Below are 115,343 nucleotides of genomic sequence, written 5' to 3' on the forward strand. Positions count from 1 at the left end.
CGCGCAGTTCTGTTCACTGGCTATGCGTGGGACCCGCTTGCGGTGATGTGGGTGCCGGTGCAGGCGGTCGCGAGCGTGTCGGCGTGGGTCGGCACCTACGCACTGTCGGGGCTGACGATCGCCTTCGCGGGCGCGTTGGCGCTGCTGGTGCGACGCCGCTCGTGGTGGGGCGTGGTCGCGCTGGCGGTGCCGCTCGCGCTGCAACCCCTCTCCTATCGCGAGACACCGTCAACGGCAGGCCCGCGCGTGCGCGTCGTGCAGCCCAACATCGGCCAGCAGGATCGCAACGAGAATGATGGCGAGCGCGTGTTCCGCGCCCTCGCCACCCTGTCGGGCGAGCCCGGCGCTGCCCCGCGCCTGATCGTCTGGCCCGAAGGCGTGCTGCGCGACCTGATCGAGGACGATTATCCTTCGTGGATCTACACCAACGATCCGGCGCAGCTTCGGCGACGGATCGCGGCGTTGCTGGGGCCGCGCGACGTGCTGATGACCGGCGGCATCGCGCTATCCTTCGACGATCGGGACCGCATCGCCACCGCGGCAAATTCGGTATTCGCGATCGACAGCGATGCGCGCCTGATCGGCCGCTACGACAAGGCGCATTTGGTGCCGTATGGCGAGTATCTGCCGCTGCCGTGGCTGCTCCGTCCACTGGGGCTGGCGCGCCTGGTGCCGGGAGACATCGACTTCACGCCCGGCCCCGGGCCGCGCGCGATGGACTGGCCCGGCTTCGGCCCGGTCGGCGTGCAGGTCTGTTACGAGATCATCTTTTCCGGCGAAGTCGTCGACAAGTCGAAGCGGCCGAAACTGCTGTTCAACCCGTCGACCGACGCGTGGTTCGGGAAATGGGGCCCGCCGCAGCATCTGGCGCAGGCACGGATGCGCGCGATCGAGGAGGGTCTGCCGATCGTCCGCTCGACCCCGACCGGTATCTCCGCCGTCATCGCGGCGGATGGCGCACTGCTGGCGACGGTTCCGCATGAACGGGCGGGCGCGATCGAGGTGGCAGTTCCTGCCGCCCTGCCGCCGACGCTGTTTTCCCGGATCGGGAACGTCATGGCCGCGATCGTTGCCGTGATGCTGGGCGTGGCCGCGATTGCCATCCGTCGCAGGGGGCGGTAGGGACCGTCATATAAAGCTATCTTTATATCGTTATGAGGCACTCGATGCGCAGCTCGTTCATCTTCACGTCCGAATCGGTTTCCGAGGGTCACCCCGACAAGGTTGCAGACCAGATCAGCGATTCGATCGTCGACCTGTTCCTGTCGAAGGACCCCGAGGCGCGCGTCGCGTGCGAAACGCTGACCACCACGCAGCTCGTCGTGCTGGCGGGTGAAATCCGCGGCAAGGGCATCATGGACGCCGACGGCAACTGGGCCGAGGGCGTGCAGGACGAGATCGAGAAGACCGTCCGCGATACCGTCAAGCGGATCGGCTACGAGCAGTCGGGCTTCCATTGGCAGACCTTCCGCTTCGAGAACAACCTCCACCCGCAGTCCGCGCACATCGCGATGGGCGTGGACGAAAGCGGCAACAAGGACGAGGGTGCCGGTGATCAGGGCATCATGTTCGGCTACGCCACCGACGAGACTCCGGGCCTGATGCCCGCGACGCTCTATTACAGCCACAAGATCCTCGAGAAGATGGCCGCCGATCGCCACTCGGGTGCCGCGCCCTTCCTGGAGCCGGACGCCAAGAGCCAGGTGACGCTGCAGTACGAGAACGAGCTGCCCGTCCGCGCCACCGCGCTGGTCGTCTCGACGCAGCATAGCGCCGACCTGTCGAACGACGCCGGTCAGGCGAAGCTGCGCGACTACGTCAAGGGCGTGTTCGCCGAGATCCTGCCCGAGGGCTGGCTGCCGGCCGAAGACAAGATCTACGTCAACCCGACCGGCCTGTTCGAGATTGGCGGTCCCGACGGCGACGCCGGGGTCACCGGTCGCAAGATCATCGTCGACACGTACGGCGGCGCGGCGCCGCACGGCGGCGGTGCGTTCAGCGGCAAGGACCCGACGAAGGTCGATCGTTCGGCCGCCTATGTCGCGCGCTATCTCGCGAAGAACGTCGTTGCCGCCGGGCTCGCGCGCCGCTGCACGATCCAGCTCAGCTACGCGATCGGCATCGCCGAGCCGCTTTCGGTCTATGTCGACCTGCATGGCACCGGCACCGTCGAGGAAGCCGCGCTGGAAACCGCGCTGCCCAAGCTCGTTCGCCTGACGCCGAAGGGCATCCGCGAGCATCTGAAGCTGAACGCCCCGATCTATTCGAAGACGGCGGCCTATGGCCACTTCGGTCGCGATCCCGAGGGCGACCTGTTCACGTGGGAAAAGACCGACCTCGTCGACGCGCTCAAGGCGGCGGTCGCCGCCTAAGTCATCGAACGCTGCGTCGGCCCTAGACACGATCAAGGGCCTTCCCGGCAGCGGGGAGGCCCTTTTTCTTGCCATCCGACCACCCGCATGGCTGTCTCCTTCGGCCGATCGAACGCCCCTCGACAACGACACAGCCACCGGTCTTCCGACCGGTGGCTGTGTCGTTGGTTCGCCCGCTCCACGAAACGGCTGTCCTACACGGTCCGACCGCTATATCTTAGGCGATCGATACCGCTCCTTGAACCGTCCGCCATGACTCGCACGTGCCGATTCAAGCGGCGCAGAAAAGCCGCATTGGACTAACCTTAGCCTAACCTTCCGACCTCAGGCCGCCACCGCCAGCTTGCGGGCACCCGGCAACAGCGCGTCCTCATACTCGCTTTCCGCCAGCGCGATCAGGGCGCGGTCGTCGTGTTTCCACGGATGGAAGCCCGGCAGGAAATAGCTGAACCAGACGCCGGCGACCTTGCGGGCCATGCCGGGGCGGCCGAACGCGTACCAGAACAGCCGCCACCAGACCTTCGGTCCGGTCAGGCCATCCTGCCGCAGCAATTCCAGCATGCCCTTGCGACGGCCCTGGAAGAAACGCTGCGTCGTGAGCAGCATGACGATCGACTTGACCTTCCACCGCTTGAACCGGGTCCAGTCCTTCGTCGCGTGCATCCAGGTGTCGTAGGCGACGCCCTTGTGCTCGATCTCCTCCGCCGCGTGCCAGCGCCACAGGCCGGCCGCCTGCGCGTCGCCGCCCCTCAGATGCGCGGGGTTGGCGATCAGCTCGTGCGCCAGCATCGCGGTGAAATGCTCCAGCGCCATCGTCGCCGCCAGATTGGCGATCAGCGGCCGCCCCTTGGTCAGCGCCAGCGCCTCGTCGACATGCCGCTCCAGCAGCGACACGTCATAGCCCTGATCGACGACATGGCGGTTGAACGCGACATGCTCGCGGCTGTGGATCACCTCCTGCTTCACGAAGGACTGGATCTCGCCCGCCAGCTTCGGCGAGGCACCCTCGCGAAACGCGCGCACACTCTCGACGAAGAACGCCTCACCCTTGGGGAAGGTCACGGACAGCGCGTTGTAGAACGCGGTCGCGATCGGATCGTCGTTCAACCAATAGCGCTTCATCACATGGCCGCGCCCGAACCGCACGTCGCGCGGCGTGATCGTCAGGTCCGCGGGCGTGATCGCCGCGCGCAAGTTTGCCTTTGCCACGAAACTCTCCAAAGATGGGGTTCGACCTCTACTTACATGAATGTAAATAAAGCACCCTCCCGATCATGTCAATCGCCCCCTTCCCGCGCCGGCGGTTGAGCCCCGACGAATCGCGCAGCGTCGCGCTGGATGCCGCACGTGCGCTGCTGATCGAAACCGGCCCACAGTCGGTGACGCTGAAGGCAGTTGCGGGGCGTGTCGGTCGCACGCACGCCAATCTGTTGCACCATTTCGGGTCCGCCGCAGGACTTCAGAAGGCGCTGGCGGAGCGCATGGCGGCGGACATTACCGCAACGATTGGCGAGGCGGTGCTTGCCGCCCGCGCCCGCCAGCGCGACCCGCGCGCGATCGTCGACCTGACCTTCGACGCGTTCGACAAGGAGGGGGCGGGCGCACTGGCAAGCTGGATGATCCTGTCGGGCAACCGGGACGCGCTCGACCCGATCCTGATCGCGATCCACCGGCTCGTCGATCAACTGGGTCAGGCGACCGGCATCGGCACCCGCCCGATCGCGGAGGAGACGCTGCAACTGGTGCTGCTGGCGCTCGGCGATGCGCTGCTCGGCCAGCCGATGGCGGACGCGCTGGGCCTGCCGCGTACCCGTGCCCGGGAATTGGCGCTGGCGGCCTTGCTCGGCTCCGAAGCCGCACGGGATGACGAAAGCGTGCAACCCGCGTAAGGGCGGCGGATGCATTTTCTCGATCAGGCCAAGATCTTCGTCCGTTCCGGCGCGGGTGGTCCCGGCGCCGTCAGCTTCCGGCGCGAAAAGTTCATCGAATATGGTGGTCCCGACGGCGGCAACGGCGGCAAGGGCGGCGACATCGTGTTCGAGGCCGTCGCCGGCCTGAACACGCTCATCGATTTCCGTTACACCCAGCATTTCCGGGCTCCTCGCGGTAGTGGCGGCAGCGGCAGCAATCGCACGGGTGGCGGCGGCGACGATCTCGTCATCAAGGTCCCGGTCGGTACGCAGGTGCTGTCCGAGGACCGCGAGGAGGTGCTGCTCGACTTCACCAAGGTCGGTCAGCGCGAGGTGTTCTTCCGCGGTGGCGACGGCGGCCGCGGCAACGCCAGCTACAAGACATCGACCAATCGCACCCCGCGCCAGCACGGCACCGGCTGGCCCTCGCAGGAAGCGTATGTCTGGCTGCGGCTGAAGCTGCTGGCCGATGTCGGTCTCGTCGGGCTGCCCAATGCGGGCAAGTCGACCTTCATCAACGCCGTGACCAACGCGCAGGCGAAAGTCGCGGAATACGCCTTCACCACGACACGCCCTCAATTGGGCGTAGTCCGCCACAAGCAGCGCGAGTTCGTCGTCGCGGACATTCCCGGCCTGATCGAAGGCGCGGCGGACGGGGCGGGCATCGGCGACCGTTTCCTGGGGCATATCGAGCGGTGCCGCGTGCTGCTGCACCTCGTCGACGCCAACGACACCGATGTCGCCGAAAGCTACCGCATCGTCCGCGAGGAGCTGGAAGCTTACGGGGCGGGGCTGGCCGAAAAGCCGGTCGTCATCGGACTGAACAAGATCGACATGCTCGACGACGAACTGATCGACGTGATGTCGAAGGAACTGGCGGACGCCAGCGGCGCGGACGTCATCCCGCTGTCGGGCGCCAGCGGCGTCGGGGTCGACTGGGTGCTCGATCAGTTGCTCGAAGCCGTCGGTCCCGCCGCCGACTCGCCGGTGTCGGACGACGGCGAGGAAGACGCGGTGGAGTGGTCGCCGATCTGATCGATCAGGCGGCCAGCCGGAATTCCTGTTCCGGCTGCGCCACGATCACCGGTGCCGCGGCGACGACCTTGCCGCGCTTGCGGGTCGGAAAGATCAGGCGCGAGGCGAGGACGATCACGCCGAGCGCTGCGTAGGTCGAGAGCACCGCCAGCGGCGCCCAGATCAGCGGTGCCGCGAAGGCGAGGCGCAACCACAGCGGGTTGAAGCCGAAGTCCTCGGCGATGCAGCCGCACACGCCGAACAGGTTCTTCCACTCGGTGTCGGGCAGGGCGGCGGGGAGATCGGTCATCGGTCTGGCTCCTGTCGGTGTGTTACCGGACGCTTCGCAGGAGCCGTGCCAATTTGCAGGACTGGCGGAAAAGCGGGCCTTTGCTTCTCGCGCCCCTCCATCTCGCTCCATCTCAGCGCCAAGTGTCCGCAACTTGCGCCGCGCGATTGGCGCATTTCGCCAAGGCCTTTCGGGCGATTGGCGGATCGTCGGGCGGGCGATAAGACGGGTACATGCCGCTCTTCCCGCCCACCACGTGCCAGCGCCTGATCATCAAGGTCGGCTCGGCGCTGCTCGTCGATCCAGACGGCTCAGTGCGGCGCGACTGGCTGGCGACGTTGGTCGCCGATGTCGCCGAGCGTGAAGCTGCCGGGCAGCAGGTCGCGATCGTCTCGTCCGGCGCGATCGCGCTCGGGGCACGGCGGCTGGGGTTGAGCAAGGGTGGTCGCGCCAGCCTGGAGGATGCGCAGGCCGCCGCCGCCACTGGGCAAATCGCGCTGGCACAGGTCTGGGCGGATTTGCTCGGCAATCACGGGCTGACCGCCGCGCAGATGCTGGTGACGCTCGGCGATCTGGAGGACCGTCGCCGTTACCTGAATGCTGCGGCGACGCTCGGACGGCTGCTCGGGCTGAACGTGGTGCCCGTCGTCAACGAGAATGACAGCGTCGCGACCGAGGAAATCCGGTTCGGCGACAATGACCGGCTCGCCGCCCGCGTCGCGCAGGCTGCGGCGGCGCAGGGCGTCGTGCTGCTGTCGGATGTCGACGGGCTCTACGACGCTAACCCACAGTCGAATCCGGCCGCCCGTCACGTGCCCCGCGTCGAGCGGATCGAGGATGTCGCGGGTATGGCCGATGCCGGTTCCGGCTCCGGCATGGGATCGGGCGGCATGATATCGAAGATCGCCGCGGCCCGCATCGCCACCGCTGCCGGTATTCCGCTCGCGATCGCGTCGGGCCGGGTCGATCGCCCGCTGTCGGGCGAGCGCCGCCACACGCTGTTCGCTGCCGAGCGGAGCGCGTCCGCCCGCAAGGCCTGGCTGGCGGGTGGCCTGACCGCGGCCGGCACGATCCGCATCGACGCCGGGGCCGGCACGGCACTAGCGGGCGGCGGCAGCCTGCTGGCGGCGGGTGCGGTCGCGGTGGAGGGCGCGTTCGCGCGCGGTGACCTCGTCACGATCGCCGGGCCGGCGGGTCCGCTGGCGCGCGGGCTGTCGGAGTACGACGCCGCCGATGCGCGCCGGCTGCTCGGTCGTCGCAGCGAGGATCATGCGGCGATCCTGGGCTATGCACCGCGGGCGGCGCTGGTGCATCGCAGCCATCTGGCGATGTTGTGAAACGAGTGCCGGCCTTGAGGCAGTCTGCCGGGTGGTGGCCGGAGATCAGTGCGCCCTTAACGTTTCGTCCGAAGCGAGTTAGGATCGCGGCATCGGACGGGGGTGAGCTGGGATGGCGGCTGAACGCCGCGTCAGGAGTCGGCCAGGTCCAGCATCGGGGCCGCACCCTGTGATCCTCGCCATCACCGGCGGTACGGGGTTCGTGGGCGGCACCCTGATCCGCCACGCGCTGGAGGCCGGTCATCACGTCCGCGCGCTCACCCGGCGGCCACAGCCTGACCGAGCCGGCGTGACGTGGGTCGACGGCACGCTGTCCGATCCTGTCGACCTGACCGCCGGAGCCGATGCGGTCGTGCACGTCGCCGGTGTGGTCAACGTGCCGACCCGCGAAGCGTTCGCCGCCGGCAACATTGACGGTACGCGCGCCATACTCGCCGCCAGCACGCATGTCGGACGCTTCGTCCACGTCTCCTCGTTGGCCGCACGCGAGCCACAGCTATCCAACTACGGATGGTCCAAAGCCGAGGCGGAGAAGCTGGTCGAAGGGAGCCCCCTGCCCTGGACGATCGTCCGCCCGCCCGGCATCTATGGCCCGGGCGACCTCGACCAGCTCGACCTGTATAAACTCGCCCGCCACCGGCTCGCGCTGCTGCCGCCGCGCGGGCGTGTGTCGTTGATCGCGGTCGACGACCTCGCGCGGCTGTTGCTGACGCTTGCCACCCACGAGGCTCCAAGAGCGATCTACGAGGCGGACGACGGCACCGCCGGCTGGACGCATGCCGATTATGCGCGCGCGATCGGCGATGCGGTCGGCCGGCGCGTGCTGCCGATCCACCTTCCCCGCGCCGCGCTGGCGCTGGCCGCACGCGCCGACCGGCTGCTGCGCGGCCATGAAGCGCGGCTGACCGCGGACCGTGTCGGTTATCTCTGCCACCCCGACTGGACGATCGATCCGGCGAAGCGGCCGCCCGCCGCGCTGTGGACACCGTCCATCCCGACGCCGCAGGGGCTGGCCGACACCGCACGGTGGTATCGGGCGCACGCCCTGCTATAGCCGCAAGTCCGCCGTATTCTTCCGGCAAGGAACCGTAATGAGCGACCGCCAGAGCATCTTCGACACCGTCACCGCACAGATCGAACCCTTCAACAAAAAGGGCGTGGCGTTGACCGATGCCACCACGTTTCAGGGCGATCTGGAGTGGGACAGCCTGACCGTGATGGATTTCGTCGCGGCGATCGAGGACGAGTTCGACATCATCATCACGATGAACATGCAGGCCGAGATCGAGACCATCGGCCAGCTGGTCGATGCGGTCCAGAAGCTGCGCGCATGACCGAGACAGGATTTCAGTCCGAGACGCTCGATCTCGATCCGCCGGCGATCGCGCCACAGCGCGACCTGATGTCGAAGTTCGATGGCCTGATCGCGGAGCGCAAGGCGCTGATCGACACGGGGGTTACCGATCCGTTCGCGATCGTCATGGAACAGGTCAAGTCGCCGACTGAGGCGGTGATCGCCGGCCGCGACACGATCCTGCTCGGCACGTACAATTACATGGGCATGACGTTCGATCCCGACGTCGTGGCCGCTGGCAAGACCGCGCTGGATCGGTTCGGATCGGGCACCAACGGCAGCCGCATGCTCAACGGCACGTTCCAAGACCATGTCGATGTCGAACAGGCGCTGCGCGACTTCTACGACATGTCCGGCGCGATCGTGTTCTCGACCGGGTACATGGCCAATCTCGGCATGATCTCCACGCTCGCGACCAAGGGCGAGTATGTGATCCTCGACGCGGACAGCCACGCATCGATCTACGACGGCTGTGCGCAGGGTAATGCGGAGATCGTCCGCTTCCGCCATAATTCGGTCGAGGATTTGGACAAGCGCCTCGGCCGCCTGCCGAAGGAGCCCGCCAAGCTGGTGGTGCTGGAGGGCGTGTACTCGATGCTCGGCGACATCGCGCCGCTGCGCGAGATGGTCGCCGTCGCCCGCAAGCACGACGCGATGGTGCTGGTCGACGAAGCACATTCGATGGGCTTTTTCGGTCCGAACGGTCGCGGTGTGTATGAGGATCAGGGGCTGGACGTCGATTTCATCGTCGGCACCTTCTCCAAATCGGTCGGCACGGTCGGCGGCTTCTGCGTGTCGAACCACCCGAAGTTCGAGGCGATCCGCCTCGCCTGCCGCCCGTACATCTTCACCGCCAGCCTGCCGCCGTCGGTGGTGGCGACCGCCGCCACGTCGATCCGCAAGCTGGCGGTCGCGCACGAGAAGCGTGCACGGCTGTGGGAAAACGCCCGCGCACTTCACGGCGGGCTGAAGGCGATGGGCTTCACGCTGGGCACCGAAACACCCGAAAGCGCGATCGTCGCGGTGATCCTGGAGGACCAGCAACAGGCGGTGGGTATCTGGCAGGCGCTGCTCGACGGTGGACTGTACGTCAACGTCGCGCGTCCGCCGGCGACGCCCGCCGGTACGTTCCTGCTGCGCTGCTCGATCTGCGCGGAGCATACGGCCGAACAGATCGCAACGGTTCTGACGATGTTCCGCGCCGCGGGACGAGCCGTGGGGGTTATCGGCTGATCTACGTCGCCCGCTTTGCAGGCGGAGGCGATGGATGTATGTCAGCGAAGTGGAGCGTGAACACGACGATGGCGTGACGCGGGGCGGCGTCACGCGGTGGCAGACCGTCTCGCTCGGGGCGATGGCGCTGCTGGCCGCTGCGGTGCTGATCGCGCTCGTCCTCACGCTTCGAGGTGCGGATCGGGAGCGTGACCGGGCGCTCCAATTGCAGACGCATAGCTACGACGTCATGATCCTCGCCCGCACGCTGTCGGGGACGATCGCGCGGGCGGAGGCGTCGCTGGGGCGCTACGTGATCTCCGGCGACAAGTCCCAGGGGCAAATCTACTGGGACGAATGGTTGCTCGCCGGGTCACAGATCGACCGGCTCGACCGGCTGACCTACGACAATCCGGGTCAGGGCCCGGCGATCGAGCAGTTGCGCAAAGCCTATGAAGCGCGTGGCAAGGAACTGTCGGTCACCGCGCTGTCGACCAGTTACGGTCGCAACAGTCAGGCCTATGCGCGCTACTATCAGGCCAGAAAGGCACCGGCCCTCAACGAGATCAACCACGACCTGAATGCGATCATCGGGCGGGAGCGCTCGCTGCTGCAACAGCGCGTCGCCACCGCCACCGACACGGTCGAACGCTCCAGCCGCATCGCCGGCGTGCTCGCGATCTTCGGCCTGTTGATCGTTCTCGGCGCGGTCCTGCTCGGCTGGCTGTCGTTGCGCGCGGTGGGTGAGCGGGCGCTGGCCCGTGCCGACGCGGACGCCGCGCGCGAGCATGCCGATGCGCTGGCGGAGGCGGTGGCGCGGACCAGTGCCGAGTTGCGCCAACAGGAAGCGAAGCTGCGCCAAGTCCAGAAGATGGAGGCGGTGGGGCAGCTCACCGGGGGAATCGCGCACGATTTCAACAACATGCTGGCGGTCGTGATCGGCGGCATCGAGCTGGCGCAGCGCACGGTCCGCGCCGATCCGACTGCCGCCGCACGCCATCTGGACAGCGCAGCAGAAGGCGCCGACCGCGCCGCGGCCCTGACGCGCCGGCTGCTGGCGTTCAGCCGCGAGGAAGCGCTGAAGCCGGAACCGATCGCGGCCGCCGAACTGGTCGAGGACATGACGGACCTGCTCGATCGTACGCTGGGCGACGGCGTCACGCTGGTCACGCGCAACGATGCGGGGGATTGGCGGGTGCGGGCCGACCGGGTCCAGCTCGAAAACGTCATCGTCAACCTGGCCGTCAATGCACGCGACGCCGTCGACGGCCGCGGCACCATTGCGATCGTCACCGGCGCGGTGTCGCTGGCCGCCGAGCAGGTCGGTGCTTGCGCGGCGGGCGACTACGTTACGGTCGCAGTCCGCGACAATGGGTGTGGCATGACCGCAGAGGTTGCGGACCGGGTGTTCGAGCCGTTCTTCACCACCAAGGAAGCCGGCAAAGGCACCGGGCTCGGCCTGTCGCAGATCTTCGCGTTCGTGCGCAGCCAGTCGGGCGAGATCACGATCGACACCGCTCCCGGCGAGGGCACCGCCGTCACGCTGTATCTGCCACGGGACACGACCGTCGTGACCAAAGCGCCCGCCCGCGCCGCGGCGATGCCGGCCAACGTCGACCGCGAGGGATACGACATCCTCGTCGTCGAGGACGATCCACGCGTTTTGGCGGCAACGATGGGGGCGCTGGAGGAACTCGGCCACCGCACGGTGTCGTGCAGCGACCCGCTTGCCGCCCCGGAACTGCTCGCGCGCAACCCCCATGTCGAGTTGGTGATCTCCGATGTCCTCATGCCGCGCCAGACCGGACCGGAAATGGTGGCAGGCTTCGCGCAGGCGTTCCCGCACGTCGCGGTCCTGTTCGTCACCGGCTTCGCGGGAGAGGCCAATGCAGCCGAGTTCGGCGAGCATCACGTCCTGCGCAAGCCGTTCACGCTCGCCGGGCTGGAACGCGCCATCGCCGCGTCGATGCTGCGGAGCGCCCCGCCGCCGGAACAGATCGCCGCAGAGTGACCCGCTTCTAACCGAAGCCAGCCAGATACCCGGATTTTCCCCCCTGACAGGCTGGCGCTGCTGCGCCTATACCCGCGCCATCTTGCTGACCGAGCCTCCCCTCCGATGAAATCGATCGATCGCTACATGGCGCGCCTGATCGCGGTGCCGCTGTTCGCGACGCTGACGATCGCGTCGATGCTGCTGGTCCTCGATCGCATCGGCCGGCTGTTCGACTTCGTCGCGACCCAGGGTGGGCCGATCGGCGTCGTCTGGCGGATGCTCGCGAACCTGCTGCCGGAGTATCTGGGCCTCGGCATTCCGATCGGCCTGATGCTCGGCATCCTGCTCGCGTTCCGGCGGCTGTCCTCCACGTCGGAGCTCGACGTAATGCGCGGTGTCGGGATGAGCTACACCCGGCTGCTGCGCGTGCCGTACATGTTCGCGATCCTGCTGGCCGCGATTAATCTGGCGATCGTCGGCTATGTCCAGCCGATCGCTCGTTATTATTACGAAGGATTGCGGTTCGAACTGCGCACCGGCGCGCTGGGCGCATCGATCAAGGTCGGCGAGTTCACCCATCTCGGCGACCGCATGACGATGCGCATCGAGGAGAGCCGCGACAAGGGGCGCGATCTGAGCGGCATCTTCGTCCACGTCCAAACGCCGAAGAACGACTGGATCGGCGTGACCGCGGAGCATGGCCGCTTCATGGCGACCGACGATCCGAACGTCATCATCTTCCGGCTGACCAACGGCACGCTCGTCCACAACCGGCCCGAGTTCAAGGTGCCGCGGGTGCTGACCTTCTCCGCCCACGATCTGCCGATCAACCTGCCGAAGTTCGAGAATTTCCGGCAGCGCGGCGGCCGCAACCTGGAATTCACGCTGCCCGAACTGGCCAAGTTGGGGAAGGCTACGACCAATCAGGGATTGCGCGCGTCGAGCCGGGCCGAATTCCACTTTCGGCTCGTCGAGGTCGCGACGATGTTCCTGCTGCCATTGCTCGCGCTGGCGCTAGCGATCCCGCCGAAACGGTCGTCGTCTTCGCTCGGGGTATTCCTGTCGATCGTGATGATCGTAACCTATCACAAGGTGAACCAATATGCGTCGGACATCGGCGCGCTGGGCCGGGTCGATCCGGTGATCGCCCTTTGGGGACCGTTCCTCGTGTTCGCGGGGCTGGTATTCTGGATGTACTACCAGATCGCCTATGTCCCCGGCGGGCAGCCGATCGGCGCACTGGAACGCGGTTTCGGCAAGCTCGGCAAGGCGATCTTGCGCCGACTGCCCGGTCGCCGGCGTGAGGAGATGCCGGCGTGAAGGCGATGAGTTTTTTCCCGTCACGCACTGTGTCCTTGTACATGGCGCGTCTGTTCCTCGTCCGCACCTTCGCGATCATGGCGGCGATCGTCCTGATCCTGCAAGCGCTCGACCTGCTGTCGGAAACCGGCAACATCTTGGAGGTGCCGGGCAACGGGCAGGCGCAGGTGTGGACCTATGTCTCGCTGCGCGCGCCGCAGATCATCGCCTTCGTTCTGCCCTTCTCGGTGCTGCTCGGTACGATCCTGACGCTGGCGACCATGAACCAGAACAGCGAGATCATCGCGCTGAAAGCCGCCGGGCTGTCCGCGCATCAGGTGCTGGCCCCGCTACTGCTCGCCAGCTTCGGCGTCGCCATCATCTCGTTCGCCTTCAACGACCGTATCGCCAGCCGCGCCACCGCGACGCTCAACCAGTGGCAGAAGGTCAATTACGGGCCGATGCCGATCGATCGCGGCGACCGATCGAACGTGTGGGTGCGCGACGGCGACGACTTGATCGAGGTCGAACAGACGCAGGGGCGCGGTGCGAATACCGTATTGCGCAACGTCACGCTGTACGATCGCGCCGGCGGCAATCTGGCGGCGATCGTCCGCGCGCCGATCGGCCGGTTCCAGGCCGGTGGCGGCTGGCGGATCGGCCCGGCGCTCCGCTTCGACGTGGCGTCGGGGCAGCAGGTCCGTATCCCTTCGATCGTCGTCGGTCGCGACGCCCGCCCGGATCAGTTCACGCTGGCGACGGTCGATCCCGATGGGCTGTCGCTGGGGGCGTTGAAGGCCGCGATCAAGGATTTGTCCGGCGCCGGTAGACCTACCAAGGCGCTGGAGGGATCGCTCTGGCATAAATTGTCGGGGCCGTTGTCGGCGGTGCTGATGCCGCTGCTCGGCGGCGTCGCGGCGTTCGGCGTAGCGCGATCGGGCAAGCTGTTCGTGCGCGCCGTGATCGGCATGGCGCTGGGCTTCACCTATTTCATCGCCGACAAGTTCGCGCTGGCGATGGGCAACCTCGGTGCCTATCCGCCGTTCCTGGCGGCCTGGGCACCTTTCCTGCTGTTCCTGCTGATCGGCGAAGCGGTCTTGTTCCGCACCGAGGAATAGGTGTTAACCACGACGTCCTAGATCGATGGATCCCGTCCGTCTGCCGGAGCCCGCACCATGCGCCTGTCGTCGATCTCCAGCCTGTCAATCGTTGCGCCGTCCCCGTCGCTGCCGCGTTCCGCCGGAGCTTTCGCGCTACCGCACGATAAGCCTGCGGCGTCTGGTACAAAGGCGTCCGCACCTCGGACCGTCGATGCCTCGGCACCGCCGATGCCGTCCGACAAACTGCGCGACGCGCTCACGGCGTTCGAGAAGGAAGCGAGGATGACACCCGCCGAGCGCGCGCGCCGCGACATCCTGGAGGACATGGAACTCACCGAGGACGCCTTGAAAGCCATGCCGGCCGAGAAGCGGAATGTGCTCGAAGACGCTATCGTGAAGGAAGTCGCCAAGAGGCTGGTGTTGGCCAGAACCTTGGCGACAAGCCACGCGGGCTAGCAGCCGGTCAGCGACGCCCCATTGTCGATCGCCCGATCTTCCACACCAGTCCCGGCAAGCCCGGATAGCTGGCCTCGTGGTAAGGCGATTCCGCTTCCAGAATCGCCGTCAGCCGGCGGTGCGCCTCGCCCAGCGCATGGTAGGGCACGCTCGGCAGGAGGTGATGCAGCGCGTGATAGCGGAGGCCGACCGGTGCCCAGAGGGCCGGCAGCAGCGACGGCGGCGGCACGTTGACGGTGTCGAGATACTGGGCGGTGACGCTCATCGGCTCGCCCTCATTCTCCCACAGATGCGCGACCAGGGTACGCACCTGATTGATCACAGCGACCGCCGAGGCGATCAGCATTGCGATGCCGAACGCGCGCAGCGGGATGACGCCCGTTGCGACCATCGCCACCAGCGCGATCGCCCAAATGCTCGCCGCCGCCTCGATCCGGTTCCAGTAAATAGCGGCGGCACCTTCCGGCGCGCGACGGCGGAACTGCGGATTGATCGCCAACGCCGAATAACGCTCGACGATCGCCCGACGCAGCGACGGGACCACCACCGACAGCGGCGACAGGATCGCATACCGGAACAGCAGCGCTACCGGCGCCAGCGCCGATACGACGATGAACAGTGGCAGCGTCCACGGTTTCATCAAAGCCAGCGGCAGATACTCAGGGTCCTCGACCGTGCCATAGCGCGTCTTGGCGTGATGCAGATTATGCACGCCTTCATACATGAAGGACGGGATCAGCATCGGGATGCCGACCAGCAGGTTCCAGCCCAGCCGGAAATGCGGCACGCTGCCATGCTTCATGTGGCTGACTTCGTGGATGAAGCTCATCGCCCGGTACAGGCCCAGCATGGCGACGATCCCCGCCAGTACGACCACCGCCGTGGACGATGCCGTCACCGCCACGGCCAGCGCGCCGTAACCCACCATTGCAGATGCGACCAGGTCCGCCCAATAAATGGCGGGCTTCGGCTGCGACAATTCACGCGTCAGGTCGGCCGCGGCGCGCAGCATCGCCTTGTCGTCGGCGATCCTCGTCGTGCCCGCAACAGGCGCCGTTGCGGCGCGATCCAGGGTCATGCTCGTCATCAGGGTATCCATCACACCGAAATAGTGGCGACAGCATGACCTTTACAGGTCGCGCGCACCGAAAGCGCTGACGGAAACTTCACTCGCCATGATCGGATGCGCCGGTTAAACGATCGAACATGAGTGATATCGTCATCCGCCCGATCGACAGCAAGCGGGATCGCAAGGCATTCGTGGACCTGCCGTTCCGCCTCTACGCGAACGATCCGCACTGGGTGCCGCCGCTGAAGAACGAGGCGCTGGGCCTCATCACGCCGGCGAAGAACGGCTGGTTCAGCCACGCCAAGGCGCAGCTTTTCCTCGCCGAACACAGTGGCCAGATCGTCGGCCGCATCTCCGCGCACATCGACACGCTGGCGCTGACGATGGACCCTGCTCAGGGGTTCGGACCTGGCGTCGGACAATGGGGGCTGATGGAGGCGGAGGATGATAGCGTGTTCCGGGCGTTGCTCGCCAGTGCGGAACAATGGCTGCGCGATCAGGGTATGACGCGGGCGCTGGGCCCGATCTCGATGTCGATCTGGGAAGAGCCGGGTCTGTTGATCGAGGGCTATGATCACGATCCGACGATCATGATGGGCCATGCCAAGCCCGAATATCGCGGCTGGATCGAGGCGGCGGGCTATGCACCCGTCAAGCAGTTGCTGACCTACGACCTCGACATCACGAAAGAATTTCCTCCGATCGTCCAGCGGATCATCAAGTCGGGCGAGAAGAACGAGCGCATCCGCATCCGCGAGGTGGACAAGTCGAAGTTCGACGAGGAAGCCGCGACGATCCTGGCGATCCTGAACGACGCATGGTCCGACAATTGGGGTTTCGTGCCGCTGACGCCGCCCGAGATCAAGGATGTCGGCGTCAAGTTGAAGCCGATCGTGTTCAACGACCTGATCCGCATCGCCGAACTGGACGGACGACCGGTAGCGTTCATGATTACGCTTCCCGATCTGAACGAGGCGATCAAGCCGCTCAACGGATCGCTGCTGCCGTTCGGCTGGGCGAAGCTGCTGCTGTGGTTGCGCAAACCGCAGGTCCGCACGATGCGCGTGCCGCTGATGGGTGTGGTGAAGGAGTTGCAGGCGTCGCGGATGGCGAGCCAGCTGGCTTTCATGATGATCGAGTACATCCGCCGCGCCTCGATCAAGCATTACGGCGCGAGCCGAGGCGAGATCGGCTGGATCCTCGACGACAATCAGGGGATGCGGTCGATCGCGACGACAATCAACTGCGAAATCAACAAGGTGTATCAGGTCTACGAACGGACGCTGTAGCGGCCGCCCCGCGTCCGGGGTTGCCGCCACTGCGTTTCAGCAGGACGATCAGATCGCGGGGTCGAGGCCCAGGCGGTTCCAGGCCTGACGGCTGCGGCAGACCTTCCGCACGGAGCCGCGGGCGGTGACATCGTCGAGGAAACAGTAGGTCGTTCCCTTCGTCACGGGACGCTCGGGCGCACGCAGTGCCGTGTGCAGCATCTGCTGGTTCATCGTGGCACCCCAGGTCGATGCGGCGGGGAAGGGCTGTGCGGTCATCGTGGCGGCGGCGGAGGCGAGAATGGCGATCAGCATGGCGGTGGTTCCCTCTTGCGAGCCGGTCCATTCCGGCTTCATGAGGTACACTGCATTAGCCGTGCCAAACACGAATCCACGCAATTCCGCCGTTGTTGCGTGCTGCGGACTTCCAGGCGCCGCCGATCTACGATGTTTCTCACCAACTGTTGGCGCAAAACGTCTGTAGACCTAAAAGAGTGCGGCGATCCCCGCATAGAGCCGTACGTCAGGCGCGTCGTGGTTCAACCCGCCGACCGCTTCCGCAAAGAAGGCCCGGCGCGGGGCGACCGTCCACAAGCAACCCAATCCCGCCACCGCCTGCGTCGTCGCGCCGGAGGGATCGTCGTCACGCATCACCTGCGCCTCGATCGTCGTGGAGAAGGCGTCGCTGATCTCGATCGCCACTGCGGCAACCATGCTGCCCTGAAAATGTCGTCCATGACCATCCTCATCGACGGCCGCGTCGAGTTCACCGGTCGTGCCGATGTTGATTGTGTCCGTCAGGTCGTAGGTGACGGGTAGAACCACGCCCGCGGCCCAGTCCCCCGCCCCGACTGGCGAACGACCGACCGGAAGCGTGACCGAGGGCTGGATGCCGAAGGACAGGCCCTTCCCGTCAGGATTGCGCAGGTTCTGGCGAACGCCCAGCGTCACGTCGCCGACCCTCGCCTGCTTCTCGACCATGCCCGTTGCACGGTCGCGAGTGCGGACATGACCATAAGGCGTCCATTCGAGCTGCACCTCGGTCGACGGGCCGACGCCGGCGCGAACGAGTACGTCGCCCGCCAACACCGTGTCGATCCGCTGATTTGCGTTGCGCTCCAGTTGCCAGTCGCCCAGCGTCGCCTCGACATGGACGCGACCCGGCTCCGTCGTGCAGGCGGAGCTTTCGAGCGAGGGACTGTTCGGACAAAAGCGCGGCTCGTCCTGCGCCCAAGCCACCGCGGGAGCCATCATCAGCGCGGCAGCGGCCAGCCGCTTCATCGCAACGTCACGAAGGTCGGCGCGTGATCGCTCGCCTTTTCCCGCCCACGATACGCCTTGTCGACGCCAGCCCCGACCAGTCGATCCGCGGCCTGCGGACTGAGCAGCAGGTGATCGATCCGGAACCCCGCATCGCGTTGCCACGCACCCGCCTGATAATCCCAGAATGTCCACACGCCACCCTTTGGCTCGCGGGTGCGCAGCGCGTCGGTCCAGCCCTGCGCCAACAACTTGCGGTATGCGGCGCGGCTCTCCGGCTGCATCAACGCATCCTCCTGCATCGCGCGCACCGAATATGTATCGTCGTCGTTGGGGATGACGTTGTAATCGCCCGCCAGCACCGCCGGGCGCTCCTCCGCAAGGATCGCCGCCGCGCGCTGGGCGAGTCGCTCCATCCAGCGCAGCTTGTAATCGAACTTCGGACCGGGTCGGGGGTTGCCGTTAGGAAGGTACAGCGACGCGACGATCACGTCGTGAACCTCGCATTCCAGATAGCGGCTATGCTCGTCCTCCGGCTCGCCCTCCAGCCCGCGCTGCCGCTCGACCGGCGTCGTTCCCTTGGCAAGCACGGCGACACCGTTCCACGCCTTCTGGCCGTGCCAAAGCGCACCGTAGCCGGCGTCCTCGATCTCCTTCAGCGGGAACGTCTCGTCGCTAGATTTGAGTTCCTGAACGCAGACAATGTCGGGCTGGTCTTCGGTCAAATACTCGACGACGCGGGGCAGCCGAGCCTTGATGCCGTTGACGTTGTAGGTGACGATCTTCAAGTGCATCAGATCGCGAAGCTGGTGCCGCAGCCGCAGCCCGATGCCGCCTGCGGGTTCTCGACCCGAAACGCCGCGCCTCCGAGCGACTCCACGTAATCGACCGAACAACCGCGCACGAGATCGATACTGATTTCGTCCACGACCAGCCGCACGCCGTCCGTCTCCGCAACGGTGTCGTTGACGTCTGGCGCGTCAGCAAGGCCGAACTTGTACTGGAACCCCGAACAGCCGCCGCCATCGACGGACAGGCGCAGCACAGCCGGCTTATCCTGGCGTTGTGCGATCGCCGCCACCCGCGCCGCGGCTGCGGGGGTCAGTGCGATATCGACGGGAGCAACGTCGACGATAGTGGGGTCAGAAGCGAGAGTGGCCATGCGCGACAGATAGGCTTCGGTCGACGCGGCGGCAACCGGTCAGTCTTGAGCGGCAGGTCCGTCGACCGACACCGGAATCTGGTGAACGCTGCGATCCTGCGACGCGAGCAGATAGTCGGCGGTGGTCAGGAAGGGGATCGGGTTCACGGCGTGGCCGTCGATGCGAACCTCGTAATGGAGGTGCGGGCCGGTCGAACGGCCGGTCGAGCCCATCAGCGCGATCAACTGACCGCGCTGGACGCGGGTGCCGTCGCTGACGAGGATCTTCGACAAATGGCCGTAGCGGGTCGCGATGCCCTTGCCGTGATTGATTTCGACCATGTTGCCGTAGCCGCCGAGCCGCTCGGCGTGGGCGATGATGCCATCGGCGGTGGCGTAGATCGGCGTGCCGACCGGACCGGGAATGTCGACGCCGGCATGCATCGCCGCCGAGCCGCGGAACGGGTCCGAGCGGATACCGAAATTGCTGGTGAACTGAAGCTTCGTGACGGGCTGCACCGAGGGGATCGCAATCGCGCCCTGTCCGCCGTTCGTCGCCGTATCGAGCTTCTTCCAGGTCTGGAACAGCGTGCGGAACTGCTGGTCGGCCTTCAGGTCGGCGGTCGTCTCCGCGCTGTTGGCCGGGATATACTCGCCACCAACGGCGGGTGCCTGTGCGACCGTCTTGGCCTGCGCGGCGATCGGAGAAGCCAGGATCATCGCGGCGGCAGCGGCGGCGACAGAGAAGCGAATGTTGGTCATCAAGCCCCAAAAATCAGCGCCGTCCCGCATCGCCGCGGGCGGCTCGTCCATCTCAATCCTGATCCGCAGCCCCACCGCGCTTCAGTCTTGAGCGTGTGTGGCCGGATTGGTCAGACAGATGCAAGAGGCGCGTAGAAGTCCCGCGTCAGACCGGCAGAGGCGCGCGCCGAGTCGTTGAACGGCGGCTTAAGCGGACCGCGGAAATGCTTCCGGACCAGCATTTGCCACTGTGGCGCGGGCAGAATTCCAGCATTCGCGCAGAGATAGCCGAACCATTTCGCGCCGAATCCGACGTGCCTGATCTCGTCGGTGTAGATGCGATGCAGGATGCGGCCGCTCTTCGCATCGCCCGCCGCGTCGAACCGCGCGACCGTCTCCGGCGTGACGTCCAGCCCGCGCGCCTCCAGCACCATCGGCACCACCGCCAGCCGGGCTGCGGCATCGTGCGCCGTCTCCGCCGCCGCTTCCCACAGCCCAGCATGCGCCGGCAGATCGCCGTAGAACGAGCCAAACTGCTTCAGCCGCCGGTCGAGCATCGCGAAATGCATCGCCTCGTCCGCCCCCACCGAAAGCCAATCGTCGACGAAGCTGCGCGGGAACTGACCGCCGAACCGTCCCGCGACGTCGAATGCCAGATCGATCGCCGAGAACTCGATATGCGCCAGAGCGTGGAGCAGTGCGAGCCGGCCCCGCTCCGATCCTCCCCGCCCCCGCTTGGGCATGCGATGGGGTGGCAACAGCTCGGGCAGTGCAGGCCGCGCCGGGGCCTCGGGCATCGCCGTGTCGAACCGATGATCGAGCGCCCCGCGCCGCCATGCGCGCGCCACCGACCGCGCCGTACGAACTTTCTCGAGCGGCTCCGCGGCGAGGAGCACATCGCGGCAGGCGTCGGCAACGCTGTTCATTACAGCGCGCGGGCGGCCTCCAAGACCGCCTCGACATGACCGGGTACGCGCACCTTGCGCCAGTCGCGCACCAGCGAGCCATCGGCGGCGAACAGGAACGTCGCCCGCTCGATGCCCATATACGTCTTGCCGTATAGCTTCTTCTCACCCCACACGCCGAATGCCTCGCAGACGCTGCCGTCCTCGTCGCTGGCGAGTTCGACCGCCAGCGCGTGCTTGGCGCTAAACTTCACGTGGCTGGCGGGGCTATCCTTCGACACACCGATGACGCGCACTCCTGCCGCCGCGAAGTCGGGTGCGGCGGCGGTGAAATCCTGCGCCTCGCGCGTGCAGCCGGACGTGTCGTCCTTGGGGTAGAAGTACACGACCAGCGGCGCGCCCACCGCCGCGAGATCGATCGGGCCGTCTGGTCCGATGACGGTCACCGCGGGTATCCTGTCCATCATGCCACTCCGTTCCACAATCGCCCGACCTCCTGCCGGGCATGATCGAGGCTGGCAACCACCGCCTCCCAATCGGGCAACCGCAGCGCCGCCGCGACCAGCGCCCGCGTCGCCTCTGCCGGGGGCTCGGCATCGGGCGCTACGAGGCGCATCGTTACCAGCAGGCGCGCGAGCAGGTCGTAGGACGCGCGCGTCTCCGGCGGCACCAGCCCTTTCTCCGCGAGCGCGTCGATCGCCCGGCCGAGATGCGGGTCGAACGCGGTCCGGTGCGTAAGCTGCAGAACGTGGACGGCGAACTCCAGATCGACCAGCCCTCCGGGCAGCAGCTTCGCGTCGAGGGGGCCCTTGGCGGGTTTATGCTTCGCCATTTCGGCCCGCATCGATCGCGCCTCGTCGGCCACATCGCGAACCGGCCGATCACCCGCAAGAACGTTGGCAATGATCGCGGACACCCCCGCGCGTGCCTCGGATGAACCGAACACGACCCGCGCCCGCGCAAGCGCCATATGCTCCCACGTCCACGCCTCCTCGCGCTGATAGCGTGCGAAGCTGTCGACGGTCACGACCAACGGCCCCTGCGCGCCCGATGGCCGCAGGCGCGTATCGACATCGTAGAGTGGCCCCGCCGCCGTCGCGACCGACAGCGCTGCCGTCACGCGGCTGGCCAGCCGCGTGTAATAGAGCGTCGCGCCCAGCGGCTTGGCACCGTCGGACTCCGCCGCGAAGTCGCCGGTGAACAGATAAACGAGGTCGAGGTCCGACGCATGCGTCAGCGCCTGGCCACCGAGGCGGCCCAATGCGAGAATGACGAACTCGCTGTCCGGGAGGCAGCCGTGCGCGTGACGGAACTCCGCCAGCGCCGCCTCGGCCAGCACCGCCACCGCCGCCTCCGCCACCCGCGCATAGCCGGCGGCGACAGCGAGCGGATCGGACGCGCCGAGCACGATCTGCGCGCCCAGTGCGAACCGCGCCTCACCGACGACGCGACGGACATGATCCAGTCGCGCCTGATAGTCGGCGACGTCGCCGCCACGCATCCGATCTGCCAACCGGTCGGCGGTGCCGACCTCTTCCAGCGCAGAGGCGTCGATCAGGCCGTCGATCAGCGCCGGTTGCCGCGCGAGCTCGTCGGCCAGCGGGGCGGCATGCGCGAGGATCATCGCGAGTTGTTCCGCCAGCCCGGGCCGCGCCTCCAGCAGACGGAAGACGTTGATTGCGCTCGGCATCCTCTCCAGCACGCCATCGAGCCGGGTCAGCGCGCGCATCGGCTCGGGCGCGCGGCCCAACGCCTCGACCAGCACCGGCAGCACCGCCTCCAGCGCGTCGCGCGCCGCCGCGCTGCGCAATGCCGCATAGGTGCCGGCGCGCCATGTACCGATTCGCTGTGCCGCCGTGCCGGGCTCGGCGAACCCCGCCGCCGCCAGTTCGTCGGCAAGCATCACGGGGTCGCGCGACACGCCTGCCCGCTTGTCGTCATCGAGCGCGTCGTAGACCCGCCCCACCCGTTCGGTCGGCTCTCGCAGCAACGCGATCAGCGCCTCGCCGTTTTCCAGCCCGTGCAGTCCCGCCACCGCGTCGAGTGCGGCACCGGTCGGCAGCGCGTGAGTCTGGCGATCGTCGATCATCTGCACACGGTGTTCGATCGTCCGCAGCAGCGTGTACGCGTCCGCCAACCCCCTGGCGTCGTCCACGTCGATCCACCCCGCGATGGCGAGTTCCTCCAGCGCGTCGCGGGTAGCGGGCGCCCGCAACGCGCGATCGCGGCCGCCGTGGATCAGTTGGTGGATCTGGGCATAGAATTCGACCTCCCGAATGCCGCCGCGCCCGCGCTTGAGGTCGTAGCCGGGTCCGAGCCGCTGACCCTGCGCGTGGTGGTCGCGAATGCGGCGCGAGAGGTCGCGGATTTCGCCGACCGCCCCGAAATCGAGCGTCCGCCGCCACACGAACGGCCGCACCGCATCGAGGAAGCGCTGCCCCAAGGCGAGGTCCCCGGCCGCCGCGCGTGCACGGATGAAGGCGGCGCGCTCCCACGCCAGCGCCTGACTTTCGTAATAGGCGATAGCTCCGTTCACCGGCAGCGCGATCGGCGTCGCTTCCGGCGAGGGCCGCAGGCGCAGGTCGACGCGCAGGACATAGCCGTCGCCATCGCGCGCCTGCAGCAGTTCGACCGCCCGCTTGGCGATGCGGACCGCGGCCTCTTCCGGCTCCTCGCGGGCGCGGCGTGGCAGGGTTTGCGGGTCGAAGATCAGGATCGGATCGATGTCCGACGAATAGTTCAGCTCACGCGAGCCTTGTTTGCCCAGCGCAATCGCCGCAAAGCCGCGTGGCTCTTCGCCGGGATAGCGTTCGCCGATCGCCGCGCGGATCGCCTCGTCCAGCGCGCGATCGGCGAAGTCGGTCAGGGCGGAGGTGACCTGCGTCAGGTCGAGCCAGCCGGCGAGGTCCCCCAGCGCGACGCTCAGTGCAATAGCCCGTCGCTCCAGCCGCAACCGGCGCGCCGTTGGCATGTCTTCATCGGACTGCGCCGGAAGGGACAGCAAACCCGCTGCAGCCGCTTCGACGATCGCGGGCTCGCGCCGCATCAACAGAGATAGAAAAGGGGAGAAACGCTCTGCCCGCGCCATCGCTTCGATCAGCGCACTGCGATCGCCCGAGGGCGTCATGTGCTTGAACCGCAACGAAACACGATCTGTCTCGTTGAGCATTTTATGAATTGGGCATCCATCCTGACGATCGACGACGGCGACGGCCAGATCGTCCGGGCCCCGCGGGCGACGGATGCCATCGGCATGGCGATGCGCGATGCATACGGCAATCTGGGCAGCCTACCGGACGACATGCGGCGCCTTCTCCAGCGGCTCGATCAATCCAGCGCTAAAACCGCCTGAAACCGGAGCCAGCAGCGGTTCAGCGCCCCCGGCTGAGATGTTCGACATCACCCATGATCGAATCCAGCGCCGTGATGCTGGTGTCCGTCTCGTGCTCGCTCCGAGCGGGCAGCGATCCATCGCTCAACAACGTCTCCAGCGCGACCCGACCACGTGCGACGCGGCTCTTGATCGTACCGACGGCAACCTGGCAGATCTCCGCTGCTTCCTCGTAGGCAAACCCGCCGGCACCGACCAGAATCAACGCCTCGCGCTGCGGCTGCGGCAGGTGCATCAGCGCGCGCTGCATATCGCCGAGCTCGACGTGTCGTTCCTGACTGGCCGGTGCCGCCAGAATGCGGTCTGCGACCAGATCGTCCCACTCACCCTTGAAACGCGCGCGACGCATCTGCGACAGATACAGGTTACGCAGGATGATGAAGGTCCACGCACGCATATTGGTGCCGGCCTGAAACCGCTTGCGCGCCGCCCACGCCTTCAGGAGCGTTTCCTGCACGAGGTCGTCCGCCAGATCGCGACTGCCGGACAGGGACCGGCCGAACGCACGCAGATGCGGGATCACCTGACCCAGCTGCTGCTTGAACTCGGGATCTGAGAGCGAGACGTGTTCTACGACGGGAGCTTCCTGCTCCTCATCATCCTCGTCACGCAGCATCGGCTGGGTCATTCATGTCCGATCGCAATAGCCGGCGCAGCCTGCGCCCTTATCCGAAGATAGGCGACGACCCGGTCCTTTGCCAGTCGCGCCATCCGAAAACCACCAGTTCCTAGTCGGTTCGTCTAGCGGAAGACGATCACCGCGAAGATCACGATGACCAGGACCAGCGAGATCGGGAGGATGTACCGGGTCATGTGCGGGGTCGCTCCCGCGCGCGCTTCCTCGGTCGTTACGTGGATGGGTTCGTTCGGGTCAGCCATGACGCGTCAATGCTCCAAATTCGTTTTGGGTCCGTAATGCCCGCGAGATTGCTGACGCAAATCCCGCGGGCGACAGCGTCATTCGGACGGGACGGTCGTCTGGTCGAAGAACAGCGCCTGGCTGATCGCCGCCTTCACCGTTGACCGCTGGAACGGCTTGGTGATGAGGAACGTCGGCTCAGGCCGCTCGCCGGTCAGCAGCCGCTCCGGGAAGGCGGTAATGAAGATCACGGGCACCTCGAACTCGGCCAGGATGTCCTTGACCGCGTCGATGCCCGAACTGTCGTCGGCAAGCTGGATGTCGGCAAGGACGAGGCCCGGACGATCCTCCATGGCCAGTCCGACCGCCTCGTCGCGGGTCACGGCAATGCCAGTGACTTCATGCCCGAGGTCGCGCACGATCGTCTCGATATCCATCGCGATGATCGGCTCGTCCTCGATGATCAGCACGCGGGCGCGGGTCTGCTGTTCGATCTCGGCCAGCGCCTCGGCGACCAAGGACTCGACCTCTTCCGGCTCGACATCGATCAGATAGGCAGCGTCTTCGGGTGTAAAGCCTTCCATCGCCGTCAGCAGCAGCGCTTGACGCGACAGCGGCGTCATACGGGCCAGCCGCGCACGCGTCACCGCCTCAGCACCGTCCGCCTCTCCCGTTGCGTCCATGTCGTCGTAGTTGGCCGACGCCCAGATGCCCTGGAACATGCGGTACAGGCCGAGGCGCGGTTCGACGTCCTTGGGAAACTGATCCGGCGCGGCGACGATCGCCTCCAGCGTCGCACGGACATACTTGTCTCCGTGATTCTGGCTGCCCGTCAGGGCGCGGCCATAGCGGCGGAGGAAGGGTAGATGCGGTGCGAGTTGCTGTCCGAGCGACATGAGGCGAAGTGACTCCCTGGCGTTATTTGGCGACCGCGCACGCCTTTCGTGGCGCAAAGGCTGGCCGCAGAGGCTGATCCACGTACAAATGCAATTCGACATGCCCCGGTTGCACGGAAATCGCACCCCCGGAATTTTCGTGCTCGCTGGGAACAAACGAAATGCTGTTTGGTTTCCTCGCGCAATCGGGTCGCCGTCAAATCGTGGCTACAGTCACATCGGCAAGCTCGGGTTCGCTATTGTCGGCACGTCGGCGAATATGGGTAAAGCACCCGCTCGGCGTTGCCTCAGGGGGATACGGTCGGTTGGGTCAGGACAGTACATCGAAGATGCCGGCACGCAAGCGAACCTCTCCGCCGTCCAGAACGCAAGGGTCCGACGCGGCTCTCGACCAGCCCGTGGGTTCGGCCTTGCGGTCGGTATATCAGAGGACGGTCGAGGAGCAGGTCCCCGACGACCTGCTTGACCTGCTCGGCAAGCTGAACTGACGGACCCGCTCAATGGCTGATGACGCCGCTATCCGGGCAGATGTCCGGACCGGCGCGGGCGCCGACGGATCGGCGCAGACGGAGCCCTCTCCCACGCTGCCGCGCCTGTCGCTGTCGCGCTTGCCGACCGGCGCGAAGCTGTTGCTGGTCCTTAGTGCCGCCCTTCTGCCGCTTGCCCTGATCGCGATCTTCGCGACGCTCCAGACGACGCGGCTGACCGACTCCGAAGCCCGCTCTCGCCTTCGCATCGCCGCCACCGAAAGCGCGCGTTCGATCGCGATCGAGCTGGTCGGGGACATGACGGCGCTGCGGGTGGCAGTCAACGCCCTCGACATCGACCCCGCCGACGCACCGAGTTGCGCGCGCGCGCAGGGGGTGTTCGCCCAGCAGGCTTCCGTGGGTGCGCGGTTCGAGATCGCCGACCGTATGGGTCATGTCCTCTGCGGCGAGCGGCTGCCCCGCTCTACTGCCGTCGCGACTGACGCCGGCCCGACCGCGAGCATCGTGCCCAACCGCGGCCTCGTCCTTGCCATCAGCGCGCCCCGCAAGGACGTCGTCGCCCGCGCCTTCTTCCCGCAGGATTTCCTGCGCGAGCTCGGCCAGCCTACCAGCCGCGCCACGACCTTCGCCAGCGCCCTGATCCTCGACGACGACGCACTCGATCTGGAGCCGCTGCCGGACGGTGGGCCGCTCCAGCGAATGGAGACGATGCGGACCGAACTCGGCATTGCCGGCCTTGCGCTGCGTACCAGCGTCCGCAGCGCGCCGCTGACCTCGTCGATGGTCGTTGCAATGCTGTTGCCGTTGCTGATGTGGGCCGCCGCCGCCTGGATCGGCTGGTTCGTGGTCGACCGCCTGTTGCTACGGCCTTTGCGCGACCTCCGCCGCGAGATCGCATCGTTCAAGCCCGGTGAGGAAGTGCCGGTACCGCCACCCAGCCGGTTGCCGGCGCAGGAGATCCGCGAACTCGGCGAAACCTTCCGCACGATCAGCCGAACGGTGGCCGAGCACGAAGCCGGACTGGAGGAGGGTCTGCGCCGACAGACCAAGCTGACGCGCGAAGTCCATCACCGCGTAAAGAACAACCTTCAGGTCATCGCCAGCCTGATTGCGTTCCACGCGCGGGGAGCCGCCAGCGCCGATGCGACCGCAGCCTATGCGGCGATCCAGCGCCGCGTCGATGCGCTGGCCGTGGTGCACCGTCACCACTTCGCCGAGCTGGAAGAGCATCGCGGGCTGAATCTTCGCACGATGATCGGCGAGCTGGCCTCCAACCTGCGTGCTACGTCGGAGGCGGGTTCGGGCGTCGCGATCAAGCTCGACGTCGATCCGTACCTCGTCAACCAGGACGTCGCCGTGGCGGTCGCGTTCCTCTTCACCGAGATCGTCGAGCTTGCATTCGCCTGCGACACGGCGGCCCAGATCCGGGTTTCCGTCAAGGCCTCCGAACAGGAGGACCGAGCGACCCTGCGCGTCGTGTCGCGAGCGCTGCTCGACGGCGATACGCTGCGTGAACTGGCCCGCAGCCGTTACGGTCGTATTCTCGAAGGCCTTTCCCGGCAGCTTCGCTCGCCCCTGCATCACGATCCGCTGGTTGGCGCGTACGAAATCGCAATCGCGGTTATCGGGCGCGAATAAAAAATCGAGGGCAGCGCGCGGCGGCAAGGAACCTCACGATCAAGTGAGTGTTATGTAATTCGGATCGCGACCTTATGCCCCCCCCGCTACCGCGATCCACGACATAGGCCCGAAGGCGCTCACCCTCCCCCCCCCCCCGGTGACGTCTTCGGGCCTTTAACTTTTTAGCCGCCTCGCATTTTGTCTACCGCATGTCCTTGCGACAGTGGAACGATATCTGCCGCGACGCATTGCCCTCACGGCATTCAAGCCCTTTGGGAGGTACATCATGCGTAAACTGGTCGGTCTGGCTTTGATCGCCGGCAGCCTGCTCGTCTCGGCGTGCAACACGGTCGAGGGTATGGGCAAGGACGTCGGCTCGGCCGGCGACACGGTCGCCAAGACGGCGAGCGACGCCAAGTAAGCCAAGCGCTTGAAGGCGGGCCGCGTGACATTCGTCACGCGGCCCGTTTTCGTATCTGCGAATAATGGACGGTCGCTCGACGACCTGCAGCTTCGTTGCGGACGCCCGACGAGCAACGGAAGACGAGAAGCCGAACGCCCCTACCTACGCCTTATTCAGTAATCGCCTCGGCCTCACGCGCTCGGCGGCGTTCGGTGAACCAGATGCCGATCAGCGCCATCTCGTACAGGATGCACAGCGGGATCGCGAGCAACAGCTGCGATCCAACGTCGGGCGGCGTCAGCACCGCGGCGATGGCGAACGCGCCGACGATCGCATAACGGCGCGCCGACACCAGTTGCTGCCGCGTGACGATCCCGGCGCGCTCCAGCAGCATCAGCAATACCGGCAGCAGGAATGCGATGCCGAAGCCGAACAGGAACTGCATGACGAAGGACAGGTAGTTGCCAATACCCGGCAACGCCTCCTGATTGACGCCCCCGACATTGCCCTGGAAGCTCAGCAGGAAGTGCAATGCCATCGGAATGGCGATGTAATAGGCCATCGCAGCGCCGCCGAGGAACAGCACCGGCGTCGCCAGCAGGAATGGCAGCAGCGCGCGCTTTTCCTTGCGATACAGCCCCGGCGCGACGAACTGCCACAGCTGGTTCGCGATCACCGGGAACGAGATCATCATCGCCGCGAAAAACGCGACCTTCACCTTGACGAAGAACGCTTCGAAGATTTCGGTGTAGATCACCGTCTTCTGCCCGGCCGATAGCAAGGGCTGGACGAGAAACCCGAAGATCGCCTCCGCGAAATAATAGCTGATGCCGAACGCCACCAGTACGGCCGCGATGCAGTAGAGCAGGCGACGGCGCAGTTCGATCAGGTGATCGAGCAGCGGCGCGCGGCTTTCGTCGATCTCGCTCGTGGCGTCACTCACCGTGTCGGTCACGATGGGGCTCCTTCGGCACGCGGCGGCGTCCCCGGCTCAGCCGGCATCACGTGCGGCTTTTCGACCATGACAGGCTCCGTGGTCTTGTCCTGCGTAGGTGCGCCCGGTTCGTGCATCGGCCCAGACGCATCGTGTACCGGCTCCGAGACGTCGGGTTCCGTCGGCGTCACGGGATGCTCCCGCATGATCCGCTCGTTCTCCGCCGCCCATTTCTTCTCCATCTCCTCCAGCTCCGCCTCGCGGACCATGGAGTCGAAGCCGGAGCGGAACTGACGCGCGACGCCGCGCGCCTTCCCGACCCAATAACCCAGCACGCGCAGGGCCTTTGGCAGATCCTTCGGACCGATGACGACCAGCGCCACGAAGGCGACCAGCATCAGCTCGGTCGGCGCGATATCGAACATGCTGTTCCGGGTTCAGCGAGCGGTGAGCGTCAACGCAGGATCAACGATCGTCGCGCAGCGTGTCGCGGGTGGCATTGCCGTCACGGTCGAACGCCGGCTCCGCCTGCTTCTGCGATTCGATGCGCTTGGCCGGCTTGGTGTCGTCGTCCTGCTCGGCCATGCCCTTCTTGAAGTTCTTCACGCCCTTGGCGACATCGCCCATCAGGCTGGAGAAACGCCCGCCGCCGAGCAGCAGGATGGCGACGACGGCAAGGACGAGCAGGTGAATCGGGCTGAAGCTGCCCATGATGCTTACTCCTGATAATGCAGTCCCATCTAGTCGGAGTCGGTGGCCTTTTCCAGCCGCTGCGTGTCCTCTCCGAACGCGACTTCGAACGCCGTTTCGACGGGGTCCAGCAAACCTGCCGCGCGCAGGTCCTCGATACCCGGCAAGTCGCGACGACTCGCCAGTCCGAAATGCGCGAGGAAGCCCGGCGTGGTCGCATAGGTCAGTGGCCGGCCCGGCACCTCGCGCCGGCCGGCTGGACGAATCCAGCCCGCCTCCATCAGCACGTCGAGCGTACCCTTGGCGATCTGGACGCCGCGGATCGCCTCGATCTCGGCGCGGCTGACGGGTTCGTGATAGGCGATGATCGCCAGCGTCTCGACCGCGGCGCGCGACAGCCGCCGCGTCTCCTCCCGCGTGCGCCGAAGCAGCGGGGCGAGATCGGCCGCGGTCTGGAAATGCCACCGCTCGCCCCGCCGGACGAGCTCCACCCCGCGACCGGCATAGTCCTGCGCCAACGTCGCGAGCGCTGGACGGGGATCGCCGCCGACATGCGCTGCGAGGGCGTCAACCGTCAGCGGCTCCGCGGCGGCGAACAGCACCGCCTCCACCGCGCGCACCAGATCCCCGGGGGGCGTCAAGACCGCGCGCGCCGCAGCATCAACGGCGCGAACGGTTCGCGTTGATAAAGTTCGACACGCCCCTGCCGCGCCAGCTCCAGCGCCGCGAGAAAGCTCGACGCCAGTGCCGATCGCCGCAAGCGGCCCGCGGAGGGCGGGAGGAACCGCTCGATCGCCGTCCAGTCCACCGGCGTCGCCAACATCGCCGCGACACGCTCCAGCGCCGCTTCCAGCGTCATCACGTCTCGCGACGCCACCACGTGCAGCGCCGGCCGCGTCCGCGCGCTGACCCGGCCATAGGCGGCGATCAGGTCGAAGATTTCCGCCTGCCAGCCGGTGCGGCGAATCGTCGTCAGCCCCTCCCCCGCCGCGCCGCGCAGGAACACGTCGCGGCCCAGCCGGTCGCGCGCCATCAGCCGAGCACCCGCCTCGCGCATCGCGTCCAGCCGCTCCAGCCGCAGTTGGAGCCGCAACGCGAGATCGTCGGGATCGGGGTCCTGCTCCGGCTCGCGGGGCAGCAGGAGCGCGGACTTCAGGTACGCCAGCTTCGCCGCCATCACGAGGTAATCGGCAGCCCGCTCCAGCCGCTCCGCCTGTTCCTCGATAAAGGCGAGATACTGCTCGACCAGCGACAGGATGGAGATCGCGCGCAGATCGACTTTCTGCGACCGCGCGAGCGCCAGCAACAGGTCCAGCGGCCCCTCCCACCCGTCGAGGTCCAGTGTCAGCGCATCATTGTCCACGGGGCCGGGATATCAGAAGGCGGCAGCGTTGCCACGCCGGGTGAAAAGCGTTGCGGACCAACCCGTTCGTGCTGAACAAAGTCAAAGCACCTCGCGCGACATGGCCTCCGGCGGCGCTCAGGCCTAACCGGAGGCACCGGGCGTTACACCAACGCCAGCAGCGCATCCCGCTTCGCGACCAGCTTCGCCATATCGCCCGACCCCGGCCGTACGCTCGCCATCGCCCGGTCCAGACGTTCCCGCGAGCGTGGTGCAATTTCGCCGAGCAGGCCGGCGATCTCGACCATTTCGTCCATCCGCGCCCAGCAATCGAGCACGAGGTCGCATCCCGCGGCGATCGCCCCGGCGGCCTTTTGTCCCGCCGTGCCCGACAGCGCCTTCATATCGATATCGTCGGTCATCAACAGGCCGTCGAAGCCGATGCGCCCACGGATGATGTCCTCGATCACGACCGGTGACAGCGTCGCCGGACGTTCCGCATCCCACGCCTCGAACACGATGTGGCTGGTCATGCCCATCGGCGCGGTGGCCAGCGTGCGGAACGGCGCCAGATCGACCTCGAGTTCGGCGTCGCTGGCGGTGACGGTCGGCAGCAGATGGTGCGAATCGACCAGCGCGCGACCGTGGCCGGGCATGTGCTTTACCACGCCGACGATGCCCGCCGCCGCGAGCCCCTCCAGCATCGCGCGGCCCAGCGCCGCGACGCGCATCGGCTCGCGACCGTACGCGCGGCAGGCGATCGCCTCCGTCGTGTCCGGCTGAGCGACGTCGAGCAGCGGCGCACAGTCGACGGTGATGCCGACCTCCGCCAGCATCAGCCCCAGCGCCTCGCCATTGGCACGCATCGCCTGGATCGCCGACATCGGCGCGATCTCGTAGAGCGCATCGAATGCCGGTCCGGCGGGAAATACCGGCCATTCCGGCGGTTGCATGCGGGCGACGCGACCGCCCTCCTGGTCGATCAGGATCGCCAGATCGTCCCGCCCCGCCAGATCGCGCAACGAGTCCGTCAGCGCGCGCAGTTGTTCGCGATCGACGATATTGCGTTTGAACAGGATGTACCCGGCAGGCTCGACCGCGGCGAAGAACGCGCGTTCGTCGGGGGTCAGGACGGGCCCGGACAGGCCGAAGATGACGGGCTTCATGCGCCGCGGTTTAGGCCGTCGGCGGGGCCGCGGCTAGTCGGTGTGGCGGCGGTTGCGATCGGCTTTCAGGCACGTCATTCCGCGAACGCTGGGATTTCCGGGGTCGCGCGCGCGCGCCCTATCACCAAGCGACCCCAGCTTCCGCTGGGGTGACGACTGGAACTGGGGGAACAGAAGAAAGCCCGCAGAAACAGGTCGCCCCTCAACTCGCGACGAAGCAGCTTTCCCCGGCCACGCGCAGACGGCCGCAGATGTCCGCCGCCTGGTTCGCGCTGCCCGCATTCACGCGCAGGCGGTACAGCGTCTTGCCGCCCGTCGCGACCGGCTGCACCGACTTGCCCAAAGGTGCGATGTACGCGAACCGCTTGGAGAAGCGATCCCACGCGCCGTTCGCCGCCGCCTCGGACGGGAACGCGCCGAGCTGCACCAGCGAGCCGCCGCCGCCATTTCCCTGCGCCACCGGCCGCGAACCCGTCAGCGGCGCCGCGGCCTTGAGCGGGCCTGCGGTCTGCGTCGGCACCTTGGCGATTGTGCTGCGGCCCGGCGTCGCGCTGGGCTTCGGCTTGGGCGTGGCGGCGGGGACGACCTGCGCCGCCACCGGCGCCTCCGGCACGGCCTTCAGGTCGATCGCGCCGGTGCCCGCAGCTTTGCCGGCGCTGGTCGCGATCGCGCTGTCGCCTTCGCCCTCGACCTTCAGGCCACCGGGTTCGGTCGGGCGGACCTTGTAGTCGCCTTCCTGCGCGGCGATCAGCTGGCCGTCGCCGCTCTTGCGACTATGCGTCAGGTGCCAGATGCCGAACCCGATCGCCGCGACGACGATCAATCCCGCCAGCGCCAGCGCGATGACGCGCCCCAGCCCCGAACCCTCCGGCTCGTCCGGCTCGACCGTCTCCAGCCACGGGAGGCGATCCTCGTCTCGGATGTCGAGATTGTCGGCCATCAATTCATCTCCGTCACGGCCTCGACACCCATGACGCGCAAGCCGTTGCGGACGATCTGCCCGATTCCCGACGCCAGGAAAAGCCGCGCGCGCGTGGCCTCCGCATCGTCTGCGATCAGGAAACGGCGGTCCGGATGGTCGTTACCGACATTCCACGCGGCGTGAAAGGCAGCGGCCAAGTCATACAGATAAAACGCGATCCTGTGCGGTTCACGGGTCGCAGCCGCCGTCTCGATCGTACGCGGGAACTGCGCCGCCAGCTTCACCAGTGCCAGCTCATCCGTATCAAGACGGGACAGATCGGCCTCACCCCCGGTAATTCCCGCCTCCGCCGCCCGCCGGTGGAGCGATGCAATCCGGGCATGTGCATATTGGACGTAGAACACCGGATTGTCCTTCGATGCTTCCACGACCTTGGCGAAGTCGAAATCCATCTGCGCATCGGCGCGCCTCGTCAGCATCGTGAAGCGGACGACATCCTTGCCGACCTCCCGCACCACGTCAGCCAGCGTCACGAAGTTACCGGCCCGCTTCGACATCTTGACCGGCTCACCGCCGCGAAGCAGCCGCACCATCTGGATCAGCTTCACGTCGAAACGCGTCTTGCCGCCGGTCAGGGCAGCAACCGCGGCGACGATGCGCTTGACGGTGCCGGCATGATCCGCCCCCCAGATGTCGATCAGCTGATCGGCCGACTGCGCCTTCTGATAATGATAGGCGAGGTCGGCACCGAAGTAGGTCCATTGCCCGTTCGACTTCCGGATCGGGCGATCCTGATCGTCGCCGAACGCGGTCGAGCGGAACAGCGGCAGCACCACCGGCTCCCAATCGTCCGGCGTCTCCCCTTTCGGAGCTTCCAACACGCCGTCATAGACGAGGTCGCGGGCGCGCAGGTCGGCCTCCGCCGCCTCCGGCTTGCCCGCCGCCTGAAGCTCTGCCTCCGACGAGAACAGGTCGTGGTGGATGCCGAGCAGCGCCAGATCGTCCTTGATGAGGACCAGCATTTCCGCGACCGCGCGGGTACGGAACGGCTCCAGCCACTCCGGCTCGGGCGCGTCGCGGTACCGGTCGCCGAACTCGGCGGCGAGTGCCTGCCCCACCGGCACCAGATAGTCGCCGGGGTACAAGCCCTCCGGAATCGTCACGTCCTCACCCAGCGCCTCGCGGTAGCGGAGGTGGACGGAGCGGGCGAGCACGTCGACCTGCCCGCCGGCATCGTTGACGTAATATTCGCGGATCACTGTCGACCCGGCGAACTCCAGCAGGCTGGCCAGCGCATCGCCGACCACCGCGCCCCGGCAATGCCCCATATGCATCGGCCCGGTCGGGTTGGCGGAGACATATTCGATATTGACGGTGACGCCCTGCCCACTGGTCGAGCGGCCGTAATCGTCGCCGCCCGCGTGGATCGCGGCCAGTTCGTCGCGCCAGCTGTCGTCCGTCAGCACCATGTTGATGAAGCCGGGCCCGGCGACGTCGACGCGCGACACCTCGGGCAGCTTCTCCAGTTCGCCCGCCAGCGCTTCGGCCAGCACGCGCGGCTTGGCACCCGCCGGCTTGGCGAGGACCATCGCGGCGTTGGTCGCCAGATCGCCGTGCGTGGCATCGCGCGGCGGTTCGACCGTCACGTTGCGGCGGTCGAGCCCGCCGGGCAGCGTGCCGTTCGCGATCAGGGCATCGAGCGCCGCGTCGATATGTGCGGCGAACCGGGTGTAGAGCGTCATGTCAGTCCGTTTCGCGAAAGCGTCGGCGTGTACCCGCAAAGCCGCGGCGGCTCAAACGCGATTGCATCGACGACAATCGCGGGCTCCGGGCTTTGCAGTTGCAGCCATGCTGCACCGCAATATGATCGGTGCCGGAAGTGGAGAGGACCTGATCCGGCGCGACGCTATTCTCATGCGGAGTCCACGATCATGCGCAAGACCACCATCCTCGCCGCCCTCGCCGCCGCACTGACCAGCACCATCGGTATGGCCCAGGGTCCTGATACTGCCGAGCAGCGGACGTTCGTCCATGACGGCCATACCTACACCTACACGACCTCCGCGTTCGGCAAGTCGACGGTGCTTAAGGGCCGTCGCCTGCCCGGTGGAGAGACGTTTCGCCTCCAGGTTCGCGACGGCCGGGTGACGGGCCGCTCGGGCGAAACCCCGGTTGCCTTCTCCGTCCGCGACGCCAAGGGTGCGGCCGGCGGCGTTTCCACCCACGCGCTGTAAGCGGCTGCGACGGCGCGGTGGCAACGGCCACCGCGCCGTTCAGAACCCCTCGGGCAAGTCGATCGGCCCGATCAACTCGCGGTAGCGGGTGATCGCATATCGGTCGGTCATGCCGGCGATGAAGTCGGCGATGTGCCGGCTTCGCGCCGGCTCCTCCGCCGGCAAATCGTCGCGCCACCCCGGGGGCAACAGATCGCCGTCGGCACGGTAGGCCGCGATCAGGCCGCTGACCACGCCGTGCGCTGCGGACGCCGCCTCCAGCTGACGGGGATGGTGGTACAGGTTGGCGTACATGAAGCGCTTCAGGTCGCGCTCCTCCTCGCGCATCGTTGCAGAGAACCCGACCAGCGCCGCCCCAGCCGCGCGGACATCGTCCACCGACCCCACGCCGCTGGCCGCAATCCGCGACCGCGTCTCCGCGATCAGGTCGGTCACCATCGTCCCGATCTGGCTGCGCACCAGTTCACGCGCCAGCCGCGTGGGCGAGACGCCGGGGTAACGCGCGGTCACCGCCGCCCAGCCCCGCGCCACCAGCGGCACCGCCATCAACTGCTCGATCGTCAACAACCCGGCCCGCAGCCCATCGTCGATGTCGTGATTGTCGTACGCGATGTCGTCCGCGATCGCCGCGACCTGCGCCTCCAGAGAGGCATGACTGGTCAGGTCCAGCGGGAACGCCGCGTCCGCCGCCGCCAGCGCCCAACCCGGATGACGCACCGGCCCATTATGCTTCGCCAGCCCCTCCAGCGTCTCCCAGGTCAGGTTCAGCCCGTTCCACAGCGGATAGGGCCGCTCGATCTCCGTCAGCACGCGGAGCGTGTGGCCATTATGATCGAACCCCCCGACATCGTGGGTCGCGGCCTTCAGCGCATCCTCGCCGGCATGACCGAAGGGCGGGTGGCCGATGTCATGCGCCAGGCATAACGCCTCGGTCAGGTCCTCGTTCAGCCCCAGCGCGCGCGCCACCGCGCGCCCGATCTGCGCGACCTCGATACTGTGCGTCAGGCGAACGCGGAAATGGTCGCCGTCCGGCGCCATGAACACCTGCGTCTTGTGCCGCAGCCGGCGGAAGCTGATCGAGTGGATCACGCGGTCCCGGTCGCGCTGGAACGCGTCGCGCGGCCCACGCGTGGTCCCGCTATGTTCCTCGTGAAGACGACCCCGGCTGCTCCCCGGGTTCGAAGCCCAGGGAGCATGCGCGCTCACTTGCCGCCGAGCCTCGTCACCGGCTGGCCGGCATCGCTGGTGAAGGGAAAGGCGGACACGCCCTGCTTGGAGAGCTGGTTCACGAACGCACGCGCCTCCGAATCGGTCTTGAACGGCCCGGTCAGTACGCGGTTGGTGGCGCGCAGTGGGGTCGAGTAGCCGGCACGGGCGGCGAGCGCCGGCGACTTCGCCTTCACGCCGCTCCACGCCTTCGTCAGATCGCTCTCGTTCGCCCCGCCGGCAACCTGCACCCAGATGCGCGAGGGATTGGAGCGCGACGCCTTCTTGTCGGCCGCCGCCTTGTCGGCGAGCTCCTTCTTCTCCGCATCGGCCTTCTTGTCGGCCAGCGCCTTGCGGGCCGCGGCCCGCTTCTCGGCCGGTGTCAGCGGCTTGTCCGCCTCCTCCGCCGCCGCCTTGCGCGCGGCGCCACGCCGCTGTGCGGGCGTCAACTTCGCGTCGGCGACCTCCACCGGCTCCGCTGCCGCGTCCGCCGCGGCCTTGCGCGCCGCGGCACGCCGCTGGGCTGGCGTCATCTTCGCCAAAGCTCGGGCGGCTTCCCGCTCGTCGGTCGCGGCCTGGCGATCGGCCGCGCGCTTCTGTGCCGGGGTCAGCTTCACGTCGGCGACCTCGGTCTCTTCCGCCTCGGCTGCGGCCTTGCGCTTGGCGGCGCGGCGCTGCGCCGGCGTCATCTTCGCCAGCGCCAGTTCCTCGGCGCGCTTGTCGGCCGCGGCCTGACGCGCAGCAGCGCGCTTCTGCGCGGGCGTCAGCGGCTTGGCGTCGTCGGCATCCGCATCGCCGGTGAGCTTCGCAGCGACGGTCCGGCGAACCGCGGTATCACGCGCTTCCTTCGCCGCGGCCTCGGCGACGACGCGGCGACCGTCGGTGGAACGCGGCGCGCTGGCGACCGACGCCGGCACCATCGGACGCACCGGCGCGGTCGTGGCGGGGATCGCCTGCGTCACGCCCAGCTCCGTTGCCGGGATCGACAGGCTGGCGACGATGCGCGCCAACACCGAATCCGCGCGCTGCGTCGCCGCCGCCGTCTGCACCGGCGCGACCGGCTCCGTCGACGGCGGCGGAACGGCGGCGGTCTGAACCGGCTGCGGGAGCGATTGCGGGGTAACCTGCGCGACCTGCACCGGCGTCGTCCGGGTTGCTGGCTGTGAAACAACCGGCTGGGCCGTGGCCGGCCACGCCGGCGTGAAGGTCGATGTCGGCGGGCGAACCGTCGTCGCAGCGACTCGCACGTCGCTCTCGCGCATCGCGGTTGCGGCGGGCTGCACCGTTGCTGACGACGGGACAGGAGCAGTCGGCCCTGCGACGCTCACGCGTGGCTGCGCGGCAAAGCCGGGGCGGGCGCTGCCGGTATTGGCCGTCAAGACCGTCGGCGCCGTCGAGGTCGCAGAGGCGGTCGTGGCGGATAGCGGCTGACGCCCCGGCCGCTCGCGCCGGGTCGAGCGGCGATCCGAAGACTGCGGCGTCACCGCTGCCACCTGCACCGGCGTGACTGTTTCGGGCGGCAAGGCAGCGAGCGCGGGCGTCAGTCGGGCATCGGCGATCCGCTCCGGGGTCGCGGCGATCTCGCCGAAATGCACCGCGAACGCACGGTCGGCGGCCGGCAGCGTCGGCAAACGCTGGAAGAACAGCCCCAGCCCCTGCGCAACCCCGGCCGGCATCATCGTCGTCGCGATCTTCTCCGCGCCCGGCGTGTCGCCGCCCATCGCCAGCACGAACGCGCGTGCCCGCCACGCCGCGCGATCCTGCTTGCGCACCAACGGATCGAGTTGCGCCAGCGCCTCCGCCTGCTTGCCCGCGATACCCAGCGACAGGGCGTAGCGGCGGATCGTCTCGTCATCCGACGCGGTCGCCAGCGCCAGGCGGTAATCCGCCTGCGCCCGCCGCTGCTCGCCGATCAGGTCATAGGCCAACCCACGATCGGCGGCGAAGCGGCTCGCGCTCCATCCGCTCGCCTCGGCCTGCTGGTAGAACCGCAAGGCCTCGCCCGGCCGCTCGGAGCGTACGAGGATAGACCCCATGCCCGCCTTGACCCGTCCGTTGCGCGGATCGATACGGTCCGCGCGCGCGAACAACGCCGCCGCGCCGCTGAGATCGCCGAGCTTGATCGACAATTCCCCTGCGGTCGCAAGGGCAGTCAGGTCGCGGGGATTGGCGGCCAGCGCACGCATCTGGGTCGCGAGCAGGTCGGCGTCGCCGGGCGCCAGCGATTGCACCACCGCCTGGGCGGAGGCGATGGCGGGAACACTCGCGGCGGCAAACGCCCCGGCGAGGAGAACGGATCGGAATGTGCGGGCCATGATATGGAATTACCCTGAACCCGAGTGCGGGTGAACCGGCAATGTCTGATTTCTCCTCGCGCGCCGAAACGGGGCCGGGAAACGGCGAGTGGGCGAACGTCGGACGGTCGAGGGGCCGGCAACGACCCTCACCGGCGCCCGCGCCTGCCTGCGTGTCCAGCGAACGCCCGGAATCGAAGCAACGCCGCGGTCAGGCGCCCGCGCCTCCCATAACCCTGTCGCGGGTGATGCCGACGTCCGCTGGGATGACGATGATGTTGGTCGGCGCCACAGAAACAGCCGATGGTCGCAACTTAGTGCGAACTCATGAGGGTATGCGGCTCTCGGCGACCCTCAAAGCGAGATGCCGCCGCGCCGAATCCGAGAAAAAGAAGCGCGCTCATCGTAAAACGCAGGCGGACCGCCATTGCTTCCAGATTGAACAAACGTCCGTCAGCGGCGACCAAGCCGCAGACCGAACGAACCCTCGACCACGGAAAACCGCGGGCCAAAGCCCGCGGCTCCTATCCTACTGGTTGTTCTGCCGATGCAGGAACCGCGGGATGTCCAGCGCTTCCGGGTCGGCCGCGGCACCACCCTTGTCGTCGTCGCGCGCCGCACCGCGCGCGGCGTTCGACATGCGCTCGAACAGCGTGCCTCCCAGCTTCACCCGCGGGGCAGCGGCGGCCGGAGCCGGAGCGGCTTCGCTGCCGGGTGCGAGCCACTGGCGACGCTGCCCACCCTCGTCCGCAGCCGGGGTTGGCGTAGCGGGCTTCGGTGCTGCGGGAGCAGCAGCCTGCACCGGTGCCGCCGCGGGAGCCGGAGCGGGCGTCGGTGCCGGCGGGGTCATCATCGTGTCGGCGCCCAGCACCAGTTCGTCGTCCGCGGTGCCGTCCGACGCCGCCGGGGCGAGCGTCGACAGCTCCATCGGCTCTTCCGCCTTCGGGGCCGCAGGCGCTGCAGCAGGCTCGGCAGCGGTGGTCGGACGGAACGACGGCGTCTCGTCGGGCTTGCGCGTCATGCCGAAGCTGAACGAGCGGGTCGGCTCCGGCGCGGACGCCGCGGCCGATGCGGGACGTGCCTCCGCCTCGATGCCCGTCGCGACGACGGACACGCGAATGCGACCTTCCAGATCGGGGTTGAACGCCGATCCCCAGATGATGTTGGCGTCGGGATCGACCAGATCGCGGATGTGGTTGGCGGCCTCGTCGACCTCCAGCAGGCGCATGTCGTCGCCGCCGGTGATCGAGATGATGACACCCTTCGCGCCCTGCATCGACACGCCGTCGAGCAGCGGGTTGGCGATCGCCTTCTGCGCCGCCTCCAGCGCGCGGTTGTCGCCGGCCGCTTCGCCGGTGCCCATCATCGCCTTGCCCATTTCCTGCATCACCGAACGCACGTCGGCGAAGTCGAGGTTGATGAGGCCGGGCATGACCATCAGGTCGGTGATGCCGCGCACGCCCTGCTGCAGCACCTCGTCCGCCATGCTGAACGCCTCCTTGAAGGTGGTGTTCGCGTTGGCGATCAGGAACAGGTTCTGGTTGGGGATGACGATCAGCGTATCGACGTACTTCTGCAACTCCTCGATACCGCCATCGGCGGCCTTGGAGCGGCGGCTGCCCTCGAATGCGAACGGCTTGGTCACGACGCCGACGGTCAGGATGCCCATGTCGCGCGCCGCCTTGGCGATGACCGGGGCCGCACCGGTGCCGGTGCCGCCGCCCATCCCGGCGGCGATGAACACCATGTGGCAACCCTCAAGCTGCTTGGCGAGCGTGTCGATCGTCTCCTCGGCCGCCGCACGACCGATCTCCGGCCGGGCGCCCGCGCCCAGCCCCTGCGTGATCTTCGTGCCGAGCTGCACCCGGTTCGGCGCAGTCGATTGCTTCAGCGCCTGCGCGTCGGTGTTGGCGACCAGGAAGTCCACGCCCTGCACGTCGGCGCGCATCATGTTCGCGATCGCGTTACCGCCCGCGCCGCCGACGCCGATCACCGCGATGCGGGGCGTCAGTTCGTCCACTTCCGGTGCCAGGAATTCGATGCTCATCGCCAATACTCTCCGCGTCCCCGACCCCAAACCCTGGCCGGACCCCTGAATTAACCCTTTTACCCACCCGCTCGCGCGCCGCCACCTTAAAAGCGCCGCCAAACCATTGTCGGTTCAATAATTCGCGCGCGCCGCCTGGATGAGTTTCCGGAAGATGTTCATGCCCGCCGGTCGGTGCACCGTCTGGCCGCTCGGCGCGACGCTGCGCAGGTCGATCGGATCGGTCGCCGCATAGAAGGCCAGCCCCGCTAGCGTCGCGAACGCCGGCCCGCCATGCGCCTCCGGCAAGCCGGTCAGCCCACGCGGTCGACCGAGGCGTACCGACCGGCCCAGCGCCTGCTGCGCGTAGTCGGCGATTCCCTTCAGCTCCGCGCCGCCGCCGGTCAGCACGACCTGACGGCCGACCGGCCCTTCGAACTTCAGTTGCGCCAGCGCCTTGCGAACCTCCGCCATCTGATGCTCCAGCCGCTGCCGGATGACGCCGATCAGCTGCGCCTTGGTGATCTGCGTCCCCTCTGCGCCGTCGCCCAGTCCGTCCTCGGCCGCGATCGGCACGATCGGGATCATGTCGTGATTGTCGCGCGGCGACGCATTGGCGCTGCCGTGGAAGCACTTCATCCGCTCCGCCTGCGCGCGGCGAGTGCCGAACGCGCTGGCGATGTCGTCGGTGATGTCCGCCGCCCCCATCGGGATCGAGCACAGCCCGACAAGCATCCCCCCGGCGAACAGCGACACGTTGGTGATCCCCGCGCCCATCTCGACCAGCGCGACGCCCAGCTCGCGCTCTTCTTCGGACAGGCACGCCAGCCCGGTCGCGACCGGCGACGCGATGATCGACTTCACCTCCAGATGCGCGGACCGCACGCACAGGTCGAGATTCCGCACCGGCGAGCCATCCGCGGCGACGACGTGGATGTGCACGCCGAGCCGGTCGGCGTGCAGCCCCAGCGGCTTCTTCACGCCGGTCAGCCCGTCCAGCGTATAGAGGGCGGGCTGCGCGTGCAGCACCATCCGCCCCTGCGGGTCGATCGACTGACGCCCCGCGGCCAGCAGCGCGTCAATATCGCCCTGCTCCACACGGTGCCCACCCAGCTCGAACTCGACTTCGGCGACGTCGCTGACGAGACCGCCGGCGGAGAAGCCGATCCACACATTCTCGATGTTCAGGCCCGCGATCCGCTCCGCCTGCTCCACCGCCTCGCGCACCGCGACTTCGGTGGCGGCCATGTCGGCGATGTAGCCGCGCTTGACGCCGCGGCTCTCGCGCTGGCCGGTGCCCAGCACGATCAGTTCGCCGCCATCGCCCTTCTTGGCGATCATCGCCGAGACCTTGGACGATCCGATATCGAGTGCGGTGATGAGACCGTCCGGTGCTGCTTTCGCCATATTACCCCTCGACCGCCCCCGCGGTGATTGCCTGCGTGTCCGCGCCGTCCGTGATGGCCGGTTCGGGCCCGCCCTGCACCGCGGGTTCCGCTAAAGCATGATTCTGATTCAAACCGGGCTTTCGTGCAACCAACTTCGCAGGATCGCGCATATCGAACCGCAACCAGCCCCGCCCGAGCAGCGGCCGCGCCCCGTCCAGTTCCGCGAACCGGATCAACGCGCGCCCCGCGTCATCCTCCGGCAGCGCCAGCGTTTCGCCGCTTTCGAACGTCAGGTCCCAGCGGCGGTTACCGATCCACGTCGCTGCCTTGATCCGCGGTTTCAGCGCGGGCGCGGCGGCGAGGAGCGTCTGATACCCCGTCATCTGCCGATCCGCGCCCGGCCCGATCACCAACGGCAGGTCGGGGATCGCGTCCGGCCGCACCGGCTCCAGCAGCACGCCGTCCTTGTCGATCAGCGTCAGGTCGCCGCGGTCCTGCCACACCGCCGCCGGCGCACGCTCGACGATATCGACCAGCAGCGTGTCGGGCAGCCGCCGCGACACATGCGCGTCCGCGATCCAGCCATAGCGCAACAGGTTCTGCCGCACCGATTCCAGGTCGACGAGCGGCATCGCCCGGCTCTGCTGGTCCAGCGCGACGGCATAGACCGACATCCGGTCCATCCGCTTCAGGCCCGTGATCTCGATCTGCTCGACACGAAAGCCGGCCTGCCCCGCCGTCTCGGCTAGCGCCGCACCGACCATGCCGGGCACGCCGATATACGTCGCCGCGACAACCGCGGCGATGCCCGCGGCGCCGGTGATCGTCCACGTCACCGCCTTCTTCAGCGTCGCCTCGCTGATCGGCAGTTTCTGGACGAGCCGCGCGAACAACGGCGTCTTCTTCACCGGCTGACGCTTGCGCGGGGCCGGGCGCTTCGGCGGCGCGCCGCGCTTGATCGTGCGGCTCATTGTGGCCCGTCCCTGACGGACCCGTCCTTCAGGGCTTCGTCGACGATCGCCTGCACCAGATCGGCATAGTCCATGCCGACATGGCGACCCTGTTCCGGCACCAGGCTGAGCGGCGTCATCCCCGGTTGCGTATTGACCTCCAGCAGGAACAGCCCGTCGACACCGCGCTCGTCGTCCCAGCGGAAATCTGATCGGCTCGCGCCCTTGCAGCCGAGCAGGCGATGCGCCTCCAAGGCCAGCGACTTGCAGGCATCGGCGATCTCGTCCGGGATCTGCGCCGGACAGACATGCTCGGTCAAGCCGTCCGTGTATTTCGCGTCGAAGTCGTACCAGCCGTTCTTCGGCTTCAACTCGGTCACGCCCAGCGCCCGGTCGCCCAGCACCGCCGTCGTCAGCTCGCGCCCGCGAATGTACGGCTCGGCCAGCAGTTCGTCGAACGCCTGCCACGGGCCGGTCGCGTGCGGGGAGATCGGATCGCCGTAATTCCCGTCCGCGGTGACGATCGCGACGCCGACTGATGATCCCTCGTTAACCGGCTTCAGGACATAGGGACGCGGCAACGGATCGCGCTCGTACAGGTCGGCGGACTTGACGATACGACCGCCGGGCATCGGCACGCCGTGCGGGACCAATGCCTGCTTCGTCAGCACCTTGTCGATCGCGATGACGGACGTGGCGAGGCCGCTATGCGTATAGCGCAGCCCCATCAGGTCCATCATGCCCTGTACTGTGCCGTCCTCGCCCGGCGAGCCGTGGAGCGCGTTGAACACCAGATCGGGCTTCGCCTCCGCCAGTCGCGCGGCGACGTCGCGATCCATGTCGATCCGCGTCACCCGGTGCCCGCGCGACTCCAGAGCATCGGCCACGCCAGCACCGGATTGCAGCGACACCGGCCGCTCCGCGGACCAACCGCCCATCAGGACTGCGATGTGCATTACAGAAATCCTCCCCGGCACGGGGGGGTGGCAGCCGCAGGCTGACGGAGGGGTAGCCGCAGGCCGTCCCGCTCGTGGCTGCCCCTCCACCGCTGCGCGGTCCCCCTCCCCGTTCCGGGGAGGATTTGAAGAATATCAATCATCCCGCCACTCCCACGCGCTGGATTTCCCATTCCAGCGTCACGCCGGACTGCGCCTTCACCCGCTCGCGCACCTCTTCGCCCAGTGCCTCGATCTGCGCACTCGACGCAGAACCGAGATTCAGCAGGAAATTACAGTGCTTCTCCGATACCTGCGCATCGCCACGCGTCAGCCCACGACAGCCCGCCGCATCGATCAGCGCCCAGGCCTTGTGCCCCGTCGGATTCTTGAACGTCGATCCGCCGGTCCGCGAACGCAGCGGCTGCGACGCCTCGCGCTCGGCCGCGATCCGGTCCATCTCCGCGCCGATCGCCGCGGGTTCGGCCGGGTGACCACGCAATGTCGCGCTCACCACCACCGCACCCTCCGGCAGGTCGCTGTGCCGATAGGTATAGCCAAGCTCCGCTGGCGCCAGCGTCCGCCGCTCGCCGGACCGCAGCACGACCTCGCACTTGACCAGCACGTCGGCGACCTCCCGACCGTACGCACCACCGTTCATCCGCACGAACCCACCCACCGTTCCGGGGATCGATCGCAGGAACTCGATCCCGCCGATCCCCGCATCCCGCGCGGTCGACGATGCCAGGATACCGCTCGTCCCGCCACCGCAGCGCAACGTCGTCGCATCCAGCTGCTCGACCTTCGCGAACGGCTTGCCCAGCCGCACCGTCACGCCGGGCATACCCCCGTCGCGCACGATCAGGTTCGATCCCAGCCCCAGCGGCCAGACCGGCACCACCGGATCGAGCGCTGCCAGGAAGTCCGACAGGTCGTCGGCGTCGGCGGGCTCGAACAGCCACTCCGCCGCACCGCCGGTCTTGAACCACACCAGCGGTGCCAGCGCCGCGTCGCGGGTCAAGCGCCCACGCACCGCCGGCATTACGGGCTGAAGGGCGTCCGCCGTCACCACGGCCCCACGCCCCACAACCGCGTCCACGCCTGCCACGCCGCCAGATTGGCCTCGATCGCGCGCTTCGACGCCTCCTGCGCCTGCGCCAGCGCTTCGCCGGTGCCGACCGCATTCTTGCCGATGGTCAGCGCCTGCTGCTGCGCGTCGAGCATCTGCTTCTGCGCGTCGAGCGATGCCTTGATCCAGTCGTTCATCCCGCAACCCCATTACGGGCCTCGATCGCATCGGCCAGACCGGCGGCCCATTTGGTGATGTCGCCGGCACCCAGGCACACGATCATGTCGTCCGGCCGCAACGTCGCGGCGAGTTCGTCCGCCAGCGCGTCGGCGTCGGCCACCGTCGCGGCATGACGATGCCCGCGCCGCTTCAGCCCTTCGACCAGCGCATCGGCGTCGACACCGGGGATCGGCTGCTCGCCCGCGGCATAGACTGGCGTCACCAGCACCCGGTCGGCATCGTTGAACGCCGTCTGGAAGTCTTCCATTAAATTGCCAAGCCGCGAAAAACGATGCGGCTGCACCACCGCGATCACCCGCCCCTGCGCACCCTCGCGCGCCGCCGCCAGCACGGCGCGGATTTCCACGGGATGATGACCGTAATCGTCGATGATCGTCGATCCGCGGACCTCGCCCACCTTGGTAAAACGCCGCTTGACCCCGCCGAACGCGGCAAACCCCTGCTGGATCACCGCATCGGGAATGCCCATTTCCAGCGCCACGCCGATCGCGGCGAGCGCGTTCTGGACGTTGTGGCGACCGGGCATCGGCATCTCGATACCCTCGATCGAGCGGGTCTTGCCGTCCCGCTCGCGCACGATGCACTCGAACCGGTTGCCGCCCGGGACCGGCGTGACGTTGACGCCGCGCACGTCCGCCTGCGCCGAAAAGCCGTACGTCACCACCCGCCGGTCGCGCACGCGCGGCAAAACATTCTGCACCTCCGGGTGGTCGAGGCACAGCAGCGCCGCGCCATAGAAGGGCACGTTCTCCACGAACTCGACGAAAGCATCCTTCACCGCGTCGAACGACCCGTAATGGTCCAGATGCTCGGGATCGATGTTGGTGACGACCGCGATCGTGCCGTCCAGCCGCAGGAAGCTGCCGTCGCTCTCGTCGGCCTCCACGACCATCCAGTCGCTCGCGCCCAGTCGTGCGTTCGATCCGTAGCTGTTGATGATGCCGCCGTTGATGACGGTCGGATCGATCCCGCCCGCATCCAGCAGCGCCGCGACCATGCTGGTCGTCGTCGTCTTGCCATGCGTTCCCGCCACCGCGACGGTCGACTTCAGGCGCATCAGTTCGGCGAGCATCTCCGCACGCCGCACCACCGGCACGCGTCGTTCCAGCGCCGCCTCGACCTCCGGGTTCGACCGCACGATCGCGGTCGACACGACGACGACCGCCGCATCGCCGATATTCTCGGCGGCATGGCCGATCGCGACCGGGATGCCCTTGTCGCGCAGGCCCTGCACGACATAGCCCTCCGCCACGTCGCTGCCCTGCACGGCATAGCCGAGGTTCTTCATCACCTCCGCAATGCCCGACATGCCGATCCCGCCGATCCCGACGAAATGGATCGTGCCGATGTCGGTGGCGACGCCCCGCATCAAATCCTCCCCGGTACGGGGAGGTGGCGCGCCAAAGGCGGGACGGAGGGGCAGCCCCAAGCGGCATCGCCTGTGGCTGCCCCTCCACCAGCTACGCTGGTTACCCTCCCCGTGCCGGGGAGGAATGGTACGATCTGTTTCACGCGAACGCCTCCTTGCGCTGCGGCTTGCCGACCGGCAGCCGCGATACCGGCGCATCCAGGCTCTCGACCAGATCGGCGAGATCGCTCACCGCATTCGGCCGGCCGACGCTCTTCGCGCGCCCTGCCGCATTTTCCATGCCCGCCGGGTCCAGCCCCAGCTTCTGCATCTGCTTCGCCAGTTCCACCGCGGTGAAGTCCGATTGCACGATCGTCCGCGCCCCCCCGGCCTGCGACATCTCGCGCGCGTTCGCGGTCTGATGATCGTCGGTCGCCGACGGCAGCGGCACCAGGATCGCCGGCCGTCCCGCCGCCGTCAGTTCCGCGATCGTCGATGCTCCCGCGCGCCCGATGACCAGATGCGCCCATGCCAGCTGCTCGGGCATGTCGGGCAGGTACGTCGCCAGTTCGGCCGGGATGTGATGCTCGGCATATTTCGCGCGCGCGGCGTCGATGTCCTCGATCCGCGCCTGATGCGTCACCTGCAATCGCCGCCGGAACGCCGCCGGCAACATCGCCAGCCCATCCGGCACCACCTTCGACAGGATGCTCGCGCCCTGACTGCCGCCGGTCACCAGCACGCGAAAGATGCCGTCATCCTCCAGCAGCGGATAGGGTTTGGCCCGCAGCGCCAGCACCGCCTCCCGCACCGGATTGCCGACGAGGTGGACCTTGCCCGCGAGTTTTTCCGACAGCCGCTCGGTCGTCGCATAGCTCGTGGCGATCGCATCGACGCGGCGCGCCACCAGCCGGTTGACGCGGCCCAGCACCGCATTCTGCTCGTGAACCGCCGTCGGGATACCGCTCGCGAATGCCGCCAGCAGTGCGGGCATCGCGGGATATCCGCCGAAACCGATCACCGCCGCGGGTTTGAACGTCCGGTACAACTCGCGCGCCATCGCGCGTCCGCGCCACATCTCGCGCGCCGCCGATGCCCAGCCCAGCGGCCGCTTCACCTGAAATCGCCCAGCCGGCAGGACATGCGTCTGCACGCCGTCGAACAGCCCCGGGAAGCGCACCCCACGCTGATCGCTGACCAGCGCCACGCGGTGGCCGCGCTTCATCAATTCCGCCGCCAGCGCCGCGGCCGGGACCATGTGGCCGCCCGTCCCGCCCGCTGCCAGCACGTAATGCTTGTTCATTCCCCGCTCCAGCGGACCACGTAAGGCGACCGCGTCAGGAACGGATTGCGCCGGGTGAACGCCAGGAGCAAGCCCATGCCGATCGACAGCGCGATCATCGACGACCCGCCATAACTGATGAACGGCAGCGTCATGCCCTTCGACGGCGCGAGGCCGGTATTGACCGCCATGCTGACCAGCGCCTGCGCGCCGAACTGCACCGCCAGCCCCGATGCGGCGAGCAGCTTGAACTCGTCCTGCTCGTCCAGCAGCTTGACGAACACGCGCACCACGATCGCCAGAAACACGATCGCAACGACGGCACAGGCGATCAGCCCGAACTCCTCGCCTATAACGGAGAAGATATAGTCGGTGTGCGCTTCCGGCAGCCCGAACTTCGCCGATCCGCCGCCGGGGCCGGTGCCGGTCCAGCCTCCCGCGGTCAGCGTGCGGTGCGCCGCATCGACCTGGAAATGGTCGGCCGCGCCCTCACCCTCGACGTTCGGGAACAGGAACGCGTCGATCCGCTGCCGAGCGGTGCCGTAGAACATGTACGCGGCAGCGAGCCCGACCGGCACCATCGCCACCAGCCCCGCCAGATACCGCATCGGCGTACCCGCGATCATCAGCAGCGCCATCCACACCGTGCAGAAGATCACCGTCTGACCGAAATCCGGCTGCAACATCAGCAGGAACGCAACCAATGCCGTCATCCCGCCGGTGATGAGTACGGTCGGCAGCTCGTCGTCCTTCGCCTTCAGCGACAACAGCCACGCGACGGTCACGATGAACATCGGCTTCAGGAACTCGGACGGCTGGAACTCGGCGATGCCGACCCCGATCCAACGCCGCGCGCCGTTATGCTCCGCCCCGATCAGCGGCGCGAGCGCCAGCAGCAGCCCGAACACGCCCGCGCCCGCTACCGCCAACCTTCGCGCCAGCACGGCGGGCAGCATCGACACGAAGAACAGCACCGGCAGCGACACGCCGACCCACATCAACTGCCGCCAGAAGTAATACAGCGGCGCGAACTTCTTGTGCTCGCCCGAATAGCGTACCGCCGAGGCCGGGCTAGCCGCCGCCACCGCCACCAGCCCGATCGCGATCAGCAGCAGTGTCAGCAGCAGCAGCATGCGATCGATATCCCAGAACCACGTGCCGAGCGGCGACCGGTCGCCACGCCCGCCGCGCTTCTTCACCTGCGCCATCAGGCGCGCGCCCTTGGTCGGGTTGGCGCGGATATCGCTCATGCCAAGTCTCCCACCGCCGCGCGGAACGCCCGCCCCCGCGCCTCGTAATCGCTGAACTGGTCGAAGCTGGCGCAGGCCGGCGACAGCAACACCGTATCACCCGGTTGCGCGGCGGCAGCGGCGTGGCGAACGGCGGCATCCAGCGTGCCCGCCTGCTCCACCACCGGAACGCGACCCTTCAGCACCTCGGCGAACCGCGGCCCAGCCTCGCCGATCGTGTAAGCGGCGGCGACCCTGTCGAAATACGGCGCACATGCGTCGAGGTCGTCGCCCTTCGGCCGCCCCCCGACGATCCAGTGCACCCGCCCGAACGCGCCCAGCGCCGGCGCGGTACTCTCCGGGTTGGTCGCCTTGCTGTCGTCGACATAGGCGACCCCGTTCACCGTCGCGACCAGCTCCATCCGGTGCGGCAGCCCCGCGAAGCTCGCCAGCCCGCGATCGATATCGGCCTCGGCAATCCCCAACGCCTTGGCCACCGCGATCGCCGCCAGCGCGTTCTGCGCATTGTGCGGCCCCTGCAACGACGGCCAGCTACGCTGATCCATGCACGCGCCCGGTGCGATCTTGGTCAGATGCTCGCCCCGCGCCGACAGCCCGCGCGCGATCTGCGCCGACGCCGCATCGCCGATGCCGATCACTGCCTCATGCTCCGGCGACTGCATCGCGAACAGCCGCGCCTTCGACGCCGCATACGCCTCGAACCCGTCATAGCGGTCGAGGTGATCGGGCGTCACGTTCAGCAGCACCGCCACCTCGCAATCGAGGCTCCGCGTCAGGTCGATCTGGTAGCTCGACAGCTCCAGCACATACACGCCACCCGCCGCCAACGGCTCCTGCGCGAGGATCGGCAGGCCGATATTACCACCCATCAGGCTCGGGATACCCGCCGTCTGGCAAAGATGATGGATCAGCGCCGTCGTCGTGGACTTGCCGTTCGTGCCGGTGATCCCGACAACCTTGTGAGGCGGCAGTTCGGAACGCGCCTGTGCGAACAGTTCGATATCGCCGATAACCGGCACCTCCGCCGCTTTCGCCTGCGCTGCGAGCGGATGCGTGTTCAGCGGCACCCCCGGGGACACGACCACCGCGTCGAACCCGGTCAGGTCGTCGAGCGGGGCAAGACGCAAATCCTCCCCGGCACGGGGAGGGGAACCAGCGAGGCTGGTGGAGGGGTGGCCACGGGCGACGCCGCTCGCGTCTACCCCTCCGTCAGCCTCCGGCTGCCACCTCCCCGTGCCGGGGAGGATCGCGTCCCGCCGCGCTTCATCCGCATCCCAAGCGACAACGCTCGCCCCACTCGCGAGCAGCGCCCGCACCGTCGCCGAGCCGGAACGCGCCAGCCCCAGCACCGCGTACCGCTTCCCCGCCCAGGCGCGCGAGACGATCACCGCAGCTTCAACGTCGACAGACCGGCGAGCGCCAGCACGAAGGCGATGATCCAGAACCGGATCACCACCGTCGGCTCGCTCCAGCCGAGTTGTTCGAAATGATGGTGGATCGGCGCCATCCGGAACACGCGCTTGCCGGTGCGCTTGTAGAAGAACACCTGGATGATGACGCTCATCGCCTCGACCACGAACAGCCCACCGATGATCCCCAGCACCAGTTCGTGATGCGCGACGACCGCGATCGTGCCCAGCGCGCCGCCCAGCGCCAGCGAACCCGTGTCGCCCATGAACACCGCCGCCGGTGGCGCATTGAACCACAGGAACGCAAGGCCCGCGCCGACCACCGCGCCGCAGAAGATCGCGAGTTCGCCTGCGCGCGGAACGTGCTGGATACCCAGATAATCGGCGAACTTGGCGTTCCCGGCCAGATACACGATGACCATGAACGCGACAGACGCGATGATAACTGGCATCGTCGCCAGCCCGTCCAGCCCGTCGGTCAGGTTCACGGCATTGCCGAACGCGACGATCGTGAACGCCGCGAACAGCGGGTAGAAGTACCACAATTCGATATACATGCGGTTCGTGAACGGCAGGTACAGGCCGGTCCCGTTCTGCCCCATGATGATCCACGACGCGATGCCCGCGATCCCGAATTCCAGCAGCAGCCGCACGCGGCCGGGCACGCCTGCCGTCGTTGCCTTTCGCACCTTGTCGTAATCGTCGAGGAACCCGATCGCGCCGAACCCCAGCGTCACGAACAGGCAAGCCCAGACGAACGGGTTGGACAGGTCCATCCAGATCAGGATCGACAGCGCCATGCTGGTCAGGATCATCAGCCCGCCCATCGTCGGGGTGCCCCGCTTGGCGAGGTGGGTCTGCGGACCGTCGGCGCGGATCGGCTGCCCCTTACCCTGCCGCACGCGCAGCCAGCCGATGAAGCGCGGCCCGATGATCAGGCCGATGAACAATGCCGTCGCCACCGCCGCACCAGTCCGGAACGACTGATAGCGAATGAGGTTGAGGAGCCCCGAGAAACCCAGATGCTCCGCGATCCAGTACAACATTACGCGCCCTTCAGCCCCGCGATGACGCGGGCGAGGCCCACCCCGTTCGATCCCTTGACCAGCACCGCGTCGCCCGGCGCGATCATCTCGCGTGCGGCGGCCAGCGCTGCGCTCGCGTCGGCGCAATGGACGATAGCAATTCGGCCCTCAAGCCTTTCCGCAAGCGGGCGCATCGCTTCGCCGACCAGAACGGCCGCTTCGACGCGCGCCGCCAGCATCGGCTCCGCCAGCCCGGCGTGGTAATCGGCCGACGCGTGGCCGAGTTCGCGCATCTCGCCCAATACCGCGACATGCCGCCCGGCTTCCTCGCCCAACACCGCGAGCGTCGCGCGCATCGATGCCGGGTTGGCGTTGTAGGCCTCGTCAATCACCAGCGCCTCGCCTCCACCGGGCAGCGTCGCCGTAAACCGCGCGCCCCGCCCGGCCAGCCCGCCCAGCTCCGCCAGCGCCAGCCCGGCCAGCCCCAGATCGCCACCGACCGCATCGACCGCCGCCAGCACCGCCAGCGCATTCGACACCCAGTGCGCGCCCGGCTGCGACAGCGTGAAGCTCAATTCCTTCTCGCCGATGCGCGCGGTCACGAAGCTGCCGCCGGTCGGTAACCGCATCGCCTCGACCGCGCGGACATCGGCGGCCTTGTCCGTCCCGAACGTCACGGTGCGCGCTGCATGAGGCTGGGCCGCCGCGATCAGCCGGTCGCGGTGCGGGCTGTCATAGGGGACGATCGCCGTCCCGCCCGGCTCCAGCCCGGCGAAGATTTCGCCTTTCGCATCCGCGATCGCGCTCTCGTCGCGGAAGAATTCGGTGTGCGCCGGCGCAATGGCGGTGACGATCGCGACATGCGGCCGGACGAGCGTGGTCAAATGCGCCAGCTCGCCGGCGTGGTTCATGCCCATCTCCAGCACCGCCGCGCGAGTCGCCGCCGGCATCCGCGACAGGCTAAGCGGAACGCCCGTATGGTTGTTGTAGCTGAGCACAGACCGGTGTGCCTGACCCCGCCAGATGCGATCGAGACAAGCGTACAGCGCCTCCTTCGCGCTGGTCTTGCCGACCGATCCGGTGACGCCGATGATCCGCGCCTCGGTCCGCGCGCGGCTGGCGCGGGCGAGGTCTTCCAGCGCGGCGAAGCTGTCCGCGACGCGAACGTGCGGATACCCGCAGTCGTCGCTGACGATCGCCCCCGCGGCACCCTGCGCGAACGCCTGATCGAGGAAGCGATGACCATCCGTCGCCTCGCCCTTCAGCGCGACGAACAGGTCGCCCGGCCCAACCTCGCGGCTGTCGAACGCGACCCCGGACACCGCGAAGTCGACTGAGGCAGCACCTCGCGTCGCCGTGGCGATGTCGCCAGACGTCCAGAGCGCCGTCACCGCCCCGCCCCGTAACGAAGACCGAGCTTCGGCCGAGCCTGCCCCAAGACATTCCCCACGTTAGCATCAACGCGGGGGCCCGTTTCTATGTAGCGCGCCGCGACAACAGTTCGTTGCACAGCTAGCAGCGAAACCGGCTTGCCACCACTCGACACACTAGCATCGTTCACCCGGCACACTCCCGCGCCACGGCGACATCGTCGAACGGCAGCACCAGATCGCCGACGATCTGCCCCTGCTCGTGCCCCTTGCCCGCGATCAGCACGATATCCTCCGCCCCGGCTTCGCGAATTGCGGCGGCGATGGCGGCGCGGCGGTCGCCGATCTCGATCGCGCCGCGCGCACCCGCCAACACTTCGCGCCGGATCGCCGCCGGATCTTCAGTTCGGGGATTGTCGTCGGTCACGATGACGCGGTCCGCCTGCTGCACGGCGACCTGCCCCATCGTCTCGCGCTTGCCCGGATCGCGGTCGCCGCCCGCGCCGAACACCACGATCAGGCGTCCGCCGGCATGCGGCTTCAGCGCGGCGATGGCCGCCTCGATCGCGTCGGGCGTGTGCGCGTAATCGACATAGATCGGCGCGCCGCTCTTCGCGATCGCCGCCCGTTCCAGCCGGCCGCGCACCGGCTGCAACCGCGCCAGATCGGAGAGCGTCCGCGCCACGTCGCCGCCGGTTGCGATCACCAGCCCGGCCGCGACCAGCGCGTTCGCCGCCTGATACGCGCCGATCAGCGGTAGCCGCACCTGATAGGTCGAACCGTCCGCCTCGATCGTCAGCCCCTGCCCCAGCAACGTCGGATCGCGCCCCACCAGCCGCAACGTCGTGCCGCGCGTGCCGACCGTGACGAGCCTGTTGCCTCGTTCCCGCGCCAGATCGACGACGCGCGCCGCCTCGGCATCGTCGGCCCACACCACCGCCGTTCCCTCCGGTGCCAGCACCTCGGAGAACAACCGCATCTTCGCGGTCAGATAGGCAGCCATGTCGCCATGATAGTCGAGATGATCGCGGCTCAGGTTCGTGAACGCCGCCGCCGTCACTGACAGCCCCTCGGTCCGATACTGCGTCAGCCCGTGGCTCGACGCCTCGAACGCCAGATGCGTCACGCCCTCTCGTGCCAGCCCCGCGACGTTCGACAGGAACGTCACCACGTCCGGCGTAGTCAGTCCGGTCGTCACCCGCTCGTCCGCGGTCGTCACGCCAAGCGTACCGATCGAGGCAGCATGATGCCCCGCCATTCGCCACAACTGCCGCGTCATCTCGACAGTGGAAGTCTTGCCGTTGGTCCCCGTGACCGCCACCGCGCACGAGGGAAACGGCCCGAAGAACCGTGCCGCCGCCCGCGCGAACGCCGCACGCGGCTCATCGTCGGCGATGTGCACCGCGCCCTCGACCACCGCCTCCGGTCTCGCGATGACCGCGATCGCCCCGGCGCGCACCGCATCGGCGATATAATCTTCGCCGTTCACCCGCGCGCCGCGGAACGCCCCGAACACCGTGCCCGGCGCGACCTTGCGGTGGTCGATCGCGAAGCCGGTGACGACCGCGTCCTCGTTGCCGCCTTCGCCGATCAGGCTGCCCAGCTTCATCGCGCGCTCACCCGCATCGCACTCACTGCCCGGTCGGCATGCGGCGGCTGGGGTCGTCCCACAGCGTCGGCACGATGTCGGACACGTCGATGTCGCGGTTCTCGTCGGGCATCACGCCCAGGATCGCACCCACGCGGCTGATCGTGCGGCCAACGGCCGGTGCGGCGTTGTAGGCAGCGGTCTTCCACCCGCCAGTCTCCTTCGTCCCCAGCGGCGAATCGAGCATCGCCAGCACGACATAGCGCGGGGCATCCATCGGGAAAGCCGTCGCGAAGGTGGCGACGTTGCGCGACCGATCGTAACCGCCTGCCACGGCCGCTTCCGCCGTACCGGTCTTGCCGCCGACGCGGTAGCCCGGCGCTTCGCCCCGGCGACCGGTGCCCCGCTGCACGATCAGGCGCAGCATCTGGCGCATCCGTGCGCTCGTCTGCTCGCTGATGACGCGGCGGCCGACCGGCGCGTGGCTGGGGTCGATCTTCAATAACGTCGCCGGTCGCCAGATGCCGCCATTGACCAGCGCGGCATAGGCGCTGGCGAGGTGAAGCGGCGTCACCGCGATGCCATGACCATAGGCCGTCGTCATCGTCGTCGTCCGCGCCCAGTATTTCGGCCAGAGCGGGCGGCCCTTCTCGCGCAGTTCGATATCGGGCTTGGTGTCGAATCCCAGCTTGCGGAACATCGTCTGCATGCGCTCCGGCCCAACTTCGTCGGCGACGCGCGCGGTGGCGATGTTGGACGAATAAATCAGCGTCTCGGCCATGTTCAGCCAGCGCTTGGGATCGCCGCGCTCGTCATGGATCGTGTAGCGGCCGACCTTCAGCGGATGCGTCGCGTCGAAGCGGCGCTGGAACGACGTGACCACGCCCGTGTCCATCGCGGTCGCCATCGTGATCGGCTTGAACGTCGATCCCAGCTCGAACACGCTTTGCGTCGTGATGTTGCGCAGCTGCTCGCTGCCCGCCATGCCGACGCGGTTCGGGTTGAACGTCGGCAACGACACCATCGCGATGACCTCGCCGGTCGCCACATCGAGGACGATCCCGCCCGCTCCGCGCGCGGAGAAGGTCGTCATCGATCGGCCGAGTTCGCTCTCCATCGCCGCCTGCACGCGCGTGTCGATCGACAGCGCGACCGGCTTGCCCGCGGTGGCGGGATTGGTCAGCCGCTCGTCCAGCACGCGCTCCATGCCGCTCATGCCGTGGCCGTCCGTCGACAGGAAACCGAGCGCGTGGGCCGCCATCGTCGACTGCGGGTAGAGGCGCTGGGTCTCGCGCGCGAACACGATCGCGGGCTCACCCAGCGCATTCACCTGCTCCACCAGCGCCGGGGAAGCCCGCTGCTGGAGATAGGTGAAATTCACATCCTTGGTCAGCTGTCCATAGAACCACGCCTGATCCCCGCGGTCCGGCATCAGCGCGGCGAGGCGCGACGCGAGCTCCATCTTGTCGCCCATCAACTTGCGTGGGTGGACGCCGATCGTCCAGGCGTCGATCGTCCGCGCCAGCGGCGACCCGTTGCGGTCGACGATATCGCCCCGCGCCGCCAGCGTCGCCACGGCCGTGCGTGCTTCGCTACCCGCGAACGCCGCCAGCATGCTCAGCCGCCCGATCACGACCAGCACCGCCACGCCGAACAGCAGCAGCAGCATCATCAGCCGCGTGTGCGACGTCGCGACCAGCGCGTGGCGCTGCTTCGGCGTGTTACGCTGTTGCACGGGACGGGCGACCAACGTGGTCACCGCTTGCGCGCTTCCGCCCGGGCGGAGGAGAGGATGTCGCTGAACGTGCTGTCGGACAGCAGCTTGCGATCGAGCATCGCCACGGCCTGCGGCCGGACCTTCGCGACGGCCGCGGCGGCGCGGACGACACTGGCCTCGACGGCGCGCGCCGGTGCAGCCTGCGGCGTGGCGACGACGGCAGCAACGCGGACGGCGGCGGGCGTGCGGAGCGCTGGGGCGTTGGCGGCGACCAGCGTCATCGCAGCCTGCGGCTGCGTCACCTGCACCGGCTGCGGCTGATTCAGCGGCTGCTGAACGCCCGACGGCACGAGCAGCGCGGCGGTCTGCATGCGGCCGTCCTTCATCGCCGGCATCATCGGCTGAGTCACGTCCAGCGCGGCGAGCGCACCCTCATCGCTGACGAACTGGCGGGCGACCGGCGCGGACAGCGCGAGCGTGTCGCCGTTCCACTTCTCCAGCTGCGCCAGGTTCGCGCGCGTGTCGAACTCCGTCTCCAGCGCGCGGATGTCGCGCTGCGCGGACAGGATGCGACCGTTCAGCTGCTCCAGCTTCTTGCGCTCGGTGGCGACCTGCAGCGACACGAGATAGAAGCCGAGCACGACCACGACGGCCCCGCCGAACCACCCGATCCCCTTCAGTCGATACGCCGCCGTCATATTGTCGCCTCCTGTCGCCCGTTCGCCGCACTGGCGGGGGACGCCCCCCACGCCGGGGCCTCCGTCCGCGTCGCCATCCGCAATGTCGCGGAGCGCGCACGCGGGTTGCGTGCCAGCTCCGCCTCGCCGGCGCGCACCGCGCGACCGACCTTCTGAAAACTCGGGGCCGCCGCGGCACTGGCCTGCGGCAGATGACGCGAACCTGAAGGCGCACCGCCCGACCGGTCGCGCAGGAAGCGCTTGACCATCCGGTCCTCCAGACTGTGGAACGTCACGATCGCCAGCCGCCCGCCCGGCTTCAGCACGCGCTCCGCCGCCGCCAGCCCTTCGGCCAGTTCGTCCAGCTCGCGGTTGATGTGGATGCGGATCGCCTGAAAGGTCCGCGTCGCCGGGTCCTTCTTGTCGTGCGGCCGGTAGCCCAGCGCCTTGCGCACCACCGTCGCCAGTTCTCCCGTCCGGGTCAGCGGCCGTGCCGCGACGATCGCGCGCGCGACCCGGCGCGACTTGGGCTCGTCGCCATATTGGTAGAGCACGTCGGCAATCGCCTCTTCGTCCGCCTCGTTGACGAAGTCCGCCGCGCTCATCCCGGCCTGTGCCATCCGCATGTCGAGCGGTCCGTCCGACTGGAACGAGAAGCCCCGCTCCGCCTGATCGAGCTGCATCGACGACACGCCAATATCCAGCGTCACGCCGTCGACCGGCGACTCGATCGCCGATTCCATCGCGGAGAAATCGGCCTGCACCAGCGTCAGGCCATCGATCGCCCCCTCGACCACCGCCGCCTGTCCCGCCAGGATTGCATCCGGGTCGCGATCGAACGCGATCACCCGTACGCCTTTCGCCAGCAGCGCGCGCGTGTAGCCGCCCGCTCCGAAAGTCCCGTCGATCATCGTCTCGCCCGGAGCCGGAGCGAGCGCGGCGACGACCTCGTCGAGCAGCACGGGAACATGAGGCGCCGAGTCGCTCACAGCGTCAGCCCCTTCTGCATCATATGGAAACGCGCCGCCGCCTTGACGTTGTCGGCGATGTCCGGTTCCGCGATCAGCGTCGCCGGGTCCCAGATCTCGATATAGTCGAGCACGCCGTAGAAGAACGCATGCTCGCCGATCGACGCGTAGAAGCGTGGAAACGCTGGCATGATGAACCGGCCGGAACCGTCGAACGGCACCGCTTCGCCCGCTGCCGCGCGACGCTTGATGTTGTAGTCGAACTCGCCGCCCGGCCCGGTATGCTCCGCCTCGCGCCGGTCGAGCTGCTCGGCCAGGATGTCGAGATAGCCCTGATCGTAGGCGACCAGGCATTTGCTCTTCTGGTGCGGGCCCACGATTACCGTGCCGCCGGTCTTCCCGTCCGCCTTGGGCGCATTCGCTGCCAGTGTGGTCCGAAGTGAGGAAGGTATGGCGACCCGGCCCTTGTCATCGACAAGTCCGATCCCTTCGCCCTGATACCGACCCCTGACCAACACGCCGCTCCGCACCTGGCGCGCACGCTTCACCGCCCCGGAACCCGACCTTCGCCGCGTCCCGGCCGCACATTGCGACCGATGAAACCATGCCCCTGTGTGGAACGGGGTGTATCAAGGGTTAACCCGGTCGGCAACGGGATTTTCGGGGAAATCAGGGGAAACGATGCCGGGTTTGGGTGTAACTTTCAGCCATACTGGGGACGCACCGCGGGAAAGCGTTGCTTGCGGGGGAGATGACATGCGTCCGCGCGACGGCATCACCCGCCCGGGGCATCACCCCCCGGCAGCATCGCCGTGGATCCGCGCGGGACGTGAAGCAGAGTCGGGCGTGCTCGTGACGGGTCTGCCGCACGGTGCTCCGCAATGATCGTCATGATGCCGGAACCCCGGCGTCGGTCGGCGCTGGCTCCGAAATATAACAGCCCGGCGTGTCTCCACGCCGGGCTGTGTCGCGATCGGCATGCCGCCGTCCGGCGGACTGTCCGTCACTGGATCGGCGATTCGTTATATTCACTGTTGAGTTCTGCCGCCGCCGTGTTCTCATCACTCGCCCGGCGCGCAACCGTGTTCGCGCACATCGCCTTGGTTTCGGCGTCCGGTATCTCGATCGCCGCGCCCGTCTTGTCGTAATCGGGGTTCTTGCCGAGATAGCCGATGCAGAACATCAACACCTCGTTGATCGAGGGGCGGGTGACGATCTTGACGATCGCCTGCGCCACGTCGCGCACGGCCTCGTCCGATGGCACGCTGCCGCCGCCACCCGGGACGACCACGCCCGGTTCGGTTGCTGCGCCGGTCGACGCCGCCCCCTGACCACCGCCAAGCGCCAGCGTCTGACCCAGACGGGCATCCAGCTTGTCCAGCGTCGCCTGTCTGGTAGCCAGAACCGACTTTGCGCGTTGGCATGCGGTCCACGCATCGAGCGGCGGCTTCGCATCATTGTCTGCGGGTGCGACGGTGACCTTTTCGCAATCCCCCTTCTCCAGCGCGATCGCGTAGCCGATGGATGAGTCTCCCACCGCATCGGCGGCCTCCTGCCGGTCCTTGCGGCTGGCGACGACCAGATCGATCAGGGCAGCGTTGGGGACCGCCGCACTCGTGCCGCCTGCCGAGATCACCGTGGACGGCGGCCGGATCGTGCGCGTCAGTTGCTCGATGGCCAGCACCGTGACCATCGTCTGCTGGTCCCTCGCCGCCTGCACGACAAGAGTCGCCTTGCTGATCCCGTTGGACAGATAGCGTTCGCACGTCCGGTACAGCGACTCGCGCAGCAGGTTGATCGTCTGGGTGCGCTCGATCGTCGCCCCGCTTAGCGACAGCCCCGCCGCCAATTGCCCCGACTGCGTCTTGACGTCCGCCTCGCCCGCGATGGACGCGCTGATCGCGGCGAAAGTATCGGGTGCGGCTTCGGCACACATCCGCAAGTCGCCTCCGCCGCGCGGCACGAAGAAGGAACTGCGCTGATAGGCATCGACCGTCAGGACATGCGGATTTGACGGGTCGATCGGTCGGCTATGATAGATGGTGCCAAGCTCCGCGCACCCTCCGGTCATCGACAACAACGCTACGGCATAGATTTTCTTCATCATACCATCCCCCCGTTCGACGTCGAACGGCGCGATGATCGTCCAAATTGCGACGGGTTCACTCGGGGATCGGTCGGATACGGATGTTCCGGTGGGACGACGACCGACCCTCATCCTTTCGGATCAGGTACTTGCTTCAAACCGCAGACGAAATAATCCGGAGGTCACATCCGATCCGGCGCAACCGCTCCGGTATCAGCGACTCACGTCTGCCCCATCCTGCACGTTCGCGCCCGGCGCTGCGCCCATTTGCGCCAGCGGTTCGCCTTCGACGGGGATCGGTGCGGCATCGTTGCCGGCGGCCATCGACGCGACGAGGTTCGCCTGCGCCGTGCCGGCCACGGGGCGTTCGCGAGTCGCGGAGCCGATGATCGCGCTGGCCAGCGCGATCAACAGCACCACCGCGGCCAGGCCGATCACACCGACCTTCACACGCTGCACCGTCTGGGATGGTTCGGAAACGCCATTCATCGGTATACCCGACTTAGGCGATTTGCGACGAATTCTCAAGCTACCGCTCGATCCAGCCCCTTTTCGGCACGCCACGCCGGGTCGTGCAAGGTCGAAAGATAGCGAAACCCGGTGTCGCACAGGATCGTCGCGACGCGTTTTCCCGGTCCCAGATCGCGACCCAGCCGCACCGCACCCGCGACGTTGATCCCGCTCGACAGGCCCAGGCACAAGCCCTCCTCGTCGAGCAGCCGCCGGACCCACTCATATCCTTCTGCATCCGAAACCCGGTACTGCGTGTCGATCGGCGCGCCTTCCAGATTGGCGGTGATCCGCCCTTGGCCGATGCCCTCCGCGACCGACGATCCTTCGGACTTCAGCTCGCCATGCGCGTAATAATCGTACAGCGCTGCACCGTAGGGATCCGTCAGCGCGATCGTCACGCCCTCGTCATGCGCCTTCAGGCCCAGCCCGACGCCCGCCAGCGTGCCCCCCGTCCCGACCGCGCAGGTGAAGCCGTCGACCCGCCCCTCCAGCTGCGTCCAGATCTCCTCCGCGGTGCCGACGATGTGCGCCCGCCGATTGGCGATATTGTCGAACTGATTCGCCCAAACCGCACCCGGCGTCTCCTCGGCGATCCGGCGCGACGTGTGGACGAAGTGACAGGGCGACGAATAGGGCGCGGCCGGCACCAGCACCAATTCGGCGCCGAGCGCGCGCAGCGTGTCCATCTTCTCCCTGCTTTGCGTCTCCGGCATGACGATGATCGTCCGGTACCCCTTGGCATTGGCAACCAGCGCCAGGCCGATCCCGGTGTTGCCCGCCGTGCCCTCCACGATCGTCCCGCCGGGTTGCAGTGCACCACGCTGTTCCGCATCCTCGACGATGAACAGGGCGGCGCGGTCCTTTACCGACGCACCCGGATTGGTGAACTCGCATTTGCCGAAGATATCGCACCCACTCGCCTCGCTTGGCCCCTTCAGCCGGACGAGCGGGGTATTGCCGATGAGAGACAGCGTGTCGGGAACGATGGCGGTGGGAAAGGTCATGATCGTCCACATAGGCGCTGCACCCCCGCGACCCAAGCGACCGCCGCTTCGTTGCAGCCAAGCTGCACTGATGGTAGAAGGTGAATGGAGGAGGTAGACATGGGCGTCCAGTTGAACATCAAGAGTGCCGAGGCCCGACATTTGGCGGAGAAAGTTGCCAGCACGACAGGCGTGTCGATTACGGAAGCCGTAACCGATGCGCTGCGTCGCCGCCTTCAGGAAGTGGAGCGGGAAGTCGCCACCGCCGACGACGCGCTTCTACGGCGAGCAGCCGATTTCCACGCGATGATGGCGGGCAGCCGCGCATGCTGGCCGGCGGCGATGCTGGACGTCGATCACGGCGACCTGCTGTATGGTGAAGATGGGCTGCCGCGATGATAGTCGACACGTCGGTGCTCATCGCGTTGCTGCGGGAAGAGCCTGAAGCTGAACGGTTCGTCTCGATCATGATCCGCGAACCCGGCAACCTGAGGATCGCCGCTGCCAATTACTTGGAGGCCGCGATCGTGACAGACTCCAATGGCTCGGAACTCCTCAGCGCCCGATTGGGAGAGTTGATGGACTTCTTCCATATCGATGTGATCCCGGTTTCGCGTTATCACGCCGATATCGCCCGGAAAGCCTACCGAACCTACGGCCGCGGCCACCACCCTGCCCGCCTCAACTTCGGCGATTGCTTTGCTTATGCGCTCAGCAAAACGTCGGGCGAACCGCTGCTGTTCAAGGGCGACGACTTCGCCGCTACGGACATCGTCGCCGCCGCTTGAATCGCGCGGCACCCGCTGTCCAACCTCCGATCGTTCTGGTATTGTTCTGCAATGCCCGGCGACTCGCCCCTGTCCTTGCAATCGCCAGCCTCCGCCACGGCCGTTCCGGGCAAAGTGGAGGACACACCCGCCGACGCCTCCACTTCCTCCACTTCGGTTGGCGTCACCGGCGCGCCGAACCTCCCGCCCCGCCCGCTGCGCTGGCTGTTCCTCGACCTCAATTCCTACTTCGCCAGCGTCGAACAGCAGTTGCAGCCGTCGCTCCGCGGCCGCCCCGTCATCGTCGCGCCGGTCGGCACCGACACCACCGTCGCCATCGCTGCTTCGATCGAGGCCAAGCGCTACGGCATCGCGACCGGCACGCCGGTATGGCGCGCGCGCGAACTGTGTCCGGATGTCGTCGTCACGCCTGCCCGGCACGAACGCTATGTGGAATTCCACGACGCGATCATCGCGGAGGTCGGTCGGCACATACCAGTCACCAAGGTGTGTTCGATCGACGAAGTCGCCTGCCGCCTGCTCGACAACGAAAACGCCCGCGCCGATGCGGAGGCGCTGGCCGCGCGGATCAAGGCCGGCATCCGCACGGTCGTCGGTGAGCGGATGACGTCGTCGATCGGCATCGCCCCCAACCGCCTGCTCGCGAAACTGGCGTCCGACCTGATGAAGCCGGACGGCCTCGTCGTCTTCGAACAACAGGACCTACCGCACGCGCTCTACCGGCTGCGATTGCGCGACATCAGCGGCATCGGGGAGAAGATGGAACGGCGGCTGGCCCGCGATGGCGTCAACGATATTCGCCAGCTCTGCGAGCGGCGTCCGCGCGACGCCGGCCACGCCTGGGGTGGCACGGACGGCGACCGGCTCTGGTATCTGCTCCACGGCGTCGACCTGCCGGAAAAGCCGTCGCAGCCGCGCACCGTAGGTCACAGCCACGTGCTCTCTCCCCGCCACCGCGACATCGAGGGTGCTCGGCTGACTGCCCGCCGTCTGGCGTTGAAGGCTGCCAGTCGCCTTCGCCGCAAGGGCTATCGCGCCCGCGAGCTTGTGCTGCATGGCCGCTTCGAGGATCTACGCGCGGACGGGAAGCGCGACAAATGGGCGGGGCACACCCGGCTTCCTGCGACGCAGGACAGCTTCGTGGTGCTCGATCACCTCGACCGGCTGCTGATGCCGCGCCTCCTCGCCGCCGGCCGTGCCCGCCCGGGCGGATTCCGGCTCCGGATGGTCGGCGTGACATTGTCGGGAATCGAACCGATCGCGGCGGAGCAGGGGTCGCTATGGGCGCATCTCGATGCCGACGATCCGCTCGCGCGGGAGACGCGGACGCTGGCGCTCAGTTGCGCGATGGACCGCATCAATCAGCGCTGGGGCCGCAATGCCGTCAGTGTCGGGCCGCTGGGCGGCGGACGGCTCGACCGGGTTGGCACGAAGATCGCGTTCGGGCGCATCCCGGAAATTGCCGAGTTCCACGAATGAGTCGGATTGTCTGACATATCTTGACGGTTGCGTTACCATCGGCAAAGCGGGCCGGGCTATGAAGAACCCCATCCTTCTCGCCGCCCCCCTCCTCGTTCTCGCCGCCTGCAATTCGCAGCCGAAGCAGCCCGAGGTGCTGGATTCCAATCCCGATCCGATGGCCAACCGCCTCGCCAACGCCGCCCCCGTCGAACTGCCCCCTGCGATCCGTGCCGACAAGACGCTGCGCTGCGGCGATGGTTCGCTCGTCGGCGTCACCTTCTTCCAGGGTGACAAGCTGGTCAGCGTCCGCGTTCCCTCCACAGCCACCCCCGTGCGCCTCACCGCGCCCGAGGCGGGGCAGCCCTACACCGCCGACGGCGGCTGGAAGCTGACCGGCGACGAGAAGTCCGTCAACGTCACGCCGGCCGGCAAGGCCGCACTGACCTGCCACGACTGATCAACCGATCGTGTAGAACATCTGGGGCCGGCGGCGCGATCCGCCGGCCCTTTTTCATACCAGCCGCGCCGACCTATCCCGCGTGAAAGCAAGCCGTTATGATGCGACCCGAACAAGGATACGCATCATGCTCGACACTTCCGCCGCCCAGGTTCCGACGCTCAGCCTCGCCGACCAGGCCTCCGATCCCGACGCGTTCGCGCAGGCGTTCGGCACGTCCTTCCAGCGGTTCGGCTTCGCGATCGTTGCCGATCACGGCATCCCGCAGGACCTGATCGCCCGCGCCTGGGCTGAAACGGAGGCGCTGTTCGCCCTGCCCGACGCGGAGAAGCGCCAGTACCACGTCACGGGCGGAGGCGGCGCGCGCGGCTACACGCCCTTCAAGACGGAAATCGCCAAGGACGCCAAGCACGTCGATCTGAAGGAATTCTGGCACGTCGGCCGCGAACTGCCCGCCGGTCACCGCTTCGCCGACACGATGTCGCCGAACATCTGGCCCACCCGGCCGGAAGGTTTCCGCGATACGTTCGTCGAACTGTTCGCCGCGTTCGATGCCGCCGGCGATCGGCTGCTGTCGGCGATCGCCCGCTATCTGAAGCTCGCGCCCGACTGGTTCGACCCCGCGGTGAAGGACGGCAACTCCGTCCTGCGCCTGCTCCACTATCCGCCGATTCCCGCCGATGCGGAGGGCGTCCGTGCCGGCGCGCACGAGGACATCAATCTCATCACGCTGCTGCTCGGTGCGGAGGAAGCCGGCCTCGAACTGCTCGACCGCAGCCAGGGAGAGGACGGGGGCCGCTGGCTGTCGATCAAGCCGCCGGAGGGTGCGATGGTCGTCAACGTCGGCGACATGCTGCAACGCCTGACCAACCACGTCCTGCCGTCGACCACTCACCGGGTCGTCAATCCGCCGCCCGAGCGCCGCGGCCATTCACGCTATTCGATGCCCTTCTTCTTGCACCCGGCGCCCGATTTCCTGATCGAGACACTGCCCGGCACGATCACGCCCGAGAACCCGAACCGCTATCCGGAGCCGATCACCGCGCACGACTACCTGTATCAACGGCTGGTGGAGATCGGCCTTATCAAACCCTAGTCGCGACCCGATCACCCCGGCTATCGTCCGGGTGATCGACGTCGTCAGCCAGCCTCGAAACCCCGTTCCAGGAACCGCGTCGCTACAGCGCAGTGCAGAGCGACGCCCTTGGCCATCACCGCCTCGTCGATGGTCATGCGCGTGTTGTGCAGCGGTGGGTTCGTCGCCGGATCGCTCCCGACCGGCGCCGCGCCGATGAACGCGAACGCACCCGGGACGGCTTGCAGCACATAGGAGAAATCCTCCGCGCCCATGATCGGGTGGATCATCGGTTCGAATCCATCCTCGCCGAGTTGCTCGACCGCAGACTCTCGCATCAACACTGCTGCACGCACATCGTTGACCGTCACCGGATACCCCGTGTCGATCCACGCCTCGCCCACAGCACCGTGCGCCGCCGCGATGTTCTCGACGATCCGCACGAACGCCGCATGACACTGCACCCGCGTCGCTTCCGAAAGAGTGCGCAGCGTGCCGAGCAGCGTCGCTTCACCGGGGATGACGTTGTGCGCCGTCCCTGCCGTGATCTTCGTGATCGACAGCACCGCGGGATCGCTGACCGACACCTGCCGCCCGATATAGACCTGCAACGCCGTCACGATCTCGCATGCTACCGGTATCGGATCGAGCCCACCCTGCGGCATCGCCGCGTGGCCGCCGCGACCGACGATCCGTGCGTGCAGCGTGTCGGCCGACGCCATCACCGTTCCCGTCCGAGTCGTGACGACGCCCGACGCGTGGTTGGGCGAGATGTGCAGCGCGAATGCCGCGTCCGGCGCAGGGTCCGCGAGCAGCCCATCCTCGATCATGAACCGCGCGCCGTGGTGCCCCTCCTCGCCCGGCTGGAACATGAACACGACTGTACCCGGCAGCACATCGCGTCGCGCGCACAGCGCCTTCGCCGCACCGACCAGCATCGCGGTATGCGAATCATGCCCGCACGCATGCATCGCCCCCGGCACACCGCTCGCGAAGTCGAGCCCGGTCTCCTCCTGCATCGGCAACGCATCCATGTCGCCACGCAGCAGCACGGTCCGGCCGTTGCCGCCCGTCCGGTCGATACCGCCGCCCCGCAGGATTGCCACGAAACCGGTCGTGGATGTTCCCTCACGAAACTCCAGCGGCAGGCCCGCCAGCGCCGCCTTGATCCGCGCGCTGGTCCGCGGACACTGAAGCCCGATCTCGGGATCGGCGTGAATCGCGCGCCGCAACGTTACGACCTCGTCGAACACGCTGTCCGCCGCACCGCGCCAGTCGGCGGCCATCTCGTCCAGGCTCATCACGCTTTCCTCATCCACGGAACAGTCCGCCCAATACGCCACGCAGCAGCCCGCCGACGATCCCGCCGGACGACGCCGACGACCGCCGCTTGGTCGTGCCGAACACCTGCTTGCCGATCTCGTTCGCAACCTGTCGCCCGATCGACGAGCTTGCCGCCCGCGTCGCGCTGGTCGCCATCTTAGACCACGGGCTGTTAGCCGATTCCCGCGCCGCGTCCCGTTCCTGCCGATCGGCTTCACGCTGGGCTGCGATCCGCGCGCGCTCTGCATCCTTCGCCGCCCTGGCATCGTCCTTCGCGCGCAACGCCGCGGCCTTCTCGTCGGCATCGGCAGAGCGCGCGGCTGCAGCAGACGCCGCCGCCTCCTGCGTCTTGGCCGACAGCAATTCCTCGGCCGACTCGCGGTCGATCAACTCGTCGTATTTGTCGCCGACCCAATCCGTCTCGATCAGGACCTTGCGCTCGTCCGGCGTGACCGGTCCGACCCGGCTGGCGGGAGGCTTGATGAGCGTCCGCTCCACCGGCGACGGCGAACCGTCCGCCTGCAACAGCGATACCAGCGCCTCGCCCACCTTCAGTTCGGTGATCGCGGTCGCGACATCGACGCCCGGGTTGGCGCGGAACGTCTCCGCCGCCGCGCGCACCGCCGCCTGATCGCGAGGGGTGAACGCGCGCAACGCATGCTGCACCCGATTGCCGAGCTGCCCCGCCACCTTGTCCGGAATATCCAGCGGGTTCTGTGTGATGAAATAAATGCCGACCCCCTTCGACCGGATCAGCCGCACGACCTGCTCGATCTTTTCCAGCAGAGCGTCGGGCGCCTCGTCGAATAGCAGGTGCGCCTCGTCGAAGAAGAACGCCATCACCGGTTTGTCGGGGTCACCGATTTCCGGCAATTGCTCGAACAGCTCGCTCAGCAACCACAGCAGGAACGTCGAATACAGCTTCGGACTCGCCATCAGCTTGTCCGCCGCCAGAATGTTGACGACGCCGCGACCGGTGTCGTCCAGCCGGATCATGTCAGCCAGTTCCAGCGCCGGCTCACCGAAGAAATGCTCCGCACCCTGCGACCGCAATTGCAACAGCGCGCGCTGGATCGTGCCGACCGACTGTTTCGACACGTTGCCATACGTCGTGGTCAGTTCCGCCGCCCGCTCCGCGCAATGCGCCAGCATTGCCTGAAGGTCGTCCAGATCGAGCAGCAGCAGGCCCTCCTGGTCCGCGACATGGAAGGCGATCGTCAGCACCCCCTCCTGCACCGCGTTCAGGTCCATCAGGCGCGCCAGCAGCAGCGGCCCCATCTCGCTGACGGTGGTCCGAACCGGGTGGCCCTGCTCGCCGAACAGGTCCCAGAATTGCACGGGATTGTCGCGGTACTTCCAGTCGGTGTCGCCGATCTCCGCCGCCCGCGCCGCAAAGGTCGCGTGGGTCTTGGCAGTGGGCGAGCCGGCCATCGCCAGCCCCGATAGGTCCCCCTTCACATCGGCGACGAAGGTCGGCACGCCAACGGCGGAGAAGCCCTCGACGATCCCCTGCAACGTCACCGTCTTGCCCGTGCCCGTGGCGCCGGCGATCAGGCCGTGTCGGTTCGCCCGGCGCAGATCGATCGCCTGCGGCGTGCCCCCGCCGCCGATATTCTGGCCGAGCCCGATGAAGATGCCGTCCGCCATATACCGTCTCCTGACCGCGTCAGCGTAGCGCGCTCCCGCCCCATAAGGGAAGGGCCGCCGCCCCCAGTCGGGAGCGACGGCCCTTCGTCTTGCTTAAGTCGAGGATCAGCCCTTGATCTTGATCGGGATAAACCGCGCCGGGTTGCGGCCGCGCATTGCCAGCACCAGCACCTGCGGGCGACCTGCCGCCTTGGCCGCGGCCACCGCCCGCGCCAGATCCGCGGCGGTACGGACCGGCGTGCCGTTAACCGACTGGATCACGTCGCCACGCTGCAACTTGCCCGCGGCATCGCTGGTCGGGGATACGGCACCGATCACCACGCCCTGCACCGTCGCCGCGACGCCGACCGCTCGCGCGATGCCCGGCGTCAGCGGCTGGACGGACAAGCCCAGCGTGCCGCCCTCGGCCGGTGTCACCGCACCGTCATCGTCGCTGTCGCCATCCGTACCGAAGCCGCCAGAATCCTCACCGCCATTCAGCGTCGCGGTTAGCTGCTCTGCCGACGGACGCGGCGCGGCCGTCACCGACAGGGTCACCGGCTTGCCATCGCGCAGCACGTCCAGTCGCGCGGTGCTGCCCGGCTTCACGTTCGACACGAGGTAGGACAGCGTCTGGTCCGGCGTGACCGCCTGCCCGTTGACCTTCACGACGACGTCGCCGGCACGCAGCCCGGCCTTGGCCGCCGGGCCGCTGGGCTCGACGCCGGCGATCAGCTCGCCCTGGTTCTTCGGAATACCGAGCGCCGCGGACGTGTCCTCGTCGATCGTCCCCCCTTGCAGGGTGACGCCGAGATAACCGCGGCTGATCGTGCCGCCCTTCATGAACGTCTCGATGATCGGCTTCGCGGTCGCCGCAGGAATGGCGAAGCCGATGCCGATGTTGCCGCCCGACTGGCTGAAGATCTGGCTGTTAACGCCAATCACGTTACCGTTCAGGTCGAACATCGGTCCGCCGGAATTGCCCTGGTTGATCGAAGCGTCGGTCTGGATGAAGCGGTCGTATGCGCCGCCCTGACCCGTCACGCGGTTGATCGCCGATACGATACCGGCCGTCACCGTGCCGCCGAGACCGAACGGCTCGCCGATCGCGACGACCCAGTCACCAACACGCGCCTTCGCCGAATCTCCCCAGCGGACGAACGGAAGGTTGCTGGCCTCGATCTTCAGCAACGCCAAATCAGAGTCGCGGTCCTGACCGATGACCTTCGCAACGTATTCCTTGTTGTCGGACAGCGTCACGCTAATGGAATTGACCGTCGCCCCGCGCGCACCCGGCGCGATCACGTGCGCGTTGGTCACGACATAGCCGTCCGGCGAGATCAGGAAGCCCGATCCCAGCGACGCGCCCTGCCGCGGCCGCGACGGCGCACCGCCGCCCTGCCCGCCGAACAAACCCTCGAACGGCGTACCGGAGAAGGGATTGGCCTGTGCCGGCTGGTTGATCGTCTGCTTGGTCGAGATGTTGACGACCGCCGGCTGCAACTTGGCGACCATGTCCGCGAAGCTCATCGGCGCGCCGGCCTTCGGCACGGCGGCCTGGATCGTACCCGGCTCGTTCTGCGCGACCTGCGCACCGCTCGGGTTCAAGGCGAGGGTAGCGGTCGCGCCGCCGAGCAGCAGGGCACTGGTAATGGCGTAGGCGTATCGCACTAGGATATTGTCCTCTCGTCTTCGATCGTACCCGGATCGATTGCGGGATAGCGGCTGAACGGTCGTTGAATATGAACCAGTCCCGCAGCATCCATTCAGTCTAACGCCTTTTACGTGGTTCCGAATGCCACCGCTTCAAGAGCCGAATGCAGCCGCGATGCGAAGATCGAGGTGGTCCGGCAATCCTGGATCAGGATTTCGCCGGGCCGTAGTGCTTCGCTCAATGCAACGCGCCGGATCGCATGCTTACCGCCCCGGTGCCATGAACTCGCGCAGATAGGAGTTGTTGGGCGACAGGATGATCGACGTCGCACCCTTTTCGTCGGTCGAACCGTCCGCCCCGAACGTCCGCCGATACGACTGCATCGCCCGGTAGAAATCGTAGAAGCCGGCATCCTTGCCGAAACTCTCGGCGTAGATGCGCGATGCCTCGGCATCAGCATCGGCCTGCACGATCCGCGCCTGACGCTGCCCCTCGGCGGCGATCGTGACCGCCTCCTGCTGACGGGCGGTCTGCATCCGGCGCAGCGCCGATTCCAGCGGCGTCCCTTCAGGCAATTCGGCCTGCTTGATACGCACGTCGACGATCTCGACGCCGTACTGGCGCGCGCGACGATCGAGCCCACGCTGAATCGAGTCCATCACCTCGCCGCGTTCCGGCGTCAGCAGCGTCGCGAACCGTACCTTGCCCAGCTCGTTGCGCAGCGTCGATCCGAACTGCGGGCGTAGCTGGTTGGCGACGCCTTCCTCGCTTCCGGCCGTCGCCAGCATCAGCCGCGGGTCGACGACGCGAAACCGCGCAAACGCATCGACGTTCAGCCGCAACTGGTCGGTCGACAGCACCTGCGTATTCTCGAGATCAAGGTCCAGCACGCGCTTGTCGACCCACGTGATGCGGTCGAGGAACGGCACCCGCGCGATCAGGCCGGCACCGGACGATCCGATCGGCTGGTTGGCCTGATACTTGTTCACGACGCGGATCGGCTGGGCGAGGCGATACACCACCGCCTGCTGCGTCTCGGGCACGATCGCGAAGGTCGCCGCGGCCAGAATCACCAGCACCAACGCCGCGATGCCGATCGTGACGGGATTCTTCCAGAGGCCGCTCACTGTCCCGCTCCCGTCGTCGCTGCGGGCTGAGCCGGCGCCGGAGCCGGCGCGGCCACGACCGCTGCTGGTGCCGGCGCACGCGTTGCGCCGGGCACCTGCAGATACGGCACGGTTCCACCCGGCTCCACGATCGTCTTGTTCGACTTCGCCAGCACGTCCTCCATCGTCTCGTAATACATGCGGCGACGCGTCACCTCGGGGGCCAGCTTGTACTGCGCATAGACCCGGTCGAACGCTGCCGCTTCGCCCTGGGCGCGTGCCACGACCTGCTGCGCATAGGCGCGGCTGCGGTTGACCGCAGCCACCGCCTCCTGCTGCGCCGCCGTCACCTTGTTGAAGTCGTCGACGATCTGCTGGGGTGCGCTCGCGCGATTGATCGACACGCTCTGGATGCGCACGCCCGCACGGTAGCTGTTGAGGATCGACTGCGTCAGTTCGCTGACCTCGGATTCGATCGTCGTGCGGCCGCGGCCCAGCGCCTGATCCAGCGTCGTGTTCGCGATCACCGCGCGCATGGCGCTCTCCGCCGCGGCGCGCACCGTCTCTTCCGGCTCGCGCAGCTCGAACACGTATTCGCTCGGATTGGCGATGTTCCAGCGCACCGAATAGGTCAGGTCGACGATGTTCTGATCCTTGGTCAGCGCCAGGTTGACGCCATCGCCACGCGGAAAATTCTCCGTGCGAAAGCCTTGCACGTTGACTGTCTGCACGCGCGCGATCGGAGCCGGCGGCGTAATCTGCACACCCGGCTGCAAGGTCCCGGCATAGCGGCCGAAATACGTCACGACGCCGCGCTCCTGCGGCGCGATCTGGTGGATCGAGGTGAACACCAGCCAGATCGCCACCAGAATGGCCGCACCGATCGCCCACAGCATCCGCGCGTTCGGCCCGGTCGGCAGGCCGGAAAACCCGCCGCCACCGCTACCGCCACCACCCGCGTTGCGGGCCTTCTTCAGGAACTCGTCGAGCGCCGTCGGCCGCGGACCGTTGCCATTGCTGCCCGCAGGCTTCTTGCCGCCCGGCGGCAGCGACCACGGATTGCGCGGTCCCCCGCCGCTATTCTCCCCGCCGCCCCAGGGGCCCTTCGGAGTTTCGACGGCGAGGACAGTGGGGCGCTTGCGCCAGCGCGGCAGGATGCTCATCCGTCCTCTATAGGAAGACGTTCGGACGAAAAACAGTGGCAAGCGTCCTCCCCGGCCCTATCTCCCGCGTCACATGACCACTTATGATACGGCAGAGGCGGCGGTGACCGCGATCGCGGGCGACCGCGCCACCCTGAGGATGGACGGCACGCGCGCCGGCGTCGTGCTCGATGCGACTGGCCTGTCCGCCCCCGAACGTGACGATATGGAGGCCGCGCTGCGTACCGCGCTGACCGGCCGCGCAGGGGTGACGGAGGTCCGCATCGTCGCCACCGCCGAACGCTCCGCCCGCGCACTGATCGCCGTCGCCAGCGGCAAGGGCGGCGTCGGCAAGTCGACCATCGCCGCCAACCTCGCCATTGCGCTGTCGCGCGCCGGTCGCCGCGTCGGCATGGTCGACGCCGACATCTACGGCCCTTCGCAACCGCGCCTGCTCGGCGTCGAGGGCACCCGCCCGGAAGCGCTCGACAAGCAACTCATCCCCGTCCTCACGCCCTACGGGGTTCCCCTGCTGTCGATGGGCCAGCTCGTCGAACCCGGCCGCGCGATCGCGTGGCGCGGGCCGATGGCGGCGGGCGCGCTCGGCCAGCTGGTGGAGGGCGCGTGGGGCCGCGCCGATACGCTCGTCCTCGACCTGCCACCCGGCACCGGTGACGTGCAGTTGACGATGGTCCAGAAATACCGCCCCGCCGGCGCAGTGATTGTGTCGACGCCGCAGGACCTGTCGCTGATCGACGCCACTCGCGCGATCGACCTGTTTCAGAAGGCAGGCATCCCGATCATTGGCCTGATCGAAAACATGGCCGGCTATATCTGCCCGCATTGCCATGAGATTTCTGATCCGTTCGGCCTAGGTGGCGCAGAGGCGGCGGCCGCCGATCTCGGCATCCCGTTCCTCGGCCGCATTCCCTTGACCGGATCGATCCGCGCCGCGTCCGACGCAGGTAAGCCCCCCGCAGCGGACCCGGGCGACGCAGTGTTCGCCCCGATCGCCGCGATCGTCGACGCCTGGCTCCGACTGCCGCCCCCGGCGCAACCGGCGGTCGCCGCACCGCGTTGAGCGGACGACACAGGAGTCTCGCCATGCCCCTCACCGCCGACGCCGATATCAAGGACCTGCTGGAGTCCGCCCGCACGATCGCGCTGGTCGGCGCCTCGGACCGGCCGAACCGTCCCTCCTACGGCGTCATGGCCGCGCTCCAGCGCCACGGCTACCGCGTGATACCCGTCAACCCGCAGATCACCGGCGAGCACATCCACGGCGAGTTCGTCTTCCGCGAGCTTGCCCAGCTGGGCGATCCGATCGACATCGTCGACATCTTCCGCAATTCGGACGCCGCGGGAGAGGCCGTGGATCAGGCGATTGCGATCGGCGCGAAGGCAGTGTGGATGCAGCTCGGCGTCGTAAATCAAGCCGCCGCCGCCCGCGCCGAAGCCGCCGGTCTGAAGGTGGTGATGGACCGCTGCCCGGCGATCGACATTCCCCGCCTCGGCGTAGCGCCGGTCGCCTGACGCTTTACCGCGGCGTTCCTAGCGGGCAGGCTTGCCGCTCCCGACCGGAGCGCCCCCGATGAGTTTCGCCGCGATCATCCTCTCGCTTCAGGCCGGTACGCCCGGCGCCGCGCCCGAGCGCTTCTCGATCCTCGCGCCCGTGCAAACCGAGCCCTGCAAGCGCCAGCCTCCGCCGACGCCCGAGGAGGTCGTCGTCTGCGCCACCGTCATCCCGACGCAACGGCTGCCGCTGCCCTCGGAGCGTGGGCCGCCCGATCGACCGACGCCGATCAACCCCTATCTGCGTCCCGATGTCGCGATGAACGCCACCGCCGCCCCCTGCGCCACGGTGCAGGGCGGATGTCAGGTCGGCGTCGACATGATCGGCGGCGGTGTCGCGGCGGTCCGGCTGCTCGGCAAACTCATCGACCCGAACAGCTGCTGCGACGAACCCGGTCAGGCGACCAACCCCGTGGCCCTCGTCCGCGACATTGCCGGCAGCCTGAAGGGCAAGAAGAAAGTCGACAAATCCAACCGCGTCGCCATCCCGCTCGACGATCCGCCTGCGCCGCGGGTCGGCGCGACGGTTCCAGCGACGCCCTAATGCTTCTGACTCCCTCCCCTGCAAGGGGAGGGCTGGGGTGGGGTGGAACCTTGGATCCGCCCCCTCGGAGAAGCTCTCCCAAGATGGGGTAGACCCGGGGCTGTACGTCTTCCCGCGAACGCCGGATCCCGTGGACCAAGCAGCACTACGAGCAGCCGACGACAACACTGGCCTCTTGCCTGCGCGGAAGAACAGTACGCACCTCCCTCACGACCTCACCCCAGAATATGCATCCACAGCGGCGACCCCGCCACGCTCGGCGAACCACGCAACCGCTCCAGCGCCTGCGCCACGCTTCGCTCCGGTCCTTCATGCGTGACGATCGCGACCAGCACATGCCCGTCCGCAGTCGCGCCACGCTGGATCAGGCTCTCGATCGACACGCCGGCATCGCGCATCGCTGCCGCGATCTCCGCCAGCACGCCGACCCGGTCCTCGACCAGGAAGCGTAGATACGCACGCCCGCGCCGCTCGCCCGCATCCGCGACCTCGGCGGCGACCAGCGACGCCGCCGGCATCGCGAACGGCGGGCCATATTCGCCCCGCGCGATATCGATCAGGTCCGCGACGACCGCGCTCGCGGTCGGCCCCTCGCCCGCTCCCGCGCCCTGCAACAGCAGCCGGCCGACGAAATTGCCCTCCGCCACGACCGCGTTGGTCGATCCGGTGACATGCGCCAGCGGGTGGTCGATCGGCACCAGATGCGGATGCACGCGCTGGAACAGCCCCGCCTTGCCCGCTTCCGCCAGCCCGACCAGCCGCACGCGATATCCCAGCGCCGCCGCCTCCGCGATATCCGCGCCCAGCACGTGCCGGATACCGGTTGCCGCGACATGCTCGAACGCCGGCTGAGTCCCGAACGCCAGACTGGCGAGGATCGACAGTTTGTGCGCGGCGTCGATGCCGTCGATATCGAACGTCGGGTCCGCCTCTGCGAAGCCCAGCGCCTGCGCCTCCGCCAGCACCTCGGCGAAGTCGCGACCTTCCGCTTCCATCTTCGAAAGGATGAAATTGCAGGTGCCGTTGAGAATGCCGTAGACGCGGCCGATCTCGTTCGCCGCCGCGCCCTCGCGCAGGCCCTTGATGACCGGGATACCGCCCGCCACTGCCGCCTCGAACTTCAGCGCCGCGCCCGCCGCCTCCGCCGCCTGCGCCAGCTCCAGCCCGTGATGCGCCAGCATCGCCTTGTTGGCGGTGACGATGTGCCGCCCCTTCGCCAGCGTGGCCCGCGCCAGCGTCAGCGCCGGCCCGTCCGATCCACCGATCAGCTCGACCACCACGTCGACATCCGCCTGCTGCGCCAGCGCGCTCGTGTCGTCGATCCACTGGAAGCGCGACAGGTCGATGCCACGGTCCTTCGTGCGGTCGCGGGCGGACACCGCAACGACCTCGATCGGCCGCCCCGCGCGCCGCGTGATCAGCTCGCGATTGGCGTCCAGCAGCTTGACGACCCCGCCGCCCACCGTCCCCAGCCCGGCCAATGCCACCCGCAACGCGTCCGCCATGTCGTTCCCCCTTGAACCGCCGCCGCGCCTAGAGCGTCGCGGGGAGCGTGTCGAGAAGCGCGCATGGCGTACCCCCCATTCCCCCCCTGCAATGGGAGGTGGCAGCCCGCAGGGCTGACGGAGGGGTGACACGGCCAGCGTTGACACCCCTCCGGCGGTGCGCGCCACCTCCCCATTGCAGGGGAGGAACATCTGAAACCCTACGAACGCAAAGGGACACCACACCGGATTTGACGGTCCTACACGCACGCGACATGATATTCCCAGGTCCAGGTCACTCGGCGGTCACGTCGCACTTAACCCCAGCCGTAGACGCCATACGAACGCGAAGGTCACTCTCCTGCCCCACTCCGCCCGATCCGAAGACCGCGTCTACGCCGCCGCTACTCCATGCGAGGTGCAGACACCCTGCGGTCGCCTCCACTTCCTCCACTTCGGCCTGAGCCGACACCGCGCGAACACCTCCACTTCCTCCACTTCGCCCTCGATCCCGACAGGACAGGCATGACCGACACCGCCGTCACCGGCTCCGCACCAGCCACTCAGATGCGCGAACTCACCGTCCGCGGCATCGCGCTGGGCGGCATCATCACGCTGCTGTTCACCGCCGCAAACGTGTATCTGGGCCTGAAGGTCGGGCTGACCTTCGCCACCTCGATCCCCGCCGCGGTGATCTCAATGGCGATCCTGCGCTATCTGCCCGGCGCGACGATCCTGGAGAACAACATCGTCCAGACCGTCGCCTCGGCGGCGGGCACGCTGGCGGCGATCATCTTCGTCCTGCCCGGCCTCGTCATGATCGGCTGGTGGCAGGGTTTCCCCTATCTGACGACCGCGGCGATCACCGCGTTCGGCGGCATTCTCGGCGTCATGTTCTCCGTGCCGCTACGCCGCGCCCTCGTCCTCGATACGCCGCTCCCCTATCCGGAGGGCCGCGCCGCCGCGGAGGTGCTGAAGGTCGGTGCGGGAAGCCGTGAAGGCGCCGCCGAAAGCGCCCGCGGCCTGTGGGTGATCGTCTGGAGCGCGCTCGTCTCGGCCGGTTTCGCGATCCTGACCCAGACGCGCCTCGCCGCCGCCGAAGCCGCCCTGTGGTTTCGCGCCGGTAGCGGCGCGACCGGGATCGCCGGCGGGCTGTCGTTCGCGCTGATCGGCGCTGGTCACCTCGTGGGACTGTCGGTCGGCCTCGCCATGTTCGTCGGCATCATCGTCGGCTGGTGGATCGTGCTGCCGATCCTGACCGCCGCGTCGCCAATGCCCGCCGCCGATGTCGCGACCTGGGCCGGCACCGTGTTCCGCAGCGACGTGCGGTTCTTCGGTGCGGGCGTGATCGGCGTCGCCGCGATCTGGACTTTGGCGAAGATCATCGGCCCGGTCGTGGGCGGTGTCCGCTCCGCGCTTGCCGCGTCGAAGGCGAAGCGCGGCGGTGTAATCGTCGACGTGACGGAGCGCGACCTGCCGATCGGCCTCGTCTTTATCGTGTCGCTGGGGATGCTGGTGCCGATCGGCATCCTGCTCTGGACCGTCATCGCCGGTGGGCCGCTGGCCGGGTCTGCGGTGCCGCTGATCGCCGGCGCGCTGGTGTTCGTGCTGGTCATCGGCCTCGTGATCGCGGCCGTCTGCGGCTACATGGCCGGCCTGATCGGCGCCTCGAACAGCCCGGTGTCCGGCATCGGCATCCTGTCGGTCCTCGCCGCCAGCCTGATGCTCGTCGGCCTGTTCGGGCGCGGCACGCCGCCCGAAACCACACAGGCGCTGGTCGCCTATGCGCTGATCGTCACCGGCATCGTGTTCGGCGTCGCGACCATCTCCAACGACAATCTTCAGGATCTGAAGACCGGCCAGCTCGTCGGCGCGACCCCGTGGAAACAGCAGGTGGCGCTGATCTTCGGCGTCATCTTCGGCTCGATCGTCGTGCCGCCGGTCCTCAACCTGCTCGGCAGCACGCTGGGCTTCGTCGGCGCACCGGGAGCCGGCCCCAATGCGCTGGCCGCGCCCCAGGCGGCGCTGATCTCCGCGCTCGCGAAGGGCGTGCTGGGCGGCGATCTCAACTGGGCGATGATCGGCTGGGGCGCATTGGCGGGCGCGATCATGGTCGTCGTGGACGAACTGCTCGGCCGCGCCGGCCGCCTGCGCCTGCCCCCGCTCGGCATCGGCCTTGGTGTCTACCTGCCGATGACGGTGACGTTGCCGGTCGTGCTCGGCGCGGTGATCGGTTCCGTCTACGATCGCTGGGCGAAGCGCCAGAGCGACCCGGAGGCGGCCGAGCGGTTCGGCGTGCTGGCCGCGACGGGCATGATCGTCGGCGAAAGCCTGTGGGGCGTGGCCTTCGCCGGCCTCGTCTATGCGACCAACTCGGACGCACCGCTGGCACTCGTCGGGTCGGCATGGGAACCCGTCGCGCTCATCGGCGGCACGATCCTGTTCCTCGCGCTCGTCGCCCTCCTCTACCGCTACGCGCGGAGGGTGGCGGCGGCCTGAGCCGTCATCGTTCGCAGCGTTTGCCGGTGTCCTTGCACAGCCGCGCCGCGACGGTCTTCTTCAGGTCCATCTCGCCCAGCGTCTGCATCGCCTGCGCGATTGCCGCAGGTGTCGCCTGGCGCAGGCGCTGGGTCGCCGGCATCTCGGCATTGCGGACCAGCACACGCAGGTCGGCGAGCGACAGCTTCGCGGCATAGGCCCGGCCCAGCGCGACGATCAGTTTCTCGCGCCCCCGTGCCCCCTCCTCATGCCCGATCGCGAACAGCCGCGTCCGCTCCGCCGCCGACAGATCGGGCGTCTCGCCGGCCAACTCGTTGAGATCGCTTTCGACCAACATCGGAATCATCGTCGCGAGCGTCCCGGTTTCCGCCAGCCGCCGCCCCAGCGTCTCCGCCTCCGACAAGGCAGCGCCGGGGGCCGCAACCTGCAACAGCAACGCCAGCAGCATCACATCCGCTCCAGCAGATCCCCGATCGCCACGAACGCGAACCCGATTGAACTGTCCGCGATCCCGTACGGCAGGAACAGCGCGTCGCCATGCCGGATCGCCCCGCACGAATACACGACGTTGGGCACGTAACCCTCGCGGTCCTGATCCTTCGCCGCCAGCAGCGGCTCCGACGTGCGACCGATCACCTTCGACGGATCGTCCTTGTCCAGCAGCACCGCACCGATCGAATACTTCCGCATCGCCCCGACACCGTGGGTCAGCAGCAGCCAGCCCTCGTCCAGCTCGATCGGCGGACCGCAATTGCCGATCTGCACCAGTTCCCACGGATATTCCGGCACAAGGATCTTCGCGCCGTCCTCCCAGTGAGTCAGGTCGTCCGACTTCAGCAGGAACAGGTTCTCGCCGTCCGACCGGCCAATCATCATATACTGGCCGTCGACCTTGCGCGGGAACAGCGCCATGCCCTTGTTGCGCGCAGCACCGCCCGTCATCGGCACCAGGTCGAACGCGCGGAAGTCACGCGTCCGCATCAGCTCCGACTGGATCTGCGAGCCGTTATAGGCGGTGTAAGTCCCGATCCATTCGAACGTGCCGTCTTCATGCTGGAACCGCACGATGCGCAGGTCTTCCAACCCCTTCGACTGCGCCGCCGTGATCGGGAAGATCACCGTGCCCGACAGCGTGGAGTCGCGGTGGCGATACACCGTCACCGGACCCTCCGGCATCTCCTCGCGGTCGCTGCCAACCGCGTCGGTGGCCGTCGCGAACGGCGGCTCGGGCGCGAGTTGCAGTTCATGCTGGTCGGTGATGATCCCTTCGCGAAACGCCACCGAGGAGATGTGCCCCTCGCCCACTGCGCGCATCGACATCAGGATGCGCAGGCTGCCCGGCGGCATGCCCGACTGGTCGAAATGCGGTACCGCACTGGGGTTCATCAGCGCCGCGGCGGCATAGCTATACTCGTGACAGAAATAGGCGCCGATCAGCTGCCGCTTCTCGTCGCCGATCTCGCTGCCGTCGAGGCCGAGCATTTCCTCGATCTCGTCGTATCGCGTCATGAACACACGCCGCGTCTGCCAGTGTCGCGCCTCGAAATCCTTGAGGACGACCTCCAGCTCTTCACGCGCCTGTGCACCGTCCATTTGCAGAACTTCGGCGACGAGCCGCTCGGTTCGGCTGGGTGCAGCGCCGTTCCCGCCGCTCCAGGCGATGTGGAAGGGCCTCACCACCACGCGGGACGGATCGGCGTGCAGGCGCATTTCGTGAGTGAACAGGTTCATGCGATTCCGGACCCTCGCTCCCGGCAGACGATGGTCACCACGCTGCCGGTCCTCGAAGGCCCGGTACTCACGCGGCGGCGAGCGTCGTCCCTGCCACGTCGGCCCGTGGCTGCGATAGCCCCCAAATCGCACAACTCGCCAGTTGCAGCGCCAGGATCGACTCCGCGCCCTGGTTGCGATTGAGGCCGGTCGGCATCAGTCCGTCGAAACACCCCCCGTCCGCCGCCGTCGCCAGCGGCAGATCGAGATCGTTCAACCCCATGAACCAGCCATAGGCGCGCTCGGCCTCCGCCACCCAACGGCGATCGCCCGTAGCCTCGAATGCGGAGACACACGCCTCGACGGTCGCCTGAGCCTCCAGCGGCTGCTGATCGAACTGCAACGGCTCGGCATAGGGTCGAAAGAAGCTCTCGGTGCCCACCGCGCGAAAGCGTCCTTCGGGAGACGTCTGCTTGCCGCAGATCCACTCGAGCGTCGACAGGCCGCACTGGACAAGGTCGTCGCGACCGAGTGCCCGGCCGGCTCGGATCAGCGCCTCCGGAAGGCGGGCATTGTCGTAGGCCAGCACGATTTCGAACCACTGCCATTCCGGCCGCCGCGCCTCTTCGAGCAGGCTCAGCAGCGACGCCGCATGCTGCGTCAGGATTTCCAGCGACAACACATGGCCCGGCTTCGCGTCGAGGATCGCCGCCGCGCCCAGCATCGCAAACGCCTGCGCCCGCAACGAGCCCAGCTCCAGCGCCAGACTCGCGGTCGAGTCGAACATCGCCCCGGCCCAATCCCGGTGCTTGGCTTCGCGGGCGTCCCGCGCGACCATCCCGAGCGCCCACAACGTCCGACCGTTCGAATCCTCCGACCCGACATCCTCGCACCATCCGCGATCGAACCGCATGAAATTGCGGAAGCGGCGCTTGTCCGGGTTCCAAGCGTACTGGATGAACGAGGCGTAGATCGTCGTCCACTTGTCGCGGAGTACCGGGTCGAGATCGGGCATGCCGCTGACCAGGATCAGCGCACGGGCGTTGTCGTCGATGCAATAGCCGTGGCGACGGTCGGGCACCGAGTAGATCGAGTGCTGCAACATGCCCGTCGAATCGCTCATCCGTTCGACGGCGGCGAAATCGGGGGCGATGGCGCGAAAGGAAGGCAGCGACTTTACGATGCGCTCCGGCTTGTGAGCGACAGCGCGGACCGTCTCGGCCAGGATCGCTTCCGCGAGGCGCGGCCAGATCATCGTCCGGCCCCGCGCATAGGCCCGCTCCGCCAGCCGCTTGCGATCACGCTCGTTCGACAGCAGGCGATCCATTTCACGCGCGAACGCCGCGACGTCCTTGAAATCCACCAGCACGCCGTGCCCGTCCGCCAATATCTCGGTCGCATGGACATAGGGAGTGGAGATCACCGCCTTGCCGACGCCGACCGCATAGGACAACGTACCGCTCGTGATCTGCGCCGGGTTCAGATATGGCGTCGCGTAGATGTCCGCCGCCTCCAGGTAGCTGATCAGCTCGTCATGTTCGACGAAGCCGTCAACGAACGCGACGTTGTCGCTGACGCCCTTTTCCGCCGCCAGCGCCTTCAACCGATCGCGATACTTCTCGCCCTCGTGCGCCACGAGGTTCGGGTGCGTCGCGCCGAGCACGACGTACAGCAGGTTCGGATGCTTCTCCGCGACCGCCGGCAGCGCCTCGATGATCGTCTCGATGCCTTTGCTCGGCGCGAGTAGGCCGAACGTCAGCACGACCGGCCGCCCCTCCCAACCGAACCGTCCCTTGCGCGACGCGGGATCGATCAGGTCGCGGTCGGGCACGCCGTGCGGGATCATTGTGATCTGGCGCGGATTGGCGCCGTACACGCGCTTCAGGATATCACGCCCACGCTCCGCCATCACGATCACGCGCGATGCACGACGCAACAGGCCCTCCATCACGCGCCGCTCGTCGGGGCTGGGTTTCTCCAGCACGGTGTGCAGCGTCACGATCAGCGGCAGGGTGGTCCGGTCCAGCAGCGCGAGGATATGCTCCCCCGCCGGGCCGCCATAGATGCCGTATTCATGCTGGAGCCAGATCGCCTGCGCGCCGCTCGATTCGATCACCCGCGCCGTATCGATATAGGCGGACAGTTCGTTCTGCGGGATCGCCCCCGTCACCGCGTCGGGATAATCGTAGTGGCCGGGATGATCGTCCATCGCGTAGACGTCGAGGGCGATGTCGGGAAAACGATCGCGAACAGCGGTGTAGACGTCGGTCGTGAACGTCGCCAATCCACATTGCCGCGGCAGAAAGTTGCCGATCATGACGAGATGATCGATCGTGGCCGCGGCTGCTTCTACCATCGTATTTCCCTCGCTAGGTGCATCGGCGACTCCCGGTCTGCCTGCTACAACTGGCATAAACCATTCATCGGAGGGAAAGTTTCGTGGAAGTCGCTGCAGCGCAACAATAATATGCTGCGCTGCATGACACGCCCGTCATCGAACAGAGTCATCCACGGCCGCGGTAAGGTGCAACCCCCTGATCCGGGAGCCACAAATCGGCCGGCGGCGCGGACGACTGCCAGAACACGTCGATCGGGATACCGCCGCGCGGATACCAATAGCCACCGATCCGCAGCCAAACGGGCTTCATTTCGTCGAACAGCCGCTCGCCGATTCCCACCGTGCAATCCTCGTGGAACGCGGCATGATTGCGGAAACTGCCCAGGAACAGCTTCAGCGATTTCGACTCCACGATCGTCTCGCCGGGCACGTAATCGATCACCAGATGCGCGAAGTCGGGCTGTCCCGTCACCGGGCACAGGCTGGTGAACTCGGGGGCCGCGAACCGCACCAGATAGGTACGGCCGGGCCGCGGATTGGGAACATAGTCGAGCACCGCCGCTTCGGGGGATGCGGGCAGCGCGCTGGTCTGGCCGAGATGCATGGGGGTCATGTCCCCGCACATAGGAAGATGATGCCCGCATGAAAACGCTCGTGCCGATTCTCGGCGATCAATTGTCGCCGACTATGGCCTCGCTTCGCGGCCAGAACCCGGCCGACACGGTCGTTCTGATGGTCGAGGTCGCGGAGGAGACGACCTACGTCCGCCATCATAAACAGAAGCTCGCCTACATCCTGTCGGCGATGCGCCACCACGCCGATGCACTGCACGACGCCGGCTGGACGGTCGATTACACGGCGCTCGACGCCCCCGACAACGCCGGCAGCTTCACCGGCGAGCTCGCCCGCGCGATCCAGCGTCACGATCCCGACCGCATCGCCGTCACCGAAGCCGGCGAGTGGCGCGTCCGCGCGATGATCGACGGGTGGGAGACGATCTTCGGCATCCCCGTCGATATCCACCCCGACGACCGCTTCGTCGCCACGCATGCGGAGTTCGACGCCTGGGCGGAGAACCGCCGCGAACTGACGATGGAGTTCTTCTACCGCGACATGCGCCGCAAGACGGGCCTGCTGATGGAAAGCGACAAACCCAACGCCAAACCGGTCGGCGGCCGCTGGAACTTCGACAAGGACAATCGCAAGCCGGCCAAGGCCGACCTGCTCATGCCCCGCCCCCTCGCCTTCGCGCCCGACGCGATCACGCGAGACGTGATCGCGATGATCGCCGAACGTTTCCCCGATCATCCCGGCTCGCTCGACGGATTCGACTGGGCCGTCACCGCCGCCGATGCCGAGCGTCAGGCGGATATGTTCTTCCGCCACGCCCTCCCACAGTTCGGCGATTACGAGGATGCGATGCTGACCGGCGAGCGCCACCTCTGGCACTCGATCCTGTCGCCCTACATCAATTCCGGCCTGCTCGACCCGATCGATCTGTGCCGCCGGGCGGAGGCGGAATATCATGCCGGCCGCGCACCGCTGAATTCCGTCGAGGGCTATGTCCGCCAGATCATCGGCTGGCGCGAATATATGCGCGGAATCTATTGGCGCGAGGGGCCGGACTATGTCGATCGCAACCACCTCGATCACCGCCGCCCGCTGCCCGCATGGTACTGGACCGGCGAGACCGAGATGCACTGCCTGCGCGAGTCGATCGGTCAGACGCTTGCCACCGCACACGCCCACCACATCCAGCGGCTGATGGTCACCGGCAATTTCGCGCTGCTGATCGGCGCCGATCCGAAGGCGGTCCACCTCTGGTATCTGGAGGTCTATGTCGACGCGTACGAATGGGTCGAATTGCCGAACACGCTGGGTATGAGCCAGTTCGGCGACGGCGGCCTCGTGGGGTCGAAACCCTATGTCTCGTCGGGTGCGTATATCGACCGGATGTCCGATTATTGCCGCCACTGTCGTTACGACGTGAAGCAGCGGGTCGGACCGGATGCGTGTCCGTTCAACGCCTTGTACTGGGACTTCCTGGCACGGCACCGGGAAACGCTCGGCCGCAATCCGCGCCTCGCGATGCCGTACCGCACCTGGGACAAACAGCCGGCCGATGCACAGGCCGCGACCCGCGATCAAGCCGCTGCGTTCCTCGATACGCTCGACGCCAGCGGTCCGCCCTACTGATCGTCCGCCACCCTTCGACAAACCCCTCGGCCATCCGCTAGAGGCGCGCATATGGACTCCCTCGTCACGACCGAATGGCTCGCATCATCGCTGGGCCAGGGCGACCTGCGCATCGCCGATGCCACCCTGCTCGACCCTTCGCTGGGACGCGACGCCCGCGCGGAGTTCGAGGCCGGTCACATCCCCGGCGCAGTGTTCCTGGACCTTGCCGAACTTCGCGACACCGACTCGCCGCTCCCGAACACCCTGCCCGGACCCGCCAAGGTCGCTAGCCGCCTCGGCAAGCTCGGCCTCGGCGATGGCACCCGCATCGTCCTCTACGACGATGCCCCGTGGAAGAGCGCGGCCCGCGCGTGGTGGCTGATCCGCGGGTACGGCATCGGCAGCGTCGCGATCCTCGACGGCGGCCTCGCCAAATGGCGCGCCGAGGGTCGCGCGCTGGAGGCGGGACCGCATGATGCGAAACCCCGCCACGCGACGCCGCAATGGAACGAGGCGCGGCTGCGCACCCTCGCCCAGATGAAGGGCAATCTCGCCACCGGTGCGGAACAGGTGATCGACGCGCGCAGCGCCACCCGCTTCACCGGCGAAGAACCCGATCCGCACGGCGCCGCGCCCGGCCATATACCCGGCGCGCTTAGCCTTCCCTATCCGCGCCTGTTCGAGGCGGACGGCACGTGGAAGCGCGGTGCGGCATTGTCCGCGGCGTTCGAGGCGGCGGGGGTCGATTTGAACGCACCGATGGCGATGACCTGCGGCTCCGGCGTGACCGCCGCCGTGCTGGCATTCGGCGCGCATCTGCTCGGTCGCGAGGCATCGCTCTACGACGGCAGCTGGACCGAATGGGGCAGCGACTCCTCCACTCTCAAGGCGACGGGCGAAGCATGAACGATCGCGACGATACGAAGCCCGCGACGAAGGTCGTCACCGCGGGCCGCCGCAAGGAATGGACCTCGGGGATCGTCAACCCGCCGGTGTGGCGGGCATCCACGATCCTGTACGACGATGTCGCCCATCTGCGCGCTGCGGCCGGTCGCGATACCCATCATCGCCTGTTCTACGGACGGCGCGGTACACCGACGCAGTGGTCGCTGGCCGACGCGCTGACCGAGCTGGAGCCGGGCGCGGAAGGCACCTTCCTCTATCCGTCCGGCGTCGCTGCGGTCGCCGCTGCGCTGCTCGCGGTCCTGTCGCCGGGCGACGAGCTGCTGCTGGTCGACAGCGCCTATGACCCCACGCGCGGTTTCGCCACCGGCCTGCTCCGGCGCTTCGGGATCACCACCAGCTTCTACGATCCGATGATCGGCACTGGCATCGCCGACCTGATCGGCCCGAACACGCGCGCGATCTTCATGGAAAGTCCGGGCAGCCTGACTTTCGAGGTGCAGGATATTCCCGCGATCGTCGCCGTCGCCAAGGCGCACGGCATCGCGACCCTGCTCGACAATACCTGGGCGACGCCACTGTTCTTCCCGGCCATCGCCCGCGGCATCGACTATACGATCCTCGCCTGCACCAAATATGTTGTCGGTCATTCGGACGCGATGCTCGGCTCCGTCACCGCCGGTCCCGGCCGCTTCGCCGCCCTGCGCGACACCAGCTTCCAGCTTGGCCAGCATGTCGCCCCCGACGATGCCTTCCTCGGCAGTCGCGGACTCCGCACGATGGCCGTCCGCCTGCGCCAGCATCAGGAGAGCGCGCTTGCGATTGCAGGCTGGCTCGACACGCGGCCGGAAGTGTCGGCGGTATACCACCCCGCGTTGCCGAACTGCCCCGGCCATGAGAATTTCGTGCGGGATTTCGCCGGTTCCAGCGGCCTGTTCTCGTTCGCCTTCGCGGGCGGGGACGACGCCGCACGCACCGCCTTCATCGATACGCTCGACCTGTTCGGTATCGGCTACAGCTGGGGCGGCTATGAGAGCCTCGCGATCCCGATCGATCCTCAGCGCCACCGCAGCGTCACGACGCGCGCCGACACCGGCTTGCTGGTGCGCATTCAGGTCGGGCTGGAAGACACAAGCGACCTGATTGCCGATCTGGAGCGCGGATTTGCGGCGTGGGGGGCCGCAGCCACAGTCTAGGCTGTTGCGGGTTCGCAACATATGATCGTTTTAACTTGGCATCGTGCACGATTGTTCTTGTGCGTTGCAACAGCGGCTGGCAGTCAGCGGGTCCCGGCGAGTAGATCGCAAGACGGCCTTTCGACAGGCCGGACACACGCGGCGTTCCCGGGAAGCAGGCGGAGCAATCGGTTTCATCCCAAAAGGGGAATACGATGCGCTTCTCGCACCTTCTCGTTGGCGGTCTTTCGCTCGTCGCCGCTTCGCCCGCTCTGGCGCAAGACGACACCGCCCCGCCACCGCCCGTTACGATCAGCGGCTCCGCCGCCATCGTATCCGACTACCGTTTCCGCGGCGTCTCGCAGTCCGACGAGGATGTCGCGGTGCAGGCTGGCGTCACCATCTCGCATGAGAGCGGCCTGTATGGCGGCTTCTGGGGATCGAATCTCGCCGGTTGGGGCACGTTCGGCGGCGCGAACCTCGAACTCGACATCATCGGCGGCTACAAGTTCAAGCCCACCGAGGACGTGACGCTCGACGTCGGCGTCACCTATTATATGTATCCGGGCGGCGCCGATAAGACCGACTTCTTCGAACCCTATGCCAAGGTGTCCGGCTCGCTTGGGCCGGCGTCGCTGACCGCTGGCGTCGCCTATGCTCCCGCGCAGGAAGCGCTCGGCCGCTGGTACTTCACCGGTGCCGATGCAGCCGCCGGCGTCTACAATGATCCGGGCGACAAGGAGGACAATCTGTATCTCTGGGTCGATGCCGCGACCGCCCTGCCCAGCACGCCGTTCACGCTGAAAGGCCATGTCGGCTTTTCGGACGGCAATCGCGGGCTCGGTCCCAACGCCACCTCGGTCGCGCCGACCGGCAAGTATTTCGACTGGATGGTCGGGGTCGACACGACGTTCAAGAACCTGACGCTGGGCGTTTCCTATGTCGGCACCGACATCTCCGCGCGCGACGCCGAATATCTCCGCCCCAGCTTCAGCAACGGCCAGGACGGCAGCGGCAACATCGCCGACGGCACCTTCCTGTTCTCGCTCACCGCGGCATTCTAAAGCGGAAAACGTGGGCTGAATCTCCCCTCCCCTTCAGGGAGGGGAGCATCCGCGTGTACCTCGCTCGTGGAAGGACCCACCCGGCCCTTACTTGAAACGAAGGTAAGCCTGGGCCGAACCCACGCCATCAGGCCCGGAACGAAAAGGGGCGGCCTCCTCACGGAAGCCGCCCCCTTGACGCGTTACACCGGCGAAAGCCGGCGTCTTATTCAGTCGTGAGGCATCGGTGCGAGCCGTTCGTGCCGAGGTTGTCGAAGCACAGGTGGGACCCATGCCCTTCGACAGGCTCGGGGCGAACGGACATCAAGTCATCATGTCCAGCGCGGCAGCCCCGCCCCGTCGGACCAGACCGCGCGTCGATCCTACTGCGCCGTCGCTTTCGCGTCCGCGCCATCCGCGGCGGGGGCAGCGACGATGTCGCGCGTCGTCGTGCCCTTGTTGACGACATTCGTCTGGGGATCGCCGACCGACGAGCGGATACCGTTCTCCGCCGTGTCGCCACCAGCCTCCTCGACCACCGCCGACTCGGCGGCGCTACGCGGAGCCGTGCCGCCGAACAGCGCGTCCAGCGTCTGCGCCTGCGTCGATACATCCTGCGGGCGGGCGGCCCCCGGCTGCGGCGGCACCAGTGCGTAATCGGGCGGGATCACCAGCGGAGCCTGACGCGCGACTGCGAACTCGTCCGGCCGCGCCCGGTCGAGCGACTTGCCCGCGCAACCCGACAGGATCGAAGCGGCCCCGGCGACGAGGATGACGGACTTACGCATGGGAACTCTCCGTAGAAGGCTGGCGCTTGTCGCGAACCAGGAACGCGCGGATCAGCAGCGTCGCGACGCCCACCGTAATCGCCACGTCGGCGACATTGAAGACCAAAAAGGGACGCCAGTCGCCGATGTGCAGATCGGCATAGTCGACGACGCAGCGGGGCGAACGAAACAGGCGATCGGCAATGTTTCCCAGTGCCCCGCCCAGCACCGCACCCAGCGCCAATTGGTCGATCCGGTTCGTCTCGCGCAGCATCCACACAAACACGCCGATCGAGATCGCGCCGGTCAGCGCGACCAGCACCCACGGCCACCACGCCTCGTCGCCGTGCAACAGCCCGAGCGACACGCCGCAATTGGCGACGTAGCGCAGGTCGAAGAACGACGTGATCGTACGATAGGCGGACAGGTAGTTCAGCCCCAGCGGACCCGTCACCCAGTATTTCACGACCTGATCGACGATCAGGACCGCAACCGCCAGTCCCAGCGCGGCGCGTGGCAGCGTGCGAGTCACGCCACCACCCCGGCGCAGCGGTCGCACAGCGACCCGTCGTCTGTGACCTCCGGCAGATGCCGCCAACAACGGCCGCATTTCCGATAATCGGTCCGTGCCACCGTCACGTCGTCGGCCTCGCGCACCGCGGCGACGATGAAGATCTCCGCCAGTTCGTCCACTGGCAACGGCGTCGACGACACCGTCACCTCCGCCTCCAGGCTGGAGCGGACCGTTTTCTCGCGGCGCAGCGGCTCGATCGCCTCGGTCACGGCGACGCGCAGCGCGCGTACCGCCTGCCACCGCGTCCCGAGCGGCGAGTCGCCGGGCACGTCCGGCAATTCCGGCCACTCGAGCAGATGCACCGAGCCGTCCGCGCTGGGGAAGCGCGCCTGCCACACTTCCTCGGCGGTGAAGCACAGCACCGGCGCAGCATAGCGGACCAGCGCGTGGAACAGCGTGTCGAGCACCGTCCGGTAACTGCGCCGCTTCACGCTGTCGTGCGCGTCGCAATACAGGCTGTCCTTGCGCACGTCGAAGAAGAACGCCGACAGGTCCTCGTTCGCGAAGTCGGTCAGCAGGCGGATGTAGCGGTTGAACTCATAACCCGTCGCGGCCTCGCGCAACTCCGTATCCAGCATTCCCAGCCGGTGCAGGATATACTGCTCCAGTTCGGGCATCTCGGCGACATCGACCGTTTCCGTTTCCGAATAACCGTCGAGCGCGCCGAGCAGATAGCGGAACGTGTTGCGCAGCTTGCGATAGGCATCGGAGGCCGTCGCCAGCACTTCCTTGCCGATGCGGACGTCGTCGAAATAGTCGGTCGACGCGACCCACATCCGCAGGATATCCGCGCCGCTTTCGCCGATGATCTTCAGCGGATCGACGACGTTGCCCAGTGACTTGGACATCTTGCGGCCCTTGTCGTCCAGGGCGAAGCCGTGGGTCAGCACGGCGTCGTACGGCGCGCGCCCGCGCGTGCCGCAGCTTTCCAGCAACGACGACTGGAACCAGCCGCGATGCTGGTCGGACCCTTCGAGATACAAATTCGCGCGCACGTCCGCGCCGTACCGCGCCTCGATCGTGAAGACGTGCGTGCAGCCCGAATCGAACCACACGTCCAGGATGTCGCGCTGCGGCTCGTAATCGGCGAGCACATGCGCATCGCCCAGCAGCATCTGATGATCCGCGGTGAACCACGCATCCGCCCCGCCCTCGCGAAACGCCGCGACGATGCGCGCGTTGACGGCAGGGTCGTTCAGATACTCGCCGGTCTGGCGGTGGACGTACAGCGCGATCGGCACGCCCCAGGCGCGCTGGCGGCTGATGACCCAGTCGGGCCGCCCCTCGACCATCGCCCGGATGCGGTTCTCGGCGCGCGCCGGCACCCACTGCGTCGCCGCGATCGCGTCCAGCGCGACCTCGCGTAGCGTCGCGCCGTTGCTGGCGGTGTCCGCCGCCTCGTCGCGCTCTGCATTGCGATCCATCGGGATGAACCATTGCGGCGTCGCGCGCTGGATCACCTTCGCCTTGGACCGCCACGAATGCGGATAGCTGTGCCTGAAATCGTCGGAGGCCGCGATCAGCGCGCCGGCTTCGCGCAGGTCCGAACAGATCGGCCCGTCCGCCGCGACGAACTTCTTGTTGATGACGGAGCCCTGCCCGCCCAGCCACGCCCAATCCGCGCGGTACATGCCGGCGCCGTCGACCGCGAAGACGGGATCGATGCCGTGCCGCTTGCACAGCAGGAAATCGTCCTCGCCGTGGTCCGGCGACATATGCACCAGACCCGTACCGGCATCGATCGTGACGAAGTCGCCTTCGAGGAACGGCCGCGGCTTCGCGAAGAACCCGCCCAGATGGTGCATCGGGTGACGCGCCGTCGCGCCCTCCAGCACCGGCCCCTTGGCCAGCGCCTCGAACGATTCCATGCCGATGCCGGTGCGCTTCGTAAAGGCCGGCAACAGCGGCTCCGCGACCAGATAGCGTTTGCCCTGATGGCCGAACACCAGATAATCGATCGCCGAACCATAGGCCAACGCCTGATTGACCGGGATGGTCCACGGCGTCGTCGTCCAGATCACCGCGATCGCCCCGACCAGCGGCGGATATTCCGGTGCCTCGACGATCTCGAACCCGACATCGATCTGGGTCGAGACGACATCCTCGTATTCGACCTCGGCCTCGGCCAGCGCGGTCTTCTCGACCGGCGACCACATCACCGGCTTGGCCCCGCGATACAGCTGACCCGATTCGGCGAACTTCAACAGCTCGCCGACGATCGCCGCCTCCGCGTCGTAATTCATCGTCAGATAGGGATCGGCCCAGTCGCCCATCACGCCCAGCCGCTCGAACTCGGCGCGCTGCACGCCTACCCACTTCTCGGCATAGGCGCGGCACTCGGCACGGAACTGGTCGACCGGCACGTCGTCCTTGTTCAGCTTCTTCGCGCGATACGCTTCCTCGACCTTCCACTCGATCGGCAGGCCGTGGCAGTCCCAGCCGGGTACGTACGGCGCATCCTTGCCGAGTAGGGTCTGGCTGCGGACGATGATGTCCTTCAGCACCTTGTTCATGGCGTGGCCCATGTGAATGTCGCCATTCGCATAGGGCGGGCCATCGTGCAGGATGAAGCGCTCGCGCCCCTCCCGCTCGCGTCGCAGCCGGTCGTACAGGCCGATGCGCGCCCAGCGATCGAGGATCGCCGGCTCCTTGGCGGCAAGGCCCGCCTTCATCGGAAAGTCGGTCTTCGGCAGGAAGACGGTATCGCGATAGTCCCTGGCGGAGTCGCGCGGAGTGTTGGGTGCGTCGGTCATGCGTTCCGCGCGCCTAGAACCTCCCGTGCCCGCGCGCAATCGGCGTCCATCTGCGCGATGAGCGCGTCCATGCCGTCGAACATCGCTTCCGGTCGCAGATATTCGATCAGTTCGACCTCAAGCGCCTGTCCGTACAGGTCTTCCGAGAAGTCGAAGAAGAACGGTTCCAGCAATTCCTTCAACGGAACGAATTGCGGCCGGATGCCCAGATTCGCCGCGCCGTCCAGCATCCGCCCGTCCGCCAGCCGTCCACGCACCGCATAGATGCCGTAGGCCGGGCGAATATACTTCCCCATCGACAGGTTCGCGGTCGGATAGCCGATCGTCCGCCCCACCTTGTCGCCGTGCTCGACCACGCCCTCGATCGCGAACGGCCGCGTCAGCAGGCGTGCCGCCGCCCGCGCCTCGCCCAGCCTCAGATGTGCGCGGATGCGGCTCGACGACACCGGTTCGCCGTCCAGCGACACCGCCGCGACGGCCGCGGCCTCGAACCCGTAATCACGGCCCAGTTCGGCGAGCAGGCCGACATTGCCGCCCTTCGACTTGCCGAAGGTGAAATCCTCGCCGGTCACGACGCCGCCGACCTTCAGATCCTCGACCAGACACCGGCGGACGAAATCCTGCGCGGTCAGCCCGGCCAGCACGCCGTCGAAATGAAAGACGACCATCGCATCCGCGCCCGCCGCCGCGAACAGCCGCTCGCGCTGGTCGAGCGTCGTCAGCCGGAACGGCGCGGCGTCGGGCATGAAATGGCGCACCGGATGCGGATCGAACGTCGCCACGAGCGCGGGGCGGCCAGCCTCCCGCGCACGCCGTACCGCCTCCCCCACCACCGCTTGGTGACCGAGATGGAAGCCATCGAAATTACCGAGCGCGACGATCCCGCCGGCGAGATGGGGCGGAATGGCCGAGCCGCCGTCGAGCCGCTGCATGCGCGGCGCTATACGGGCCGTGCCGCGCCGGGGATAGGGGTTTCGGGAGCGGCCAGTCGCGACCGGCGGAAGCTTATCCCGCTATCACTGGACCAGCGTCACGAAGCTGTACGCCGGCCGATCGCCCTCCGCCGGATGATCCTCGCGGGCGATCTCGCGCCAGCCTTCGAACGCCGACACCACCGCGTCGCCCATCGGCGAGCAATGCACCTCCGTCAATTCGATCCGTTCCGGCGTGAACAGCGCGAAGATCTCCGCTCCACCGATCACCGCCGCATCATCGCCTGCCAGCGCCAGCGCATCCTCAGCGCTGCGCGCGACCTCCGTGCCGGCCGCGGCCCAGTTCCGATCGCGGGTCAGCACGATGTGGCGACGGCCCGGCAGCGGCGCGGGAAAGCTGTCGAAGGTCTTGCGGCCCATGATCATCGCACGGCCCAGCGTCTGCGCCTTGAACCGCTTCAAGTCGGCGGGCAGGTGCCACGGCAGCCGCCCCTCGACCCCGATCACCCCGTTATCGGCCCGCGCGAGATGGAAGGTCACCATCAGATCGCCACCGGCGCCCTGATGTGCGCCTGCGCGACGTAATCGTGGAGCACGAAGTCCTCCAGGTCATACCCGTCGATTGCATCGGGCTTGCGCACGATCTCCAGACGGGGCAGCGGTCCCGGTGTCCGCACCAGTTGCTCGCGCGCCTGATCGAGGTGGTTGAGGTAGAGGTGGCAATCGCCCCCCGTCCAGATGAACTCCCCGACCTCCAGCCCGCATTGCTGCGCCAGCATGTGCGTCAGCAGAGCATAGCTGGCGATGTTGAACGGCACGCCGAGGAAGATGTCCGCCGACCGCTGGTAGAGCTGCAACGACAGCCGGCCGTTCGCGACGTGCGTCTGGAACAGGCAGTGGCAGGGTGCGAGCGCCATAGAGTGCAGTTCGCCGGGGTTCCAGGCGGAGACGATCTGGCGGCGCGACGCCGGTTGCTCGCGGATCTGGCGGACGAGGTCGGCGATCTGGTCGATATGCCGCCCCTCCGCCGACACCCAGTCGCGCCATTGCTTGCCGTACACGGGGCCGAGATCGCCGTTTGCGTCCGCCCATTCATCCCAGATGCTGACCCGGCGATCGTTGAGCCACTGGACGTTGGTGTCGCCGCGCAGGAACCAGAGCAGTTCGACGATGATCGAGCGCAGGTGCAGCTTCTTGGTCGTCAGCACCGGAAAGCCGGCGGCGAGGTCGAATCGCATCTGGTGGCCGAACACCGACAGGGTGCCGGTGCCGGTGCGGTCCATCTGCCGCGATCCGTGGTTCAGGACGTGGTCCATCAAATCGAGATATTGCCGCATCCCCGCTGCCTAGAACCGCGCGAGCACTTCGCCAAGTAGCGCACATCCGATCGGTTACGGACCTATCTGGAGCAGCCGAACACGACGGTGCGCGTCAGGCTCGATCGATGCCCAGCCGCGAGGACCACCATCATGACCAACTGGTTTCCACCCTTGAAGACGCCTTGCACCTCTTCGCAAACCTGCGCGACCAAGCAAATGAGATGGCAGCAGTCGCGTTTTTATCTCCGGAACGGAGGCTTCTCGGCCTCCGACATCTCGCCGGCCTGGGCAGCAGCGTGACCATACCGGTGCGGGCGATCGCTCGCGATGCGCTGGCGATGGACGCAACATTGGCGATCCTTGCGCATAATCATCCGGCCGGCGACAGCACGCCCAGCGCCGACGACCTGCACGCTACGCAGTTGCTGGCGCGTGGGCTGGCGGCGGTGGGAGTGACGCTACTCGATCATCTGGTGATCGCGCATAGCGGCACCACGAGCTTTGCGGCGCTCGGCTATCTCTGAGCGGTCGGAGCCGCTGCCGGGGAAAGTTGACAGCGCTTGATCGTCTCCGGATCAGGGCGCGGCCCCTGCGGTCGGAACGAAGCGAGATAACCACCCGCAGAGGGCAGGTTCTCCATCGTCACCTGACGATACCCGACCGCGGCGAACTCGCAGGCGAGGAGCGCTGGCGGCGTCCCGTGATTCTGGGTCGCGCGGTTGGCGTCGACCACCACCACCAGCCCGTCCGGCTTCAGCGACGGGCGCAGTCGCCACAGAAACTCGTAGGGCTGCTCGATCTCGTGATACATATGCACCAGCAGCACGCGGTCGAAGCTGTTCTCCGGCAGCTTCGGATCGGCGGGGGTACCCAGTCGGACGCTGACATTGTCCAACCGCTCGCGCGCGACTCGCTCGGCCAGCTCGTCGCGGACGGAGGCGAAGATATCCTCCGCCAGGACGCGCCCGTCCTCGCCGACCCGCGCTGCAAGCCGGATCGTGTAATAGCCTTCGCCGGCGCCGATATCCGCCACCGTCATGCCCGGCCGGATCGATGCCCGGTCCATCACCTGCGACGCCTCACGCAGGCGGTCGCGCGCCTCTTCGTTCGACCAGCGGCTGGAGACGATATGGGCGACAGGCCGATCCGCGGCGGGGAACGGCCCCGGCTGCTCCGGCTCGCGCTTGATCAGCGGCTTGGAGCCGTCACAGGCCCCCAGCAGCGTCAGCGCGAGGAGAGCGGCGGCGCGGATCAAACCCACAGCGAGACCCCTCGCGGCATCAATCGACGTCCTCCACGTCGGCGACTTCGCCGGTGACGCGCTGCGACAGGGCCGCCGCCATGAACGCGTCGAGATCGCCGTCGAGCACATCGCCCGGCGCGGTCGAGGTGACGCCGGTGCGCAGGTCCTTCACCATCTGATAGGGCTGCAGGACATAGCTGCGGATCTGGTGCCCCCAGCCGATATCGGACTTGGTCGCGTTTTCCGCATTGGCCGCCTGTTCGCGAATCGCGAGTTCGCGCTCATAGAGCCGGGCGCGAAGCTGGTTGTAGGCTTCGGCCTTGTTCTTGTGCTGCGAACGCTGGTTCTGACACTGCACGACGATGCCGGTCGGGATGTGCGTGATGCGCACCGCCGAATCGGTGGTGTTGATGTGCTGACCACCGGCACCCGACGCGCGGTAAGTGTCGATGCGCAGGTCCGATTCATTGTATTCGACCTCGATATTGTCGTCGACGACCGGATAGACCCAGACGCTGGCGAACGAGGTATGCCGCCGCGCGGCCGAGTCGTAGGGGCTGATGCGGACGAGGCGGTGGACGCCGCTTTCGGTCTTCGCGTAACCATACGCGTTCTCGCCCTTCAGCAGCAGCGTGGCGGACTTGATGCCCGCCTGCTCGCCCGAATGCTGATCGACCAGCTCCACCTTCAGTCCGTGCCGCTCCGCCCAGCGCGTGTACATGCGGCTGAGCATGCCGGCCCAGTCCTGACTTTCGGTGCCGCCAGCACCCGCGTTCACCTCGATATAGGTGTCGTTGGCATCGGCCTCGCCCGCCAGCAGCGCCTTCACCTTGTCGCGGTCGGCGCGCGCGGCCAGCTCGGCGAGCGCGGCGACGCCCTCGTCCGCCAGTTCCTGATCGCCCTCGGCATCCGCCAGCTCGATCAGTTCGACGGTGCCGGACAGCTCGCTCTCGATCGCGCGGGTCGCGCCGATCGCCTCGTCCAGCCGGCGACGCTCGCGCATCACCTCCTGCGCGGCCTTGGGATCATTCCAGAGCGCCTGGTCCTCGACACGCGCGTTCAGCTCGTCGAGCCGGCGAAGTGCGCGGTCCCAATCGAGGAACCGGCGCAGCAAAGCCAGCGCGTCGTTGATGCTGTCGACATGGGCCTGCGCTTCGGCGCGCATTGATACTCTCCAGTGGGTCGGGAACGCGCCGAACCGGGGCATTCGCGATATAGGAACTGCGGCTAGTAGATTCCGCCTTCCCTTTGCAAGAAATCGCTGTCGCGGGGTGCCTGCGTCGCCGTGGCGGTGGGGGCGACGGTCGGTGCAACATCGGAGCGGCGGGCGCGGCGGCGAGGTTCGGTTTCGGGCTTGAACGCCTCCCAGATCACAGATGCCTTGGGATCGGTGTCGGTCGGGAAGGTGCCGAACACCGGCTTGCCGCTGCCGCGATCGATGCGGACCATGCGGATGCCAGCGGGGGCGCGGAACGGCAGCTTCTCCAGTCCTTCGTACGCTTTCGTCGCGAATTGCTTGAAGATCGGCGCGGCGAACGTACCGCCCTGCACCGCCCCGCCCAGGTTTCGGGGCGTGTCGTAGCCGATATACAGGCCGCCAACGAACTGCGGGGTGCCGCCGATGAACCAGACGTCGGTCGGGCCGGTGGTGGTGCCAGTCTTACCGAACATCGGCCGATCCAGGTCGCGCAGCACGGTGGCGGTGCCGCGCTGGATCACGCCCTCGGTGATGTGGACCATCTGGTACGCGGTCAATGGGTCGATCACCTGCTTCTGGCGCATCGCCGGGCGCGGCATCGCGCGGCCGTTCCATTCGGGCGTATTGCAGCCATCGCAGGGACGCCAGTTGTCAGGGAAGATCACCTTGCCGTGGCGGTCCTGCACGAAGTCGATCAGGCTGGGCGGTCCGCCGCGACCCTGATTGGCGAGGATCGAGAAGGCATTGACCATCCGCTGCACCGTCGTCTCGCCGGCACCGAGCGCGAAGGACAGATAGGGCGAGTAGTTCCCGATCCCCATCCGCTTCATCAGCGACACGATGCGCGGCATGCCCGTCTGCGCGGCGGCGCGGACGGTCATCAGGTTGCGCGATTGTTCGATGCCCCAGCGCATCGTGTGCGGCCCGGCGCCGCGCATGTTGCCGAAGTTACGGAAGCATTTCTGCCCCAGCCGCGCACCTTGATAGACGCAGAACGGGCCGTCGACGATGATCGAGGCGGGCGTCATTCCGTTCTCCAGCGCCGCGGAATACACGATCGGCTTGATCGTCGATCCCGGCTGCCGCATCGCCTGCGTCGCCCGGTTGAACGCCTGCAAGCGAGCATCGAAGCCGCCCTGCATCGCCAGCACGCGCCCGGTGCCCGGTTCCTCGACGACGAACCCGCCGGACACGCGTGGTACGGAGCGGATCGCCCAGTCGTTGCCGGACGGTGCGACCGCGAGGATGTCGCCGGCCTCGATCGCGCCGAACGCGTTGCCGCCGCCGCCGCGGACCGGCATCTGCGCGGCCCAGCGCGGCATCGTGCCGGTCGTGCCGTCGGAGAAGCCGATCGACCAGCCGCCGTCATCTCGTGCGATGGCGATGCCGGCGCGCCAGTCCTTGTAGTCGAGGCCGATGTTGGTGTTCAGCAGCGACTGGAGCCAGTTGTCGCCGTCGATGTCGACATGGCGCAGCGGGCCGGACCAGCCACGACCGCCCTCGAACCGCATCAGACCGTCGCGGAGCGCCTCCTGCGCCAGATCCTGAAGCCGCGTGTCGAGCGATGAGCGGACCCAAAGGCCGCCGGAATAGACGCTGTACGGTCCATCCTTTGCCGACTCGCCGAACTTGTCGATCAGCAGGCGGCGCACCTCTTCAACGAAGTACCCGCCCTGTGCCTCGAACTTGGGGGTGCGGCGCAGGATGGTGCCGAGCGGCTCGGCGTTGGCCGCCGAATATTGCGCCTGGGTGATGAAGCCGTTGCGGAGCATCTCCCGCAGCACATAGTTGCGGCGGTCCATCGCGCGTTCGGGATGCCGGACGGGGTCGTAGTTGGACGGACCCTTGGGCAGGATCGCCAGATAGGCCATCTGGCCGAGGCTGAGATCGGCCAGTTCCTTGTCGAAATAGGCGTGGCTCGCCGCCTCGACGCCGAACGCGTTGCGGCCCAGCGCAATCTGGTTGAGATAGAGTTCCAGGATCTGCGGCTTGGTCAGCGTATCCTCGATCTTCCACGCCAAAATCGCCTCGCGCAGCTTGCGCGTAGGCGAGTATTCGGCGCCGATCAGCAGGTTCTTGGCGACCTGCTGCGTGATCGTGGAGCCGCCCTTGGCGCGGCGGCCGGTCCCGAACTTCTGCGCATAGTCGATGACGGCGCCGGCGAGACCGGGATAGTCGACGCCGTGATGTTCGAAGAAGGTACGGTCCTCGGCGGCGAGGAAGGCGCGGACCAGCATCGGCGGGTATTCGCCGTAGGACAGTTCGACACGACGCTCGCGGGCATAGGACTGGACGGGCACGCCGTCCGCACCGCGCACGTTGGTCGGCAGGGGCGGCTCGTAGGTTCGCAGCTGGTCGACCGAGGGCAGGTCGCGGATGACGAGCAGCCACAGCAGGAACGCCCCGACCGCGGCGATCAGTACGAGCCCGGCGAGGAGCTTGACCCACCAGCGTCCCCACAGGCGCGCGACGCGGCCACCGGGGGGACGGTCGTCGGGCAGATCGGAGGTGCTGGGAGAAACGGACGCCATACTGTGGCGCGGCTTATACCAGCTTGGAGCCGGCTCGCCAGCGGTGTGATTCGACTGGCACCGCCGATGGCCCAAGTGGCTGTAATCATTCGGACCGGTGTCGGAAGGTTAGGCTAAGGTTAGTCCAATGCGGCGTTTCGGCAGCGGGCGCGGTACAGACGGTTCAAAGAGCAAACCCGCCTTCTACGCCTCCCTCGCAGTGTAGGACAGCGCACCCGTCAGCGTCCGACCATCCGGCGTGCGAAATGGACCTCGACGGCGCGACGGACGCTTTCGGCGATGGCTTCGCGGCCGTCATCGGAATCGAGGAAGGCGGCATCCCTGGGGTTGGAGATATAGCCCGTCTCGAACAGGATCGACGGCAGGTCGGGCGCCTTAAGGACCATCAGCGACGCCATGCGGTGGAAGTTGGTCTTGGTCGGGATCAGCGGCTTGGCCTCGCGCCCCAGCAGACGAGCGAACGTCGCCGAGTTGTTCATCGTCTCGCGCTGAGTCAGGTCGATCAGGATCGAGGACACGTCGGCGCCGGCATCGCCGAGGTTCACGCCGGCGATCACGTCCGCCTTGTTCTCGCGCGCGGCGAGGCGTGCGGCTTCCTTGTCGGAGGCGACTTCGGACAGGGTGTAGACGGACGCGCCGGTGGCGTCGCCGCTGCCGACGCTGTCGCAGTGGATCGAGATGAACAGGCTCGCCTTCAAACGCCGGGCGATGCCATAGCGTTCGCGCAGGACGAGGTACTTGTCGCTGTCGCGGGTCAGCGCGACGCGGACCCGGCCGCCGTCCAGCAGTTCCTTGCGGATGGCGCGCGCGATCTTCAGCGTCACGTCCTTCTCGCGCAGCTTGGTGACCGGATTGATCGCGCCGGGATCGACACCGCCATGCCCGGCGTCGATCACGACCAGCGGGCGGGTGTCGTCGCCCGCGACGCGAGGGAGCGGCGGGGCCTTGCGCGCGGGCGGAACGGGAACGGTGACCTTGTATTTCGGCCTGGAGCCGAACGACAGGAAGTCGAGAGGTCCCGCAATACTGGCGGCGATAAAGCGACCGTCGTCGACCGGCCTCAAGGTCAAGGTCAGCTCGCGACCGCTGGAGTCGAAGCCACCGTCCGACACGATCACCGGGCGTACCAGATCGAACACCAGCCGCCGACCACCATCCTCGCGGTGGACCGCGCCGACCGGGCCGGCGGGCGCGATCGACAGGCCCCTCGGTGCATTCCCGACATCGACCGCGATCTGACGCGGCTCGTCCAGCAAGGTCGCCGCCGCATCGGTGGCGGGCGCGTCGAACCGGATGACGATGTGCGTACGATCGATCGCTACCGAGGTGACCGTCGCGGCGAATACCGGCGTCGCGATCGCCGCCGATGTCAGCGCGAGCGCGAAGGCCGCGCATCGCATGCGCCGCCCGCCGCCCCTGCCGTCGCCCCCGAACATCCTGCTCGCCCCTGCTCGCGGTCCAAGGGCACTGGAGCGCCCGCGGGGACCGAATATCGTTACGCCTACCATAAATCCGCTGTAACGACCTATGGTTAACGCAATCTTAGCCTTTACCGATCTATGCCGAGCATCGCGGAAAAGCGCCGGTTGCGACGAACGGTTGGCAATGCTAGCTATGGATTGCATCCGTGCGTCGGTCCAGACCGGTGCCGGTTCCGCGCGTCCGCCCGGTTGGCGGACATATTCCAGGTTGACGCTCGCATGACGCATTTCCCCCGCACGCCAGACCGCCCGGCCTTCGCCGGCGGGAGCGGCGTGGCGCGGGAGCCGAACGGCCCACCGCCCCGGCGGCGTTCGCGAGCAGACGCATTCCTTGCAACATCGGCGACGCCGGCACCCTGCCGCGTCGCGACCAATCGTCGCGCGTTCCCCCCCGAGGGTGGCGGACGCGCGTGGAGAGCCATCAATGACCACGCGTATGCTGATCGACGCACGCCACCGGGAAGAAACCCGCGTGGCGGTCGTCCAGGGTAACCGGATCGAGGAATTCGATTTCGAGTCCGCCGAGCGCAAGCAGCTCAAGGGCAACATCTATCTCGCCAAGGTAACCCGCGTCGAGCCGTCGCTCCAGGCGGCGTTCATCGATTACGGTGGCAACCGTCACGGTTTCCTCGCCTTTTCGGAAATCCACCCGGATTACTACCAGATCCCCAAGGAGGATCGCGACGCGTTGCTGCGCGAAGAGGCGGAGCATGCGGCCGAGGAAGCCGCGCTGCGTGCCGAGCAGGACGACGACGACGATCATCATGACGATCATGACCATCGCGACCACGGCCATGACGAAGACGATCACGACCATGACGATCACGACGATCATGAGGAGGGCGAAGGCGAGGCCGGCGGCGAGACCGACGGCACGTCGAAGAAGCCGCGCGGGCAGAACGACGATCAGGTGGAGGCGCTGCGCCAGCGTCGCATGAACCTGCGCCGCCGCTACAAGATTCAGGACGTGATCCGCCGCCGTCAGGTGCTGCTGGTGCAGGTCGTGAAGGAAGAGCGCGGCAACAAGGGTGCGGCACTGACGACGTACCTGTCGCTCGCCGGCCGTTACTGCGTGCTGATGCCGAACACGTCGCATGGCGGCGGCATTTCGCGGAAGATTTCGAACGCCGCCGATCGCAAGCGGCTGAAGACGATCATGGCCGATCTGGCGCTGCCGTCGTCGATGGGCTGCATCGTCCGCACCGCCGGGCTTCAGCGCACGCGCACCGAGATCAAGCGCGACTTCGACTATCTGGCACGTCTGTGGGACGAGATCCGGGACAAGACGCTGACGTCGTCGGCCCCTGCGCTGGTCTATGGCGACAGCGACCTGATCAAGCGTGCGATTCGCGACATCTACAACGCCGGCGTCGATGAGGTCGTGGTCGAGGGCGAGGAAGGCTATCGCCATGCCAAGGACTTCATGCGCCTGCTGATGCCGAGCCACGCGAAGAAGGTGAAGCAGTACGCCGACGCCGTGCCGCTGTTCCAGCGCGCACACGTCGAAGACCAGCTCGCGGCGATGTACAACCCGGTCGTGCAGTTGAAGTCGGGCGGCTATCTCGTCATCAACCCGACCGAGGCTCTGGTGTCGATCGACATCAACTCGGGCCGCTCGACGCGCGAGCATAATATCGAACAGACCGCGACCGCGACCAATCTGGAAGCGGCGCAGGAGATCGCACGCCAGTTGCGCCTGCGCGACATGGCCGGCCTCGTCGTCATCGACTTCATCGACATGGACAACGGGTCGAACGTCCGGAAGGTCGAGAAGGCGATGAAGGAGGCGCTGAAGAACGATCGCGCCCGCATCCAGGTCGGCCGCATCTCCAGCTTCGGCCTGATGGAAATGAGCCGCCAGCGGCTGCGTACCGGCGTGCTCGAAGCGTCGACGCGCCAGTGCCCGCATTGCGAGGGCACGGGTCTGGTCCGCACGGCGTCGTCGGCCGGCCTTTCGGCGCTGCGCCTGATCGAGGACGAGGCGGCACGCGGTCGCGGCTCGCTGCTGACGCTGCGCGCGTCGCAGGAGGCGACGATCTACGTGCTGAACCGCAAGCGCGGAGACATTGCCGAGATCGAGGATCGCTACGGCGTACAGGTCGAGATCATCCCCGACCGCGAGGAAGAAGGTGCGCGCATGTCGGTCGAGGCCTCCGGCCCGCCGCCTGCGCATGCTCCGAAGATCGATGAGCTGATCATCGAGGAGGAAGAGGACGAGGTCTTCGACGAGGTCGAGATCGAGGAGGACGACGAGGAAGAGGTCGTCGAGGCCCGCGCGCCCCGTCAGCCACGCGAGGCACGTGGTGACGACGAGAGCGAGGGTGAGCGCGGCAAGCGTCGTCGTCGCCGTCGCGGTCGTCGGGGCCGGGCGAAGGATGGCGAGGGCTCGGAGGCTGGTGATGCGACCGAGGCGTCGGATGACGGCGTCGAGCAGGTCGAGAGCGACGATGCCGTCGAGACGGTAGACACCGTCGGGGCGGAGGACATCGACGCCGGCGACGAGCAGGCCGAGTTCGCGGGCGAGCAGCCGGCGGGCGAAGGCGGACGTCGCCGTCGTGGGCGTCGCGGTCGTCGCGGTGGCCGTCGTCAGGAGGGCGGTGCCGAGGGTGCCGTCGAGGCGAACGTCGAGGTCGAGGAAGCCGCCGATGCGGGCGACTCCGGCCCGGTCACGAGCGCGCTGGCGTTGGCACCGGTCGAGCCGGTAGTGGTCGAAGCGGCTCCTGTCGTCGCCGAGGAGGCAGCGCCGAAGACGCGCCGTCGTCCGCGGGCGCGGGCTGCGGCTCCGGTCGAGGCGGCTGCCCCGGCCGCCGAGGCTGCGCCGGTCGAGGCCGCTGCTCCCGTCGCGAACGACGAGGCCACGCCGAAGCCGAAGCGGACCCGCAAGAAGAAGGCGGACGTGGACGCTCCGGTCGAGGCGGCCCCGACTCCCGAGCCGGCTCCCGAACCCGTCGCGGAGGAGGCTCCGGCCAAGCCCAAGCGGACACGCCGGAAGAAGGCCGATGCCGATGCCGACGCTCCGGCCGCGGAAGCGCCCGCTCCTGTCGTGACGGAGGCGGACGCCGAGCCCGATCAGGTCCCGGCCGAGCCGCTCGCCGGCGAAACCGACGACGCCCCCGCCGGCCCGCCGCGGCGCGGCTGGTGGCAGCGGACCTTCGGCGCGTGACCTTGGGCCGCCCCGCACTCGCAGGAGTGCGGGGCGGTTCTGGTTTGGGGCTCTGACGGGCGGTCGTGCTGCCCTTCACCCGCCGTTCAGCCGCCCCGGCCCATCGCGGCGTGCCGTTGATCCCGCCGGCCATTTAGCGGATACCCCTTACCGATGACGCGCTTCGCTGCCCTGACGAGCCTCGCGATGGCTGCGCTGTTGTGGACGCAGCCGGCGGCGGCGCAATCGATCCTGCGCGATGCGGAAACGGAAAGCCTGTTCGCGGACATGTCCGCGCCGCTGATCTCCGCAGCGGGTCTGCGACCGCAGGACGTGAAGATCGTGCTGATCAACGACAGCTCGATCAACGCGTTCGTCGCGGGCGGGCAGATCGTCTATGTGCATTCCGGCCTGATCCAGGCGGCGAGCAACGCCAATCAGGTGCAGGGCGTGATCGCGCACGAACTGGGCCATATCGCCGACGGCCATGTCCTGTCGGGCGAGGCGGCGATGAAGCCGGCGATGAAGATTTCGATCCTGTCGATGGTGCTGGCGCTGGCGGCGATCGCCGCCGGATCGGGCGAGGCGGGCGCCGGCATCATGGGCATGGGGCAGCAGGCGGCGATGGGCAACTACCTCGCCTTCAGTCGCGTGCAGGAAGCGACCGCAGACGCCTCCGCCGTGCGCTACCTCGACACCGCGGGCATCACCGGCAAGGGGATGCTGAGCTTTTTCAAGACGATGCAGCAGGACGAATATCGCTACGGCCTGTCGAACATCGATCCGTTCATGCAGAGCCATCCGCTATCGGGCACGCGCATCCAGACGCTGACCGGCGACGTGCAGAAGTCGGCCGCGTACGACAAGGCGCCCGACGCGGCGTTGCAGGAGCGGTTCCGGCGGGTGCGCGCGAAGCTGGCCGGTTACGTCATGGACGCGCCACGGACGCTGACCGAATATCCCGAGACGGACCAGACGATCTACGCACAATACGCCCGCGCCTATGCCTATCATAAATCGGGCTATCCCGAGAAAGCGGACGCGGAGGCGAATGCGCTGGTCAGGCGCGAGCCGAACAACCCGTATTTCCAGGAGATCAAGGGCCAGATCCTGCTGGAGGCGGGGAAGCCGCGCGCCGCGCTCGTGCCGCTCCGGCTGGCAACGCAGGAGTCCGGGAGCAATCCGCTGATCTCGACGACGCTGGGCCACGCGTTGATCGCGACCGACGACAAGGCGAACCTGCCCGAGGCGATCAAGGTTCTGCGCGTGGCGGTGCAACGCGACGACGAGAATCCCTGGGGCTGGATGCAGCTCGGCACCGCTTACGAGCGCACCGGCGACGAGCCGCGCGCCGCGCTCGCCACCGCCGAGCGCGCGAGCATGATGGGCGATCAGCGCACCGCCATCGCCTCCGCCAAATATGCGATGGCCAACATCCCGTCGAACACGCCCGACTGGATTCGCGCGCAGGACATCGCGATGACCTCCAGCGACGCGTTCGCGGGTGAAAAGAAGAAGAAACGCCGGTGAAAGCTCCGATATTGTTCGCAACCGCCGTCGCCGGCGGGCTGGTGGGGGCTGCCGCCACCTACTTGATCCCCCGCGGTGACAGCGACGTGCGCGGATATCTGATGGCGCATCCGGAGGTGATCCCGGAGGCGATGCGTCGCTTGCAGGAGCGGGAGGCAGGCAAGTCCGTCGCCGCGAACCGCGACGCGATCACGACGCCGTTCGCGGGGGCCTGGGCGGGCAATCCGAAGGCGGATGTCACGCTGGTCGAATATTACGATTATAATTGCGGCTATTGTCGCGCCAGCCTGCCCGCGATCCGGCAGTTGCTGGCCGATGATTCGAACCTGCGCATCGTGTTCCGGGAGCTGCCGGTACTGGCGGACAGCAGCCGCGATGCCGCCCGGATCAGCCTGGTCGCGGCGGCGCAGGACAAGTTCTCGAAGTTCCACGACGCGCTGTACGCGGGCGGGCCGGTGTCGACCGACACGATCGCCGCCGCCGCGCGGACCGCTGGCGTCGATACGAGCGATCTGTCGACGATCGCGCCCAGGGTGGATGCGGAGATCGCGAGCAACCTCGATACCGCGGCGAAGCTGGGGATCACCGGCACACCGAGCTGGGTGATCGGCGACCGGGTGATGTCGGGCGCCTTCCCGATCGAGGACCTGAAACGCGCGATCGCCGAGGCGCGCGCGGGGTAACGGCCGGCGGAGGATCATGGACGGATGAACCGCTGGCGGGTGACGGCGTGACGTTGGGCCACCGGTCCGTTTGCCGTGAGCTTGTCGAAGAGCTTGATTTCCAATTGTGCTTCAAATCGCTCCGGTGGCTCGCCACGGCTCCACCCCACCCCGGCCCGCTCCTAAAAGCGGGGAGTTAGACGTTTGCGCCGTCCCCTCCCGCCGCTAAGACGCCGCCAACTACCCAACAGGGGGACAGACTTGGCGAACGATCCGATCCTGTCGATCCGTGGCGTGTCGAAGACCTACGCCAACGGACCGACCGCGCTGGAGGCGGTGGACCTCGATATCCAGAGGGGCGAGATCTTCGCGCTGCTGGGGCCGAACGGCGCGGGCAAGACGACGCTGATCTCGATCGTGTGCGGGATCGTCGTGCCGTCGACCGGCAGCATCACGGTCGACGGTCACGACGCGCTGAACGACTATAAGCAGGCGCGCCGCCGCGTCGGGCTGGTGCCGCAGGAGCTGTCGACCGATGCGTTCGAGAGCGTGCTGGCGACGGTCACCTTCTCGCGCCGGCTGTTCGGGCGATCGGGGCACAGCGCCTATATCGAGGAACTGCTGCGCGACCTGTCGCTGTGGGATAAACGGCACGCCAAGATCATGACGCTGTCGGGCGGGATGAAGCGGCGCGTGCTGATCGCCAAGGCGCTGGCGCATGAACCCGACCTGCTGTTCCTCGACGAACCGTCGGCGGGCGTCGACGTGGCGCTGCGCCGGGACATGTGGAAGCTGGTCCATCGCCTGCGCGACCGCGGCGTCACGATCATCCTGACGACGCATTACATCGAGGAGGCCGAGGAGATGGCCGACCGCGTCGGCGTGATCGCCAAGGGCAAGCTGCTGCTGGTCGACGACAAGGCGGCGCTGATGAAGAAGCTGGGCAAGCGCGAATTGGACCTGACCCTGGTCGAGCCGATGACCGCCATACCCGCGGAACTGGAGGAATGGGCGCCGACGCTGGAGAATGAGGGCCACACCTTGCGCTACGTGTTCGATGCGACGGGGGAGCGGACGGGAATACCGTCGTTCCTGCGGCGGATGCAGGAGCTGGGCATCGCGTTCAAGGATCTGGAAACGTCGAAGTCGAGCCTGGAGGATATCTTCGTCGGGCTGGTGGAGGAGAAGCGATGAGCTCCGCCACGCCCCTGGTCCCACGAAAGCGGGAGCCCAGTAAACACGCAGTACAAAGGCGGATGAGTTCGGAGACACTGGGCTCCCGCCTTCGCGGGGGCACAATCCTCGTCGGTCGGAAGGCTCACGGTCGCCCTCGCCCCACCCTGAACCGAGGAACGATCGCATGAACCTGCATGGCATATGGGCGATCTATCGCTTTGAGATGGCGCGGTTCGGGCGGACGATCTGGACCAGCCTGATGGTGCCCGTCATCACCACGTCGCTGTATTTCATCGTGTTCGGTTCGGCGATCGGATCGCAGATGCGGGAGGTGTCGGGTGTGCCGTACGGCGCGTTCATCGTCCCCGGACTGATGCTGCTCGCGATCTTTTCGGAGAGCATCCTGAACGCGTCGCTCGGCATCTACATGCCGAAGTTCACGGGCACGATCTATGAGTTGCTATCGGCGCCACTCTCCCCGCTGGAGACGGTGCTGGGCTATGTCGGGGCGGCGACGACCAAGTCGGTGGTGATCGGCCTCGTCATCTTCGCGACGGCGCATCTGTTCGTCGACCTGCCGATCGCGCACCCGTTCGCGATGATCGCCTATCTGGTGCTGGTGGCGGCGACATTCTGCATGTTCGGATTCGCGATCGGTATCTGGGCGAAGGGGTTCGAGCAGTTGCAGGTTATCCCGCTGCTGGTCGTGACGCCCCTCACCTTCCTCGGCGGTGCGTTCTATTCGGTGACGATCCTGCCGGAACCGTGGCGGTCGATCACGCTGTTCAATCCGGTCGTGTACCTGATCAACGGCTTCCGCTGGACGTTCTTCGGGACGAGCGACGTCGGTGTCGGGATCAGCCTGGCGGTGACGGCGGGGTTCTTCGCGGCGTGCCTGACGTGGATCGGGTGGATATTCCGGACCGGGTGGCGGCTGAAGAGCTGAAGCTCAGCGCCCGTTCGGCCTCAGCCTAGTCGACGGCCACGCCACGGAAGTCTGTCCTCCGTGATCGGTGCTTCGACGGCGCTCAGCACGAACGGGTTCAGTAATCCTTCGACACCCGCACGTTGGCGCTCTGGCGGCCCAGCGTGGAGATGCTCGACAACAGCGACAGCCAGCGCGTGACCTGAAACTCGACCTGCGTTGCGGAATAGCCCTGACCGTCGGTGACGATCTCCGCATACAGGCGACGCGTCACGAACTTGCCCGCGGCGACCGACGTGCCCTGTCCGGTCTGCGGATCGGCGGGCAGGATACGCAGCCGGTCCAACCCCGCGGCGCGGCGCAGCGCGTTGATGGGGTTGAGGCCGGTGCCGCCATTCTGCAACGCCGACACCGCCGCTGCGAGTTGCAGCGCCTCTGGTGCGGACAGGTTGGTGATCGAGGTACCGAACAGCAGCCGCGACAGCAATTCGTCTTCCGGCAGCGCGGGCACGCTGGTGAAGCTGATTTCCGGTTTCAGCGCAGTGCCGGCGACGCGGATACTCGCGTTCAGGCCGGTGCTGTCGGCGTTCGCCTGAATATCCAGCGCCGGGTTGGCGGGGGTTTCGCCGCCGAAGCGGATGACGCCGCGCTCCAGCTCGAAATCGCGTCCCGCAAACTCCACGTCGCCGCGGATCAGGTTCGCGCGGCCCGTGATCGCGGGATTGGTCGGCTGGCCGCCGATGCGGATGTTTGCGGACCATTCGCTGGTCAGGCCGAGGCCGCTGACCATCACGCCACCCGATGCCTTTGCGCCGAGATCGAGCGTCCACGGCGCGGGTGGCCGGTCATCCTCGACATCGCCGCCCGGCACGTTGATTTCGCGCACGTTCAGCTTCGGCGCGGCCGTGGCGGCGGTCGCCTGACCCAGACGATAGCGCGCACGGTTGAGGACGACGTCGCCCGATATCGTGCCGCCGGTACCCGTCGACAGGAAGCGTAGTGGCCCGGTGACGGTCGCGCCGATATCGTCGCGCGCGATCATCACGGCGTTCTGCGCGTTCAGCCGGATGTCGAGGCCGATCCCGGTCGGCGCGGCGAAGTCGAACTGGCCGCTACCCTCCACCCGGCCGCCCTTGCCCGCATCGGCGGAGAAGCGTTCGATGGCGAGGCGGGAGCCGGCGAAGCGGCCGCTCGCCTGAACCCCGGTCAGCAGCGTGCCGGTGGTGGCGCTTTCGATCCGTGCGCCACTGGCGTTGAGCGCGCCGCGGATCAGCGGCTGCGCGAGGCTTCCGGTCACGTCCGCGCCGATCGACACCGGGCCGGACAGGTCGAACAGCTCCACACCGGTCAGCCGCCACAACGCGTCCGCCGGCCCGGCATAGCGTAACTGCGCGAACAGCTTCGCATCGGCGAGGCGGCGGATCAGGCTACCTTGTCCGAGCGGCGACAATTGCGCCTGCGCCCGGCCGATCGTCTTGCCGCCGGAGGCCAGCACCGCGCGCAGGCCGGCGCGGTCCGCGCGCAGCACGCCAGCAACGCCGATGTCGATCGGGGCGGAGGTGAGCACCAGCCCGGAGCGGGTGACGCCGCGCAGCGTCATGTCCACGCGCCCGGTCGGCGGGCCGTTCGTGGCGGCGGAATAGTCGAGCGTCCCCGACGCGGTGCCGCCGAGGCCCAGCCCCGCGAAGCCGATGTCGAGGATCGCGAGCGGCATCCGCTCCACGCTCGCCTCCACCGCCAGCCCGCCGGGGCCGGAGCGGCCGGACAGCTTCGCTTCGCCACCCGCAAAGGACAGGCGGGTCGGGGCAAGCCGCCAGCCGTCGCCGTCGCGGGTCACGATCGCAGGCGTGATGAGCTGGATCGGGCGGCGATCGAGCGTACCCTGCCCCGCGACGGTGTAGCCGTCGGCGCGGACCTGCGTCACGGTGCGCAGGTCGAAGGCGCGACCGCGCGACCCGGCGATCGCGGCACGCACTTCGCCCAGGCCGTCGACCAGCTTCGCAGTCCCGCCGAACCGCGCGAGCGAGAGACCGCCATAGCGCAGCCCCTGGCCGCTGGCGGTCGCGTCGATCGTCTGGCCGGCGGGATCGAGCAGGGTCACAAGGTCGAGCTTGCCCTGTCGCAGGGTCACACCCTCGAACGCGGCATTGCGCGCCGCGAGATGCGCCTCGATCCGCTGGACGATGCCGACCGGGCGGAACAGCAACTCGCCGTCTAGCCCCCCGCCCGCGACCGCGAGCCGTCCGTCGAAGCCGCCGGTGACGATCGCAAGATCGCCCCGCGCGCGGGTGCCGGCGACATCCAGCGCGGCGATCGACACCGTCGCACCCGGACCGCGCGGCAGCAGGATCGCGCCGGTGGAGGTGAACGGGCCGAGGCGGGAACGGCCGGCCGCCCGGAATGCGAAGCCTTGCGGCGTGGGATCGAGGTGCGCGATCACGTCTCGCAGGCCCAGCGCCTTGTTCGGGCGGGCGAGCTTCAGGTCGATCGTCGGCTTTTCGATGCGGCCGTCCAGCACCAGTGTCAGCGGGCCGTAGGTCGCCTGCGTGCCTGCACCTTCGAAGTGGAAGGTGCCGTCGCGGCGGCGATAGCCGTTGCCGGACAGCGTCAGTTGCGGGGAGACGAGGCGTGCGCCGTTGAAGTGGAGGATACCGTCCGCGGTCCGCTCCAGCCCGGTATCGATGCGCGGCAGCCCGCCCGTCAGCGAGCGGAAGAACGCATTGTCGAGCCGCCGCACCTGCGCCTGCCCCCGCCCGACGATGCGCGTGCCGCGCCCATTCGGTCCGGGCACGACCTGAAGCCGCGAGGTGACGTCGACGATGCCGATGCCCGGGATCAGGTAACGGCCCAGCCGACCGTTCAGCCCCACCTCGAACCGGCCGGTGCGCAGGTCGAGCGACAGATCGATCAGCCCCGCCAGCTTGTCCGAGCGCAGTTTCAGCGCGGTGCCGGTCAGCGTCGGTGGCGCGAGCACCAGCACGCCGTCGACCGACAGGTTGCGCAGGATGCCGCCCGCGACATCGCCGACGCCGGTGACGCGCGCGGCGGCGACCCGGACCGGCAGGCGGGCGGGCGTTGTCGACAGGCGCCCGGCGCCCGCCGCACGGAACGTCTCGAACCCGGTATTGTCGAACGACAGCCGGTTCGCTGCGAGCCGCCAGTCGTAGCGCGCGGTGGCGAACGGGCCGTCGAGGATCGCCCGCAGTGCGATCCCCTGCCCGCCCATGTTGCCGAACAGCGCCGCCGGCCGCAGCAGGCGCGCGGCGATGCGGACGTTGCGGTACGCGTTCGCGCCGAGATCGATCGTGCCGGTCGTGTCGATCGCCAGCGCCGCCGAACGCAGGTTCAGCGCCCCGTCGAGCCGGCGGTTCGCGAAGGTCGCCGATCCAATGACCGCGACGCGCGGGCTGGTCAGCCGCTGCGCCTTGCCGGTCAGCAGCGATGCCGGCGTGATCGCGCCCGACAACGTGTAGCGGCCGGAGGTAGCCGCCAGCGCGAGGTCGGCGACACGGGTACCGCGCGCGGTCGCGACCGCGGTGCCGCGCCACTGCGCCCAGCGGCCGTCGCCGGTGACGGTCAGCGCCACCGGCCCGGCGACGCCCGCCGCCTTCGCCAGCGCGCCGCCGGAAGCGCCCGCTGCGCGCACGTCGATATCGAACCTGTCGCGGTCCGGCTGGGCATCGATCGATAGCGCCAGCCGGTCGCTGCCCGCGACCGCGGCGTCGATCTTCACCAGCGCGCGGCCGGAACGGATGTCCGCTTGCGCGACGACGCGCGCCTCACGCTCGCGGCCTAGGACCGGCCGGGCGAGCGTCAGCCGGCCGATGTCGAGCCGCCCGATCAGGATGTCGAAATCGGGCAGGATCGGCGACGCCTTGCCGCTCTTGCGGGTTTGCGGGACGTGTTCGAGCACCGCCTGCGGCACCACCAGCCGGTCGATCGCGAGCTCGTTCGACAGCCACCGTGCCGGCCGCCAGTCCAGCTCGACCTGCGGTGCGCGGAAGACGAGGCCCTTCAGGTCGTAGACGCGCAGGTCGGTCAGCCGCGTCTCACCGTAGAGCGATCCCTCGATCCGCCCGACCGAGAAGCGCAGGCCGCTGCTCGGGCGTATCTTGCCGATCCGCTCGGCGACCAGTCCGTGACCCCAGGGCGTGTCGACCAGCACCAGCACCGCCGCCGCCAGCGCCATCAGGCCGGCGATAATGCCGACGATCCAGCGCACGGCCCTCGTCAAAACGCCTGTCCCAGCGACACATAGACCGCGATTTTCGAGTCGCCCCGCTGCGGGTTGAGCGGCGTGCCGACGTCGATGCGGATCGGCCCGAAGTTCGAATAGTATCGCACGCCCAGGCCCGCGCCGTAGCGGAAGTCGGTGAAGCGCGGCAGCGCGGCGGTGTAGATGTTGCCGGCGTCGAGGAAGGGCACGACGCCGAAATTGCCGAACGCCTTCACCCGCGCCTCGATCGAGAATTCGGTCAGGCTGCGGCCGCCGATCGGGTCGTTATTCGGGTCGCGCGGGCCGATCGACTGGAAACCATAGCCGCGCACCGACGCGCCGCCGCCGGCGTAGAAGCGCCGCGAGGGCGCGACCGCGTCGCGCGGCGAACCGGCGATCGTGCCGAGCCGGGTCCGCCCCGCCAGCACGACGCCGGGCATGACCGTGCGGTACACGCTGGCGTCGAGTTGGGTGCGCGCATAGCCGAACACCGATCCCTGCAACGATGCCTCCGGACTGATCCGCCCGCCGATGCGGAAGCCGGTCGTCGGGTTCAGCAGATCGTCCGACCCGTCGTAGATCAGGCTGGTCGGCAACGCACCGATGAAGAAGGTTCGGCGGCGCGGATCCCCCGTGGCGAGGATCACGTCACGCTCGTCCGAGGCGATCAGTTCGGCGCCGATCGACCACGTCCACGTCTTTTGGAAGAAGATGTTGGTCTGCCGCTCCAGCGTGCCGGACAGCGAGAAGGTCTTCGCGTCGTACGCGTTGCGCGACTGGTGCGCCGCCGCGACCTGGAACGTCAGCACGCGGTCGCGCGCCTCGAAATTGTTGCGGCGATAGACGACCGAGCCGAGTTGTTCCTGTGTGCCGAGTACGCTGCGCAGCGTCAGGCCGCCCTCGGGAGGAAACAGGTTGCGGTGGGTCCAGCTGAGTTCCGCACGCGCGCCCTCGCCGGTGCCGTAGCCGAGTTCGCCCGCGACGGTGCGCGGGGGCGCGCGGTCCAGCTTCACGCCGATGTCGACGGTGCCGGGCTCCTTGCCCTCGACCGGGGTCAGCGCGACGGCGGAGACGAGCCCGGTCTGGATCAGGGCGCGGCGGAGATCGTCGAGGCGGCGCTGGTCGAAGGGATCGCCGCGGTCGAAGCGCGCGATCTCCGCCACGTGATCCGGCCCGAACACGCGATTGCCGGGCAGTGCGACGATGTCGCCGAAGCGCCGCTCACCACCGGGCGCGACGCTCAGGTCCAGCGTCGCGGTCCGCGCGGCGCGGTCGACGACGATCGCCGGATCGCCGACCCTGGCGAAAGGAAACCCCTCTGCGCCGACGGCGGTCGCGAGCCGCGCCTGTCCCGCGACGATCGTGTCCGCGTTGACGGGATCGCCAGCCTTGACGCCGAACGCATCGGTCAACGAAGCGGACTTGTCCCCGGCCGCGGCAACGCCGTCCAGCGTCACGCCGGCGAAGCGGTACAGGCCACCAGGCGTTGCCTCCAGCACCACCAGCGGCTTCGCGCCCGCCTCCACCCGCGTCGTGACGGCGACATCGTAATAGCCCTCCGCGCGGAGCAGCGTCGCCAGAAGCTCGGCATCCTCGCGCGCGCGGCGGTCGAGTTGCGCGGCGTTGGCGGGATCGCCATCGCCGGCGTTCAGCGTCGAGAACTCGTCGAAGCGCTGTTTCAGCAGCGGCGATCCGACGCCGTCGATGCCATCGACCCGCCAGCCGTACCGGCGCTCGGCGACCACGTCGGTGGCGGCGGTGGCCGGTCCGGTCGTAGCGGGTTCCGCCGACAGGTCGGGCCATGCGACACCGATGTCGGGCAACGGCGCAAGCGGCGAATTCGGATCGGGCGCATCGGTCTGCACGCCCTGTTGGGCGCGCACATGGCCCGCGAGGCAAAGGGAACAGGCGGCGACCGCCCAGCGGCCGGACCACAGGACGCGGAGCAGCATGGCCGCCCTCTAGCGGCGCACGCGCCTGTGTGCGAGCCTTGTGGTTGGTTCGATTGCATTACCTTCCGCAGTCAAGGTAATGCGGGCATCCGGCAGATGCCGTTAGGCTGCCGCCACCTTGACCTTGCCGCAGCGGGCGGTGCGTACGATCGACACAAACCGATCGGCGTTGGCGATCAGCCGGCTCTTGTCGAAGCACGCCGACGCTCCCAGCGCAATCGCCTGCTTGGCGATCTCCGCGTCCTGGACGATGGCCGACGACAGGATGACGACGGGCATCGGCCGCCGCCGCATCAGCGTGGCGAGCAGCGACAGTCCGTCGAGGCCCGGCATCGCGAGATCGAGCGTCAGCACGTCCGGCTCCAGCCGCGACACCGCTGCCATGGCCTCTTCCGGGCGCTCGATGACGCCGACGACCTCCATATCGCGCTGCTTCGTCAGCAGCGTTTCGATCATCGCACAGATCGTGAGCGAATCGTCGACAATCAGCACCCGCCGACGGCGCATCGCTCTAGCTCCCAACGCCAACACATTTGCGGTCCTAGCCGCTAAATGGTTGTCGCCGCACTAAGAAATCGCCGTTCGTTCAATGAACGGTGCCGACCGCCTGTTCGGAGCGCATCACGGCGATCAGACGTTCGATCTGACGCCACCGGCAAAAATGGATGTGGTTGCCCAGATCGCGACTGCGTGCGGCCCGCAGGGCAGCCTCGGCCCCCGCTTCCTCGCCGAACGACGACAACAGATCGGCCGCCGCGGCCACTTCGGCGGCATTCGCCAGGTACGGAAAGGTAAGCATCGCCAACCCCCTAACAAAGTCCGTGCCGAATTGGCCAGAGCGCCGGACTCAGCCCGTCGCGTTGGTAAACCGCCCC

General features: G+C 67.6%; 104 protein-coding genes and 1 pseudogene (1 of these 105 cut by a window edge). 37 read left to right on the forward strand and 68 right to left on the reverse strand.

Annotation, left to right across the window (positions count from 1 at the left end; translation table 11 throughout):
* On the forward strand, positions 1 to 1,122 hold the 3' portion of the coding sequence (gene lnt, locus ILT43_RS04110) for an apolipoprotein N-acyltransferase (protein WP_204195074.1). 399 nt of this gene lie to the left of the window's left edge; the window shows 1,122 of its 1,521 coding nt (coding positions 400–1,521); the start codon falls outside the window, past its left edge; the stop codon is at positions 1,120 to 1,122.
* Between the two features lie 44 nt (positions 1,123 to 1,166).
* Positions 1,167 to 2,372: a methionine adenosyltransferase gene (metK, locus tag ILT43_RS04115; protein WP_204195075.1), complete on the forward strand. Its 1,206-nt coding sequence runs from the start codon at positions 1,167 to 1,169 to the stop codon at positions 2,370 to 2,372.
* A gap of 324 nt (positions 2,373 to 2,696) precedes the next feature.
* Here the strand turns inward: metK and ILT43_RS04120 are convergent, their stop codons facing one another.
* Positions 2,697 to 3,593 carry a metal-dependent hydrolase gene (locus ILT43_RS04120; RefSeq protein WP_425530283.1) on the reverse strand — a complete coding sequence of 299 codons (897 nt, stop codon included), beginning with the start codon at positions 3,591 to 3,593 and terminating at the stop codon, positions 2,697 to 2,699.
* A gap of 53 nt (positions 3,594 to 3,646) precedes the next feature.
* On the opposite strand from ILT43_RS04120, the gene ILT43_RS04125 reads away from it, so the two are divergent.
* Together ILT43_RS04125 and obgE are read left to right on the forward strand one after the other, a co-directional pair.
* Entirely contained in the window at positions 3,647 to 4,261 is a 615-nt protein-coding gene (locus ILT43_RS04125) for a TetR/AcrR family transcriptional regulator (RefSeq protein ID WP_204195077.1), read from the forward strand.
* 9 nt (positions 4,262 to 4,270) lie between these two features.
* Positions 4,271 to 5,317: a GTPase ObgE gene (gene obgE, locus ILT43_RS04130; protein ID WP_204195078.1), complete on the forward strand. Its 1,047-nt coding sequence runs from the start codon at positions 4,271 to 4,273 to the stop codon at positions 5,315 to 5,317.
* Positions 5,318 to 5,321: 4 nt separating this feature from the next.
* Here obgE and ILT43_RS04135 read toward each other — a convergent pair whose 3' ends face one another.
* A complete protein-coding gene (locus ILT43_RS04135; protein WP_204195079.1) occupies positions 5,322 to 5,606 on the reverse strand; it encodes a PspC domain-containing protein in 285 nt (94 codons plus the stop codon).
* 212 nt (positions 5,607 to 5,818) lie between these two features.
* Between ILT43_RS04135 and proB the strand changes: the two genes are divergently transcribed.
* From proB to ILT43_RS04175, 8 genes are all read left to right on the forward strand, one after another.
* Positions 5,819 to 6,922, forward strand: a complete 1,104-nt coding sequence (proB, locus tag ILT43_RS04140) for a glutamate 5-kinase (protein ID WP_204195080.1) — start codon at positions 5,819 to 5,821, stop codon at positions 6,920 to 6,922.
* 169 nt (positions 6,923 to 7,091) lie between these two features.
* Positions 7,092 to 7,976 carry an NAD(P)H-binding protein gene (locus ILT43_RS04145; protein WP_204195081.1) on the forward strand — a complete coding sequence of 295 codons (885 nt, stop codon included), beginning with the start codon at positions 7,092 to 7,094 and terminating at the stop codon, positions 7,974 to 7,976.
* Positions 7,977 to 8,013: 37 nt separating this feature from the next.
* The gene (locus tag ILT43_RS04150; protein ID WP_055842064.1) at positions 8,014 to 8,256 is read left to right on the forward strand and encodes an acyl carrier protein; all 243 of its coding nucleotides are present in this window, start codon (positions 8,014 to 8,016) and stop codon (positions 8,254 to 8,256) included.
* Positions 8,253 to 9,509, forward strand: a complete 1,257-nt coding sequence (gene spt / locus ILT43_RS04155; protein ID WP_204195082.1) for a serine palmitoyltransferase — start codon at positions 8,253 to 8,255, stop codon at positions 9,507 to 9,509. Before ILT43_RS04150 ends, spt begins: the two co-directional genes overlap by 4 nt.
* 34 nt (positions 9,510 to 9,543) lie before the next feature.
* Entirely contained in the window at positions 9,544 to 11,499 is a 1,956-nt protein-coding gene (locus tag ILT43_RS04160) for an ATP-binding protein (protein ID WP_204195083.1), read from the forward strand.
* 105 nt (positions 11,500 to 11,604) lie between these two features.
* Entirely contained in the window at positions 11,605 to 12,801 is a 1,197-nt protein-coding gene (gene lptF, locus ILT43_RS04165; protein WP_204195084.1) for an LPS export ABC transporter permease LptF, read from the forward strand.
* A 41-nt stretch (positions 12,802 to 12,842) separates the two neighbouring features.
* Positions 12,843 to 13,898 carry an LPS export ABC transporter permease LptG gene (gene lptG / locus ILT43_RS04170; RefSeq protein WP_204195085.1) on the forward strand — a complete coding sequence of 352 codons (1,056 nt, stop codon included), beginning with the start codon at positions 12,843 to 12,845 and terminating at the stop codon, positions 13,896 to 13,898.
* 57 nt (positions 13,899 to 13,955) lie between these two features.
* Positions 13,956 to 14,336, forward strand: coding sequence for a hypothetical protein (locus ILT43_RS04175; protein WP_204195086.1), 381 nt, complete (start codon positions 13,956 to 13,958; stop codon positions 14,334 to 14,336).
* A gap of 7 nt (positions 14,337 to 14,343) precedes the next feature.
* Here ILT43_RS04175 and ILT43_RS04180 read toward each other — a convergent pair whose 3' ends face one another.
* Complete coding sequence (locus ILT43_RS04180; protein WP_425530289.1) at positions 14,344 to 15,426, reverse strand: fatty acid desaturase family protein; 1,083 nt, start codon at positions 15,424 to 15,426, stop codon at positions 14,344 to 14,346.
* A 116-nt stretch (positions 15,427 to 15,542) separates the two neighbouring features.
* Here ILT43_RS04180 and ILT43_RS04185 point away from each other — a divergent pair, with 116 nt between their 5' ends.
* A complete protein-coding gene (locus tag ILT43_RS04185; RefSeq protein WP_204195088.1) occupies positions 15,543 to 16,694 on the forward strand; it encodes a hypothetical protein in 1,152 nt (383 codons plus the stop codon).
* 48 nt (positions 16,695 to 16,742) lie between these two features.
* Here ILT43_RS04185 and ILT43_RS04190 read toward each other — a convergent pair whose 3' ends face one another.
* The 8 genes and pseudogenes from ILT43_RS04190 to ILT43_RS04225 form a co-directional block, all read right to left on the reverse strand.
* A complete protein-coding gene (locus ILT43_RS04190; RefSeq protein ID WP_204195089.1) occupies positions 16,743 to 16,988 on the reverse strand; it encodes a hypothetical protein in 246 nt (81 codons plus the stop codon).
* Between the two features lie 171 nt (positions 16,989 to 17,159).
* The gene (locus tag ILT43_RS04195) at positions 17,160 to 17,954 is read right to left on the reverse strand and encodes a transporter (protein WP_204195090.1); all 795 of its coding nucleotides are present in this window, start codon (positions 17,952 to 17,954) and stop codon (positions 17,160 to 17,162) included.
* On the reverse strand, positions 17,951 to 18,721 hold the full coding sequence (gene xth, locus ILT43_RS04200) for an exodeoxyribonuclease III (protein WP_204195091.1): 771 nt from the start codon (positions 18,719 to 18,721) through the stop codon (positions 17,951 to 17,953). Before xth ends, ILT43_RS04195 begins: the two co-directional genes overlap by 4 nt.
* Positions 18,722 to 18,726: 5 nt before the next feature.
* Positions 18,727 to 19,095, reverse strand: a complete 369-nt coding sequence (locus tag ILT43_RS04205) for a HesB/IscA family protein (protein ID WP_204195092.1) — start codon at positions 19,093 to 19,095, stop codon at positions 18,727 to 18,729.
* Between the two features lie 39 nt (positions 19,096 to 19,134).
* Positions 19,135 to 19,740: pseudogene (locus tag ILT43_RS04210) on the reverse strand (M23 family metallopeptidase); the annotation flags it as partial.
* Positions 19,741 to 19,946: 206 nt separating this feature from the next.
* Entirely contained in the window at positions 19,947 to 20,741 is a 795-nt protein-coding gene (locus tag ILT43_RS04215; protein ID WP_204195112.1) for a ferritin-like domain-containing protein, read from the reverse strand.
* Positions 20,741 to 21,187, reverse strand: a complete 447-nt coding sequence (locus ILT43_RS04220; RefSeq protein WP_204195118.1) for a peroxiredoxin — start codon at positions 21,185 to 21,187, stop codon at positions 20,741 to 20,743. The genes ILT43_RS04215 and ILT43_RS04220 overlap by 1 nt, the downstream gene beginning before the upstream one ends.
* Complete coding sequence (locus tag ILT43_RS04225) at positions 21,184 to 23,766, reverse strand: bifunctional [glutamine synthetase] adenylyltransferase/[glutamine synthetase]-adenylyl-L-tyrosine phosphorylase (protein ID WP_204195121.1); 2,583 nt, start codon at positions 23,764 to 23,766, stop codon at positions 21,184 to 21,186. The genes ILT43_RS04220 and ILT43_RS04225 overlap by 4 nt, the downstream gene beginning before the upstream one ends.
* 81 nt (positions 23,767 to 23,847) lie before the next feature.
* Here ILT43_RS04225 and ILT43_RS04230 point away from each other — a divergent pair, with 81 nt between their 5' ends.
* Entirely contained in the window at positions 23,848 to 24,072 is a 225-nt protein-coding gene (locus ILT43_RS04230; RefSeq protein WP_204195123.1) for a hypothetical protein, read from the forward strand.
* Positions 24,073 to 24,091: 19 nt separating this feature from the next.
* Here the strand turns inward: ILT43_RS04230 and ILT43_RS04235 are convergent, their stop codons facing one another.
* The 3 genes from ILT43_RS04235 to ILT43_RS04245 all read right to left on the reverse strand — a co-directional run bounded on the left by ILT43_RS04235 (position 24,092) and on the right by ILT43_RS04245 (position 25,866).
* Complete coding sequence (locus tag ILT43_RS04235; RefSeq protein WP_055842020.1) at positions 24,092 to 24,739, reverse strand: sigma-70 family RNA polymerase sigma factor; 648 nt, start codon at positions 24,737 to 24,739, stop codon at positions 24,092 to 24,094.
* Positions 24,740 to 24,852: 113 nt separating this feature from the next.
* A complete protein-coding gene (locus ILT43_RS04240; RefSeq protein ID WP_204195130.1) occupies positions 24,853 to 24,990 on the reverse strand; it encodes a hypothetical protein in 138 nt (45 codons plus the stop codon).
* A gap of 78 nt (positions 24,991 to 25,068) precedes the next feature.
* Positions 25,069 to 25,866 (reverse strand): response regulator, encoded by a 798-nt coding sequence (locus tag ILT43_RS04245; RefSeq protein WP_204195132.1) that lies wholly within the window; start codon positions 25,864 to 25,866, stop codon positions 25,069 to 25,071.
* 329 nt (positions 25,867 to 26,195) lie between these two features.
* Between ILT43_RS04245 and ILT43_RS04250 the strand changes: the two genes are divergently transcribed.
* The 3 genes from ILT43_RS04250 (at position 26,196) to ILT43_RS04260 (ending at position 28,395) form a co-directional block, all read left to right on the forward strand.
* Positions 26,196 to 26,354 (forward strand): NepR family anti-sigma factor, encoded by a 159-nt coding sequence (locus tag ILT43_RS04250; RefSeq protein WP_204195134.1) that lies wholly within the window; start codon positions 26,196 to 26,198, stop codon positions 26,352 to 26,354.
* A 12-nt stretch (positions 26,355 to 26,366) separates the two neighbouring features.
* Positions 26,367 to 27,992, forward strand: coding sequence for a sensor histidine kinase (locus tag ILT43_RS04255; RefSeq protein WP_204195136.1), 1,626 nt, complete (start codon positions 26,367 to 26,369; stop codon positions 27,990 to 27,992).
* Positions 27,993 to 28,260: 268 nt separating this feature from the next.
* A complete protein-coding gene (locus ILT43_RS04260; protein WP_055842009.1) occupies positions 28,261 to 28,395 on the forward strand; it encodes an entericidin A/B family lipoprotein in 135 nt (44 codons plus the stop codon).
* A 151-nt stretch (positions 28,396 to 28,546) separates the two neighbouring features.
* On the opposite strand, the gene tatC is transcribed toward ILT43_RS04260, so the two are convergent.
* The 8 genes from tatC to argS form a co-directional block, all read right to left on the reverse strand.
* On the reverse strand, positions 28,547 to 29,332 hold the full coding sequence (gene tatC, locus ILT43_RS04265; RefSeq protein WP_318293456.1) for a twin-arginine translocase subunit TatC: 786 nt from the start codon (positions 29,330 to 29,332) through the stop codon (positions 28,547 to 28,549).
* The gene (gene tatB, locus ILT43_RS04270) at positions 29,329 to 29,736 is read right to left on the reverse strand and encodes a Sec-independent protein translocase protein TatB (protein ID WP_204195141.1); all 408 of its coding nucleotides are present in this window, start codon (positions 29,734 to 29,736) and stop codon (positions 29,329 to 29,331) included. The genes tatC and tatB overlap by 4 nt, the downstream gene beginning before the upstream one ends.
* Positions 29,737 to 29,776: 40 nt before the next feature.
* Positions 29,777 to 30,022, reverse strand: coding sequence for a Sec-independent protein translocase subunit TatA (locus tag ILT43_RS04275; protein ID WP_204195146.1), 246 nt, complete (start codon positions 30,020 to 30,022; stop codon positions 29,777 to 29,779).
* 29 nt (positions 30,023 to 30,051) lie between these two features.
* The gene (gene scpB, locus ILT43_RS04280; protein ID WP_204195151.1) at positions 30,052 to 30,642 is read right to left on the reverse strand and encodes an SMC-Scp complex subunit ScpB; all 591 of its coding nucleotides are present in this window, start codon (positions 30,640 to 30,642) and stop codon (positions 30,052 to 30,054) included.
* Positions 30,639 to 31,364 carry a segregation/condensation protein A gene (locus tag ILT43_RS04285; protein WP_204195161.1) on the reverse strand — a complete coding sequence of 242 codons (726 nt, stop codon included), beginning with the start codon at positions 31,362 to 31,364 and terminating at the stop codon, positions 30,639 to 30,641. The genes scpB and ILT43_RS04285 overlap by 4 nt, the downstream gene beginning before the upstream one ends.
* A gap of 143 nt (positions 31,365 to 31,507) precedes the next feature.
* Positions 31,508 to 32,509: a glycoside hydrolase family 3 N-terminal domain-containing protein gene (locus ILT43_RS04290; RefSeq protein ID WP_204195165.1), complete on the reverse strand. Its 1,002-nt coding sequence runs from the start codon at positions 32,507 to 32,509 to the stop codon at positions 31,508 to 31,510.
* A 202-nt stretch (positions 32,510 to 32,711) separates the two neighbouring features.
* Positions 32,712 to 33,449, reverse strand: coding sequence for an SPOR domain-containing protein (locus ILT43_RS04295; RefSeq protein ID WP_204195169.1), 738 nt, complete (start codon positions 33,447 to 33,449; stop codon positions 32,712 to 32,714).
* The gene (argS, locus tag ILT43_RS04300; RefSeq protein WP_204195170.1) at positions 33,449 to 35,173 is read right to left on the reverse strand and encodes an arginine--tRNA ligase; all 1,725 of its coding nucleotides are present in this window, start codon (positions 35,171 to 35,173) and stop codon (positions 33,449 to 33,451) included. Before argS ends, ILT43_RS04295 begins: the two co-directional genes overlap by 1 nt.
* Positions 35,174 to 35,362: 189 nt before the next feature.
* Here argS and ILT43_RS04305 point away from each other — a divergent pair, with 189 nt between their 5' ends.
* Positions 35,363 to 35,665: a hypothetical protein gene (locus tag ILT43_RS04305; RefSeq protein WP_204195171.1), complete on the forward strand. Its 303-nt coding sequence runs from the start codon at positions 35,363 to 35,365 to the stop codon at positions 35,663 to 35,665.
* A gap of 39 nt (positions 35,666 to 35,704) precedes the next feature.
* On the opposite strand, the gene ILT43_RS04310 is transcribed toward ILT43_RS04305, so the two are convergent.
* The 22 genes from ILT43_RS04310 to ILT43_RS04415 form a co-directional block, all read right to left on the reverse strand.
* Positions 35,705 to 36,871: a deoxyguanosinetriphosphate triphosphohydrolase gene (locus ILT43_RS04310; protein WP_204195172.1), complete on the reverse strand. Its 1,167-nt coding sequence runs from the start codon at positions 36,869 to 36,871 to the stop codon at positions 35,705 to 35,707.
* Positions 36,868 to 39,186: an SPOR domain-containing protein gene (locus tag ILT43_RS19765; RefSeq protein WP_204195177.1), complete on the reverse strand. Its 2,319-nt coding sequence runs from the start codon at positions 39,184 to 39,186 to the stop codon at positions 36,868 to 36,870. The genes ILT43_RS04310 and ILT43_RS19765 overlap by 4 nt, the downstream gene beginning before the upstream one ends.
* Before the next feature lie 508 nt (positions 39,187 to 39,694).
* Positions 39,695 to 41,212, reverse strand: coding sequence for a cell division protein FtsZ (ftsZ, locus tag ILT43_RS04320; RefSeq protein WP_204195180.1), 1,518 nt, complete (start codon positions 41,210 to 41,212; stop codon positions 39,695 to 39,697).
* 114 nt (positions 41,213 to 41,326) lie between these two features.
* A complete protein-coding gene (ftsA, locus tag ILT43_RS04325; RefSeq protein ID WP_204195185.1) occupies positions 41,327 to 42,598 on the reverse strand; it encodes a cell division protein FtsA in 1,272 nt (423 codons plus the stop codon).
* Position 42,599: 1 nt separating this feature from the next.
* Positions 42,600 to 43,550, reverse strand: a complete 951-nt coding sequence (locus ILT43_RS04330) for a cell division protein FtsQ/DivIB (RefSeq protein ID WP_204195192.1) — start codon at positions 43,548 to 43,550, stop codon at positions 42,600 to 42,602.
* Positions 43,547 to 44,485 carry a D-alanine--D-alanine ligase gene (locus ILT43_RS04335; protein ID WP_204195213.1) on the reverse strand — a complete coding sequence of 313 codons (939 nt, stop codon included), beginning with the start codon at positions 44,483 to 44,485 and terminating at the stop codon, positions 43,547 to 43,549. The genes ILT43_RS04330 and ILT43_RS04335 overlap by 4 nt, the downstream gene beginning before the upstream one ends.
* Positions 44,486 to 44,624: 139 nt before the next feature.
* Positions 44,625 to 45,506 (reverse strand): UDP-N-acetylmuramate dehydrogenase, encoded by an 882-nt coding sequence (gene murB / locus ILT43_RS04340; RefSeq protein ID WP_211534394.1) that lies wholly within the window; start codon positions 45,504 to 45,506, stop codon positions 44,625 to 44,627.
* 23 nt (positions 45,507 to 45,529) lie between these two features.
* A complete protein-coding gene (locus ILT43_RS04345; RefSeq protein ID WP_204195218.1) occupies positions 45,530 to 45,730 on the reverse strand; it encodes a hypothetical protein in 201 nt (66 codons plus the stop codon).
* On the reverse strand, positions 45,727 to 47,142 hold the full coding sequence (murC, locus tag ILT43_RS04350) for a UDP-N-acetylmuramate--L-alanine ligase (RefSeq protein ID WP_204195219.1): 1,416 nt from the start codon (positions 47,140 to 47,142) through the stop codon (positions 45,727 to 45,729). Before murC ends, ILT43_RS04345 begins: the two co-directional genes overlap by 4 nt.
* Before the next feature lie 139 nt (positions 47,143 to 47,281).
* On the reverse strand, positions 47,282 to 48,424 hold the full coding sequence (gene murG, locus ILT43_RS04355) for an undecaprenyldiphospho-muramoylpentapeptide beta-N-acetylglucosaminyltransferase (RefSeq protein ID WP_204195222.1): 1,143 nt from the start codon (positions 48,422 to 48,424) through the stop codon (positions 47,282 to 47,284).
* On the reverse strand, positions 48,421 to 49,653 hold the full coding sequence (locus ILT43_RS04360; RefSeq protein WP_204195232.1) for a peptidoglycan glycosyltransferase FtsW: 1,233 nt from the start codon (positions 49,651 to 49,653) through the stop codon (positions 48,421 to 48,423). The genes murG and ILT43_RS04360 overlap by 4 nt, the downstream gene beginning before the upstream one ends.
* Positions 49,650 to 51,041: a UDP-N-acetylmuramoyl-L-alanine--D-glutamate ligase gene (gene murD, locus ILT43_RS04365; protein ID WP_204195236.1), complete on the reverse strand. Its 1,392-nt coding sequence runs from the start codon at positions 51,039 to 51,041 to the stop codon at positions 49,650 to 49,652. The genes ILT43_RS04360 and murD overlap by 4 nt, the downstream gene beginning before the upstream one ends.
* Complete coding sequence (gene mraY, locus ILT43_RS04370) at positions 51,038 to 52,108, reverse strand: phospho-N-acetylmuramoyl-pentapeptide-transferase (RefSeq protein WP_204195246.1); 1,071 nt, start codon at positions 52,106 to 52,108, stop codon at positions 51,038 to 51,040. Before mraY ends, murD begins: the two co-directional genes overlap by 4 nt.
* Positions 52,108 to 53,478 carry a UDP-N-acetylmuramoyl-tripeptide--D-alanyl-D-alanine ligase gene (locus ILT43_RS04375; protein WP_204195249.1) on the reverse strand — a complete coding sequence of 457 codons (1,371 nt, stop codon included), beginning with the start codon at positions 53,476 to 53,478 and terminating at the stop codon, positions 52,108 to 52,110. Before ILT43_RS04375 ends, mraY begins: the two co-directional genes overlap by 1 nt.
* A gap of 166 nt (positions 53,479 to 53,644) precedes the next feature.
* On the reverse strand, positions 53,645 to 55,066 hold the full coding sequence (locus ILT43_RS04380; RefSeq protein WP_204195250.1) for a UDP-N-acetylmuramoyl-L-alanyl-D-glutamate--2,6-diaminopimelate ligase: 1,422 nt from the start codon (positions 55,064 to 55,066) through the stop codon (positions 53,645 to 53,647).
* A 22-nt stretch (positions 55,067 to 55,088) separates the two neighbouring features.
* Complete coding sequence (locus tag ILT43_RS04385) at positions 55,089 to 56,804, reverse strand: penicillin-binding transpeptidase domain-containing protein (protein ID WP_204195255.1); 1,716 nt, start codon at positions 56,802 to 56,804, stop codon at positions 55,089 to 55,091.
* Complete coding sequence (locus ILT43_RS04390) at positions 56,801 to 57,460, reverse strand: hypothetical protein (RefSeq protein WP_204195263.1); 660 nt, start codon at positions 57,458 to 57,460, stop codon at positions 56,801 to 56,803. Before ILT43_RS04390 ends, ILT43_RS04385 begins: the two co-directional genes overlap by 4 nt.
* Entirely contained in the window at positions 57,457 to 58,428 is a 972-nt protein-coding gene (rsmH, locus tag ILT43_RS04395) for a 16S rRNA (cytosine(1402)-N(4))-methyltransferase RsmH (RefSeq protein ID WP_204195270.1), read from the reverse strand. The genes ILT43_RS04390 and rsmH overlap by 4 nt, the downstream gene beginning before the upstream one ends.
* Entirely contained in the window at positions 58,425 to 58,955 is a 531-nt protein-coding gene (locus ILT43_RS04400; RefSeq protein ID WP_204195274.1) for a hypothetical protein, read from the reverse strand. The genes rsmH and ILT43_RS04400 overlap by 4 nt, the downstream gene beginning before the upstream one ends.
* Positions 58,956 to 59,410: 455 nt before the next feature.
* Positions 59,411 to 60,514: a hypothetical protein gene (locus tag ILT43_RS04405; protein WP_204195290.1), complete on the reverse strand. Its 1,104-nt coding sequence runs from the start codon at positions 60,512 to 60,514 to the stop codon at positions 59,411 to 59,413.
* Between the two features lie 192 nt (positions 60,515 to 60,706).
* On the reverse strand, positions 60,707 to 60,982 hold the full coding sequence (locus ILT43_RS04410) for a hypothetical protein (protein WP_204195295.1): 276 nt from the start codon (positions 60,980 to 60,982) through the stop codon (positions 60,707 to 60,709).
* A 35-nt stretch (positions 60,983 to 61,017) separates the two neighbouring features.
* Positions 61,018 to 62,010, reverse strand: a complete 993-nt coding sequence (locus ILT43_RS04415) for a cysteine synthase A (RefSeq protein WP_204195301.1) — start codon at positions 62,008 to 62,010, stop codon at positions 61,018 to 61,020.
* A gap of 99 nt (positions 62,011 to 62,109) precedes the next feature.
* Here ILT43_RS04415 and ILT43_RS04420 point away from each other — a divergent pair, with 99 nt between their 5' ends.
* From ILT43_RS04420 to ILT43_RS04440, 5 genes are all read left to right on the forward strand, one after another.
* Complete coding sequence (locus ILT43_RS04420) at positions 62,110 to 62,388, forward strand: type II toxin-antitoxin system VapB family antitoxin (protein ID WP_204195317.1); 279 nt, start codon at positions 62,110 to 62,112, stop codon at positions 62,386 to 62,388.
* Entirely contained in the window at positions 62,385 to 62,777 is a 393-nt protein-coding gene (locus ILT43_RS04425; RefSeq protein WP_204195332.1) for a type II toxin-antitoxin system VapC family toxin, read from the forward strand. Before ILT43_RS04420 ends, ILT43_RS04425 begins: the two co-directional genes overlap by 4 nt.
* A 114-nt stretch (positions 62,778 to 62,891) precedes the next feature.
* Positions 62,892 to 64,256 (forward strand): Y-family DNA polymerase, encoded by a 1,365-nt coding sequence (locus tag ILT43_RS04430; protein ID WP_204195347.1) that lies wholly within the window; start codon positions 62,892 to 62,894, stop codon positions 64,254 to 64,256.
* Positions 64,257 to 64,314: 58 nt separating this feature from the next.
* Positions 64,315 to 64,695, forward strand: a complete 381-nt coding sequence (locus tag ILT43_RS04435; RefSeq protein ID WP_204195354.1) for a hypothetical protein — start codon at positions 64,315 to 64,317, stop codon at positions 64,693 to 64,695.
* Between the two features lie 127 nt (positions 64,696 to 64,822).
* Positions 64,823 to 65,791, forward strand: a complete 969-nt coding sequence (locus ILT43_RS04440) for an isopenicillin N synthase family dioxygenase (RefSeq protein ID WP_204195362.1) — start codon at positions 64,823 to 64,825, stop codon at positions 65,789 to 65,791.
* Positions 65,792 to 65,835: 44 nt separating this feature from the next.
* On the opposite strand, the gene ILT43_RS04445 is transcribed toward ILT43_RS04440, so the two are convergent.
* The 5 genes from ILT43_RS04445 to ILT43_RS04465 all read right to left on the reverse strand — a co-directional run bounded on the left by ILT43_RS04445 (position 65,836) and on the right by ILT43_RS04465 (position 72,642).
* Entirely contained in the window at positions 65,836 to 67,071 is a 1,236-nt protein-coding gene (locus ILT43_RS04445; RefSeq protein WP_204195368.1) for a M20 metallopeptidase family protein, read from the reverse strand.
* Positions 67,072 to 67,081: 10 nt separating this feature from the next.
* Positions 67,082 to 68,740, reverse strand: a complete 1,659-nt coding sequence (locus ILT43_RS04450; protein WP_204195370.1) for a helicase HerA-like domain-containing protein — start codon at positions 68,738 to 68,740, stop codon at positions 67,082 to 67,084.
* Positions 68,741 to 68,845: 105 nt separating this feature from the next.
* Positions 68,846 to 70,390 (reverse strand): Do family serine endopeptidase, encoded by a 1,545-nt coding sequence (locus ILT43_RS04455; RefSeq protein WP_204195374.1) that lies wholly within the window; start codon positions 70,388 to 70,390, stop codon positions 68,846 to 68,848.
* 246 nt (positions 70,391 to 70,636) lie between these two features.
* Entirely contained in the window at positions 70,637 to 71,500 is an 864-nt protein-coding gene (gene hflC, locus ILT43_RS04460) for an SPFH domain-containing protein (RefSeq protein ID WP_204195387.1), read from the reverse strand.
* A complete protein-coding gene (locus ILT43_RS04465) occupies positions 71,497 to 72,642 on the reverse strand; it encodes a protease modulator HflK (RefSeq protein ID WP_204195394.1) in 1,146 nt (381 codons plus the stop codon). Before ILT43_RS04465 ends, hflC begins: the two co-directional genes overlap by 4 nt.
* Positions 72,643 to 72,715: 73 nt before the next feature.
* Here ILT43_RS04465 and ILT43_RS04470 point away from each other — a divergent pair, with 73 nt between their 5' ends.
* Genes ILT43_RS04470 through ILT43_RS04480 form a run of 3 tightly spaced genes read left to right on the forward strand, consistent with a single transcriptional unit; the run spans position 72,716 to position 74,737 of the window.
* On the forward strand, positions 72,716 to 73,702 hold the full coding sequence (locus ILT43_RS04470) for an Mrp/NBP35 family ATP-binding protein (RefSeq protein ID WP_204195398.1): 987 nt from the start codon (positions 72,716 to 72,718) through the stop codon (positions 73,700 to 73,702).
* 23 nt (positions 73,703 to 73,725) lie between these two features.
* Positions 73,726 to 74,154 (forward strand): CoA-binding protein, encoded by a 429-nt coding sequence (locus ILT43_RS04475; RefSeq protein ID WP_204195404.1) that lies wholly within the window; start codon positions 73,726 to 73,728, stop codon positions 74,152 to 74,154.
* A gap of 58 nt (positions 74,155 to 74,212) precedes the next feature.
* Positions 74,213 to 74,737, forward strand: coding sequence for a hypothetical protein (locus ILT43_RS04480; protein WP_204195414.1), 525 nt, complete (start codon positions 74,213 to 74,215; stop codon positions 74,735 to 74,737).
* 215 nt (positions 74,738 to 74,952) lie between these two features.
* On the opposite strand, the gene ILT43_RS04485 is transcribed toward ILT43_RS04480, so the two are convergent.
* Positions 74,953 to 76,242, reverse strand: coding sequence for a homoserine dehydrogenase (locus ILT43_RS04485; RefSeq protein WP_204195421.1), 1,290 nt, complete (start codon positions 76,240 to 76,242; stop codon positions 74,953 to 74,955).
* Positions 76,243 to 76,746: 504 nt separating this feature from the next.
* Here ILT43_RS04485 and ILT43_RS04490 point away from each other — a divergent pair.
* Complete coding sequence (locus ILT43_RS04490; RefSeq protein ID WP_204195423.1) at positions 76,747 to 78,720, forward strand: OPT family oligopeptide transporter; 1,974 nt, start codon at positions 76,747 to 76,749, stop codon at positions 78,718 to 78,720.
* Between the two features lie 4 nt (positions 78,721 to 78,724).
* On the opposite strand, the gene ILT43_RS04495 is transcribed toward ILT43_RS04490, so the two are convergent.
* The 4 genes from ILT43_RS04495 to queF all read right to left on the reverse strand — a co-directional run bounded on the left by ILT43_RS04495 (position 78,725) and on the right by queF (position 83,381).
* Positions 78,725 to 79,168: a hypothetical protein gene (locus tag ILT43_RS04495; RefSeq protein ID WP_204195430.1), complete on the reverse strand. Its 444-nt coding sequence runs from the start codon at positions 79,166 to 79,168 to the stop codon at positions 78,725 to 78,727.
* Positions 79,168 to 80,451 carry a glycoside hydrolase family 130 protein gene (locus ILT43_RS04500; protein WP_204195432.1) on the reverse strand — a complete coding sequence of 428 codons (1,284 nt, stop codon included), beginning with the start codon at positions 80,449 to 80,451 and terminating at the stop codon, positions 79,168 to 79,170. The genes ILT43_RS04495 and ILT43_RS04500 overlap by 1 nt, the downstream gene beginning before the upstream one ends.
* A 67-nt stretch (positions 80,452 to 80,518) precedes the next feature.
* On the reverse strand, positions 80,519 to 82,786 hold the full coding sequence (locus ILT43_RS04505) for a glycosyltransferase family 4 protein (protein WP_204195438.1): 2,268 nt from the start codon (positions 82,784 to 82,786) through the stop codon (positions 80,519 to 80,521).
* A gap of 148 nt (positions 82,787 to 82,934) precedes the next feature.
* Positions 82,935 to 83,381: a preQ(1) synthase gene (queF, locus tag ILT43_RS04510; protein ID WP_204195447.1), complete on the reverse strand. Its 447-nt coding sequence runs from the start codon at positions 83,379 to 83,381 to the stop codon at positions 82,935 to 82,937.
* 29 nt (positions 83,382 to 83,410) lie between these two features.
* On the opposite strand from queF, the gene ILT43_RS04515 reads away from it, so the two are divergent.
* The 4 genes from ILT43_RS04515 to ILT43_RS04530 all read left to right on the forward strand — a co-directional run bounded on the left by ILT43_RS04515 (position 83,411) and on the right by ILT43_RS04530 (position 88,088).
* Positions 83,411 to 84,964, forward strand: a complete 1,554-nt coding sequence (locus ILT43_RS04515) for a cryptochrome/photolyase family protein (RefSeq protein ID WP_204195457.1) — start codon at positions 83,411 to 83,413, stop codon at positions 84,962 to 84,964.
* Between the two features lie 51 nt (positions 84,965 to 85,015).
* Entirely contained in the window at positions 85,016 to 85,852 is an 837-nt protein-coding gene (locus ILT43_RS04520) for a sulfurtransferase (protein ID WP_204195459.1), read from the forward strand.
* Entirely contained in the window at positions 85,849 to 87,045 is a 1,197-nt protein-coding gene (gene metC, locus ILT43_RS04525; RefSeq protein ID WP_204195466.1) for a cystathionine beta-lyase, read from the forward strand. Before ILT43_RS04520 ends, metC begins: the two co-directional genes overlap by 4 nt.
* Before the next feature lie 194 nt (positions 87,046 to 87,239).
* Positions 87,240 to 88,088 carry a TorF family putative porin gene (locus ILT43_RS04530; RefSeq protein ID WP_204195474.1) on the forward strand — a complete coding sequence of 283 codons (849 nt, stop codon included), beginning with the start codon at positions 87,240 to 87,242 and terminating at the stop codon, positions 88,086 to 88,088.
* A gap of 362 nt (positions 88,089 to 88,450) precedes the next feature.
* Here the strand turns inward: ILT43_RS04530 and ILT43_RS04535 are convergent, their stop codons facing one another.
* The 6 genes from ILT43_RS04535 to ILT43_RS04560 all read right to left on the reverse strand — a co-directional run bounded on the left by ILT43_RS04535 (position 88,451) and on the right by ILT43_RS04560 (position 94,430).
* Entirely contained in the window at positions 88,451 to 88,855 is a 405-nt protein-coding gene (locus ILT43_RS04535) for a DUF3035 domain-containing protein (protein WP_204195486.1), read from the reverse strand.
* Entirely contained in the window at positions 88,848 to 89,366 is a 519-nt protein-coding gene (gene lspA / locus ILT43_RS04540) for a signal peptidase II (protein ID WP_204195499.1), read from the reverse strand. The genes ILT43_RS04535 and lspA overlap by 8 nt, the downstream gene beginning before the upstream one ends.
* Positions 89,363 to 92,161 (reverse strand): isoleucine--tRNA ligase, encoded by a 2,799-nt coding sequence (ileS, locus tag ILT43_RS04545; protein ID WP_204195500.1) that lies wholly within the window; start codon positions 92,159 to 92,161, stop codon positions 89,363 to 89,365. The genes lspA and ileS overlap by 4 nt, the downstream gene beginning before the upstream one ends.
* The gene (locus ILT43_RS04550; RefSeq protein ID WP_204195501.1) at positions 92,158 to 93,093 is read right to left on the reverse strand and encodes a bifunctional riboflavin kinase/FAD synthetase; all 936 of its coding nucleotides are present in this window, start codon (positions 93,091 to 93,093) and stop codon (positions 92,158 to 92,160) included. The genes ileS and ILT43_RS04550 overlap by 4 nt, the downstream gene beginning before the upstream one ends.
* Positions 93,094 to 93,177: 84 nt before the next feature.
* Positions 93,178 to 93,636 carry a dihydrofolate reductase gene (locus ILT43_RS04555; protein ID WP_204195502.1) on the reverse strand — a complete coding sequence of 153 codons (459 nt, stop codon included), beginning with the start codon at positions 93,634 to 93,636 and terminating at the stop codon, positions 93,178 to 93,180.
* Positions 93,636 to 94,430, reverse strand: coding sequence for a thymidylate synthase (locus ILT43_RS04560; protein ID WP_204195503.1), 795 nt, complete (start codon positions 94,428 to 94,430; stop codon positions 93,636 to 93,638). Before ILT43_RS04560 ends, ILT43_RS04555 begins: the two co-directional genes overlap by 1 nt.
* Positions 94,431 to 94,537: 107 nt before the next feature.
* Between ILT43_RS04560 and ILT43_RS04565 the strand changes: the two genes are divergently transcribed.
* Positions 94,538 to 94,936, forward strand: coding sequence for a JAB domain-containing protein (locus tag ILT43_RS04565; RefSeq protein WP_204195504.1), 399 nt, complete (start codon positions 94,538 to 94,540; stop codon positions 94,934 to 94,936).
* Here ILT43_RS04565 and ILT43_RS04570 read toward each other — a convergent pair.
* The 4 genes from ILT43_RS04570 to ILT43_RS04585 form a co-directional block, all read right to left on the reverse strand.
* Entirely contained in the window at positions 94,927 to 95,673 is a 747-nt protein-coding gene (locus ILT43_RS04570; RefSeq protein ID WP_204195505.1) for a methyltransferase domain-containing protein, read from the reverse strand. The genes ILT43_RS04565 and ILT43_RS04570 overlap by 10 nt on opposite strands.
* 19 nt (positions 95,674 to 95,692) lie before the next feature.
* Positions 95,693 to 96,820: a peptide chain release factor 2 gene (gene prfB / locus ILT43_RS04575; protein WP_204195506.1), complete on the reverse strand. Its 1,128-nt coding sequence runs from the start codon at positions 96,818 to 96,820 to the stop codon at positions 95,693 to 95,695.
* A 62-nt stretch (positions 96,821 to 96,882) separates the two neighbouring features.
* Entirely contained in the window at positions 96,883 to 99,384 is a 2,502-nt protein-coding gene (locus tag ILT43_RS04580) for a penicillin-binding protein 1A (protein ID WP_204195507.1), read from the reverse strand.
* 218 nt (positions 99,385 to 99,602) lie between these two features.
* On the reverse strand, positions 99,603 to 100,784 hold the full coding sequence (locus tag ILT43_RS04585) for an N-acetylmuramoyl-L-alanine amidase family protein (protein WP_204195508.1): 1,182 nt from the start codon (positions 100,782 to 100,784) through the stop codon (positions 99,603 to 99,605).
* 517 nt (positions 100,785 to 101,301) lie between these two features.
* Between ILT43_RS04585 and ILT43_RS04590 the strand changes: the two genes are divergently transcribed.
* From ILT43_RS04590 to ILT43_RS04610, 5 genes are all read left to right on the forward strand, one after another.
* Positions 101,302 to 104,028, forward strand: coding sequence for an Rne/Rng family ribonuclease (locus ILT43_RS04590; protein ID WP_239474085.1), 2,727 nt, complete (start codon positions 101,302 to 101,304; stop codon positions 104,026 to 104,028).
* A 153-nt stretch (positions 104,029 to 104,181) separates the two neighbouring features.
* A complete protein-coding gene (locus ILT43_RS04595; protein ID WP_204195510.1) occupies positions 104,182 to 105,537 on the forward strand; it encodes a M48 family metalloprotease in 1,356 nt (451 codons plus the stop codon).
* Positions 105,534 to 106,220 (forward strand): DsbA family protein, encoded by a 687-nt coding sequence (locus ILT43_RS04600; protein ID WP_204195511.1) that lies wholly within the window; start codon positions 105,534 to 105,536, stop codon positions 106,218 to 106,220. The genes ILT43_RS04595 and ILT43_RS04600 overlap by 4 nt, the downstream gene beginning before the upstream one ends.
* 240 nt (positions 106,221 to 106,460) lie before the next feature.
* A complete protein-coding gene (locus ILT43_RS04605) occupies positions 106,461 to 107,393 on the forward strand; it encodes an ABC transporter ATP-binding protein (protein ID WP_204195512.1) in 933 nt (310 codons plus the stop codon).
* Between the two features lie 166 nt (positions 107,394 to 107,559).
* The gene (locus ILT43_RS04610) at positions 107,560 to 108,321 is read left to right on the forward strand and encodes an ABC transporter permease (RefSeq protein WP_055845307.1); all 762 of its coding nucleotides are present in this window, start codon (positions 107,560 to 107,562) and stop codon (positions 108,319 to 108,321) included.
* Positions 108,322 to 108,418: 97 nt separating this feature from the next.
* On the opposite strand, the gene ILT43_RS04615 is transcribed toward ILT43_RS04610, so the two are convergent.
* The 4 genes from ILT43_RS04615 to ILT43_RS04630 form a co-directional block, all read right to left on the reverse strand.
* Positions 108,419 to 112,489 (reverse strand): translocation/assembly module TamB domain-containing protein, encoded by a 4,071-nt coding sequence (locus tag ILT43_RS04615; RefSeq protein ID WP_239474091.1) that lies wholly within the window; start codon positions 112,487 to 112,489, stop codon positions 108,419 to 108,421.
* 41 nt (positions 112,490 to 112,530) lie between these two features.
* Positions 112,531 to 114,468, reverse strand: a complete 1,938-nt coding sequence (locus ILT43_RS04620) for an autotransporter assembly complex protein TamA (protein WP_204195514.1) — start codon at positions 114,466 to 114,468, stop codon at positions 112,531 to 112,533.
* 102 nt (positions 114,469 to 114,570) lie between these two features.
* On the reverse strand, positions 114,571 to 114,975 hold the full coding sequence (locus ILT43_RS04625) for a response regulator (RefSeq protein WP_204195515.1): 405 nt from the start codon (positions 114,973 to 114,975) through the stop codon (positions 114,571 to 114,573).
* A 79-nt stretch (positions 114,976 to 115,054) separates the two neighbouring features.
* Positions 115,055 to 115,267, reverse strand: a complete 213-nt coding sequence (locus tag ILT43_RS04630; RefSeq protein ID WP_204195516.1) for a hypothetical protein — start codon at positions 115,265 to 115,267, stop codon at positions 115,055 to 115,057.
* Between the last annotated feature and the right edge of the window lie 76 nt (positions 115,268 to 115,343).

Origin of the sequence: Sphingomonas longa (assembly GCF_016892685.1) — a bacterium.
GTDB lineage: Bacteria > Pseudomonadota > Alphaproteobacteria > Sphingomonadales > Sphingomonadaceae > Sphingomonas > Sphingomonas longa.

Bases quoted from the DNA above. Each gene is read 5' to 3' on its own strand.
- metK (WP_204195075.1), top strand. From the start codon at position 1,167: ATGCGCAGCTCGTTCATCTTCACGTCCGAATCGGTTTCCGAGGGTCAC.
- ILT43_RS04125 (WP_204195077.1), top strand. From the start codon at position 3,647: ATGTCAATCGCCCCCTTCCCGCGCCGGCGGTTGAGCCCCGACGAATCG.
- obgE (WP_204195078.1), top strand. From the start codon at position 4,271: ATGCATTTTCTCGATCAGGCCAAGATCTTCGTCCGTTCCGGCGCGGGT.
- ILT43_RS04135 (WP_204195079.1), bottom strand. From the start codon at position 5,606: ATGACCGATCTCCCCGCCGCCCTGCCCGACACCGAGTGGAAGAACCTG.
- proB (WP_204195080.1), top strand. From the start codon at position 5,819: ATGCCGCTCTTCCCGCCCACCACGTGCCAGCGCCTGATCATCAAGGTC.
- ILT43_RS04150 (WP_055842064.1), top strand. From the start codon at position 8,014: ATGAGCGACCGCCAGAGCATCTTCGACACCGTCACCGCACAGATCGAA.
- spt (WP_204195082.1), top strand. From the start codon at position 8,253: ATGACCGAGACAGGATTTCAGTCCGAGACGCTCGATCTCGATCCGCCG.
- ILT43_RS04160 (WP_204195083.1), top strand. From the start codon at position 9,544: ATGTATGTCAGCGAAGTGGAGCGTGAACACGACGATGGCGTGACGCGG.
- lptF (WP_204195084.1), top strand. From the start codon at position 11,605: ATGAAATCGATCGATCGCTACATGGCGCGCCTGATCGCGGTGCCGCTG.
- lptG (WP_204195085.1), top strand. From the start codon at position 12,843: ATGGCGCGTCTGTTCCTCGTCCGCACCTTCGCGATCATGGCGGCGATC.
- ILT43_RS04175 (WP_204195086.1), top strand. From the start codon at position 13,956: ATGCGCCTGTCGTCGATCTCCAGCCTGTCAATCGTTGCGCCGTCCCCG.
- ILT43_RS04185 (WP_204195088.1), top strand. From the start codon at position 15,543: ATGAGTGATATCGTCATCCGCCCGATCGACAGCAAGCGGGATCGCAAG.
- ILT43_RS04190 (WP_204195089.1), bottom strand. From the start codon at position 16,988: ATGCTGATCGCCATTCTCGCCTCCGCCGCCGCCACGATGACCGCACAG.
- ILT43_RS04195 (WP_204195090.1), bottom strand. From the start codon at position 17,954: ATGAAGCGGCTGGCCGCTGCCGCGCTGATGATGGCTCCCGCGGTGGCT.
- ILT43_RS04205 (WP_204195092.1), bottom strand. From the start codon at position 19,095: ATGGCCACTCTCGCTTCTGACCCCACTATCGTCGACGTTGCTCCCGTC.
- ILT43_RS04215 (WP_204195112.1), bottom strand. From the start codon at position 20,741: ATGAACAGCGTTGCCGACGCCTGCCGCGATGTGCTCCTCGCCGCGGAG.
- ILT43_RS04220 (WP_204195118.1), bottom strand. From the start codon at position 21,187: ATGATGGACAGGATACCCGCGGTGACCGTCATCGGACCAGACGGCCCG.
- ILT43_RS04225 (WP_204195121.1), bottom strand. From the start codon at position 23,766: ATGCGGCGCGAGCCCGCGATCGTCGAAGCGGCTGCAGCGGGTTTGCTG.
- ILT43_RS04235 (WP_055842020.1), bottom strand. From the start codon at position 24,739: ATGACCCAGCCGATGCTGCGTGACGAGGATGATGAGGAGCAGGAAGCT.
- ILT43_RS04240 (WP_204195130.1), bottom strand. From the start codon at position 24,990: ATGGCTGACCCGAACGAACCCATCCACGTAACGACCGAGGAAGCGCGC.
- ILT43_RS04245 (WP_204195132.1), bottom strand. From the start codon at position 25,866: ATGTCGCTCGGACAGCAACTCGCACCGCATCTACCCTTCCTCCGCCGC.
- ILT43_RS04250 (WP_204195134.1), top strand. From the start codon at position 26,196: ATGCCGGCACGCAAGCGAACCTCTCCGCCGTCCAGAACGCAAGGGTCC.
- ILT43_RS04255 (WP_204195136.1), top strand. From the start codon at position 26,367: ATGGCTGATGACGCCGCTATCCGGGCAGATGTCCGGACCGGCGCGGGC.
- ILT43_RS04260 (WP_055842009.1), top strand. From the start codon at position 28,261: ATGCGTAAACTGGTCGGTCTGGCTTTGATCGCCGGCAGCCTGCTCGTC.
- tatB (WP_204195141.1), bottom strand. From the start codon at position 29,736: ATGTTCGATATCGCGCCGACCGAGCTGATGCTGGTCGCCTTCGTGGCG.
- ILT43_RS04275 (WP_204195146.1), bottom strand. From the start codon at position 30,022: ATGGGCAGCTTCAGCCCGATTCACCTGCTCGTCCTTGCCGTCGTCGCC.
- ILT43_RS04290 (WP_204195165.1), bottom strand. From the start codon at position 32,509: ATGAAGCCCGTCATCTTCGGCCTGTCCGGGCCCGTCCTGACCCCCGAC.
- ILT43_RS04295 (WP_204195169.1), bottom strand. From the start codon at position 33,449: ATGGCCGACAATCTCGACATCCGAGACGAGGATCGCCTCCCGTGGCTG.
- argS (WP_204195170.1), bottom strand. From the start codon at position 35,173: ATGACGCTCTACACCCGGTTCGCCGCACATATCGACGCGGCGCTCGAT.
- ILT43_RS04305 (WP_204195171.1), top strand. From the start codon at position 35,363: ATGCGCAAGACCACCATCCTCGCCGCCCTCGCCGCCGCACTGACCAGC.
- ILT43_RS19765 (WP_204195177.1), bottom strand. From the start codon at position 39,186: ATGGCCCGCACATTCCGATCCGTTCTCCTCGCCGGGGCGTTTGCCGCC.
- ftsZ (WP_204195180.1), bottom strand. From the start codon at position 41,212: ATGAGCATCGAATTCCTGGCACCGGAAGTGGACGAACTGACGCCCCGC.
- ftsA (WP_204195185.1), bottom strand. From the start codon at position 42,598: ATGGCGAAAGCAGCACCGGACGGTCTCATCACCGCACTCGATATCGGA.
- ILT43_RS04330 (WP_204195192.1), bottom strand. From the start codon at position 43,550: ATGAGCCGCACGATCAAGCGCGGCGCGCCGCCGAAGCGCCCGGCCCCG.
- ILT43_RS04335 (WP_204195213.1), bottom strand. From the start codon at position 44,485: ATGCACATCGCAGTCCTGATGGGCGGTTGGTCCGCGGAGCGGCCGGTG.
- murB (WP_211534394.1), bottom strand. From the start codon at position 45,506: ATGCCGGCGGTGCGTGGGCGCTTGACCCGCGACGCGGCGCTGGCACCG.
- ILT43_RS04345 (WP_204195218.1), bottom strand. From the start codon at position 45,730: ATGAACGACTGGATCAAGGCATCGCTCGACGCGCAGAAGCAGATGCTC.
- murC (WP_204195219.1), bottom strand. From the start codon at position 47,142: ATGCGGGGCGTCGCCACCGACATCGGCACGATCCATTTCGTCGGGATC.
- murG (WP_204195222.1), bottom strand. From the start codon at position 48,424: ATGAACAAGCATTACGTGCTGGCAGCGGGCGGGACGGGCGGCCACATG.
- ILT43_RS04360 (WP_204195232.1), bottom strand. From the start codon at position 49,653: ATGAGCGATATCCGCGCCAACCCGACCAAGGGCGCGCGCCTGATGGCG.
- mraY (WP_204195246.1), bottom strand. From the start codon at position 52,108: ATGTTGTACTGGATCGCGGAGCATCTGGGTTTCTCGGGGCTCCTCAAC.
- ILT43_RS04380 (WP_204195250.1), bottom strand. From the start codon at position 55,066: ATGAAGCTGGGCAGCCTGATCGGCGAAGGCGGCAACGAGGACGCGGTC.
- ILT43_RS04390 (WP_204195263.1), bottom strand. From the start codon at position 57,460: ATGACGGCGGCGTATCGACTGAAGGGGATCGGGTGGTTCGGCGGGGCC.
- ILT43_RS04405 (WP_204195290.1), bottom strand. From the start codon at position 60,514: ATGATGAAGAAAATCTATGCCGTAGCGTTGTTGTCGATGACCGGAGGG.
- ILT43_RS04410 (WP_204195295.1), bottom strand. From the start codon at position 60,982: ATGAATGGCGTTTCCGAACCATCCCAGACGGTGCAGCGTGTGAAGGTC.
- ILT43_RS04415 (WP_204195301.1), bottom strand. From the start codon at position 62,010: ATGACCTTTCCCACCGCCATCGTTCCCGACACGCTGTCTCTCATCGGC.
- ILT43_RS04420 (WP_204195317.1), top strand. From the start codon at position 62,110: ATGGGCGTCCAGTTGAACATCAAGAGTGCCGAGGCCCGACATTTGGCG.
- ILT43_RS04425 (WP_204195332.1), top strand. From the start codon at position 62,385: ATGATAGTCGACACGTCGGTGCTCATCGCGTTGCTGCGGGAAGAGCCT.
- ILT43_RS04435 (WP_204195354.1), top strand. From the start codon at position 64,315: ATGAAGAACCCCATCCTTCTCGCCGCCCCCCTCCTCGTTCTCGCCGCC.
- ILT43_RS04440 (WP_204195362.1), top strand. From the start codon at position 64,823: ATGCTCGACACTTCCGCCGCCCAGGTTCCGACGCTCAGCCTCGCCGAC.
- ILT43_RS04445 (WP_204195368.1), bottom strand. From the start codon at position 67,071: ATGAGCCTGGACGAGATGGCCGCCGACTGGCGCGGTGCGGCGGACAGC.
- ILT43_RS04450 (WP_204195370.1), bottom strand. From the start codon at position 68,740: ATGGCGGACGGCATCTTCATCGGGCTCGGCCAGAATATCGGCGGCGGG.
- ILT43_RS04465 (WP_204195394.1), bottom strand. From the start codon at position 72,642: ATGAGCATCCTGCCGCGCTGGCGCAAGCGCCCCACTGTCCTCGCCGTC.
- ILT43_RS04470 (WP_204195398.1), top strand. From the start codon at position 72,716: ATGACCACTTATGATACGGCAGAGGCGGCGGTGACCGCGATCGCGGGC.
- ILT43_RS04475 (WP_204195404.1), top strand. From the start codon at position 73,726: ATGCCCCTCACCGCCGACGCCGATATCAAGGACCTGCTGGAGTCCGCC.
- ILT43_RS04480 (WP_204195414.1), top strand. From the start codon at position 74,213: ATGAGTTTCGCCGCGATCATCCTCTCGCTTCAGGCCGGTACGCCCGGC.
- ILT43_RS04485 (WP_204195421.1), bottom strand. From the start codon at position 76,242: ATGGCGGACGCGTTGCGGGTGGCATTGGCCGGGCTGGGGACGGTGGGC.
- ILT43_RS04490 (WP_204195423.1), top strand. From the start codon at position 76,747: ATGACCGACACCGCCGTCACCGGCTCCGCACCAGCCACTCAGATGCGC.
- ILT43_RS04495 (WP_204195430.1), bottom strand. From the start codon at position 79,168: ATGCTGCTGGCGTTGCTGTTGCAGGTTGCGGCCCCCGGCGCTGCCTTG.
- ILT43_RS04500 (WP_204195432.1), bottom strand. From the start codon at position 80,451: ATGAACCTGTTCACTCACGAAATGCGCCTGCACGCCGATCCGTCCCGC.
- ILT43_RS04505 (WP_204195438.1), bottom strand. From the start codon at position 82,786: ATGGTAGAAGCAGCCGCGGCCACGATCGATCATCTCGTCATGATCGGC.
- queF (WP_204195447.1), bottom strand. From the start codon at position 83,381: ATGACCCCCATGCATCTCGGCCAGACCAGCGCGCTGCCCGCATCCCCC.
- ILT43_RS04515 (WP_204195457.1), top strand. From the start codon at position 83,411: ATGAAAACGCTCGTGCCGATTCTCGGCGATCAATTGTCGCCGACTATG.
- ILT43_RS04520 (WP_204195459.1), top strand. From the start codon at position 85,016: ATGGACTCCCTCGTCACGACCGAATGGCTCGCATCATCGCTGGGCCAG.
- metC (WP_204195466.1), top strand. From the start codon at position 85,849: ATGAACGATCGCGACGATACGAAGCCCGCGACGAAGGTCGTCACCGCG.
- ILT43_RS04530 (WP_204195474.1), top strand. From the start codon at position 87,240: ATGCGCTTCTCGCACCTTCTCGTTGGCGGTCTTTCGCTCGTCGCCGCT.
- ILT43_RS04535 (WP_204195486.1), bottom strand. From the start codon at position 88,855: ATGCGTAAGTCCGTCATCCTCGTCGCCGGGGCCGCTTCGATCCTGTCG.
- ileS (WP_204195500.1), bottom strand. From the start codon at position 92,161: ATGACCGACGCACCCAACACTCCGCGCGACTCCGCCAGGGACTATCGC.
- ILT43_RS04550 (WP_204195501.1), bottom strand. From the start codon at position 93,093: ATGCAGCGGCTCGACGGCGGCTCGGCCATTCCGCCCCATCTCGCCGGC.
- ILT43_RS04555 (WP_204195502.1), bottom strand. From the start codon at position 93,636: ATGGTGACCTTCCATCTCGCGCGGGCCGATAACGGGGTGATCGGGGTC.
- ILT43_RS04560 (WP_204195503.1), bottom strand. From the start codon at position 94,430: ATGCGGCAATATCTCGATTTGATGGACCACGTCCTGAACCACGGATCG.
- ILT43_RS04565 (WP_204195504.1), top strand. From the start codon at position 94,538: ATGCCCAGCCGCGAGGACCACCATCATGACCAACTGGTTTCCACCCTT.
- prfB (WP_204195506.1), bottom strand. From the start codon at position 96,820: ATGCGCGCCGAAGCGCAGGCCCATGTCGACAGCATCAACGACGCGCTG.
- ILT43_RS04580 (WP_204195507.1), bottom strand. From the start codon at position 99,384: ATGGCGTCCGTTTCTCCCAGCACCTCCGATCTGCCCGACGACCGTCCC.
- ILT43_RS04585 (WP_204195508.1), bottom strand. From the start codon at position 100,784: ATGCGATGCGCGGCCTTCGCGCTCGCGCTGACATCGGCGGCGATCGCG.
- ILT43_RS04590 (WP_239474085.1), top strand. From the start codon at position 101,302: ATGCTGATCGACGCACGCCACCGGGAAGAAACCCGCGTGGCGGTCGTC.
- ILT43_RS04595 (WP_204195510.1), top strand. From the start codon at position 104,182: ATGACGCGCTTCGCTGCCCTGACGAGCCTCGCGATGGCTGCGCTGTTG.
- ILT43_RS04610 (WP_055845307.1), top strand. From the start codon at position 107,560: ATGAACCTGCATGGCATATGGGCGATCTATCGCTTTGAGATGGCGCGG.
- ILT43_RS04615 (WP_239474091.1), bottom strand. From the start codon at position 112,489: ATGGCGCTGGCGGCGGCGGTGCTGGTGCTGGTCGACACGCCCTGGGGT.
- ILT43_RS04620 (WP_204195514.1), bottom strand. From the start codon at position 114,468: ATGCTGCTCCGCGTCCTGTGGTCCGGCCGCTGGGCGGTCGCCGCCTGT.
- ILT43_RS04625 (WP_204195515.1), bottom strand. From the start codon at position 114,975: ATGCGCCGTCGGCGGGTGCTGATTGTCGACGATTCGCTCACGATCTGT.
- ILT43_RS04630 (WP_204195516.1), bottom strand. From the start codon at position 115,267: ATGCTTACCTTTCCGTACCTGGCGAATGCCGCCGAAGTGGCCGCGGCG.